This window comes from Kitasatospora sp. NPDC056651, assembly GCF_042792155.1.
GTDB lineage: Bacteria > Actinomycetota > Actinomycetes > Streptomycetales > Streptomycetaceae > Kitasatospora.
Genome location: NZ_JBHTWX010000003.1, coordinates 1 through 110201, shown reverse-complemented (window position 1 = coordinate 110201; position 110201 = coordinate 1). Strand labels below are relative to the sequence as shown.

Genomic DNA, 110201 nt, shown 5'->3' with positions numbered 1-110201 from the left:
CCGGCCGGGACGACGGCGGTACACCGCCACCATCGGCCCGCCACCGCGATCCCGCCACCGGACGGCGCCCTGGCGGGCGACCCGGCCGACGACCCGGCGGCCGGACCGGCACCGGACGCCGGGCCCGGATCCGGACGCGGGTGCGGACCGGGCGCGGGCCGGTGCTTCACGGGCCGTCGTGGCGGTGCGCGGTGACGAAGTACGGCTGCACCTTGCCGCTCTGGGCGTAGTCCTTGAGCCGGACCAGCAGTTCGGCCCAGGTGCCGGCCACCGCCGGGACGCCGTCCTCGCTGCCCGGCTGCCAGCCGCCGTGCCGGAACAGCAGCCGGGTGCGCTCGGACGGCGCGGAGTGGTCGGACGTCTCGGGCCGGTCCGGCGCGACGGGCCGGCCGGGTGGCGCGGGCTGGTCCGCCAGTTCCCAGCTGATCCAGGTGCCGGCCCAGTGCGGCGGGAAGGATCCCGCGTTGGTCCACACCACCCGGTCCCGGTCGGCCCGCTCCACCCGCAGCCGGAACGGCTCCGGGACGTCGGGGAAGTCGAACAGCAGCACCTCCCCGTCCCGGTCCACGGCGGTGGTCCACCAGGCGGTCAGCCCGTCGTGCGTGGTGAGCGCGGCCAGCACCACCTCCCGGGGCGCGGCGATGTCGAGCTGGAGGGCGATCTCGGGCATGGGGTCCGCCTTTCGCGGTGACCGCGGGCACGTGCGGTCCCCTCCCGGCCCACCATGGCACGACCCCCGGGCCCGCGCGCCCCGGAGGGCGCGGGCCCGGGGGTCGTCCCCGTGCTGCCGTACGGCGGCCGCGGTCAGCCGCCGCTGCCGTAGCTGGTGTTCGCGCAGATGTCGTCGTCCGCCGAGCGGGCGTCGTTGGTGATGGTGGTCGGCAGCGGCTGCGGGGGCGTCTGGACCCCTGGGGTGGCCGGAGCTCCGCCGGCGGGCGCGCCGGAGGCCGGGCCCGCCGTGGCCGCGTAGTCCTGGCCGACGATCACCGAGATGCCCCGCGAGCCGCTGGACTCCAGGCTGGCGCCCGGGAACAGTTCGGCGACCTTCTCGGCGTTCGCCTTCTGCCCGGAGCCGTACTCGATCGTGGTGGTCTTGTACTTGGTGCTCATCGCCTGGCCGGCCGTGCTGGCGGTGAACTTGGCACCCTTCAGCAGCTCGGTCGCCTTGCCCGCCAGGCCGTTGGCGAGCGTCCCGTTGTAGACCGCCACCCTGATCGCGGCGTTGGCGGCGTCCCCGGCCGGGGCGGGCGGGGTGGTGGGCGGCGCGGGCTGCGCCGGGGCCGCGCCGGTACCGCCGGCCGGGGCGTCGGGCTGCTGGCCGGTGGCGTTCTGGCCGTCGATGGTCTGGTCGGCCTTGAGGGTCTCCCAGAGCTTGTTGGCGTCCGCCTCGACCAGGTCGATGTTCTTGTCCTGGGTCCGGTAACGCCAGGGCGCCGTCACGAACTTGAGGTTGTGCATGTCGATGTTCTTCAGCGACAGGCCGAAGGACAGCAGCTTGTCCGCCGAGTCCAGACCCGGGTCGACGGTCAGCGACTTGGTGGCGGCGTCGGCCAGCGGAAGGAGGGTGGTGGGGTTCATCCCCTCCTTCTTGATCTTGGTGGCGAGCGAGCTCAGGAACGCCTGCTGGCGCATCATCCGGCCGATGTCCGAGCCGTCGCCGATGCCGTGCCGCAGCCGGACGTAGTCGAGCGCCTGCTGGCCCTCGACCGTCTGCTTGCCCTGCGGCAGGACCATGTCGCCCTTCTTGGGCAGCTTGGGGTTGATGTCCCCCTCGTAGATCGGCTTCGGCAGGCAGATGTCCACGCCGCCCACGGCCTTGGTCATCGACGCGAAGCCGTTGAAGTCGACCACCAGGGTGTGGTCGACCCGGATGCCGGTGACCTTCTCCACGGTGTTCTGGGTGCAGGCCGGATTGCCGTCGTCGCTGCCGCCCATCGAGAAGGCCGCGTTGAACAGGTCGGTGTTCCCCCCCTTGGTCCACTTCCCGTTGGGCAGCTTGCAGGACGGCATCTGGACCATCGCGTTGCGCGGGATCGAGATGCCCACCGCGTGCTTGTGGTCGGCGTAGACGTGCAGCAGGATCGTGGTGTCCGAGCGCGCGCCGCCGTCCTCGCCGCCGCCGAGGTCGGAGTTGTTCTTGCCGCGGCTGTCCGAACCGATCAGCAGCACGTTGACCGGCTTGTTGCCGTCCGCGTCGGCCTGCGCCTCCGGCGGGCGGTTGCGGGCTATCGCGTCGCCGTCGAAGGACTTGATGTTGGCGTTCAGCTTGAGGTAGATCGCGCCGCCGACGCCGGCCAGGCCCACCAGCACGCCCGCCGTCGACCAGGCGACGATCTTCTTCATGTTCTTCTTGGGCTTGGCACCCTTGCGCGCGGCCGCCCGGCCACCGCCCGCCTCCGCCTTGCCGCCACCGCCACCGCCACCGCCGCTGCCACGGCCGCCCTTGCCCTGGCCGGCGCGGCGGGCCTCCGCCCGGCCGCCGGAACGCTGGGGCGGCACGGCACCGCTGTCCTTCGCGCCTCCGGTCGTGGGCGCACCGGGCGCGTCCTCGCCCCGAGCCGGGCCCTCGCCCCACTGACCTGACATGCGCGTACCTTTCACCGACGGAAGCGACGCCCCTGACGATCCGGCGCACCGCACACAGGGAGACGGTTCGTGCCGTTCCCAGGTTGCACATACGACCGTCAGCCCTATCGACGATCGCGACTTCCGATCATATTTAGGCCCAACGCGATCACCGACCTCCGGTCCGCAGGCAACCCCACCGATCAACGGATGACACCCAGGCAGAACACCCGAAACCGATGGATTCCGGTGTGACTTACGCCACTTCAACGCTCCCGCGCCACTCGGGACCCGCCCTCCGGTCCGGTCCGGGGCGGGCGCCACGGTGTCGCTCCGTCCACACGACGGGAGCTGTCGACCGGCCGGGGAGCGACGCCCCTACGACCCGACCGGCGCCGGCCCGGTGCCGGTCCCCTCGCCGGGCTCCCGGGCGGCCGCGCCGTCCCCGGGTGCTCCGCCGACGGGGCGCACCAGCGACGACGCCGGGAGCATGACCAGCGCGGTGGTGCCGCCGGTGTCGCTGGGGCGCAGCTGGACCCGGACGCCGTGGCGCAGCGACAGGCGGCCGACCACGAACAGGCCCAAGCGGCCGGCGACCGTGACGTCCACCGTCGGGGGTTCGGCGAGGTGCTCGTTGATGTCGGTGAGGTCGTCGGGGCTCAGACCGATGCCGGTGTCGTGGATCTCGACCAGCACGCGGCCGTCCGGCAGCGCGTGGCCGGTGACCCGGACGCGGGTCTGCGGGTGGGAGAACGTGGCTGCGTTCTCCAGCAGCTCGGCGAGCAGATGGACGAGGTCGTTGACGACGCGGCCGGCGACCTCGACCGACGGGACGGCGGCGAGCTCGATGCGCTCGTACTGCTCCACCTCGGAGGCGGCGGCGCGGATCGCGTCGACCAGCGGGGCGGAGCCGGCACGGCGACGGCCCGGATCCGCCCCCGCGAGGACGAGGAGGTTCTCGCAGTAGCGGCGCATCCGGGTGGCCAGGTGGTCCAGCTGGAACAGACCGGCCAGCTGGTCGCGGGCGGCCTCGTGGCGCTCCATCTCCTCAAGGAGCTGGAGCTGCCGGTGAATCAGGCCGCTGGTGCGGCGCGACAGATCGATGCACACCTCGGTGGTGCTGCCGCGCAGCAGGGCCTGCTCGACGGCAAGGGTCCCGAGCTCACGATGGAGCGTGTCGACGCACCGGGCCAACCGCCCCACGTCGTCGCGGCCATGGAGGCCGACGGACGGGAGAGTCAGGGCATCCAGCTCGCGGAGGTCGCCGCTGGTGATCGTCCGGATCAACTCGGGCAGCCGCGTTCCGATGATCTTCTCCGCCGCCTCCCGGAGCTCCCGCAGCGCCGCGGGCGTCCGCAGGCGGCTCACCCGGCGGCCTTCGTCCACGATCTCCTGCGCCTCGGCGTGCGCCGCCTGCCGGATGGTCTCCGCCTCCCGCGTCGCCGCACGCAGTCGGCGGTCGGCCTCGGCGGTGCGGGCCACCGCGACCCGGGTGGCCTCCGCCCGGGCCCGCTCCGCCTCCGACCGAAGGTGACGGGAATCGAGGTCCGCCTCCGACCGCACGTCGTGCGCGTGCAGGTTGGCCTCCCCCCGGAGGAAGGCGGCCTGCTCCCGGGCCTCCTCCACCAGCCGGGCGGCCTGTTCCCGAGCGGCCTCCACCAGCCGGGTGGCCTGCTCCCGACCGGCCTCCAGGACGACCGCCGCCTCCGCCTCCGCGCGGGAGCCCACCTGCCGCGCGTCCTCCTCGGCCGCCGCGATCGTCCCCTCCGCCGTCCGGGCCGCCTCCTCGACCATCAGCCTGGTGGCGTTGCGGATGCGGCCCAGCGGGGACTGGACCTGCCGGTTGAGCGTCCGGAGGTCGACCCACCGGCGGCGCCAGTGGTCGATCAGCTCGGGGTTGGCCTTGTGGCCGCGCGGCTGCGAGGCGTCGGCCGGCACGGGATTGCTGACCACGCGGACGAACTCCACCAGGAAGTCCACCGAGGGCAGCCGTTTGCCGGTCAGGAGGTCGGCGAGCCCGGCCTTGGTCAGTTTGAAGACCTGGGCGGCAGCGCAGATGTCGCCGTACGAGCGGGCGCCGTACTCGATGTGCAGCCGGTTCAGGTCGTCCACGAAGGCGGCGAACCGCTCGTCGTACGCGGCGGCGGCCGCGAGATCCTCCGGGTCGGGCCCCGCCGGTCGGTCTGCCACGGTTCTCCTCGTCGATGAATCATCAATTCGCTTCCGATCCAGCGTACTTCGAACGAGCGCGGACGTCCCTGAACGTTCTTGAACGCCCGCCGACGGGCCCGTCGTTCGAGAACGCCACCCCGCCGTCCGATGTCCGGGCCCCGCGTCCGGGAACCGGCGGGGTCGTACGGCGGGCTGGGTCCGGAGCGGCAGCTCTGGTCGGCTCGGAGCATGACGGACAAGCACACCGACCCCCTCCCCGCTCCGCCCGGCACCGGCCCCGCGGCCGACGCCCCGCGAGCCCTCGAACGGGACGCTCCGGCGAGCGGGCCGACCCCGACCCCGACCCCGACCGGGCCGACCTCGGCCCCGGCCCCGGCCCGGCTCCGGACGCTGGACCTGATCGCCCTGGTCACCCTCCTGGTGATCGCCACCGGGGTCTACCTGACGGCGGGCAGCGGCGGGTTCTCGGTCATCACCAGCGTCGGCGCCGGTCTCTACGGCCTCTGGCGCCCCCGCCGGTAGCCGGCCCCGCACCGCCCCGCACCGGCCCGCGTCGTGCATACGCCGCGCATGCGCCCGGAAACGCGACAGCACCCCGGCGTCCACGACGACCGGGGTGCTGCCCGAACCACGGTGGGCCACCAGGGGCTCGAACCCTGAACCTACGGATTAAAAGTCCGCAGCTCTGCCAATTGAGCTAGTGGCCCGCGGCCCTCACGCGCCGGGGTTCCGGGTGGGAGGGCCACGGCGATCCTACCCGGTGGGCCCCAGGGCTCCGCCAGTGGATTGCGTGGCGTGCCGGGGGCGTGCAGCGGGCCTTGAGGCGGGGTGTAGTGGGCGGCGCGGACGCGGCGGAGCCAGTCCTCGGCCGGGCGCCGGTCCGGGGCGGCGGGCAGGGCCCCCGGGCGGGCGAGGCGGTCGGCGGCGTCGGCGAGCAGGGGTTCGGCGAGGGCGGGGCGGTCGGCGATGCGTTCGCCGAGGTCGCGGATGCGTTCGGGGTCGGGCAGCCGGACCAGGTTGCGGCCGGTCTCGTGCAGGCGGACGGCCTGCACGACCAGCCGGACCAGGTGCCGGGCGTGCTTGGCGGCCCGTCGGCGGGTGGCCTGGTCGGCGGTGTCGCGGGTGAGCAGCTTGCGGAACTGCTGGTCGGCGTAGCCGAGATAGGCCTTCCGTACGGCGGGGGCGCTGAGGAAGGAGGAGCGCAGACCGACGAGTTCGTCGCCGAGCGGGGTGCGGACCTCGTACAGGTCGTCCGGCAGCCAGACCAGCTCGGAGGCGGTCGGATTGCAGTTCAGGGCCAGCCGGCACCACTTGGCGGCCTCGTGCAGGGTGAGGTCGGGCTCCGTGGTGACGTGGGACTCGGCCGGGCGGTCGAGGCCGTGCAACTCCCCGGTGGGGACGGCGAACAGGCCCAGCCGGTCGACGTCCGAACCGGCGTGGGCGAAGCCGTACGCGGTGGAGCCGACGACGCCGGAGAGCAGGACGGTACCGGAGAGCGGGACGGCGCCGGGGACGGCGGGATCGGCGGGCACGGGCGGCTCCCCTCGGACGTACGGACGGGTACCGCATCCTCGCCCGAGCGGGCCGCGCCCGGCGAGCGAATTCCGGTCCGGGGCCCGACCGGCCGCCGATACTGGGCCCATGGAGCACCACCCTCACCCCGATCCCCCCGTCGACAAGCTGCGCGCCTGGTGGTCGCACCGGCAGTGGCTGGACGGCCCGCGCACCGGTGCCTCGGCCGCCGAGGTGCTGGCCGCCACCGGCTGGGCCCGATCGGTGGGCGGCGCGGCGCCGTACCTGGGCCTGTTCGCCCGGGCCGGGCTCGGCCGGTCGGCGGTGGACGCGGCGGTGGCCCGGCTGGAGGTGCACGAGCTGCCGGCCGCGCGCGGCTGCGCGTACGTGCTGCCGGCCGCCGACTTCGCGCTCGGCCTGGCCGTCGGCGCGGCCGCCCCCGCGGGTGAACTGGCGGCGGCGGACAAGCACCTGGGGGTCGGCCGGGACGAGGTGGAGAAGCTGTGCCTGGCCGTCGAGCGGGTGCTGTCCGAGGACGAGCCGCTGACGCCCGCCGCGATCCGCGACGCGGTCGGCGACGCCGTCCGTCCGCTCGGCGAACCGGGGCGCAAGCGCGGCCTCACCACCACCCTGCCGCTCGCCCTCGGGCTGATGCAGTCGCGCGGCCGGATCCGCCGGGTGCCCGTCAACGGCCGTCTGGACCAGCAGCGTTACGGCTACGTCGGCTGGGACCAGCCGGTCGCCGGAGGCGCCGTCGACCTCGCCCGCCGCTACTTCTCCTGGGCCGGCCCGGCCACCCTCCGGCACTTCCGCTGGTTCTCCGGCTTCACCGCCGCCACCGCCCGCCGGGCCGTCGCCGAGGCCGGGCTGGTGCCGGTCGCGCCCGGCTCGGAGCTGCTGCTGCCGCCCGGGCTCGCCGAGGAGTTCGCCGGGTTCGAGGTGCCGGCCGAGCCGCACCACACCCTGGTGGCGGGCATCGACGGCATCCACCTGCTGCACCGCGAGCTGCCCCGGCTGCTCGACCCCGCCGACGCCGCCCGCCCGCTGCCCGCCGGCCGGGCCGGGCGCGTCTTCGGCGGCGAGGCCGACCCGCAGACCCACGTGGTGCTGGACCGCGGCCGGATCGTCGGGCTCTGGGAGTACGACACCGAGCGGGCCGAGATCGTCCTGCTGCCCTTCGTCCCGCCCGGCGACGCCCTGCGGGACGCGGTGGCCCGCACCGAGGCGTTCGTCCGGGACGACCTCGGCGACGCCCGCGGCTTCGGCCTCGACTCGCCGAAGAGCCGCACACCGAGGATCGCCGCACTGCGGGCCGCCGCGGCCGCGGCGCGACCGGCCGGACGGACACAACCGGCCGGGCGGGCGTGACCCGCCGGGCGGGCGGGTAGCGTACCGGCCATGTCGACCACCACCACCGACGACGTCCTGATCGTCACCGGCGCCGGGCGCGGCATCGGTGCCGCCACCGCCCTGCTCGCGGCCCGCCGCGGCCACCGGGTCTGCGTCAACTACCGCACCGACGAGGCGTCGGCCACCGCGGTCGTGGACGCGATCCGCGCCGAGGGCGGCACCGCCCTGGCGGTCCGCGCCGACGTCACCCGCACCCCCGAGGTGGAGCGGCTGTTCACCACCGTGGACGCCGAACTCGGCCCGCTCACCGGGCTGGTGAACAACGCCGGCACGCTGGAGAAGCAGTGCCGGCTGGAGGACATCGACGAGGACCGGCTGAACCGGATCTGGGCCGCGAACATCACCGGCCCGTTCCTCTGCGCGGCCCAGGCCGTCCGCCGGATGTCCACCCGGTACGGCGGGCGCGGCGGCGCCATCGTCAACGTCGGCTCGGCCGCCTCCCGGATCGGCTCGCCGAACGAGTACGTCGACTACGCGGCCGCCAAGGGCGCGGTGGACTCGATGACCCGCGGCCTCGCCCTGGAGGTCGCCGCCGAGGGCATCCGGGTCAACACCGTCCGGCCCGGGCTGATCCACACCGACATCCACGCGCTCGGCGGCGAGCCCGGCCGGGTCGACCGGGTCGCGCCCAACCTGCCGATGCGCCGCGGCGGGCAGCCGGAGGAGGTCGCCGAGGCGATCCTCTTCCTGCTCTCCCCCGCGGCCTCGTACACCACGGGGGCGTTCCTGGAGGTCTCGGGCGGCCGCTGAACAGCCGGTTTCGGACAGCGTCGGCCCGCCACCGAGCGGCCCCCTCCGGTTTCCTTCCGCCGGCCCGCCCCCGCCCGTACCGTGGTGGCCATGACCGATGCCTTCATCGACATCCCCGGGGTGCGCAACTTCCGTGACGCGGGCGGGGTCGGCGCCCTCCGCCGGGGCGTGCTGTACCGCTCCGGGTCGTTCCACACCCTCACCGAGGAGGGCGCCCGGCGGCTCAAGGCCCTCGGCCTGCGGACGGTGTTCGACCTGCGCAGCCCGTTCGAGCTGGACACCTGGCCGGACCAGCGGTTCGACCTCGACCACGAGACCCTCAACCTGCCGACCCTGCCCGACAACCGCGGGGACGGCCGGTACTGGCCCGAGGACCAGGCCGCCCTCTACCCCTTCATGGCCGAGACCGCCGGCCCCTCGCTCGCCGCCGTCGTCCGCCGCCTCGCCGCACCCCGGTCGCCCGCAGCCGTCGTCCACTGCGCCGTCGGCAAGGACCGCACCGGCCTCACCATCGCCGTCCTCCAGTCCCTGCTGGACGCCTCCGAGGCCGAGATCACCGCCGACTTCCTGCTCTCCAACCTCGGCCTCGGCCTGGACAAGGGCCCCGTCCCGTACATCGACGAGGCCGGCGCCGAGCGCCTCTCCCGCCCGGTCGGCGCCGAACTCCTCGCCTCCTCCCTGGCCTGGATCCACGACCGCCACGGCACCGTCCCCGGCTACCTCCGCCACCACGGCGCCACCGAGGCCGAACTCGACGCCGTCCGCGCCAACCTCTCGGTGTGAGCCGGGGCTCGACCCTGTCCGGGCCCTCCTAGGCCTTGCGCTCGAAGCGCCACCACTGGGTCGGGGCGTCGGCGTCCTCCCACTGGTGGACGTCGGCCTCCGGGCGCTCACCCGCCGTCAGGGGCTTGCCGCTGATGAAGCTGCTGACCGTGTAGGTGCCCGGGGCGTCGACGTGGGCCTCCAGCAGCCACTCCTGGGCGCCGAAGGCGTTCGCGGACCACTGCTGGATCCGGACGCCGTCCTCCGTCGAGGCGCCGGTGACGTCCAGGCGCTTGCCGCTGCCCGCGTTCTCGATGAAGAACAGCGCGCCGCCCGGGTGGACGGCGGTGAGGTGCCAGAGCTGGGCGTCGGTGCCGTCGTCCGCGCCGAGGACGATCCGGGCGCCGCTGCGCCGGGAGGCGTCGGCGACCCGCAGCAGCAGGCCGCTGCCGACGTTGCGGATGAGGTAGCTGCCGTCGGTGATCGCGGAGTCGGTCGTGCTGTCAGTCACGGTCGCAGTCTGCCACCGGACACCGACAGGCCCGGTGCGGCCGGGCGGGCCCGGTACGGCCGGCCGGGCCCGGGCGCGGGGCGTTTCCGGTGGACGGACCCGGCCCCCTATGCTGCGGCGAATGTCCACCGAGCAGATACCGCCGCACCGTCAACATCCCACGTTCACCGATGCCGTGGCCGCCCTGGAGGCCGTGGTCGCCGCCGGGGACGACGAGGGGTTCGGGCCCGCCCTCGGCACGGTCGGCGGGCTGTTCGGCGCGGCCGATCCGGCGGAGCGGGTGACGGCCGGCCCCCGGCTGGCCGCGCTGCTACCGGACGCCCCGCCGTTCCCCCGCGCCCACCTGGCCATGGTGGTGGGCGCCTGCGTCGAGCACGGCGCCGACCCGGTCGCCTGCTCCGGCCCGGTGCTGGCCGGCCTGCGCGGGGCGCTGACCGGCGCGCAGCTGCTGGTGCGGCGCTGGGTCGCCACCGGCGGCGGCCCGCTGCCGAGCGCGGAGGACGACGATCCGGCCGAGGCGCACGAGCGGATAGCCGACCCGGCGCACCTGGACGACTGGCACGCGCACCTGGCCGTGGTCGCCTGGTGGACGCTGCACCTGTGGCAGCAGGCGGCCTGGGCGGTGTACGCGCACGCCGAGGTCCGGGCCGAGGCCCGCGCCTCGGGGGTGACCGAGGTGATCCTGGAGCTGTTCGAGCGCTACCAGGGCGAGCAGCACGACTTCAAGGGCCTCGTCCACCTGGCGCTGGTGCTGGACGACGAACCGCTGCTGGTGCTCGACCGCCCCACCGGCACCGGCTACCTGCTGCGGATGACCGGCCTGAGCGACACCTTCCAGCTGCACACCCTGCTCGCCGACGTGTTGGTCGGCGGCGGCCACCTGCCCGGCACCCCGCAGGACCCGGAGGTGGTGGCGCTGGCCCGGACGGCGTTCCTGGACGGCCGCCGGGTGATCGCCGCCGGCGCCTTCAACCTGGTCGCGCCGGACGGCTCCTGGATCTGGAACGAGGGGACGCCGAGCGACATCCCGGTGGTGGACGGCGTGCGCACCCTGGTGCTGGAGCCGCTGCCGTACGAGCGCAGCTGGTCGGCCGGGCGGTTCATCCAGGAGGTCCCGGGCGACCTGCGGCTGGAGCGGGTGCTCGACCCGGCGGAGGCCGCCCGCCGGCTGGCCGCCACCGCACCGGGGCAGTCGCCCGCCGAGGCGTTCCGGTAGGAGGCCCCCGCAGCGTCGTTCGTTCACCGGGTTATGGTCGGAAGACCGACACAGCCCCCACGAGTGGAGTCGACGATGGCGAAGGTCCCGAACGTGCTCACGGCCGCCGCGCCCGCCGCACTGACCGCGGCGAGCGGTCTGGTCGGCGGTTACGGAGTCGCCCGCTGGAGCGGCCGGCGCGAACTGGGCGGCGCGGTGCTGGCGGTGGCCGGCGCCGGGGCGGCCGCGCAGTGGCGCCGGACCGCGGGGACCGGCACCGCGGCGGCGCTGACCGGCCTGTACGTGGCGGCCTTCGGCGGCTCGCACCCGCTGGCGAAGAAGATCGGCGCCTGGCCGTCCGTCTTCGCCGTGACCGGCGTGGTCGCGGCGGCGTCCACGGCCGCGACGGCGCTCTGCGCCCGGAAGAAGTAGCCGGGCAGAAGCAGCCCGGACGTAGTGGCCCGGAAGAACGCGGCCCGGGCGCAGTGGCGCCGGCCGGGCGCGGCCGGCTACCGGCCGGCCGGGCCGAACCGGGCCTCGAAGGCGGCCCGGTTCGCCGAGACCGGCGAGCGGTCCCAGACCGCGAACACCACCCGCTCGAAGGCCGCCCCGTACCGGGCCAGCGCCCCCTCGAAGGCCTCGGCGACCTGCGCCGGGTCGTTGCGGAACACCCCGCAGCCCCAGGCACCGAGCACCAGGGTGCGCACCTCGTGCCGGGCGGCCGCCGCGAGCACCCGCACGGCCCGCTCGGCGAGCACGCCGCGGACGTCCGTCCCGGCCGAACGCCGTTCCAGCTGACCGGCGTTGGGCGCGGGTGAGGTCAGGAAGGTGACCGGGTACGGCCGTGCCAGCAGCTCGCCGCGCCCGTCCCGGATCACCGGCACCGCCGGCGAGACGATCACCCGGTGGCTGTACCGGAGGTCGGTGGAGGCCCGGTGCGCCTCGTAGTAGTCCGGCGCCTCCAGCAGGCAGCTGTACAGCAGCGCGCCGCGGCACAGGTCCTCCTCCTGGGCGCGGGCCCCGCGCAGGTAGCCGCCGCCGGGGTTGCGCGCGGAGGCGAAGTTCAGCACCCCGACCGGGCCCGCCCCGGTGTCGACCAGCCGGCGGGCGGCCTGGACGCTCCCCTCGGCCGTCACCTCGACCCGGCCGTCCAGCGGCCCCGGACCGCGGTCCCCGGCGGCCAGCAGCGCGTCCAGGTCCCCCGGCGCGTACGACACCGTACCGGTCTTCGCCGCCGCCAACTCCTCTCCCAGCCGCACGAGTTCGCCCCCGGCGGTCCGGTAGCTCCCCCGCTCGGCGATCTCCTCGTTCACCCTCGCCACGTCGTGCAGTCCGCTGCTCATGGCCGTGACGCTACGGGACTACCGCCGCCGCACGCCACAGGTTATTCTCACCTCCAGAACAACACCTCAGGGGGCACGGCGAGGTGTGTGGGGGGGGGAACGCGAAGGGCCCGCTCCGGGGTACGGAGCGGGCCCTTCGTGGATTCAGCCCGGCCGGCGGTCGACTACCGCCGGTGCGGCGTCAGTTCTTCCAGCGCGGCTTGCGGTCGTCGCGGTCGCCACCGAACGAACGGCCGCCACGGTCGTCGCGGTCACGGCCACCGCCGAAGCCGCCACGGTCACGGTTGAAGCCACCGCGGTCGGACTGCGGACGGCCGCCGGAGCGGTGGTCGTCGCGGCGCGAGAACGGACGGCTGCTGCTGCTGCCGCCGCGCTCGTCGCGGTCACGGCCGAAGGACGGACGGTCGCCGAAGGAGCGGGCCGGACGGTCGCCGCCGAAGGAACGGCCACCACGGTCGTCGCGGTCACGGTTGAAGCCACCGCGCTCGCGGTCGCCACCGAAGGAACGGCCGCCACGGTCGTCACGGTCACGGCCACCGCCGAAGCCGCCACGGTCACGGTTGAAGCCACCGCGCTCGCGGTCGCCACCGAACGAGCGGCCACCACGGTCGTCACGGTCACGGCCACCGCCGAAACCACCACGGTCACGGTTGAAGCCACCGCGCTCGCGGTCGCCACCGAACGAGCGGCCACCACGGTCGTCACGGTCACGGCCACCGCCGAAACCACCCGAACGACGGTCGTCACGGTCACGGTCACGGCCACCGCCGAAGCCGCCCGAACGGCGGTCGTCACGGTCCGGACGACGGTCGTCACGGTCACGGCGCTCGCCGCGCGCCTCGCGGTACGACGGAGCACGCTCCTCGCCCTGCGGCGCGGCGGCCGGGGCCTCCGCGGCCGGAACGGCCTCGGTCGCGGCCTGCTCGCCGGACTCGGCCTCGGCGGCCGGCTCCTCGTCCTCGATGCCCAGCTCGGCCCGCTCGCGCGCCGCACGGGTGGCCAGACGGTCGGCCTCCTCGCGCAGCTCGGTGGCGCGGCGCTGCGCGCGCTCCAGCTGGCGGGTCATGTCGGCGATCTCGCGCTCGGCGGCACCGGCGATGTTGGCGGCGCTCTCGGCCTGGACCTCGGTCAGCGAACGGGCGCCGGTGATCTTGGCGACCTCCGCGTCGAAGGCGTGGTCGAGGATGTGGCGCGAGGCGTCCACGCCCGCGTCCTCCATCAGGCGGAAGACGCCACGGCGCTGGTGCGGCAGCACCAGGGTGACGACGGCGCCGGAGCGGCCGGCCCGGGCGGTGCGGCCGGAGCGGTGCAGGTAGTCCTTGTGGTCGCCCGCCGGGTCCACGTTGAGGACCAGGTCGATGCCGTCGACGTGGATGCCGCGGGCGGCGACGTCGGTGGCGACGACGACGTTGGTGTAGCCGTCCTTGAAGTCGCCGAGGACGCGGGTACGGGCGCCCTGGGTCATGCCGCCGTGCAGCGCGTCGGCCTTCACACCGGCCTCGATGAGCTGCTCGGCGACGCGGTCGGCGCCCATCTGGGTGCGGACGAAGATGATCGTGCGGCCCTTGCGGGCGGCGATCGCGTTGGTGATCGGCGCCTTGTCCTTGGGCTTCACCACGAGGATGTGGTGGGTCATGGTGGTGACCGCGCCGGCCGACGGGTCGACCTCGTGGGTGACCGGGTTCTTCAGGTAGCGCTTGACCAGGGTGTCGATCTCGTTCTCCAGGGTGGCGGAGAACAGCAGGCGCTGGCCGCCGGCCGGCACCTGGTCGAGGATCTCGGTGACCTCGGGCAGGAAGCCCATGTCGGCCATCTGGTCGGCCTCGTCGAGCACGACGGTCTTGACGTCGTCCAGCTTGGCGGAGCCGCGGTTGAGCAGGTCGCGCAGACGGCCGGGGGTGGCGACGAGGATGTCGACGCCGCGCTCCAGCGCGTAGATCTGGTTCGACATCGAGGTGCCGCCGCAGACGACCTTGAGGCGCAGGCCGAGCACCGAGCCGAACGGCTCCAGGGCGTCGGCGACCTGCATGGCCAGCTCACGGGTCGGGACGAGGATCAGACCGCGCGGGTGCTTGGGCTTGGTGCGATCGCCGTCGGCGAGGCGGGTGAGCAGCGGCAGGCCGAAGCTCAGGGTCTTGCCGGAGCCGGTGCGGCCACGGCCCAGCACGTCCTTGCCGGCCAGCGCGTCCGGGATGGTCGCGGCCTGGATCGGGAACGGGGTGGTGACGCCGCGCTTGGCGAGGGCGCGCACCACGTCGTCGTGCAGGCCCAGGTCGCCGAAGGTGATGGTGGGCTCGGCGGCCGCCTCCTCGGTGGCCTCCACGGCCTCGGCGATCACCTCGTCCGCGGCGGTGTCGAGGGTGTCGTCGGTATCGGTGACATCGGCGGCGGCCTCGTTCGCGGGCATGGCGAAGCGGGCGTCGTCAACGAGAGACATGCAAAACCTTCCGGAAGTGGCACGCGCCAAAGTCCGGGTTCTGTTTCACAACCGCCTCTATGCGGTCAGCCACGGATCGCCGGAACGCGCCAAGGGCGCCAGATGGGAATAGGGCGCCAGTCAAATGAATCAAACGAACGATCTACCACCATAGAGGAGCCTCGGGATCGGAGGCAAACCCCCTGCTCAACCACCTAGTGTGAGACGCCTCTCGGGCTCGGGGCCGAAGAACCGGAGCTTCCGGAGGACGGGTCCGGGGCCGGCGGGACGGTCGCGGCGGGCGAGCTGTGCTCGGGCGCGGGAGTGCTCGACGGGTGGTTGCTCGGGGTGGCCGACGGCGTGCCGGCCGAACCGCCGCCGGAGCGGCCCTCCCCGGTGCCGCCCGCGCCGCCCGCCCCGCCTGAGCCCCCGGACGCCGGTCCGCCGGGGTGCGGCACGGGGCTGGCGTTCGAACCGCCCGCCGAACCGCCGCCCGGCCCGCCGTCGGGAGCGCCCGCCCCCGGCACCGGCACCACCCCGGCCACCGAGCCGTTCGCCCCGGACACCGCGTCGCCGGGCACCGTGGTGGTGGATCCGCCCGACCCGCCCTCGCCCTGGAGGCCCCCCGCCCGCTCCGGGTGCCCCGAGGTCCCACCCGGGTGCCCGGCCCCCGGCGAGGCCGAGGGCCCGCCCGTCGCCCCCGGCCTGGCCGCCGGTCCGGCCTGCCCGACCGGCGCCACGCCGTGCTTCTCCTCGGCGGCCGGCCCGACCGACATGCACCCCGTCAGCCCGAGCCCGGCCATCGTCAGCAGCGTCGCCGCCCGTACCGCGCGCGAGCGCGGGACCGCCGCCTCCCGCCCCCGGGCCGTACCGGCCGCGGCCATCCGCACCCGCACCGCCCATACCGCCCGCACCGCTCGTGCCGCCCGTACCGAAGCCACTGAGGTCCCTCTCTACCGCCCCACCCGGGCCGCCCACTCGCGCGCGGCCGCTTTCGGTGCCCAACGCGCGCCCGGCCCGGCGGGACACGGGCAGCGGGCAAGCTCGCCCGGCGGGGCAGGTGTCGGCGGGCGGCCCGGCCCGGCCCCGGAGCGCCCCGGCCGGCTCCGCCCCGGAGCGGCTCGGCTCAGCCCCAGAGCGCCGCGGCCAGCTCCGCCCCGGCGTACACCGCGGCCAGCCCGGCCGCCACGCTGCCGGCCACATTGGCCAGCGCGTACCGCCCGGCACCGGTCTCGGCCAGCCGCAGGGTCTCGTACGAGAAGGTCGAGTAGGTGGTCAGCGCCCCGCACAGCCCCGTCCCCAGCAGCAGTTGGAGGTGCGAGGAGGCCGCGCCCGCCGCCACCGCGCCGGTCACCAGCCCGAGGACCAGGCAGCCGGCCACGTTCACCGCGAACGTCCCCCACGGGAACACCGAGTCGTGCCGGGACTGCACCGCCCGGTCGGTCAGGTACCGCAGCGGAGCGCCGACCACCGCGCCCGCCACCACCAGCAGCCAGTTCACTCGGCCGCCTCCGGGCCGCCCGGCTCCAAGCCACCCCGCTCCGGGCCACCCCGCTCCGGGCCACGGCCCGCGTAGGTCACCACCTCGCAGCGGTCCAGCAGCACCAGCCCCTCCGCCACCAGCCCGTCCAGTCGCGGCAGGAACGCCCGCACCCGCTCCTCCTCGTCCACGATCACCACCGCCACCGGCAGGTCCTCGCTCAGCGACAGCAGCCGGGTGGTGTGCACCAGCGACGAGGCCCCGAACCCCTCGATCCCCCGGAACACGCTCGCCCCGGCCAGGCCGGCCGCCCGCGCCCGGTGCACGATCTCGCTGTACAGCGGGCGGTGGTGCCACCGGTCGCTCTCCCCGACCAGCACGGTCAGCCGCAGCGCGGGCCCGCTCAGCCGGCTCATCGCGCGCCCCCGCCCCGCCCGGTCGCGCCCCGCCCGGCCCCGCGGCGGACGGCCCGGTGGATCAGACGCCTGGTCAACCCGGCCGCCGCCCACACCGCGAACAGCGCGCCCAGCAGCGTCAGCCCGAGGTACCCGAGGGCGGGCCCGGGCCGTCCGGCCTCCAGCAGGCGCCGGACGTCCACCGCGTACGTCGAGAAGGTCGTGAACCCGCCCAGCACACCGGTGCCGAAGAACGGCCGCACCAGCGGATGGGTCTGGCGTCCCTCGGTGAGCACCACCAGGAACACCCCGATCACCGCGCAGCCGACCACGTTGACCAGCAGCGTCGTCCACGGGAAGGCCGTCGGCCCGGTCCGCCAGCCGAGCCCGGCGGCGTACCGCGCGACCGCCCCGATCGCCCCGCCCACCGCGACCACCGCCACCGCCGGCCCCTGCCCGCGCAGCACCGGCGGGCGGCCGGTGCCGCGCCCGCCGCGGGCCGGCGCCACGGCTTCGTCCGCGGCGCCGTCCAACGCGCCCTCCGAGGTCGTCACAGCCCCATCAAACACCGGCCCCCGCCACCTGGCACACCGTCATCCGACACCGGACAATGATCCGGTGGAGATGACCCGGGAAGAGTTCGAGACGCTGGTCGGCGACGCCCTCGACCAGATCCCCCCGCAGCTCGCGGCCATGATGGACAACGTCGCGATCTTCGTCGAGGACGAGCCCGATCCGAGCGACCCCGAACTGCTCGGCCTCTACGAGGGCACCCCGCTCACCGAGCGCGGCGAGTGGTACGCCGGCGTCCTGCCCGACCGCATCCTGATCTACCGCGGCCCCACCCTGCGCCACTGCGAGACCCGCGAGCAGGTGGTCGAGGAGGTCCGCACCACCGTCATCCACGAGGTCGCCCACCACTTCGGTTTCGACGACCACGAGCTGGACGAGTTGGGCTGGTCCTGACCCCCGCGACCGCCCCGACCCCCACCCGGCCGAAACCCGTTTTGGCGATCCGCCCCGCATCCCATATGCTTCTCGACGTCCCCGAACGCCGGATACGGCACAAGGACAGGCCGCAAGCCCTCATCGTCTAGTGGCCCAGGACGCCGCCCTTTCAAGGCGGTAGCACGGGTTCGAATCCCGTTGGGGGCACGTAGTACCGCAGTAATGTAGTAAAGTGCAGTGCCGCAAGACCTGAGTGGGCAACCACTACAAGGTCCCGTGGAGCAGTTGGTTAGCTCGCCACCCTGTCAAGGTGGAGGTCGCGGGTTCAAGTCCCGTCGGGATCGCTCGTCTCGCAAGAGACGGTGCAGTACGGCCAGGTAGCTCAGTTGGTACGAGCGTCCGCCTGAAAAGCGGAAGGTCGCCGGTTCGACCCCGGCCCTGGCCACAACCGGGAAGCCCCCGTAGCGAATTCGCTACGGGGGCTTCGTCGTTCCCCCGGCGGGACGGGCGACTACGCCGGGTGTCCGGTAGCGGTGGATTCGGTTCGTTCGGCTCAGGAGGCTTCGCGACTACCCGCTGATGGGCATCCCGCTCTACCTGCTGATCGACGCCCGGGAGAAGTCCGTCACCCTCTTCAGCAGGCCGGACGCCACCTGGTACCACCGGCGCGAGGACATCACCTTCGGCGAGGCGCCGCACCTCCCGGAGCCCTTCGACTTCGACCTGGTCACCGACGGGCTGCTCCCGTACTGACTCCCGGGGCCCCGGGTCCCCCCGGAGGGGGAGGGGGTCCCGCCTGCGGGACGATCCGGCGCGGTGGGGCGGCGGGGGACCGTGGACGGCATGGAGACGACACGGGACACGGGCTGGAACCGGGTGGCGCTGGGCGCCGGGTACGCGGCGGCGGGGTGGGCGGTGGCCTTCGCGCTGGTGCACCTGTACTGGCTGGCGGACGGGCGGCTGGGGCTGCCGGACGGGCGGTCGGTGTGGAGCAGCACGCCGCTGCTGGTGATCGACGTGATCGCGATCCCGCTGTGCGCCGTGGCCGCGGGGGTGGCGCTGGCGCCGGTGCGGCGGTGGGGCGCGCGGGTGCCGGACCGACTGCTGGGCTTCGCCCTGTGGGGCACCACCGCGCTGCTGGTGCTGCACGCCGCGCCGTCCGTGCCGGACTGGATCGCACTGGCCGCCGGCAGCCGGTCGAGTGACGAGCTGGACTCGATGGCCCGGTTCGCGACCTTCGGCTACGAGCCGTTCTTCCTGGCCGGCGGCCTGCTGTTCGCGGCCACCTCGCTCGGCCGCCTCGCCCACCGCACCGCCCACCGCACCGCCCACCGCACCGCCCACCGCACCGCCCGCCGGGCCGCTGACCGGCCGGTCAGTCGCGCGGTGAGCCGGCCAGCCGCGCGGTGAGCCAGTCGGCGGTGGCGGGCAGCCAGTCCGGCCGGGACTCCCTGCGCCCGGACGAACTGTGGGGCAGCGTGCTGCGCTACCCGGCGGCGGTGGACCGGCTGGACTTCCTGACCCGTTTCGCTGGTCGCTCCTCTGGCGCACCGGTCCGGACACCGACCCGCACCCCCGGCTCGAAGACCTGCTGCGGGCGTTCACCACCGAGGCCGCCCGCAGCCGCCGGCTGGAGTACGACCCGGCCCGCGACTGGCTCCCGGACGCCGACGAGGCCGCCCTCCGGCCGTGAGCCCGCCGACGACGAAGCACGGCGCCGACGCGCCGCGCTCCAGCCGTGGTCCGGAACGCTCAGGAGGTCCGGAGCCAGTCGTCGAAGGTCTGCACCACCGAGCCGTCCGCCGCGTAGTACGTGACGGTCGCGGCGTCGGTGCCCGGCTTCGCGCCGACGGCGAAGTAGCGGAACGGGGAGTCCCCGACCGCGACCGGCACCGCCTCGGTGGTGCCGCCGGTCTTCCAGGCGACCACGACCTTCGCGACCTCGGCCTGGACCCCCACGACCACCACCGGCGGGACGTCCGACTGGTGCTCGAGGCCGAGCGACGCCGCGCCGACGCCGTACGGGGAACTGCCCGGAGCCGAGACCGCGGGCAGGGCGTCGTCCGCCTGCCGCTTGCCGTCCACGGTGTAGTAGTAGTTCACCCGGTCGATATTCGGGCTCCAGTTGATGTCGATGCTCTCCTGGGTGACCGGCTTCACGTCCGGGTTGGCGGCGTACCGCTCCGCCCGGATCAGCTGGAACTGCCTGGCGAGGTCCTCCTTCGTCGAAGTGGCCGGCCACAGCGCGGCCCAGGCCTGCCAGGTGTGGCCGCTCGCCGTGCCCTCGGCGACCTTGACCCGCACCGGGTTGAACGGGTCCCGAGTGGCGGACGCGCTCGGGCGCGAGGCGGGAGCGGCCACCCCGGAGGTGGAGGGCGAAGCCGAGGCGGAGGCCGAAGCCGCCACCACGGTCGAGACGGCCTGCCGGCCGCGCTCGCCGAGCACCGCCGCACCGCCGGCGACTCCGACGACCAGCGCCGCCGCCATCCCGGCGGTCAGCACCCGTCGGCGCCACAGCCGGCGCCGCCCCCCGGCGACCAGCCGGTCGTACGGCACCGCCCCGGCGTCGACGCTGCCGGCCAGCTCGCTCAGCCTCCACGAGGCCGCGGCCTCCTCCTCCGTCTCCGCCGCCCGGCTCCCGCTCTCGTTCCCGGGCATGGACTCCGTGCTCATCTGCTACCTACCTCCGATGGTGGCCAGTCCGTTGAGTGAGGAGGCCGCCCGCAGCTTGGCCAGTCCCTTGGCCGCCTGGCTCTTCACCGTGCCGACCGAGCAGCCCATGGCCGCCGCGGTCTGGGACTCGCTGAGGTCCTCCCAGTACCGCAGCACCACGGCCTCGCGCTGGCGCGGCGGCAGGGCGGCGAGCGCGGCGAGCAGCACGGCCCGGTCGTCCGGGTCCGATCCGCCGGGCGCGGGCCGGTCGGGGAAGGCCTCGACCGGGTGTTCGGTCAATCTGCGCCGGAACCGCCGGGCGTGCTCGTTGATCAGTATCCGGCGCACGTAGGCGTTCGGGTCGTCCGCGGCGCGGACCTTGTTCCAGTGGACGTAGGCCCGCTCCAGCGCCTGCTGGACCAGGTCCTCGGCGCCGTGTCGGTCCCCCGCCAGCAGGTACGCCGTCCGCAGCAGCCGTGACCACGCGCTGCCGGCGAACGCCCGGAACTCCTCGTCCCGAACGGTCTTGTGGGCTCCCATGAGCACCTCCTCGAACCTCCAGAGCCCAGCACCCCGCCCGACCGTTGCCCGCCGTCCGCGACCGGGCGTTCGCGACGGGCGTTCGCGACCGGGCATTCGCGATCGGCCGCCGACGGCTGTGACACTGGAGGGGCTCGAAAACCGAGGTGCGCTCCACCGTGCCTCCTTGCGAACCTAGAGGGATGCCCGCAGTGAGTTCTCCCGCAGTCCAGTCCGCCGCCGCACCCGCCGAGGGCCACGGGATCGGTGAGCTGGCCGCCCGCCTGCCCGAACTGACCCTGCGCGACCAGGTGCGGATCGGGCGCCGACTGGAGGGGGCCCGCCGGGTCCGCAAGGCCGAGGCGTGGCAGAAGGTCGCCACCGAGATCGCCGCCGACATCGACCGCGCCGAGCTGGTCGTCGAGCGGCGCCGGCAGGCCGTCCCGAGGATCGGCTATCCCGCCGAGCTCCCGGTCAGCCAGAAGAAGGACGAGATCCTGGCGGCGATCCGGGACCACCAGGTGGTGATCGTCGCGGGTGAGACCGGCTCCGGCAAGACCACCCAGATCCCGAAGATCTGCCTGGAGCTGGGCCGCGGCGTGCGCGGCCTGGTCGGCCACACCCAGCCGCGCCGGATCGCCGCCCGGACGGTGGCCGAGCGGGTCGCGGAGGAGCTGGACAGCCCGCTGGGCGAGGCGGTCGGCTGGAAGGTCCGGTTCACCGACCAGGTCGGCCAGGACACCCTGGTCAAGCTGATGACGGACGGCATCCTGCTGGCCGAGATCCAGACCGACCGCGACCTCCACCAGTACGACACCCTGATCATCGACGAGGCGCACGAGCGCAGCCTCAACATCGACTTCATCCTCGGCTACGTCAAACAGCTGCTCCCCCGCCGCCCGGACCTCAAGGTCGTGATCACCTCCGCGACCATCGACCCGGAGCGCTTCTCCCGGCACTTCGGCGACGCCCCGATCATCGAGGTGTCCGGCCGCACCTACCCGGTCGAGGTCCGCTACCGCCCGGTCGTCGACGAGGTCGACGAGGAGCAGGACGAGGCCGACCGAGACCGGGACCAGATCCAGGCGATCTGCGACGCCGCCGAGGAGCTCCAGGCCGAGGGCCCGGGCGACATCCTGGTCTTCCTCTCCGGCGAGCGCGAGATCCGCGACACCGCCGACGCCCTCGACCGGCTGAAGCTGAAGAACACCGAGGTCCTGCCGCTGTACGCCCGGCTCAGCTCGGCCGAGCAGCACAAGGTCTTCCAGCGCGCGCGCAGCCGCCGGATCGTGCTGGCCACCAACGTGGCCGAGACCTCGCTGACCGTCCCCGGCATCAAGTACGTGATCGACCCGGGCACCGCCCGGATCTCCCGCTACAGCCACCGCACCAAGGTGCAGCGACTGCCGATCGAGGCGATCAGCCAGGCCAGCGCCAACCAGCGCAAGGGCCGCTGCGGCCGCACCTCGGACGGCATCTGCATCCGGCTCTACTCGGAGGAGGACTTCCTCTCCCGCCCCGAGTTCACCGACGCCGAGATCCTGCGCACCAACCTGGCCTCGGTGATCCTCCAGATGACCGCGGCCGGCCTCGGCGACATCGCCGCCTTCCCGTTCCTGGACCCGCCGGACTCGCGCAACATCAAGGACGGCGTCCACCTGCTGCACGAGCTGGGCGCGCTCGACCCGGACGAGAAGGACCCGCGCAAGCGCCTGACCCAGCTCGGCCGCAAGCTCGCCCAGCTCCCGGTGGACCCGCGGATGGCCCGCATGGTGCTGGAGGCGGACCGCAACGGCTGCGTCCGCGACGTCATGGTGATCGCCGCCGCGCTCTCCATCCAGGACCCGCGCGAGCGGCCCGCCGAGAAGCGCCAGGCCGCCGACGAGCGGCACCGCCGGTTCGGCTCGGAGACCTCCGACTTCCTCTCCTACCTGGCGATGTGGCGCTACGTCCGGGAACAGCAGCGGGAGCTCTCCTCCTCGGCCTTCCGCCGGATGTGCAAGGCGGAGTTCCTCAACTACCTGCGGATACGGGAGTGGCAGGACATCTACGTCCAGCTGCGCACCGTCGCCAAGCAGCTGGGCGTCACCATCGAGGAGCCGCACGAGGACGCCGAGCCGGACGCCGACCGGATCCACCAGTCGCTGCTGGCCGGCCTGCTCTCCCACATCGGCCTGTACGACGTGGAGAAGCGCGAGTACGGCGGCGCGCGCGGCGCCCGCTTCGCGGTCTTCCCGGGCTCCGGCCTGTTCAAGAAGCCGCCGCGCTGGGTGATGTCGGCCGAGCTGGTGGAGACCTCCCGGCTCTGGGCGCGGATCAACGCGAAGATCGAGCCGGAGTGGGTCGAGCCGCTGGCCGGCCACCTGATCAAGCGCAGCTACAGCGAGCCGCACTGGGAGAAGAAGGCCGGCGCGGTGCTGGCGTACGAGAAGGTGACCCTCTACGGGATGCCGGTCGTCGCCCAGCGCAAGGTCAACTACGGGCGGATCGACCCGGAGCTCTGCCGCGAGCTGTTCATCCGCAACGCGCTGGTCGAGGGCGACTGGGAGACCCACCACAAGTTCTTCGCGGAGAACCGCAAGCTGCTCGGCGAGGTCGAGGAGCTGGAGAACCGGGCCCGCCGCCGGGACATCATGGTGGACGACCAGACCCTGTTCGACTTCTACGACGCCCGGCTGCCGGAGGACGTGGTCTCCACCCGGCACTTCGACTCCTGGTGGAAGAAGGCCCGGCACGAGCAGCCGGACCTGCTGAACTTCGAGAAGTCGATGCTGATCAACGACGCCGCGGGCGGCGTCACCGAGGCCGACTACCCGGACCACTGGCAGCAGGGCAAGCTCCGCTTCAAGCTGACGTACCAGTTCGAACCGGGCAGCGACGCGGACGGCGTGACCGTGCACATCCCGCTGCCGGTGCTCAACCAGGTCACCTCGGAGGGCTTCGACTGGCAGATCCCCGGTCTGCGGGAGGAGCTGGTCACCGCGTACATCAAGTCGCTGCCGAAGGCGATCCGGCGCAACTTCGTCCCCGCGCCGGACTTCGCCAGGGCGGCGCTGCGCGCGGTGAAGGACCGCCAGGAGCCGCTGCTCCCGGCCCTGGAGCACGCCCTGAAGCGCCTGACGGCCGTCACCGTGCCGCCGGAGGCCTGGGACGACGAACGGGTCCCGGAGCACCTCAAGGTGACCTTCCGGGTGGTGGACGGGCGCCGCAAGCTCGCCGAGTCCAAGGACCTGGAGGAGCTGCGGCTGAAGCTCAAGCCCAAGCTCAAGGAGACGCTCTCCTCGGCCGCCTCCGGCCAGGGCATCGAGCAGAGCGGGCTGACCGCCTGGCCGGCCTCGCTGCCGGTGCTCCAGCGCACCTTCGAGCAGCGCTCGCGGGGCCACTCGATGCGGGCCTACCCGGCGCTGGTGGACGAGGGCCCGTCGGTCGGCGTGAAGCTGTTCGACACCCCGGAGGCCCAGGCCCAGTCGATGTGGGAGGGGACCAGGCGGCTGCTGACGCTGACCACCAACTCCCCGGCCAAGTCGATCCAGGGCCGGCTGGGCAACCAGGCGAAGCTGGCGCTCTCGCACAGCCCGCACGGCTCGATCGGCGCCCTGTTCGAGGACGTCGTGGCCGCCGCGACGGACCGGCTGATGGCCCTGGCCGGCGGCCCGGCCTGGGACGAGGCGGCCTTCGGCAAGCTGCACGACAAGGTGCGCGCGGACCTGTACGACCTGTCGGCGGACACCACGCTGAAGACGGCCACCGCGCTGATCGCCTTCCACAAGGCCTCGACCCGGCTGAAGGCGGTGAGCAGCCCGGTGCTGCTGAACGCGGTGAACGACGTCCGGCTGCACCTGGCCTCGCTGGTGCACCCGGGCTTCGTGACGGCCACCGGCTGGCAGCGGCTGCCGGACCTCAAGCGCTACCTGCTGGCGGTGGACCGCCGGCTGGAGGCGCTGCCCAACCACCCCCAGCGGGACGCCCAGCAGCTGCTGAAGGTGCAGCAGGTGCAGCAGGCCTACGGGGAGCTGCTGGCGGCGGTGCCGGCCGGGCACCAGCCGTCCGCGGAGGTGCGGGCGATCCGCTGGATGGTGGAGGAGCTGCGGGTCAGCTTCTTCGCCCAGTCGCTGGGCACGCCGAGCCCGGTATCGGAGAAGCGGATCATGAAGGCGATGGAGGCGGCGCGGGCGGCCCTGTGACCCGGGCGGGGCACCGGCCGACCCGGGCGGGGCCGTGAGCTGCGGCGGGCCTTCAGGAGCCAGTTCGACCTGGGGGCCCACCATGGGCTACGATCTGTCTTGTTCGCAGCGCGGCAAGCGAGTGAACGAGATCAGAAAACTCTGGTCCCGTGGAGCAGTTGGTTAGCTCGCCACCCTGTCAAGGTGGAGGTCGCGGGTTCAAGTCCCGTCGGGATCGCCGCAACGCGAGAGGCCCGGAACCGTCAGGTTCCGGGCCTCTCGCTTTTGACCACCCGGCACTTCTACCCGGAGTAGGTCTAGACCACAAGTGACGGAGAGCGTGACGGTCGTCACGCGTCACCCCCCGAAAAGGGCCTCGTGGAGCCCTCTCCAGAACCCTGTTAATTTAATATGTAAAATTGTACAGGTATTCACTGTAAATCCCCCCCACCTCACGCGCATCAAATCGTTATCCGGAGTTCAACATTCCGACTGGTTGACCCCTGCCGAACACCCTCGCGCGGACACGACAAAGGGGCCGCTTGCCGGACCCGGCGGAGTCCGGCAAACAGCCCCTTTAAAGAGCCTTTGGCCTATCAGGCCTCAGTGCGCTGGGCGGGAATCCCAGCCAGCAGAGCACGCACCTCCGCCTCGCGATAACGGCGGTGACCGCCGAGCGTGCGAATCGACGTCAGCTTGCCCGCCTTGGCCCAGCGGGTGACCGTCTTCGGGTCCACGCGGAACATGGTGGCAACCTCTGCCGGCGTCAGCAGCGGCTCAGCGTCAGGGGTACGAGCGGTCATGAGCGGCCTCCTCGGGAGAACCGAACCAGGGCGGTTCTATCCTTCAAATTCTGCACCTTGGCCCGCGATGCCCGAAATGGCATAGACGGGCCGAGTCGGTTATAGGACGAACGGCTTGTCCTGGTGTCTACAACTACACCATCCGTCCAGCCCTATCGACCAAACCGCCAAAATTGACCCCTCACGGGTTCAAGCCCGACGGATGGCGATGGACCACCCCATAACGGACAGTCACACAATGGTGACATCCGGTTACGAAGGGATCAGACCCTCCGTTTCCCCCCAAAGCACGCATCGACTCCAGAACCACCCAAAAGTGGGCACGCGCGCGTGAAGTTGGGCCGGTTGTCCCATTTTTGCACATAGGGGTAAGTTCGCGTCAACGGTGAGTAGTGTCACGTTCGGCAGGTATTGACCCGAACCAGGACCTTGGTCATCACGGTTTCGGTCCCTAAGTCCCCTGAAGTCCTCTGACAGTCATACACGCGCGGTCGGACGTCAGTTCGCATGCCGCAGGGCCAGCACCCGGTTCCACCGCACCGTCAGTTCCCCGTACGCGCGCAGCGCCTCGGCGGTGTCCCCCGCCCGCAGGGCGCGCAGCCCCTCCTCCAGCTCCCCCGCCGAACGGTCCGCCAACAGCCGCTCCGGCCCCAGCAGATGCACCAGTCCCCCGTAGTCCAGCTCCACCAGCGAGCGCGGGTGGAACTCCTCCAGCCAGCGCCCGATCCGCTCCGCCCCCCGCACCAACTCCCCCTCCGGCACCGCCTCGCGCAGCGCCCGCAGGGCCCGCGCCACCCGTCGGCGGGCCTGCGCCATCGGCACCAGGTAGAACAGCGCCGCCGGCCGGCCCCGCTCCCCCGCCACCCCTTCCGTCCCCTCCGCACCCTCCGCACCCTCCGCGCCCTCCGGCACGAAGCAGCGGTCCTCGTCCCCGAACGGCAGGAACCAGCGCACCGGCACCTCCCACCGGCTGGTCAGGATCCACGGCCGGGCGTCCGGGTGGTCGGCCCGCCAGCGCTCCCGGTCCGCCTCGGCGGCCGCCCTCGCCACCGGCGGCAGCGCGGAGTCCAGCAGCGCCACCGGCGCCCCGGCCCGCAGTTCCTCCAGCGCCTGCCAGCTGCGCAGCCTGGTCGCCCACGGGCAGACGTACAGTACGCCGTCCACCACCCGCAGGTACGCCCGCCCGCTCTCCTTCTCGGGCAGCGCCCTGGGCGTGCGGGCGGCCAGTTCGGCCAGCGCCTCGCGCTGCTCCGCGAGCACCGCCGCCGCCACCGGCTGGGCCGGCTCCGCGGCGTCCGGCCCGTACTCCGCCGCCCGGGCCTGCCAACGCGACCGCTCGGGCTCCGGATGGGCGGACAGCGGCTCGTAGACCCGCAGGTGGGCGGCGTAGGGCGGTTGTACGGAAGTGCGTACGACGGTCACGTCCTGCATGGTCGCACGCACCGCCCGGCCCCGGGAGGGCGCGCCCCCGAACCGCTCGCGACCGCGGCCGCGCCCCCGTCCGTCTCACCCCTCGGACGTCCGGGGCCTGCTGGGGCAAGACTGCCGATCGGCGGCCCGCCCGCGACTACTCTTCGCCCTAGGCGCCCGCACCACAGCAGCGGGCCTTCGATACTGGAGTCACCACAGTGACCGACGTACAGACCCCCGCCACGCACCCCGCATCCGGCGTGCTCAGCAGGATCTTCCGTACCGAACAGGACGGTGCCCCCGGCGACGGCCACGAGCAGGTCGTCCTCTGCCACGACCGCAGCTCGGGCCTCAAGGCGATCATCGCCATCCACTCGACCGCCCTGGGCCCGGCCCTCGGCGGCACCCGCTTCTTCCCGTACGCCTCCGAGGAGGCGGCGCTGGAGGACGCGCTGAACCTGTCCCGCGGGATGTCCTACAAGAACGCGCTGGCCGGGCTGGACCTCGGCGGTGGCAAGGCCGTCATCATCGGCGACCCGAACAAGGACAAGAACGAGGCGATGCTCCGGGCCTACGGCCGCTTCGTCGAGTCCCTGCGCGGCCGCTACATCACCGCGTGCGACGTGGGCACCTACGTCCAGGACATGGACGTCATCGCCCGCGAGACCGAGTTCGTCACCGGCCGCTCGCCCGAGAACGGCGGCGCCGGCGACTCCTCCATCCTGACCGCCTTCGGCGTCTTCCAGGGCATGCGCGCCACCGCCCAGGCCCGCTGGGGCCAGCCGACCCTGCGCGGCAAGCGGGTCGGCGTCGCCGGCGTCGGCAAGGTCGGCCACTACCTGGTCGGCCACCTGGTCGCGGACGGCGCCACGGTCGTCGTCACCGACCCCTTCGAGGCGGCCGTCAACCGCGTGCGCGCGGCCCACCCGGAGGTGGAGGTGGTGGCCGACACCGCCGCCCTGCTCCAGGCCAAGCTGGACGTCTACGCCCCGTGCGCCCTCGGCGGCGCCCTCACCGACTCCGTCGTCGCCGCGCTGGGCGAGTTCGGCACCTCGGTCGTCTGCGGCGCGGCCAACAACCAGCTGGCCCACCCGGGCGTCGAGAAGGACCTGGCCGACCGCGGCATCCTCTACGCGCCGGACTACCTGGTGAACTCCGGCGGCGTCATCCAGGTCGCCGACGAGATCGACGGCTTCAACTTCGACCGGGCCAAGAACAAGGCCACGAAGATCTTCGACACCACCCTGGAGATCTTCACCCGGGCCGCCTCCGACGGCATCCCGCCGGCGGTCGCCGCCGACCGCCTGGCCGAGAAGCGGATGCGCGAGATCAGCGCCCTGCGCACGGTGCTGCTGCCCGCCGCCCGCCGCGCCTGATCCGGCCCGCCAGCGGACCCGTGATGCGCGGGGGGCCTCCACCGAGGCCCCCCGCGCATCACAATGTGGAACCGGATTCTCACTTCTCCGCCCGAACGGGTGATCCGAGGTCCCCCTAGGGGGGATAATCGGTCCTGGAACGACGGACCTCAGACACCTCCGGACAGCGCGAAAATCGCCGCAAAACCTCCCTTGACCTGGAAAGACCTGGCCTCGGGTGCGGTCGGTGCGCGCCACGTCACACCGACGACGTACCGTCCAGCGGCGGAAACAGGTACCGTTAATGCTCCAAGGGACGGCCTCTCCCATTCGGGCAGACGCCGGTCCTGATCATGAACACGTGTCAGCGGGGCCGTGAGCCCCATCGTTGAGGGGGTCGACCCATGGGGCGCGGCCGGGCCAAGGCCAAGCAGACGAAGGTCGCCCGCGAGCTGAAGTACAACAGCGGCGGGTTCGACGCTAACCGTCTGTCCAACGAGCTGGGCGTATCGCCGTCCACTCCTGCGATCGAGCCAGAGCCGATCGAGGAAGTGGAGGACGACGACCCCTACGCGGAGTACGCCGCCCGCTACGCCGACCTCGACGACGAGGACGACAGCGGGTCGGGTCCCGGGGCCTCGCAGGCCTCCCGCCGCTCGTAACCGAGCAGTCCCGCCGGACCGGTCCGGGCGCCCAGGGCGCCGGGCCGGTCTTCGGCGTTCCCTCGGCCGGGTCCGGTGGCCCGGGGACGCCCCCGGCCACCCCAGGACCGTCCCGGTACGCGGGAGGGCCCCTCCGGTGCACCGGAGGGGCCCTCTCGTCGGCACCGGCCGATCAGCTCGCGCGGAAGCCCTCGTAGGCGTTGTAGAGGGCCGCGCCGCCCTCGTGCTCGTCGGCGCGCTCGACGATGTCGCCCAGCAGCCAGGACTCCACGCCGCGGTCCTCCAGGATCGACAGCACGACGTCCACCGAGTGCGGCGGGACGACCGCGACCATGCCGACGCCCATGTTCAGCGTCTTCTCGATCTCCAGGGTGGCCACCTTGCCGACCTCGGCCACGGTCTGGAAGACCGGCAGCGGGGTCCAGGTGCCGCGGTCCAGGCGGGCGTGCAGGCCCTCCGGGATGACCCGGGCCAGGTTGGCCGCCAGACCGCCGCCGGTGACGTGCGAGAACGCGTGCACCTCGGTGGCGCGGGTGAGCGCCAGGCAGTCCAGCGAGTAGATCCGGGTCGGCTCCAGCAGTTCCTCGCCGAGGGTGCGGCCGAACTCCTCGACCTTGCGGTCCAGGTTCCAGCCGGCCTCGTTCAGCAGCACGTGGCGGACCAGCGAGTAGCCGTTGGAGTGCAGGCCGGAGGCGGCCATCGCGATCACCACGTCACCGGCCCGGACGCGCTCCGCGCCGAGCAGCGCGTCGGCCTCCACCACACCGGTGCCGGCGCCCGCCACGTCGTACTCGTCCGGGCCCAGCAGGCCCGGGTGCTCGGCGGTCTCGCCGCCGACCAGGGCGCAGCCGGCCAGGGCGCAGCCCTCGGCGATGCCCTTGACGATCGAGGCGACCCGCTCCGGGACGACCTTGCCGACGCAGATGTAGTCGGTCATGAACAGCGGCTCGGCGCCGCACACCACCAGGTCGTCGACGACCATGCCGACCAGGTCGTGGCCGATGGTGTCGTGCTTGTCCATGGCGGCGGCGATGGCCACCTTGGTCCCCACGCCGTCGGTGGCCGAGGCCAGCAGCGGCCGCTCGTAGTTCTTGAAGGCGGACGCGTCGAAGAGGCCGGCGAAGCCGCCGAGACCGCCGACCACCTCGGGGCGGCCGGCCTTCTTCACCCACTGCTTCATGAGCTCGACGGCGCGGTCGCCCGCCTCGATGTCGACACCGGCGGCGGCGTAGGTGGCGCCGTTCTGGTTGGAGGTCACTGCGTGCGGCCCTTTCGGGTCAGGGTGGGGGGTTGGAACAGCGGTGGGGTCCCGGTTCGCGGGACCCCACCGTGGGTTCTCACGGGCGGCGCAGCGCGTCGGCCGCGCCCGCCCCGCCGAGCAGCGACTGGACGCCGTCCAGGTCGCTGCCGCTGGTCGGCTTGCCGCGGACGGCCGGCGGCTGCTGGCTGCCCTTGATCTCGGCCTCCAGCAGGAGCTTGCCGAGCAGCGCCGGGTCCGGCAGCTCCATCGGGTACTCGCCGTCGAAGCAGGCCCGGCAGAGCCTGTCCTTGGGCTGCTTGGTGGCCTCGATCATGCCGTCGATCGAGATGTAGGAGAGCGAGTCGGCACCGAGCGTGCGGCCGATCTCCTCGATGGTCATGCCGTTGGCGATCAGCTCCGCGCGGGTGGCGAAGTCGATGCCGAAGAAGCAGGGCCACTTCACCGGCGGCGAGGAGATCCGGATGTGGACCTCGGCGGCGCCCGCCTCGCGCAGCATCTTCACCAGCGCGCGCTGGGTGTTGCCGCGGACGATCGAGTCGTCCACGACCACCAGGCGCTTGCCGGCGATGACCTCGCGCAGCGGGTTGAGCTTGAGCCGGATGCCGAGCTGGCGGATCGTCTGGCTGGGCTGGATGAAGGTGCGGCCCACGTAGGCGTTCTTCACCAGGCCGGAGCCGTACGGGATGCCGCTGGCCTCGGCGTAGCCGATCGCGGCGGGGGTGCCGGACTCGGGCGTGGCTATCACCAGGTCGGCCTCGACGGGGGCCTCCTTCGCCAGCCGACGGCCCATCTCCACGCGGGAGAGGTGCACGTTGCGGCCGGCGATGGAGGTGTCGGGGCGGGCCAGGTAGACGTACTCGAACACGCAGCCCTTGGGCTTGGCCTCGGCGAACCGGGAGCTGCGCATGCCGTTCTCGTCGATGGCGATGAGCTCGCCGGGCTCGACCTCGCGGATGAAGGAGGCGCCGCAGATGTCCAGCGCCGCCGTCTCGGAGGCGACCACCCAGCCGCGCTCCAGCCGGCCGAGCACCAGCGGGCGGATGCCCTGGGGGTCGCGGGCGGCGTAGAGGGTGTGCTCGTCCATGAAGACGAGCGAGAAGGCGCCCTTGACCTTGGGCAGCACGACCTTGGCCGTCTCCTCGATGGAGAGGTCCGGGTGGCCGGCCAGCAGGGCCGTCACCAGGTCGGTGTCGTTGGTCGCGGCGGTCCGGCCGGAGCGCGAGATGTGCTCCTCGCCGGGCAGCTCGGCGACCATCGCCGCCAGTTCGGCGGTGTTCACCAGGTTTCCGTTGTGCCCGAGGGCCAGCGAACCGTGCACGGTCGCCCGGAAGGTCGGCTGGGCGTTCTCCCAGACCGAGGAACCGGTGGTCGAGTAGCGGGCGTGTCCGACGGCGATATGCCCGTGCAACGACCCCAGCGAGGCCTCGTCGAAGACCTGGGAGACGAGTCCCATGTCCTTGAAGACGAGAATCTGGGAGCCGTTGCTCACTGCGATGCCCGCGGATTCCTGACCGCGGTGCTGCAGGGCGTAAAGGCCGAAGAACGTGAGCTTGGCGACCTCCTCGCCGGGAGCCCAGACACCGAAGACGCCGCAAGCGTCCTGGGGGCCTTTCTCACCGGGAAGAAGATCGTGGTTGAGTCTTCCGTCACCACGTGGCACGCCTTCGAGTCTAGGGCAGTTGACCAGGGCTTCCGGAACCCGGGACTTCCGCTTTGTCCGGTGACGGCGGGTTAACGCGCGTAGACAAAACCCCTTACGGGGCGGGGATTTCGGGTGGGGGACATTCCCGCGGGTGGCGGTTGGCCTTGTGGTTCGCGCCTGTTGGGGAATTGCGCGGGTACGGCGGCGGCCGTCGGGGCGCGACCGAACGTGAGCCTGCTCACCCGGGGTTCTTCCGCCCGTCGCCCGGCCTTCGCCCGCCGGTTCCGGACGACCGCGACCGTCCGCGACCGGACGACGGCGGGCCGTGGGCGCCCCGGACTCAGGCCGCGGGCAGCAGCAGCCCCCAGGCGGCCGGGTGCACCGTCCAGGTCCGGGCGCGGACCGGGCCGACCGGGTGGCCGTCGGCCTCGTAGCCGAAGCCGCGGCCGACCACCGAGACGCTCGCCGCCCGGGCGCGCACCAGGGCCCCGGAGGCGGCGACCACCACCTCCAGCTCGCCCGTTCCGTCCGGGGCGCCGGACGGGAGCGAGACCTGGACCAGCCGGACCGGCCGGTGGACGTCCGCGAGCAGCCGGCCGTCGGCCTCGACCCGGACCCGGGAGCCGTGGTCGGAGCCGTCCGTCGTGAGTACGTTCGCCTGCTCGGCCGCAGCCAGTTTCGCCCATAGCGAACGCCAGCCACCCGCGCGGCCCACCGGCCGACGGCTGCTCCCGCCGGTGATCCGCACCCCGCCCAGCGCCACCCCGCCGCCGTCGTCCACCAGCAGGTCCAGCCGGCGCGGCGCGCCCGACAGCACCGCCCGCGCGGCCCGGACCGGCTCCTCCGGCACGCCGAGCGCGCGGGCCGCCAGCAGCTCCTCCGCGCGGCCGACCGGAACCATTCCCACCGGTTTGGTGCCCAGCTCACGCTGGCGATGCAGCGCCTGGAGCACCCGCTGGAGCGCGAGGTCGGAACCGATCACCACCGGTCGCCTCCGGCCCCGGTGCGAAAGCACCCGGTCGAGCTCGGAAGGGCTCTCCGGGAAGGCCACCTTGACGTCCGCGCCCCCGCAGAGCACGTCCTTCGCGATCCGCACCGACTCGCCGTCGGTCTGCCGGGCCACCGGGTCGAGGAGCAGCAGGAGCGGCTCCGGGCCGCCGGTAGCAGGCGTGGACAGGGACGACACGACCGGTCCTTCCTCAGGTAATCTCTCGGTGCAAGAGCCCCTTGCGCCATTGCGCCAGGGGCTTCGTCTATCTCGGGGCAGACTGCGGCCTACGCAGGATGCCCCAACCGGAAGGGGTGTACGCCTGTGCCGGCACTCGTGCTCGTTGGCGCTCAGTGGGGAGACGAGGGCAAGGGGAAGGCCACCGACCTCCTGGGCGGCTCCGTCGACTACGTGGTCCGCTACCAGGGCGGCAACAACGCCGGTCACACGGTGGTCATCGGCGACCAGAAGTACGCCCTGCACCTGCTCCCTTCCGGAATCCTCAGCCCGAACGTGACGCCGGTGATCGGCAACGGCGTCGTGATCGACCCGGCCGTGCTGCTCTCCGAGCTGGCCGGTCTGAACGACCGCGGCATCGACACCTCGAAGCTGCTGATCTCGGGCAACGCCCACCTGATCACCCCGTACCACCGGACCCTGGACAAGGTCACCGAGCGCTTCCTCGGCAAGCGCCGGATCGGCACCACCGGCCGCGGCATCGGCCCGACCTACGCGGACAAGATCAACCGCGTCGGCATCCGGGTCCAGGACCTGTTCGACGAGTCGATCCTGCGCCAGAAGATCGAGGCGGCGCTGCACGACAAGAACCAGATCCTGGTCAAGCTCTACAACCGCCGCACCATCCCGGCCGACCTGGTGGTCGAGGAGTACCTGGGCTACGCGGAGAAGATCAAGCCGTTCCTCGCCGACACCACCCTCGTCCTGGACGAGGCGCTGAAGGCCGACAAGGTCGTCCTGCTGGAGGGCGGCCAGGGCACCCTGCTCGACGTCGACCACGGCACGTACCCCTTCGTGACCTCGTCGAACCCGACCGCGGGCGGCGCCTGCACCGGCGCCGGCATCGGCCCGACCAAGATCGACCGGGTCATCGGCATCCTCAAGGCCTACACCACCCGCGTCGGCTCCGGCCCGTTCCCGACCGAGCTGCTGGACGAGGACGGCGAGGCGCTGCGCCGGATCGGCGGCGAGCGCGGTGTCACCACCGGCCGTGACCGCCGCTGCGGCTGGTTCGACGCCGTCATCGCGCGCTACGCGACCCGGGTCAACGGCCTCACCGACTTCTTCCTCACCAAGCTCGACGTGCTGACCGGCTGGGAGCAGATCCCGGTCTGCGTCGCGTACGAGATCGACGGCAAGCGGGTCGAGGAGCTCCCCTACAACCAGTCGGACTTCCACCACGCCAAGCCGATCTACGAGACGCTGCCGGGCTGGACCGAGGACATCAGCAAGGCGAAGACCTTCGCCGAGCTGCCGAAGAACGCCCAGGCGTACGTGAAGGCGCTGGAGGAGATGTCGGGCGCGCCGATCTCGGCCATCGGCGTCGGCCCGGGCCGCGACGAGACGATCCAGATCAACTCGTTCATCTGAGCCCGAGCGCTTCGAGGGCCCCGCGGGACGCACCGTCCCGCGGGGCCCTTCGCGTTCCCCGCCGGCCGCCGCTACTTCCGCTCGCCGGCGGCGGACCGGCCGGCGGCGAACTCGGGTTTGACGGGGCGGGGTTCGCAGGCCTGGATGTTCACCAGCCAGACCAGCCAGCCGACGAACAGGACGGCGAGCAGGAGCGCCGACAGTCCGGCGACGAGGAGGGTGTTCACCGCGCCGCGGAAACGCGCTGGTGAGGAAGGGGCTGATGGGGGAGGCCGAGGAGTGAGGGGAAGGGCATGGCTGTCTCCGGTCGGTGGTTTCGGGCGCCGCGACCATGCATCTGGTGGGTGTTGACGGCTGATTGACGACTGTTTAGGCAGAAACAAGTCAGCGAGTGACACGGACGACCATAGGGTCAAGGTGCCAGAGTTGCTACCGAGCAGGAAGACGTTCACTCCATCGTGGTGTATCCCCCGTTTCGGTAGCTAGGGCCAGGTGTGCGCGGCACACTTCACCGGAAGCATCGACGCAGCCGCGACCCGGAGAAGAGAGTCATGCCACCCCGCTTGTCGCCGACCGTGCGCCAGCAGCGCCTCGGGATCGAGTTGCGCAGGATGCGCGAACGCGTGGGCGTCACGCCCAAGAGCCTGGCCGCCACCATCGGCACCGACCTGCCCAAGATCTCCCAGATGGAGAACGGCAAGTCGGGCATCAGCGCCGAGCGGCTCCGGATCTGGGCCCGCACCTGCGGCTGCGAGGAAGGCCCCTACCTGGACGCGCTGTCGGCGATGACGCAGGACCGGCGCAAGTACTGGTGGGACGGCTTCCGCGGCCGGCTGCCGAACGCGATCATCGACATCGCGGAGATGGAACACCACGCGTCCTCCCTGTCCATCCTGAACAGCACCTTCATCCCCGGCCTGCTCCAGACCCCGCAGTACGCCGCCGCGGTCTTCGAACGGCTGCCCCCGCAGTACCGGCAGGAGGCGGACGTCCGCAGGGAGTTCCGGATCCGGCGCCAGCAGATCTTCGTCGACCAGCCGAAGCCGTACAGCGCGTTCCTCCACGAGTCGGCGCTGCGCATGCAGTTCGGCGGTCCGGACGTGCTGCGCGAGCAGCTGCGGAGCCTGCTGGAGAACTCCGAGCGGCCCGGGGTGGAGATCCGGGTGATCCCGTTCAGCGTGCCCACCTACACCGGCTCCGGGGAGAGCCTGTACCTCGCCCGCGGGCCGGTCCCGGAGCTCGACACCGTCCAGATCGACCTCTCCCACGGGCCGAAGTTCGTACACACCCAGGCCGAACTGGCCTCCTACCGGCGGATCAAGGAGGAGACCGCGGGGATCGCACTCGGGGCGGACGAGTCCAGGGACTTCATCCGGACCCTGCTGAAAGACTTCGCATGAGTACCTGGCGCAAGGCGACGGCCAGCGGGGAGAGCACCGACTGCGTCGAAGTCCGGGCGGCGGGCGAGCTGGTGGAGATCCGCGAGTCGGACCGGCCCGAGGTCGTGGTGCGCACCACGCCGCGCAAGTGGGCCGCCTTCGTCCGCGGGGTGAAGTCCGGGGAGTTCGACGGGTACGGCGACTTCACCCGGCCCTGACGTCCGGCCCCGCCCCGCCCCGGGCCCTAAGCTGGCAGCCCACAGTGACCCCTGCGCCTGGCACGGCCCTCCGGGTGGGGTGCGCGTGCGGGAGAAATCGGAGCGTCCGAGGATGGCTCGGCACCTGATCACCAGCGCCCTTCCGTACATCAACGGGATCAAGCACCTGGGCAACATGGTCGGGTCGATGCTCCCGGCGGACGTCTACGCCCGGTACCTGCGCCGCCGCGGCCACGAGGTGCTCTTCGTCTGCGCCACCGACGAGCACGGCACTCCCGCCGAACTGGCCGCCCAGGAAGCCGGGTTGCCGGTCGCGGAGTTCTGCGCCCGGGCGCACGGGGCGCAGCGGGCGGTGTACGAGCGCTTCGGGCTCTCCTTCGACCACTTCGGCCGCAGCTCCTCGCCGCAGAACCGGGAGACCACCCAGGAGATCGCCCGCGAGCTCCAGCGCAACGGCTTCATCGAGGAGCGCGCCGTCCGCCAGGTGTACTCCAACGCCGACGGCCGCTTCCTGCCGGACCGCTACATCGTCGGCACCTGCCCGCACTGCGGCTACGACAAGGCGCGCGGCGACCAGTGCGAGAACTGCACCCGGGTGCTGGACCCGACCGACCTGCTGGAGCCGCGCTCGGCCATCAGCGGCAGTTCCGACCTGGAGGTCCGGGAGACCCGCCACCTGTTCCTGCTCCAGTCGAAGCTCACCGAGGAGGTCGAGGGCTGGGTCGCCGCCCACGGCGACGACTGGCCGGTGCTGGCCTCCTCGATCGCCCGCAAGTGGCTGACCGAGGGCCTCCAGGACCGCTCGATCACCCGCGACCTGGAGTGGGGCGTCCCGGTGCCCGCCGACGTGTGGCCCGAACTGGCCGCCGAGGGCAAGGTGTTCTACGTCTGGTTCGACGCCCCGATCGAGTACATCGGCGCCACCAGGGAGTGGGCGGACGCGGCCCCGGCCGGGCAGCCGCGGGACTGGACGTCCTGGTGGTACGACGTCGACGAGACCGTCCGGTACACCGAGTTCATGGCCAAGGACAACGTCCCGTTCCACACCGTGATGTTCCCGGCCACCCTGCTCGGCTCGCGCCGCCCGTGGAAGAAGGTCGACTACGTCAAGGCCTTCAACTGGCTGACGTACTACGGCGGGAAGTTCTCCACCAGCCAGAAGCGCGGCGTCTTCACCGACGTCGCGCTGGAGCTGCTGCCCGCCGACTACTGGCGCTACTTCCTGATGGCGCACGCCCCCGAGTCGGACGACTCCAGCTTCACCTGGGACCTGTTCGCCTCGGTGGTCAACAAGGACCTCGCCGACACCCTCGGCAACTTCGTCAACCGGGTGCTCTCCTTCAGCCGCAAGCGCTTCGGCGACGACGTCCCGGGCGGCCACCCGGCGGGCGAGCCCGAGCAGCGCCTCGGCGAGCAGGTCGCCGGCCTGCTCGCCGAGTACGAGGCCCAGCTGGACGCGCTCAACTTCCGCAAGGCGGCGCAGGCGCTGCGCGCGCTGTGGAGCGCCGGAAACGCGTACCTGGACGAGAAGGCGCCCTGGCTCCAGGTGAAGACCGACCCGGACGCGGCGGCGCTGACCCTGCGCACGGCGATGAACCTGATCCAGCTGTACGCGGTGGTCTCCGAGCCGTTCATCCCGACCGCGGCGGCGGCGATGCGCGCGGCCTTCGCGCTGCCCGGGGACGCGCCGGCGGCCACCCTGGACTGGGTCGGCCCGGAGCGGGCGCGGGCGCTGGACCTGGTGCCGGCCGGGACGGCGTTCACGGTGCCGCCGGTGCTGTTCGCCAAGATCACGGACGAGGACCTGGCGGCCTGGACGGAGCGCTTCGGGGGCGCGGCGGCCTGAGCGGGCGGTGCGGCCTGAGCCGGCGGCGCGGCGGGGCTACTCCGCCGCGCCCCGCCCGTGCGCGCCGCCGTCGCCGAACTCGCCTCTCCCGCGCGGCTGTTGGCAGGCCGGACGACCCGGCCGCCTTCCGCCGGACGGTGACGGACTTCCTCGCCTCCTGACCGGCGGCGGCAACCCGGGACGGGACCGCCGGTCAGTCCCGGCGGGCCGTGTGGACGGTCATCGCGGAGAGGTAGAAGGCGTCCGGGCGGCGCAGGATGCCGGTGGGGGCGTCCTCGTCGAGGAGGGCCTCCAGCGTCGCCCGGTCCTCGGCGTCGAGCTGCTCGGCGAGCTGGTCGTGCCGACGGGCCAGCTGGGTGTGCAGGTAGCCGCGGACGGGGCCGGCCAGCGGGGCCGGGTGGTCGACCAGGAAGGTGCGGGTGCCGGCCGGGGTCAGTCCGGCCCGCCCGAGCATGGCCGGCCAGTCCTCGATCTCCGGGGTGCTGCCGGGCAGTTCGGCCCGCATGGCGCTGAAGCCGTCCTCGTGGGCGGCGTCCATCCGGGCCTGGAAGCCGGGCCGGCCGAGGCCGAAGTCGCGCGGCAGGTAGCGGGCGGGCAGGCCGCTTTCGGCGACCGCCAGCAGGCCGCCGGGGCGCAGTGCTCCGGCGAGCGAGGTGAGTGCGGCCTGCTGGTCGCCCAGGTGGTGGACGGCGTTGCCGGACCAGATCAGGTCGGCCTCGCCGAGCTTGTCGAACTCGGCGGGCAAGTCGGCCTGCTGGGTGCCGAGCCGGCCGCCCGAGCGGGTCCTGGCGCGCTCCAGCAGGGCGGCCGACTGGTCGACGGCCACCACCTCGGCCGCCGGGAAGACCTCCGCCAGCAGTCCGGCGATCACGCCGGGCCCGCTGCCGACGTCCAGGACCCGCCGCACCTCGCCCTCCCGGTGCAGGCCGAGCAGCCACCGGCCGGCCTCGGTGACGGCCCCGGCCCGCAGGTCGGCCTCCAGCTCCAGGTGGGCGGCGAGCGCGTCCCAGTCGAGGTCGGCGGCGGGGACGTGCCCGTGCCCGTGGCCGTGGGAGTGACTGTGGGAGTGACTGTGGTGCTGGTGCGCTGACATCAGGATTTCTCCGATCGTGGGTTGACGAAAGCTTCCCGCTCAGACGGGCAGGGCTGCGCCGGACGCGCGGTACCCGTCGACCGCCCGGTCGATCTCCTCCGCCACGAGGTCGTGGTCGAGCGCGAAGGCCGCCGCCGCGCCCATCCCGGCGGCGGTGACCACCTGGGCGCGCGGGTCGGCGACGTTCCCGACCGCCCAGACCCCGGGGAGGCTGGTGCGGCTGGCCCGGTCGGTGGCGACCCAGCCGTTGTCGTCGCGCGCGCAGTCGAGGCCGAAGAGCAGGGCGTCCCGGGGCACCGGCTGCGGGAAGACGAACACCGCCTCGCGCGGCACCACCTGCCCGTTCGCGAGCTCGACGCCGCGCAGCCGCCCGTCGTCGGACACCAGACGGACGATCCGGCCCTCGACCACCCGGACCTGCCGGGCGGCGAGCCGTTCCCGCTCGGCGTCGGTCAGCGTGAGGGTGTGCGCGAGCAGCACCACGTCCGCCGACCACTGCCGCAGCAGCAGCGCCTGGTTGACCGCCCCCGGGCCGGTGCCGAGGACGCCGAGCGGCCGGTCGCGGACCTCCCAGGCGTGGCAGTACGGGCAGTGCAGCACGTCCCGGCCCCACCGCTCGACCAGGCCCGGCAGCTCCGGCAGCCCGTCGCGCAGCCCGGTGGCGACGACCACCCGGCGGGCGCGCAGCACCGGGCCGCCGGCCAGGTGGACCACGAAGCTCGCGGCGAGCCGATCGCCGCCATCACCACCATCGCCGCCCTCGACGGCCTCGACGGCCTCGACGGCCTCGATGTGCTCGACCCGGGCGTCGAGCAGGTCCACCCCGTACCGGGCGACCTCCTCCCGTCCGACCGCCAGCAGGGCGGCCGGGGGCATGCCGTCCCGGCTCAGGTAGCCGTGCATGTGGGCGGCGGGCGCGTTGCGCGGCTCGCCGGCGTCCACCACGGCGACCCGGCGCCGGGCCCGGCCCAGCACCAGCGCGGCGTTCAGTCCCGCCGCTCCGGCGCCGACCACCACCACGTCGTAGCGCTCGCCGTCCCTGTTCCCGGTCATCGTCCGTGTCGTCTCGCCCATGGCGCTCACCTCCACCGCCAGGCTGCGGCCGCCTCCACCGAATCGGCAAGCATTGTTGCCAGCTCAGCAAACCATCCGGCCGCTCCCCCGGCACGGCGGCCCGGCCTCCCCCGCCCGGGGGAACCGACGGGAACGGCCACCCCTTGCCTTGGAGCGCACTCCAACTCCTAACCTCTGAGCAGTCACTGACTCATCACCAGGGGGAAAACACCATGCGCTACCGCGTCCTCGGCGGCACCGGCATCGAGGTGAGCGCCTACTGCCTCGGCACGATGATGTTCGGCGCCATCGGCAACCCCGACCACGACGACTGCGCCCGGATCATCGGCGCCGCGATCGACCGGGGCGTCAACTTCATCGACACCGCCGACATCTACTCGGCCGGCGAGTCCGAGGAGATCGTCGGCAGGACGCTGGCCTCCCGCGGCGACCGCGACGACATCGTGCTCGCCACCAAGGCGCACTTCCCGATGGGCGAGGGCCGCAACCGGGGCGGCAACGGGCGGCGCTGGATCGTCCGCGAGGTCGAGGAGAGCCTGCGCCGGCTGCGCACCGACCGGATCGACCTCTACCAGATCCACCGGCCGGACCACACCACGGACATCGAGGAGACCCTCGCCGTCCTCGGCGACCTCGTCCGGGCCGGCAAGATCCTCGCCTTCGGCTGCTCCACCTTCCCCGCCGAGCAGATCGTGGACGCCCACCACCTCGCCGAACGCCGCGCACTGCCGCGCTTCCGCACCGAGCAGCCGCCGTACTCGCTGCTCGCCCGGGGCGTGGAGCGCGACGTGCTGCCGGTCGTCCAGCGGCTCGGCATGGGCGCGCTGACCTGGGGCCCGCTGGCCGGCGGCTTCCTGACCGGCCGCTACCGCAAGGGCGCCCCGGTCGACCTCGGCCGGGGCCGAGCCGCCCTCAACCCGAGCCGCTTCGACCCGGCACTGCCCGGCACCGCCGCCAAGCTGGAGGCCGTCGAGGCCCTCACCGCCCTCGCCGAGGAGCTCGGCCGCACCCTCCCCGAGCTGGCCACCGCCTTCCCGCAGGCCCACCCGGCCGTCACCTCGGTGATCATCGGCCCGCGCACCATGGAACAGCTCGAATCCGCGCTCAAGGCCGCCGACCTGGTCCTGGACGACGCCACCCTCGACCGCGTCGACGAGATCGTCCCGCCCGGCACCGACCTCTACCGGGCCGACGGCGCCTGGCAGCCCCCGGCCCTCACCACCCCCGCCCTCCGCCGCCGGCCCGAAGCGGACCGCTCCGCCGCCTGAGCCACCGCGACCGGACGCCGAGGCGCGACACGGTGTACCGCGGCGCGACACACCGGCTCCATGAAGACCGCCACGCAGCGCGAACTCGCGGCGCGGTCGGAGGCCGTGCTCGACGACGTCGAAGACCGTGCTCGACGACGTCGAAGGTGGGCGGCGACGACCCGTGGGAGCACGAGTGAGCGAACGACGCCGGTGCGGCCTGCTCGACTTCATCGGCCCGGAGCGGGGGGTCGACGTCATCGCGGTGCAGTCCGCCCGCCCGGCCGACGCGGCCGGGCGGGCCCGGGCTCACCCCCGGGGGGCCACGAAGCAGTGGACGGTGACGGTGCGCCCGGAGGCCCACCGCCGGTCGTCGCTGCCGAGGTGGGTCCAGCCGAGCCGGCGGTAGAGGGCCAGGGCGGCGGTGTCGGTGGCGAGGACGTCCAGCACGGGATGCAGGCCGAGCGCCCGCGCGTGCGCCACGGCGCAGGACAGCAGCCGGGCGCCGACGAGGTGGCCGCGCGCCGTCGGGGCGACGTAGAAGCGGGTGATCACGGCGGTGAGTTCCGGGGGGCCGCCGCTGTGGTGGCTCCACAGGGCGGGGGCGAGGTCGCCCGGGGCGCTGCGGGCGAGGCCGATGTGTCCGGCGAGCCGGCCGTCCCGCTCGGTGACCCAGGCGGCGAGCAGGCCGTCCGGGGTGAGCCAGGCGGTGGGGCGGTCGGGCCACTCTGCGGGGTAGCCGTCGGCGGCGTGGACGTCGCCCAACACCCGGACGCAGTCGGCGAGGTCGTCGGCGCGACGCGGTCGGGCCACCACCCCCGCCCCGGCCTGCCGTGAGTCGGACGCGACGACGGTGGCGCGTTCTTCGAGGTCTGCCATGCCGGTACGTTACCGGCCCGCCCCCGCCGTCGCAGCAGGTCGACGGCTACCCGCCCGCCCTCACCGCCGCAGCAGGTCGACGACCCCGGTCAGGTCCTCCGCGCCGCTGCCGACCTCCAGCCGACGCGCCATCAGCCGGAAGTAAGGATCCAGCAGTTCGGCGCTCACCCGCTGCTCCTCGGCGGTGCGCCGCAGCGTCTCCTGCCCGGCCACCTGCATCGCCAGGTTGGACACCACGCCCCTGGTGTAGTCGCCGTCCTCCAGCTGCGCCGCCGTACCGGCCACCGAACCGGACATCGCGGTCAGCCAGCTCCCCAGCAGCGGGGCCAGCTCGCTCGGCGCCACGGACTCGCCGCGGAACAGCGCGAAGGCGTGGGCGACCCCGGCGAACATCCCGTACATCGCGCTGAGCAGCGCCACGTCGTGCAGCGCCGCGTGCCCGGCGTCCGCGCCCACGTACCGGGTGCCGGCCGGGGCCGCGAGGGCGCCCTCGTGCTCCTCGAACAGTCCGGCCGAGCCGCTGTAGAACACGTACGCCCCGGCCTCCGGGACGCCGATCATCGGCGGGACGGCCATGATCCCGCCGTCCAGGTAGCGGGCGCCGCGCTCCTCGGCCCAGGCGGCGCGGACCCGGGCCTGCCCGGGGGTGCTGGTGACCAGGTTGACCAGGTCCTTGCCGGCCAGGTCGAGGCCCTCCAGCGCCTCCTCCACGGAGGCGTCGTCGAGCAGGCAGACGACGACCAGCCGGTTCGCCGCGACGGCGTCCGAGGCGGTGGCGGCGACGGCGGCGCCACGCGCGGCGAGGTCGTCGGCGCGGGCGGCGGTGCGGTTCCAGACGGTCAGCGGGTGCCCGGCGGCGAGCCAGGCGTCGGCCAGCGCGGTGCCCATCGCACCGAGGCCGAGCAGGGTGAGCGGGCTCTTGGACGTGTTCTCAACGGGGTTGGTTGCCATGGCGGTCAGCCTCCGCCGCCCGCCCGGAAACGATCAAGTACGCACTTCGAAGTGGGTGGTTACCCTGGGGTGAGCATCGAGGTCGGAAAGCCGGGAGGGGTGGGCATGGCGACCGTGCCGAGGCCGGGGGCGTACGTCTGCGGGACCGACGCCGCGATGGACGTGATCGGCGGCAAGTGGAAGGTGTCGATCCTCTGGGCCCTCGGCGAGCGCCCGAGCTGTCGCTTCGGCGAGCTGCGCCGGCTGCTCCCGGGGATCACCGAGAAGGTGCTGACCACGCACCTGCGCGAGCTGGAGGCGGACGGCATCGTGCACCGGGAGGCGTACGACGAGGTGCCGCCCCGGGTCGAGTACGCGCTGACCGAGGCCGGGCGGCGGCTCAACACGGCGCTGGGCCCGCTGGGCGACTGGGGGCGGGAACACGTCCTGGGCCGGGCCCCGTACCCGGTGTAGCGGCCTGCGCGGGGGTGCCGGCCGCCGGGAGGGTGCCGGCCGCCGGGAGGGCCAGGCGATCGTCCGAGAGGTCAGGCGACCGCCGGCAGGGTCAGGCGATCGCCAGGGGGCTCAGGCGATCGCCGCCGACACCACCGCCGCCACCGCGATGTTGCACGCGGCCGACACCCACACCGCCGGGTGCGGCTCCGGCTCGACCAGGATCGCGCCGAGCTTGCCCGGCGTCAGCACGTCCACCAGCCAGAACGCGACGGCCATCAGCAGCAGCCCGAGCAGGCCGTAACAGGCCGTCGAGACCAGGCCCTTGGTGAAGTCGGCGTAGGTGTACATGATCGCGGTGAAGACGATGCCGCCGATGCCGAGCAGCGCGGAGCTCAGCAGGACGGCGGCGTTGCGGTTGCGCTCGACCCAGATCTGCTCGCCGAGCTTGCCGGGCGTCAGCAGGTCCACCAGGCCGATGCCGAGGAGCAGCAGCACCACGCCGAGGGCGCCGTAGGCGGCCGCCGCGCCGAGCCCGTGCAGAATGTCGTCCATCGTGGTCCCGGCCCCCGGTCCGCCCTCGCCCTCCCCCGACCGGCCGGTCAGGGCCCCCGACCGGCAGGGTCAAGGGTTGGCAAAGATACCCCACCCCGATGAGGGGCGGACCGAAGACCGGCGAACCGGGAACGGTCAGTCCTCCTCCTGCACCAGGTGGTCGACGCAGGCCGCCACGGCCAGCAGCAGCCCGGTGTCCGCGCCGTCGGCGACCTCCACCCCGTAGGTGTCCCGGATCCGGAACCACTTGCGGCTGATCCGGGCCAGGTCGTCGCCGTGGTGGTTCTCGATCCGGTAGTCCTTGTCGATCAGGTTGCCGTGAATCTTCAGCTCGCCGCCGGAGGCCAGCTCCACCAGGTACTTGTCCCGGAACGGGGTGAACAGCTTCTCCCGGACGGTCGCGACCACCTCGCCGTCGGCGTCCTCGATCTTCATCGCGTCGCGGACGGTGAGCATCTTCTCCTTGACCACCGCGACCACCCGCCCGTGCGCGTCCTTCAGCTCGAAGGTGTGCCGCAGCCGCAGGACCTTGCCGTCCACCAGGTACGCCTTGTGGCCGCGGTCGTCCTCGATCCAGTAGTCGTCGCCGACCGCGAACAGCTTCTCCCTGACCAGGTACCTCACCGTGGAACCTCCTCCGTGTCGACATCGGTGACGCCTCCCATTCGACCCCGGGTTCCCGGCCGCGGGAAGCACCGGCGGGAAACCCGTCGCGTGGCGGCCCCCGATCGCCTTCAATACCGCCATGCGCCCCGACCTCACCACCGCCGAACTGCGCGGCGAACGCCTCGACCTGCTGCCGATCGCCCCCGGGCACGCCGACGAGCTGGCCGCCGCCCTGGCCGACCCCGCCCTGCACGCCTTCACCGGCGGCCGCCCGGCCACCGCCGAGGAAACGCGCGCCCGCTGCGCCCGCCTCGCCGCCGGCTCCCCCGACCCGGCCGAGGCCTGGGGCAACTGGGTGCTGCGACTGCGCGCCGACGGCGCCCTCGTCGGCTACGTGCAGACCACCGTCCGCCCCGACGAGGCCGAACTCGCCTGGGTGGTCGGCACCCCCTGGCAGCACCGCGGCCTGGCCACCGAGGCCGCCCGCACCCTGCTCGCCCACCTCACCGCCGCCGGCGTCCCCACCGCCGTCGCCCACATCCACCCCGACCACCACGCCTCCGCCCACGTCGCCCGCGCCCTCGGCCTGCGCCCGACCGCCCGCACCCAGGACGGCGAGACCCGCTGGCAGGCCGACCTCACCCGGCCCGACCCCCGCCCGGACCTCCACGGCCTCACGACCGAGCGGGCCGCCCGGCCGACCACCCGCGAGACCGTCGAACCGAGCGCCGCCCGACGCCGCCCCGAACCCCCGAGGAGCACCTCGTGTCCGTAGACGCCGGCCTGTACCTGCGCTGGCCCGAAGGCCGGGCACCGTCCGCCGAGGAGCTGGCCGCCCTGCTCGGCATCACGTACCGGGACGGGTCCGGCCCCTGGGGGACGACCGTCTCGGCCGATGGCCGCAGCCGGATGTGGATCCGCGTCGCCACCGCCCCGCGCGACCGCGTCGCCCCCTCCCGCACCCCGGGACACGCCTACGACCACTGGCTCCACCTCTCCCCCGCCAAGTCCCCGCCCCACCCCGAGGACACCTTCGCCGTGCTCCGCGCCCAGTGCCGGGAGATCATCGCCCGGCTGCGCCGCACCGGGCTGGTGGAGAGTGCCTTCGACATCGACGGCCCGACCAGCTACTGGACCGACATCCGGTCGGCCCTCGGCCCCGTGGCGCCCCCGGCCGTCGAGCTGGACGTCTGGTGGGCCGCCGAAGCCCCCACCGCCGCCGAGCTCCCGGCCGCCCCCACCCCGAACCTGCGCCGGGCCCCCGCCGACCCGGCCCGGACCACCGGGCTCATCCCCCCGCTCGCCGAGGCCACCGGCGTCCTGTGGGAGCTCGCCTACCGCTCCGAGGAACTGCCCGTCCGGCACACGGCCCGATTCAGCGGCCGACCGGGCGACCCCGGGGAGCTCGACGCCTTCTCCGACCGCCTCGTCGCCGCACTGACCAGGCCCGACGAGCGGATCGACGTGGCCCTGTGGGTCGACGGCCGGCTGTGCCGCTACGAGGTCGCCGTCCAGCCCGTGACCGACCTCCGGGTCTGCTGACCTCGGTCACGCCGCGTCCGCCCGGAATTCCTCCCGCCGGCCATGCGGTTGGATACAGGCATGGCATCTCGTGCACGTGTACGCGCCCCCGAGCTGGTCGGGGCAGGCGGTTGGCTGAACACCGGCGGCAAGGAGCTCACGCTCGCCGACTTCCGGGGCAAGATCACCATTCTGGACTTCTGGAAGTCCTACACAATGTAGGGATCTCCAGAGGGGGCGTACGTGCACCACCACACCCTGTGTGACCTGTACCTTCGGCTGTCCTTGGACCGGGACGGCAAGACGGCGATCGAACGGCAGGAAGCCGACTGCCGGGCCTGGGCCGAGCGCAACGGGCTGACGGTTCGCAAGGTCCACATCGACCGGGGCCGCTCCGGCTTCAAGGACGTCGAGCGCAAGGGCTTCGACTCTGCCCTTGCCGCTGTCTCGGCGGGCGTCGTCGGCACCCTGATCGTGTGGAAGCTCGACCGGCTGTCCCGCAAGGGCATCGGCCAGGTCGGCAAGGTCCTGGACGACATCGAGAAGGCGGGCGGCCGTCTGGTCTCCGTGGTCGACGGCCTCGACACCTCGAACGACTCGGCCCGCATGGTCGTCGCCATGCTCGCCGAACTCGCCCGGTCCGAGTCGAAGAACCTCGGCACCCGCGTGGCCCACGCGAAGCGGCACCTGCGCCGACAGGGCCAGTGGATCGGCGGAGGGCCTCCGTACGGGCTTCTGGTCGACCCCGCCACGAAGAAGCTGACGCACGATCCCGAGACGGCCGTCTACGCCCGCCTGATCGCGGATGACGCACTGGCCGGCAAGTCCCTCGTCCAGATCGCCCGGCTGCTCAACGAGTACGACATCCCCTCGGCTCGCGGTGGTCAGTGGAACGCCGCGAGCATCATGAACCTGGTCAAGTCGCCTGCCTTCGCCGGTCTCATGCCCGAGACCGAAACCGTCGAAGCCGAGGACGGCAGCCGCAAGTTCACGAGCCGCGTGTTCCCCTACCGGGACCCCGAGACGCTGGACACGGTCAGCATCGGCGAGGGGATCATCACCGTCGGCGAGCGCGAGCGAATCATCCGGCAGCTCGAATCCAGGACCCGCGCCCACGCTGGCAAGCGGATGCCGAAGCCAAGCGGCACTGCGCTGCTCACCAGCCTGGTGTTCTGCGACGTGCCAGGGTGCGGCCGCCGGATGCACAAGGTCGGCAACAGCTATCAGTGCATGGCCCGCCGAGCGGGCAACCAGTGCCCCGGAGCGAGCGCCATGGCCGACCGGGTGGACGAGTACGTGTCCGAGCGCTTCCTCTCGCTGCTCCCCGCCCTGGAGCCGGACGACCCCATGCTGGTGGCTATCGCCGACCGCTGGGTGAAGCGGACAGACCCCGAAACCTTTGCCAAGCGGGACGCCATAGCCGACGAAATAGCCGACCAGGAAGCCCGGTTGGCCGATCTGGAAGACGCACGCTACGTCCGTGGCGAGTTCGACCGCCCTGGTGCCCTCGACCGCTACGAACGCCTCGCCGCCCGACTCCAGAGCCGCATCGACGGCCTGCGCGCCGACCTCACGGCCCTCCCGTTCCCGGCCGTCGACATCTCCCCACTGCTGGACAGCGAGTTGCTACTCCCCGCTTGGAAGGCTTCGACGCAGGATCAGAAGCGGGACCGCCTGTCCCTGGCCATAGACGGCGTGTTCATCAGCAAGGGCGAGCGGGGGAAGCGCTTCGTCCCGGAGCAGCGGGTCCGCATCAAGTGGGCCGAGATCAAGGAGTAGCCACAAGCCCCTGAGCGCCCCTCTGGCGCCCCTGTAGCCCCGTCTGACCCCCGTGGTCCGGCGGGGCTTCTTCGTGCCCGTAGACGGCCGCGCAGCCGTTCGGCTTGCACCGGCCTGGCTGCGCCGCTCGCCGGCCTGCGCCCCGGAAATCCGGTGGTGGGCTGTCCAGCGCTCCTGGCAGCGTGTGTGACCTGCGGGATTGCTGTCAGGGGCGCCGGTTAGGGTCACGTGCGACGCCTGCACTTCGGTCACGGTTTCGTCGGGGGTATGACGAAGCGATGTTCGGGGGGTGGGGTCTGCTATGCGCTGCTTTGCTTCTTTGCCCCCGATCCGCTGTGTGGCCCTGACCCTTGTGGTTGCTGGCCCGCAACGCCCTCGCCGAGTCGCTTCATGATCAACAAAAACGGAAAGGCGGGTTCGCTTGTCGGCCCTTGATGAGTCACGCGCGACATGCTCCGAGTGTGGTGCTCCGCGTCCCCGTCCCGACCGTGCGACGTGCGGTGAGGCGTTGTGTGTCGAGTCGGCCCGGTTGCAGGTTGCGGCCCGTCGCGCGCGTGAGGCGGTGCGTGCTGCTGCTGGTGCTCCCCGCTGCCACCGCTGCGACCAGCGGCACGGGCGAGAGGCGTGGGCGTTGTACTGCGCTCGATGTGCCGAGGAGGTGGACGAGTCGCGTCGGGCGGAGCGCCGGAAGCTGGGGGAGAGCAGGCGCCAGAAGGCTGCCGAGAAGCCCTGTCAGGGGCCGAAGTGCTCGAATCCCGTGGGGCTGTCGGCGAACAATGACCGGTCCTACTGCTCGGAGCAGTGCCGCCGTGCCGCTGAGCACGTACGCAAGCGCGCCCGAACCAAGCCTCAGCCGGTGCCGTGCCGTCGTTGTGGGAAGCCAGTGATCCTCAAGTTCCGTGATGGGGTTTGTAGTTCGTGCCAGAGGGTGCAGCGCACGGTAGCTCGCCGGGTCACCCTGCAACGGAAGGTGCGTGCCGCGCATGGGGATGCCGGGTGCTTCCACTGCTCCGCCCCGCTGCTCGACGGGGGCGTGATTGATCACCTGGAGCCCATATCGCGGGGCGGGCTGTCGACGGTGGCGAACATGCGCGTGGTTTGCGTGCTGTGCAACGCGTCGAAGAAAGATCAGCTGTTGGACGAGTGGACTCCGCCACTGCTGGCCGAGCACTGACTACCCCAGGCGGGTGCCCCCTGCCTTCCCTGACCTCGACCGGCAGGGAGGGAAAACTCTCGCGTGGCTGTTCAGGGTGTTTGCGCGGGACATGATTCGTAGCGCCTTGCACGCATCCTCGGCCTGAGGGGGTGCCGGGGGTGGGTCAATCTCTGGGCGTGCGGCACCGAGGGACCCGCCCCTATGCCCACGCACGCCGCCGCGAATTAGAGACCGGGGGGTCTTCCCTCCGCTGCGTCGTAACGGTGGGTCACCCTTGCCTGGCGTCTCAGAAACGATGGTTTGTGAGACGGTCCGCCGACAGGGCGCAGCACCCCCGATTCGGTGTTCAAAACACGTCTCAAAACCTTCGCGCTACTCATGGTGTTATGAGACGAGTTCTGAGACTATTGAGACATGACGACGACCGAGATCACCGGCCACCTGATCGGCTACGCCCGAGTCTCCACCGACGACCAGGACGCACAGCTCCAGCACGACGCTTTGACCGAAGCAGGCTGCGCCCGGATCTTCACCGACAAGGCCAGCGGGAAGAACACCGACCGCCCCGAGCTTTCCGCCGTCCTGGACTACCTGCGCCCCGGTGACACGCTGGTCGTCTGGAAGCTCGACCGATTCGCCCGTTCGCTCATCGATCTCGTGACCATGGTGGACGCGCTGTCGGCGCGCGGGATCGGCTTCAAGGTCCTGACGGGCGCACTGGCGAGCATCGACCCGAACACTCCGGACGGCCGTCTCATGCTCCAGGTGGTTGGCGCGATGGCCGAGTTCGAGCGCTCGTTGATCAAGGACCGGACCCGCGCCGGGCTGGACGCCGCGAAGGCCCAGGGGCGGACCGGTGGGCGGCCATCCGTGATCAGCGAGGACAAGCTGACCATTGCCCGCGCCCGCCGCGCGAAGGGGGAGAGCGTGAGCAGCATCGCTAAAGCCCTCGGGGTCAGCCGGGCGACGCTCTACCGGCACCTTGAGGACTCCGAGTCGTAGCCGCTACGCCCTGCCATGAGAGCCGTCTGCCCGTTGTGGGTGGGCGGCTCTTTGCCGTCTCGGGAGTCCGGGGCAGGGCGTTGTTGAAGTTCACGACGTGTGGCCGCTGGCGATCCCGGTCCCAGCATCGCGCACGCACTCTGGGTGTGATGCCCTTTCCAGGCCCCAAGCCGCTAACTTGACTTCGGGCTAGGCGAGTTCGTTTCAGGAACGCCAAAGAAAAGCACCTTCAAGGCGGTCCTAAGCCCTGTTAATGGGCGTTGCGACTGACCCCAGCGCTACCGACAAGAGCCCCTGCACCGTCCCCCTTCTCTGGTGAGGTCAGATGCCGAGGCTCTTCCCCGTGTGCGCTGAGGCGGCTACGCCTCCGGCGGCACGCTGTAGCGGATCAGGGCGTCGTCCGCCGTGGACTTGTCCAACAGGCGCAGTTCCCACGGCCCGGAGTTGACGTCGAAGTCCTTGCCGAAGCCGACCCACTTGCCGGCCATGCGGCGGCCGGTCGGGTCGACCAGCAACTGAATGGCACCGTGGTACCTGGCCCCCTGGTAGTAGCCGTCCTGTGCGGTCTGTTCCACCCAGGAACCCGTCACGACGTTCCGATCAACAGTGAGATCGAATGACAGCGGCGAGTCAGGGTTGGACGACGCGCCGGGCAGGGATCGCCCCGTGATCCGGTTTCCGTTCTGGGACAGCACGACGTGATGCAGGCCGGTGAAGGTGTTCTCCCGGCTGCTGCTGTAGAACTCGTAGTGGCTGACCCATACCCCCGAGTAGTCCTCACCCGTGGGCGCGGGCACAGCCTGCACGGGCACGCCCGGTTCGTCACTGGTCACGTCATGCCCTCCCGTACCGTCCACGCTGACTCTTGGCGGCAACTGTGGCGACTCGAAGCCGAGGCGGTCAACGGGAATCTTGGTGACAGCCTCAAGGGCCCGAACGTACACCGGGCGGGGATATCTCACCTCCCCTGACTCCCAGCGCTGCACCAGGCGCTTGCTGGCGTCGTTCGGCTCTCCTTGATCCTCCCCGACTGTCCGCAGCCGCTTCGCGAACTCGTCCTGGCTGAGACGGAGCCCGAGGCGTACGGCCCGAAGGGTCTCATTCGGCGTAGTCATGACTAGAAGATATGCCCAAACGTCGTCTAACGACGCCGAAATGACGTCTTGCCAGGACTCCGGAGGGACGCCTTCACGCCGTCGCAATGGTTCACCTGGTCGGGGCACGATCGGTCTGCTGGCAGTAGCAGGATTACGGGACCGGAGTCGGAGAGCGGTGACGATGACACGCGAGGAACATGAAGCCGATCGGCACAGCCGACCGCCCGGCAAGCGCGCCAGCCCGGCCTTGATCGCCGCATGCCGCGCCGACTACCGCAAAGCCAAGGCGGACGACGACCGGCGCCCCTCGGACCCCTTCAAGTACGCCCCGCTGGGGTGGGAGGACGTGACCAGTGGCGCCGCCTGATGCCCAGCCAAGGTGCGCGGTGTGCGCTGCCTTCGACAAGATCGACAGGGAGTTCGCGAAGTCGCCCGAACTCCCGGATCAGTCGGTGCTGCGCGCGATTGAGCTGCGTCGTCTGGACCACGAACTCACGTGCAAGGTGGTGGCGGCCCGTGTCTCTGCCTGAGCAACCGTCGTCGCCGACCGAGGACGAGATCCGGCAGCACCGCCGACAGTCCGAAGAGGCAGCAGACGTCCTTGAGACGGCGCTGAGGGTCGCCCGGATGCCCGTTCCTCAGGGACTCAGCCCGGCGTACGGACTCATCGGGCAGGGGTACGGCCCTCGGCTGGTCCTGGGCACCCTGGGCCTGTACCAGGCGCAGCAGTGGATTGAGGCGCTTCACCGGCACGCCCGCGCGCACGGGTACGTGATGGACGCTGAGGCGTGCGGCTTGGCCTCGCAGGTTCTCGCCGAGTTCCGTGTTCCCACGCTCTCCGGAGACGGCACGCACTCGGTGCGTGAGGAACTGGGCCAGTGAGCGGACCGGAGTTCCTGTCTGCTGGCTGGACACACTTCCTGGGCGGCCCGGTGCCGTACGACGCCCCGCAGACGGCCGACGACGACCCTACTGGGGCCGCTGGGCCTTAACTGCCCTGTGCTGCGTGTTTGGCTCACTCGAACGTGCCCTGCTACCTTGCTTGTTGAGACAGCCCAACGGCGCAAGTGGGCCACTCTCGCCGGGCCACGGCTGGAGGGTATCCAGACGACCAGGGACGCCATGCCTCTCTGAATCGTGCTGGGGGTAATACCCTTACAGCGTCCTCCAGCACCGCACGAACTTGAGCTTCTGACGCCGGCAGATCTCAACTCTGACCCCCGCATACAGGGTGGTCGGGTTGAGGCTGCCCTTCCTTCGGCTCATCCGGACCACCCTTCCAGCTAGGAAGGCCGTAGGTCCCATGAGCACTGAACCCGAGTCCCCCTCGCCGTCCCGCACACTGCGCAGCCTCTGGGTCGCTGTCGCTGCCTTGTTCTCGTTGGTCGTGGCACTCGTGGGCGGCATCCTTTCCTTCGCGCAGGGAACCGCGATCCCCGGCGTCGTCCTCTACGGAGGCGGGATCTTCGGTGGGTGTATGGCACTCGCCCTCGTCGTTCTCGGGAAGCTCGGCATCCTGGAGTGACCGGCTGGTCTGCGCACCACCATCGGTCGCTCCCCAGCGAGCTGGGCCGGTCTGCGCCCCGCTCGGAATGCTTCCACAGGCCGATGAGGTTGGATGAGGGCATGGCTTCTCGTGCACGTGTCCGCGCCCCCGAGCTGGTCGGCGCTGGTGGATGGCTCAACACAGGCGGCAAGGAACTCAAGCTTGCCGACCTGCGAGGTAAGTGTGTCGTACTAGACTTCTGGACCTTCTGCTGCATCAACTGCCTGCACGTCCTGGACGAGCTGCGGGAGCTGGAGGAGAAGCACCGCGACACCGTGGTGATCGTCGGGGTGCACTCGCCGAAGTTCGTGCACGAGGCCGACCACCAGGCCGTGGTCGACGCCGTGGCCCGCTACGAGGTGCACCACCCGGTGCTGGACGACCCGGCGCTGGCCACCTGGAAGCAGTACGCCGTACGGGCCTGGCCGACGCTGGTGGTGATCGACCCGGAGGGGTACGTGGTCGCCCAGCACGCCGGCGAGGGGCACGCCCACGCGCTGGCCCGGCTGGTCGAGGAGCTGGAGGCCGAGCACGCCGCGAAGGGCACGCTGCGCCGCGGCGACGGCCCGTACGTGGCGCCGGAGCCGAGCGCCGGGGACCTCAAGTTCCCCGGCAAGGCGGTCCGGCTGCCGAACGGCCACTTCCTGGTCGCCGACTCCGGCCACCACTCGCTGGTCGAGCTGGCCGAGGACGGCGAGACGGTGGTGCGCCGGATCGGCGACGGGCAGCGCGGCCTGGTGGACGGCGACGGCGCGGACGGTGTCGGCCCGCGGTTCAGCGAGCCGCAGGGCCTCGCGCTGCTGCCCGAGGGCCACGGGTACGACGTGGTCGTCGCCGACACCGTCAACCACGCCCTGCGCGGCGTCCGCCTCGCCGACGGCAGCGTGACCACCCTGGCCGGCACCGGCCGCCAATGGTGGCAGGGCTCGGCCACCGGGGGCCCGGCCCGTGAGGTGGACCTGTCCTCGCCGTGGGACGTCGCCTGGTTCGACGGCGAGGTGTGGATCGCGATGGCCGGCGTGCACCAGCTGTGGTCGTACGACCCGGTGGCCGGCACGGTCGCGGTCGCGGCCGGCACCACCAACGAGGGCCTGGTGGACGGGCCCGCCGCCGAGGCCTGGTTCGCCCAGCCGTCCGGCCTCGCGGTCTCGGCGGACGGCGAGCGGCTCTGGGTCGCCGACTCCGAGACCTCGGCACTGCGTTCGGTTTCACGTGAAACCAAGACGGTCGGGACCGCCGTCGGCACCGGCCTGTTCGACTTCGGCCACCGCGACGGCGCCGCCGGGCAGGCCCTGTTCCAGCACCCGCTGGGCGTCACCGTGCTGCCGGACGGCTCGGTGGCCGTCGCCGACACCTACAACCACGCGCTGCGCCGCTACGACCCGGCGAGCGGCGAGGTCAGCACGCTGGCCACCGACCTGCGCGAGCCCTCCGGGGCGGTGCTGGTGGACGGCGACATCGTGGTGGTCGAGTCGGCCCGGCACCGGCTGACCAGGCTGCGGCTGCCCGAGGAGGCGGTGCGGGTCGAGGCGGTGGCGCACCGCACCCGGCGCGCGGCCACCGAGGTCGCCCCGGGCGCCTTCCGGCTGGACGTGGTCTTCGAGGCGCCGAACGGCCAGAAGCTGGACGAGCGCTACGGCCCGTCCACCCGGCTGCTGGTCAGCGCGACCCCGCCCGAGCTGCTGGTCTCCGGCGCCGGCGCGGACACCGACCTCTCCCGCGAACTGGTGCTCTCCGACGAGGTCGCCGAGGGCGTGCTGCACGTCTCGGCGATGGCCGCGTCCTGCGACGACGACCCGGAGATCGAGTACCCGGCCTGCCACGTGCACCAGCAGGACTGGGGCGTGCCGGTGAAGCTGGTCGCCGACGGCGCCCGCCGCCTCCCGCTGGTCCTCGCCGGGATGGAGTAGGACGGGCCGAACGCGACGGGGCCCGGCGAACCGTTCGCCGGGCCCCGTCCGCTACCGCCTCAGCCCTCCAGGAAGGCCTTGATCGCGCTCGCCAGCAGGTACGGGTCCTCCGCGCCGCACAGCTCGCGCGCCGAGTGCATGGACAGCGCCGCGATGCCGCAGTCCACCGTCTTGATGCCCAGCCGCGCCGCCGTGATCGGGCCGATCGTCGTACCGCAGGGCATGGCGTTGTTGGACACGAAGGTCTGCCACGGCACGCCCGCCTTCTCGCAGGCGGCCGCGAACACCGCCCGGCCGACGCCGTCGGTCGCGTAGCGGTTGTTGACGTTGACCTTGAGGATCGGCCCGCCGTTCGGCATCGGGTGGTGGCCCGGCTCGTGGCGCTCGCTGTAGTTCGGGTGGACGGCGTGGCCCATGTCCGAGGAGAGGCAGACGGTGCCGGCGAGCGCCCGGGCCCGGTCCTCGGTGTGGCCGCCGCGCGCGTGGACCGTCCGGTCCAGCACGTTGCCGAGCAGCGGGCTCTGCGCGCCGGTGTCGGACTCGCTGCCGGTCTCCTCGTGGTCGAAGGCGGCCAGCACCGGGATGTACGGCAGGTCGGCGGCGCCCTCGCCGGTGGCGACGGCGGCGAGCGCGGCGGTGGCCGCGTGCACCGAGAGCAGGTTGTCCAGGCGCGGGGCGGCCAGCAGCTCGCGGTCGCGGCCCAGGTAGGAGGCGGGCTGGACGTCGTGGGTCATGAGGTCCCAGCCGGCCACGTCGGCGGCGTCCAGGCCGGCCCGCCGGGCGACGTAGGAGATCAGCGAGCCCTCGTCGACCGGGCCGAGGCCCCAGATCGGGGTGAGGTGGCGCTGCTTGTCGAGCTTCATGCCCTCGTTGACCTGGCGGTCCAGGTGGATGGCCAGCTGCGGCACGCGCAGCAGCGGCTCGTCCAGCTGGACCAGCCGGGAGGTGCCGTCCTTGAGCACGAGCCGGCCGGAGAGGCCGAGGTCGCGGTCCAGCCAGGTGTTCAGCGGGACGCCGCCGTAGATCTCCACCGCGACCTGCCGCCAGCCCTCCGAGCCGGTGTCCGGCACCGGCTTGACCCGCAGGTTGGGCGAGTCGGTGTGGGTGCCGACGATCCGGAACGGGGTCTCGGGGGCGGCCCCCTCCGGCACGTACCAGGCGATCAGCGCGCCGCCGCGGATCAGGTAGCGGCCGCCGGCCGCGCCGTCCCACGCGTCCGTCTCGGCGACCTGCCGGAAGCCGGCCTTCTCCAGCCGCTCGGCGGCGCTCGCCACCGCGTGGTACGGGGACGGCGAGGTGCCGAGGAACGCGATCAGATCGTCGCTGTGCGTCCGGTCGAAGAATGCCTGGCGGGCGGCGGTCGACATGCTGCTCCTGGGTCGAGTGAGGGCCGAAGCCGGATGGGGAGCGGCTTCGCACCCGAGCATATGCCGGTACACGGACAGGGCACTCGGAACCTCCCGTCCGATGCGCGACCAGGACACGAGCGTGTCCGCCCCGCCCGACCGGCGGGTTCCGCGGCCGTTCCCGGCCCCACGCGCCGGGACCGTTCCGGCCCCGGACACACCGAAGGGCCCGGTGGCAGCCGGGCCCTTCGGTGTGAGGGTGTGTCGGGCAGTCGTGGGGGGGTGGGCCTAGAAGGCCTCCTCCGCCAGCTCCATGATCTCGTTGTCGATGCCCTCGGCGATCGCGCGCTGCGGGGCGATGGTCGGCAGGACGTTCTTGGCGAAGAAGCGGGCCGCCGCGACCTTGCCCTGGTAGAAGGGGACGTCCTTCTCCGAGGCGCCGGCCTCCAGCTTGGCCAGGGCCACCGCGGCCTGGCGCAGCAGCAGCCAGCCGACCACGACGTCGCCGGAGACCATCAGCAGGCGGGTGGTGTTGAGGCCCACCTTGTACATGTTCTTGACGTCCTGCTCGACCGAGGTGAGGTCGGCGATCAGCTTGCCGACGATGGCCGCCAGGTCGTCGGCGGCCTTGCCGAGCAGGGTGCGCTCGGCGGCCAGGGCGTCGCCGCCCTCGGCGGAGTCGACGAACTTCCGGATCTGCTCGGACAGCACGGTGAGCGCCTGGCCACCGTCCTTGACGATCTTGCGGAAGAAGAAGTCCTGGCCCTGGATCGCCGTGGTGCCCTCGTAGAGGGTGTCGATCTTGGCGTCCCGGATGTACTGCTCGATCGGGTACTCCTGGAGGTACCCGGAGCCGCCGAAGGTCTGGAGCGACTGGGCGAGCTGCTCGTAGGACTTCTCCGAGCCGTAGCCCTTGACGATCGGCAGCAGCAGGTCGTTCAGGCGCTCGGCGGCCTCGTCGTGCTCGCCGCGCAGCTTGGCGGCCGTCATGTCGTCCTGGACGGAGGCGGTGAACAGGACCAGCGCGCGCATGCCCTCGGCGTAGGCCTTCTGGGTCAGCAGCGAGCGGCGCACGTCCGGGTGGTGGGTGATGGTGACGCGCGGGGCGGTCTTGTCCAGGAACTGCGAGATGTCGGCGCCCTGCACGCGCTCCTTGGCGTACTCCAGGGCGTTCAGGTAGCCGGTGGAGAGGGTGGCGATGGCCTTCGTGCCGACCATCATGCGGGCGAACTCGATGATCTTGAACATCTGGCGGATGCCGTCGACCTTCTCGCCGAGCAGCCAGCCCTTGGCCGGGTGCTTGGCGCCGAAGGTCATCTCGCAGGTGTTGGAGGCCTTGAGGCCCATCTTGTGCTCGACGTTGGTGGCGTAGACGCCGTTGCGCTCGCCCAGCTCGCCGGTCTCCCAGTCGAAGTCGAACTTCGGGACGATGAACAGGCCCAGGCCCTTGGTGCCCGGCTTGCCGCCCTCGGGGCGGGCCAGCACCATGTGGACGATGTTCTCGGACATGTCGTGCTCACCCGAGGTGATGAAGCGCTTCACGCCCTCGATGTGCCAGGAGCCGTCCTCCTGCCGGATCGCCTTGGTGCGGCCGGCGCCCACGTCGGAGCCCGCGTCGGGCTCGGTGAGGACCATGGTGGAGCCCCACAGGCGGTCGGTCATCCGCTTGGCGATCTCCAGCTGCTCCTCGGTGCCCTCGTCGGCGATGACGCCGGCGAAGGCCGGGCCGGAGGAGTACATCCAGATGGCCGGGTTGGAGCCCAGGATCTGCTCGGCGAAGGCCCAGACCAGCGAGTTCGGGGTGACCTGGCCGCCGATCGACTCCGGGATGCCCAGGCGCCACCACTCGGCGTCCATGAAGGTCTGGTAGCTCTTCTTGAAGGTGGCCGGGATCGGCGCGGTGTTGGTCTCCGGGTCGAAGACCGGCGGGTTGCGGTCGGTGTCGGTGAAGGACGCCGCGAGGTCGTTCTCGGCGAGGCGCGAGATCTCGCTCAGGATGTTCTTCGCGGTCTCGACGTCCATGTCCGCGAACGGTCCGGTGCCGTACACCTGGTCGCGGCCGAACACCTCGAAGAGGTTGAACTCCACGTCCCGCAGGTTGGACTTGTAGTGACCCATGGCCGTTATCTCCGGTTCGTCGCTTCCGGGAGACCGCCTTCCGGCGCCCCGTACCCACCAGTAGGCATCATGATGCTACCCAGCGGTAACTTGGGCAAGCCCCCGCCGGCCGATCCACCGCTATGAACGTGGTCACGTCCCACAGCCGGGACGGCCGCTCCTTGTCAGGATCGATGCCAGCACAGGAGGGTGCGCTCCCGCTAGCCTGTCCGTGTGTACGGATATGACCAGAACACATACCCGGGCGATCCCTACCAGCAGCAGGCGGGGCCGCAGCCGGGCATGAACGGCATGCCCGGACCCGACGCCTACGGCGGGCAGTCGCAGACCCCCCAGCAGTCCCTCTACCCAGAACCCTCGCCGCCCTCACTCGCGGACGCGGTCCGGGCCTTCACCACCGGCTCGATGGCGGTCGAGGACTTCCAGGCGATCTTCATCACCTCGAAGGTGCACTGCCCCCGCGGCGACCGCCCCGGCTTCCTGGCGCTGCACAACACCCCGACGCCGGTGATCCCGATGTTCAGCTCGCTGAAGGAGCTGCGCCGCTACGCCGGCAAGGACTCCAAGCACTTCACCGTCACCGGCGCCGAGGTCCTGGACCTGCTGCCGACCGGCTACGGCTTCGCGCTGGACATGGAGGGCGAGCACCGGATGGTGTTCGACGCCAAGGCCGTCGAGCAGATGGTCGATTTCACGATGCGCCGGATGTACGGCTGACCCATCCTGGGAGAGGAGCCCCGCGCTCCCGTCACTACATAGTTCAACTTTCAACTTGCTTGTTGTTGAGGATTGAACTAACCTGAGGGACATCAGGCCGAAGCCACTCCCCGAAGGAGGCCGACATGCCCGCCGTGACCGTCGACAACCCGCTGACCCTTCCGCGCGTCACCACGCCGGACCCCGCCGTCACGAGCACCCGGCCGGTCCTCACCGTGGCCACCGCTCCCGAGGGCTACGAAGGCGAGGGCTTCCCCGTCCGCCGCGCCTTCGCCAAGATCAACCAGAAGTACCTCGACCCGTTCATCATGATGGACCAGATGGGCGAGGTGGATTACGCGGCCGGCGAGCCGAAGGGAACCCCCTGGCACCCGCACCGCGGCTTCGAGACCGTCACCTACATCATTGACGGAACGTTCATCCACCGGGACTCGCACGGCGGTGGCGGCACCATCACCGACGGCGACACCCAGTGGATGACGGCCGGCTCCGGCCTCCTGCACATCGAGAGCCCGCCGGAGTCGCTGGTGAAGTCCGGCGGCCTCTTCCACGGCCTCCAGCTCTGGGTGAACCTGCCCGCCTCGGACAAGATGATCACCCCGAAGTACCAGGACATCCGCGGCGGCAGCGTCAAGCTGCTCAGCACCGAGGACGGCGGCGCGCTGCTGCGCGTCATCGCCGGCGAGCTGGACGGCCACCAGGGCCCGGGCACCACCTTCACCCCGATCACCATGATCCACGCGTCGATCAACCCCGGCGCCCAGATCACCCTGCCCTGGCGCGCCGACTTCAACGCCCTCGCGTACGGCCTCGCCGGCAACGGCTCGGCCGGCAACGAGCACCGCCCCTTCCACCGGGGCCAGGCCGTCGTCTTCGGCGACGGCGACTCGATCACCCTGCGCGCCGACGAGAAGCAGGACTCCCGCGACAACAACTTCGAGGTCGTCCTCCTCGGCGGCCTCCCGATCCGCGAACCCGTCGCCCACTACGGCCCGTTCGTCATGAACAGCCACCGCGAACTCCAGCAGGCCATGGAGGACTTCCAGGCCGGCCGGCTCGGCACCATCCCCGCCGACGGCCACTGAGCCCGACCGCACACCGCGGAGCGGCGGACCGGTTTCCGGTCCGCCGCTCCGTCATGTGCGGGACGCCGTCACGTGGTCACAGCAGCGCGTAGAGCGCCGAGGCGTCGGCGTGGGTCTTGCCGCGCGGCCAGCGCTCGCAGGTGGCGTCGGCCCGTTCCGCCGCCCGGACCTGGGAGATCAGCTCGGCCGGACCCGACTCGGCGAGCAGCCGCAGCACGTCGCCCCAACTGCCCAGCCCGAAGCGCTCGGTGTAGCGCGAGGCGCCGTCGGTGAAGGCGGCCAGCGCGTGGAGCCGGTCCAGCGGGACGAAGCCGGTCTCGGCGTGCTCGGCCGCACGCGGGCTGGCGGCTGCGATCCACGGACCGTTGCCCCGGTTGCGGGCGGCACGCACGGCCAGCGCGTACTCCAGGTGCAGCGCGGCCCGTTCGGCCGAGCCGGGGACGGTCTCCCAGACCTGGCGGCGCAGTCCCTCCCCGCCGGGGAAGCGCTGGTTGTCCCCGATCACCTTCGGCGGACCGTCCTTGAACTCCAGCACCAGCAGCGAGTCGCCGAGCACCAGGTACTCCAGCGCCTCGCCGTGCCGCCGGGCCGCGACGACCATCGCGGCGGGGGTGTTGGGGTGCGCCAGGTCGCAGCGGCCGCCGTGCAGCGCGGCCGTCTCCACGATCGCGTCGGCCAGGCACTCGGCGATCGAGCGGTCCGCCCGGTCGGTGAGCCGGGCGAGCAGGTGGACGCCCAGCCGGCGCGTGTACCAGGCCGTTCCGTGCCGGCACCCGGACTCCAGGCCGGCCGGCGAACTCGCGCCGTCCAGCAGGACCAGCGCCTCCGGCGAGGCCGCGGCGAAGTCCTCGCTCTCGCGGTCGGGCCGCCGTGCTTCCCCTGCGAGCTGTAGCTGCATCCCGACAGTGTGGCCGCCGCCACCGGCCCGCGCCCAGACCCCTGCGCGGTGTGGCGCGGGCCGGGGCACGGCGCCCGGTGGCAGCCGGGGTGATCCGGCCATACCGTCGGACCGTGACCGGACGATTCGGCCGATCGGAGCGGGTCGGGTTCCGGGAGGCCTCCGGGTGTCCGGGTGTCCGGGTGTCCGGGTGTCCGGGTGTCCGGGTGGCCGGGTGGCCGGGTGGCCGGGTGTCCGGGCGGCCCGCGAGTGACGAGGAGCGGAAGATGTTCTGGCAGTTCATCGTGGTGCTGGCCGCCTCGCTCGGCTTCCCGACCGCCGCACTGTTCTTCCTGATCGGCGGGCCGCGCTTCCCCGACGAGCGGCGCGGGCCCGAGCGGCGCCCCGGGACCGGGACCGGGACCGGGACCCGCGGCGCCGGGGCCTCCAGGCTGTCCTAGGGTTTCCGGAATCCCCTGTGTCCCGGAGCCCCTGGGACGACCCCCGGGCTCCCGGGGCTCCCGGGTGCGCCACGGCCCCGGGCCCGTCACGGCTTCCAGGCCGGGTCGCGGCCGAGCAGCGCCAGGGCGTGGGCGAACCGGCCCTCGCCGCCACCGGGTTCGAGGCCCGGGGCGAAGACCCGGCCGGGTGCCCGGGCCTCCGGGGTGTCCGGGACGGCTTCGGTCACCGCCAGCAGCGTGGTGGCCAGCGCGTCGTGGGCGTCCACCGTCGCGACCAGCCCGGCCCGGGTGCCGAGCACCGCGGCGACGTCCCAGCCGTGCACCAGGGTGTCCAGCAGGTGGAAGCCCACCGCCTGGGCGAACGGGAAGGGGCCGCCGTCGCGGATCTCGGGCAGCCACAGGGCCCGGTCCGCGTCGGCGGCCTCCCGGAAGGCCTCGGTGAGGTCGGTGCCGGTGCGGCGGAAGGCGCCCGCCGGATCGGCGCCGAGCGGGGCGTCCGCGAACAGCGCCGGGTCCGGCCCGGCCCCGCGGGCGGCCGCGGCGAAACCCCGGTGCTGGCCGACGCAGTGCTCCAGCAGCCTGCGCAGCGTCCACCCGGCGCAGGGGGTGGGCAGGTCCAGCTGGTCCGGCCGCAGGCCGTCCACCACCCCGATGGCCAATTCCATTGCCCGTGCGTGCAGTTCGACGATCCTCATGCGACAGGGACCTCCAGTCCGGCGGAGATGAATCCGATCACCTGATCAACGATGGTCGGTTCCGCGACGATCCTGCGGTGGCCGAGCCCCTGGGTGACGACCAGCTCCAGCCGCTCCCCGTACGCCTCGCGGAGCCGGTGCGCCTCGCTCAGCGGGACGACGGTGTCGCCCTCGTCGTGCAGCACCAGGACCGGCCCGCCGACCGCCTCGACCCGGCGGGCCGCGTCGTAGCGCTCCCAGCCCCCGGCGTCCCCGGCGAACAGCTCCCGCTCGATCCGCTCCCGCAGCGCGCGCTCGACCTCGGCGTTCAGCCCGAGCCCGGCGCAGAACGCGGCCGGGAAGAAGCCGACCCGGGACACCCCGGAGACGGCCGCCAGCCGCCCCGCCGCCAGCCCGTCGGCCAGCGCGCCGAGGGCCGCGCAGACGCCGAGCGAGTGCGCCACCACCGCCTCGAACGGCCCGTACCGCTCCTGGAGCCGCAGGGCGAGTTCGCGGAACTCCGGCACACCGGTGCTCCGCCCGCCGGAGTCGCCGTGGCCCGGCGCGTCGAAGGCGACCGCGCTCAGCCCGAGCGCCCGCAGCCGGGGCACGTACGGGGCGAACCGGGACGCCCGGGAGCGCCAGCCGTGCAGCAGCAGGACCGGCCGCTCGCCGCTGCCCCAGCGGTAGCCGACCACCGGCTTCCCGTTCACGGCGAGCCGCTCGGCGACGGCCCGCCCGTGCACCTCCCGCTCCGACTCCCGCACCCGGCTGCGCCGCACCGGGTGCGTGAACAGTTCGAAGGCGGCCCGCCCGGCCGCGCCCGGGGCGATGCGGGCGGCGGGGTTGAGGACGCCGCGGACGAGTGCGTAGGCCGGATCCATCGGTGCTCCCTGTCGGTACGAACGGGTGTTCCCACGACCGTGCTGCGGTCCGGAGGCGGCGCACGTGCGCTCCCCGGCCGGCCCGCGGCGAGATATTAGCACGATCGTTCGTGCAGTTTTTGGGGCGCGGACGACCGACGCACTACCCTGGGCCTCACCCACGACGGGCGGACAGACCAGCGGAACAGGGGGCGCGCGATGGCCGGAGCGACCACGGACGGACGGGTGCTTCGCGGCGAGGAGACCCGCCGGGCGGTGCTGCGCCGGGCGGTGGCGATCGCCTCCGTCGAGGGCCTGGACGCACTCTCCATCGGCCGCCTGGCCACCGACCTCGGGCTCAGCAAGAGCGGCGTCTTCGCCGGCTTCGGCTCCAAGGAGGAGCTGCAACTGGCCACCGTCCGCGCCGCCCGCCGGATCTTCGCCGACGCCGTCGTCGCCCCGGTCGCCGACACCCCGCCCGGCCTCGCCAAGGCCCGCGCGCTCTGCGAGAGCTGGCTCGCCTACTCCCGCGCCCGGGTCTTCCCCGGCGGCTGCTTCTTCTACGAGGTCACCGCCGAGTTCGACGCCCGCCCCGGCGCCGTCCGGGACGCGCTGGCCGACTGCGCCCGGGAGTGGTTCGACACCATCGCCGAGTCCCTCGACGCCGCCCGGAACGCCGGCGACCTGCGCCCCGACGCCGACCCCGAGGACCTCGCCTTCGCCCTGATCGCGGTCCTGGAGACGGCCAACTCCCAGGCCGTACTGCACGAGGAGGACACCCCGTACGAGCGGGCCGGCCGCCTGCTGCCCCGCCTGCTGCGCGCCGGGGCCACCGACCCGGCGGACCCGACGCTCGCCCAGCCAGGCCCTGTCCGGCCCTAACCGTCCGCCAACACGGCTTCCAGCAGGGCGGACCGGGCCAGGAGGAGCTCGTCCCCGCCCGCCGCGCCGACCACCTGGAGCCCCAGCGGCAGCCCCTGCGGGGTCCGCCCGGCCGGCAGGCTCAGCGCCGGACGCCCGAGGAAGCTCCACGGCAGCGACATCACCGCGTCGCCCGTGCTGTGCAGGCCCTCCGGCGCCCCGCCGGTCGCCGAGGGCGCCAGCCACAGGTCCACCCCGGCCGCCGCCTCCGCCGCGGCCACCCGTTCGCGCAGCCGCTCGCGGAACCGCAGGGCGGCCGCCCGGTCCTCGGCCGTGACGCCCCGGCCGACCCGGATGCTCGCCACCGTCTCCGGCCGGTAGAGCCCGCCGAAACGGGCGAACCAGTCGGCGTGGCCGCGGGCCAGCTCGAACCGGTTGACCAGCTGCAGCTGCCGTCTCACCTCGGCGAAGTCCGGGAACAGCTCGACCCGCCGCACGGCCGGCCCGGCCCGCGCCAGCCTGTCCAGCAGCTCCTCGAAGGCCCGCCGCGCACCCGGTTCGGCGCACTCCAGGTACGTCCCGTCCGGCACCCCGAGCACCGGCACGGCCGGCTCACCCGGCGACTGTTCCCCGGCGCCGCCCGGCCGACCGTCACCCCACCGGCCGTCACCCTGCCGGCCGTCGCCCCGCCAGTCGTCGCCCCGCCAGTCGTCGCCCCGCCAGCCGTCGCAGAGCAGCGAGGCCGCCAGCGCCGCACCCGCCAGGTCCGCGGTGAACAGCCCGAGGGTGTCGAAGCTCGGCGCGTTCGGGATCACCCCCGTCATCGGGATCCGCCCGTACGTCGGCCGGAAGCCCACCACCCCGCAGTACGCGGCCGGGCGGATCACCGAGCCGACCGTCTGGGTGCCGATCGCCAGCGCCACCAGCCCGGCCGCGACCGCCGCCGCCGAACCGCTGCTGGAGCCTCCCGGGGTATGCGCCGGATGGTGCGGATTGCGGGTCGGCCCCGGGGCGCTCGCGGCGAACTCCGCGGTCACCGTCTTGCCCGCGACCAGCGCCCCCGCCGCCCGCAGCCGGTCCACCACCACGGCCTGCGGTCCGGCCAGCACCCCGGGCGGCAGCGCCGATCCGCCGTGCGTGGGCAGCCCGTCCACGTGCACGATGTCCTTGACGCCCACGGCCACCCCGTACAGCGGCGGCCGGCCGGCCGGCTCCGGGTACCGCGCGGCCAGTTCCCGCGCCTGCGCGTGCAGCCTGTCGTGCCGCCCGGGCTCGGGCACGAACGCGTGGACCAGCGGATCCACCCGTTCGACCAGCGCGCACAACCGGTCGACGTACTCGGGCAGTTCGGGCACACCGGCGCGCAACCCGGCCGCCTCCCGGATCAGCGGCCGCGGCCGGACCAGAGGTTCCTCCATGCCGGGCAACGGTAGCGCCGCCTACGGGTGCTCGGCCGCCAGGTACGGAGTCTCACGCAGGAAGTACGCCCCGCAGGTGTGGCAGCACAGCTCGGGGGTCTTCCCCCAGTCCAGCGCCGACCGCACCGCCGCCGCCGGATCGAGCTCCCGCCCGCACATCGCGACGCTCTCCTCGCCCCGGACCACGTGCCACAGCCGCACCCCGCCGGCCTCACCGCCGGCGTCGTACTCGGCTCGCATCTGGTGCATCATGCTCCCCATCGTCCGGCGGCCGCACGGCGGTCGGCAACCGGAGCGGGCCCGCCGGCCGACGCCCCTCCCCCGGACGGACGGTCGCGCACGCCCCGCCCGCGGAACGCCCTCAGGACGCCTGCAGCAGCGCCCCGTCCTGCCACTTGAGGATCTTGTCGAAGCTCACGATCGCCCCCCGCAGCGGGTGGTTGCGCAGCTGCACGTGGTCGGTGAGGGCGTGGATGAGGAACAGCCCGCGCCCGGACTCGGCGGTGAGGTCGGGGAGGGCGTCCAGGTCGACCGGGCGCAGCGTGGGGGTGCTGGGGCGGCAGGGCAGGACGTGGGTGTCGTACGGGTGGCCGTCGCTGCGGGGCCGGTGGGCGGCCAGCACCCGGGCCGGCACGGTGGCCCGGCCGCGGCGGGAGCGGCCGCGCGCGGCCGGCCGGGCCGGGGCGCCGCCGACCTGACGGCGGGCGGGCACGGCCGGCACGACGGGTGACGCCGGGGCCGCGGGCGCCACGGGGCCGGGCAGGCCGGGGCCGGAGTCGGTGACCTCGATCCGCAGCCGGTCCCCGCGGATCGACGCGGTGACCTGGAACCCGTCGTCCGGCCGCCCGGTGGCGCCGTGCTCGACGGCGTTGGCGCAGGCCTCGCTGAGGGCGACGCCGAGGTCGTCCGCGATCTGCGGGTCGACGCCGGCCGTCGCCATCGCACCGAGCAGGATGCGCCTGGCCAGCGGGACGCTGGCCGGGTCGCGCTTGAGGTGCAGAGTCCACCAGATGTCCACGGGAGGTCCCTCCTGGCTGCGGCTCCACATACAACTAGGTATCTCCGAACGATTCCCGGGTGAACCGTGCCCGAGGCCGGCTACCGCCCGTTCGGCGGATGGACTGGGGGCCGGGGTCTGTGCCGGGCGAGGCGTACGCCCCCTCGCACGCCGCGGCCGAAAGGGGCATTCGTAGGGATTTCCCACCCTGCCCGTCCCAGCGGCGTACGCAATGAGAGGATGGCCCGGCCATGACTGCCCTCGCCGCCGCCCCGCGCCCGGGCGCCCCCGGACCGGCCCAGCCGGTGGGGGCCGCCGCCTGGGACCTGCGGCTTGCCCGGGCGGTCCCGTTCGCGCTGGTGTGCACCCTGATAGCGGCCGCCGGGCACGCCCTGGCGGGCGGCGGGAACGTGCCGCCGAGCGCGCTGGCGGCGGGCTTCTCCGTGATCCTGGCGTTCGCGTCGGTCTGCGGCGGACGGGAGCGTTCGCTGGCGGCCATCGCCGGGGCGCTGGGGGCCGGGCAGCTCGTCCTGCACTGCCTCTTCCACGGTTTCAACGCCTCCATGCCCGGCATGCACCACGGCGGCTCCGGTCCGCTGACCTTGCCGCAGGTGGCCGGCCGGCTGATCTGCAACGAGGCCCGGCCCGGCACGCTGCTCGGCCTGACCGGCGGCCCGTCCCCGGAGCAGTTGGTCTCCTCCGCGGGTCTGGACCCGCACGCCTTCGCCACCGTGTCCTGGTGGCAGGCGGGCGTGTTCGGGATGACGCCGTCGATGCTGGCCGGGCACCTGGCCGCCGCGCTGGTCGCGGGCTGGTGGCTGCGGCGCGGCGAGGCGGCGCTGTGGCGGCTGCTGCGGGTGGCCGCCGCGGCGGCCCGGGAGCACTGGGCGGCGCCGCTGCGGACGGTGTTCGCGCTGGTGGCCGCGCTGCTGCGCGGTCTGTTCGGCGCGGCCGGTCCGGCCCTCCGGTTCCGGGCCCGGGGCGGCGGGAGCCCGCTCCCGGCGGGTGCCGTGCTGCGGCACAGCGTGGTGCGGCGCGGACCGCCGTACGGGGCCTTCGCGCACTGACCGACGTTCCTGGTGTCCGCGTGGACCCGGGTTCGCGGTGTGCGCACCGTCCGGCCGTTCCCCGCGTACCGGGGCGGCCCGAGGCTCAGCCCCCACGTCCCCACGCGCGGCCCGCCGCGGCACGGTTCACGTCCGTCGCCCGGTCCCGGTGCCGCCGAGCTCCGATCGGAGACCCGCATCATGCGTTCCCTTCCCACCCGCCGCATCGCCGCCGTCGCCCTCACCGCCGCCGCCTCCGTGGTGGCGCTGGCCGGCCCCGCCTTCGCGCACGTCACCGTGAACCCGGGCGCGGCCGCCCAGGGCGGTTACACGGCCGTCGACTTCCGGGTGCCGAACGAGAGCGACACCGCGAGCACCGTGAAGCTGGAGGTCAACCTCCCGCTGGACCACCCGCTGGCCTCGGTCCGGACCCTGCCGCTGCCGGGCTGGACCGCCGCGGTCGAGAAGGCCAAGCTCGACAAGCCGATCAAGGTGCACGGCAACGACGTCACCGAGGCCGTCTCCAAGATCACCTGGACCGCCGACGCCGGCACCAAGATCGCCCCCGGCCAGTTCCAGGAGTTCCGGGTCTCGCTCGGCCCGCTGCCGACCGACACCGACAGCCTGGAGTTCAAGACCCTCCAGACCTACGACAACGGCGACATCTCCCGCTGGATCGACGAGTCCAAGGACGGCCAGCCCGAGCCGGCCAAGCCCGCGCCCGTCCTGAAGCTCACCAAGGCCGCCGAGGGCGACGGCCACGGCGTCACCGCCTCCCCGGCCGCGACCGGGGGCAGCTCTGACCACGCCGCCGCCGCCGGCGACGCCAAGTCCAGCGACTCCACCGCCCGCACCCTGGGCGTGGTCGGCATCGTGGTCGGCGTGATCGGCACCGCCGTCGGTGTGCTCGGCCTGCGCCGCAAGAGCGGCGGCTCCGCTTCCTGACCCCCGCGCCGGCGGGGCCGTACCCAGCGCACGGGTGCGGCCCCGCCGGCGGTCCACCGCGCACGATCGGAACTCCCATGCACCGCACCACCCGTCTGGCCGGCGCCGCCGCCCTCGCGCTGGCCGCCGCCCTGACCCTCTCCGCCTGCGGCTCCTCCGGCGGCGGCTCCTCCGCCGCCAAGGTCACCCAGCAGAAGGAGAACACCCCGTACCAGGGCACCAAGCTCGCCAAGAACTTCGAGAAGCCGGACCTCCAGCTGACCGACACCTCCGGACAGCCCTTCGACCTGCGCCAGCGGACCAACGGCAAGGCCACCCTGCTGTTCTTCGGCTACACCAGCTGCCCGGACGTCTGCCCGACCACCATGGGCGACATCGGCGTCGCGATGAAGGCCCTCCCCGAGGCCGAACGGCAGAAGATCGACGTCGTCTTCGTCTCCACCGACCCGGACCGCGACAACCCGAAGGTGCTGCGCACCTGGCTGGACTCGATGGGCAGCGACTTCATAGGCCTCACCGGGGACCTGGCCAAGGTGAAGACCGCCGCCAGGTCGCTCGGCATCATGATCGAGGACCCGGTGGTCAACGCCGACGGCACGGTCACCTCGACCCACGGCGCGCAGGTGCTGGCCTTCCTCCCCTCGGACGACAAGGCGCACGTGCTCTACATGAGCGGCACCGAGGAGAAGACCTACGAGCACGACCTGCCGCTGCTCGCCCAGGGGGTCGCGGCGTGACCTCGGTGACCACCGGAACCCGCCGCTTCCGCCGCACCGCCCTGCTCGGCGCCGTCGTCGCGACGGCCCTGGGCGGCAGCGCCGTCCTGGCCGCCTGCGGGACGGACGGCGGCACCGCCGCGCCGGACGCCGCCTCCAGCGGCCCGGCCAGGATCAGCGTCGCCGACTCCTACATCCCGATGCCCCCGACCGGCGGCATGGCGGCCGGCTACCTGACCGTCCGCAACGACGGCGGCCGCGACGAACTGCTCAAGGTGACCAGCCCGGCCGCCCAGTCGGTCACCATGCACCGCTCGACCGAGTCGACGATGGAGCAGGTGGACAGCCTGGACGTGCCCGCGCACGGCGACCTGCGGCTCGCCCGCGGCGGCAACCACCTCATGATCATGGGGTGGCAGAAGGCCCCCACCCTCGGTGACGAGCTGGAGCTCGACCTCACCTTCGCCAAGTCCGGCACCATCTCCGTCAAGGTGCCGGTCAAGGAGCTCACCTACCGCCCCGGCCAGAGTTAGGGAACCCGCCACCATGCAGTCGGCCGGCCTGGAGAAGGCCACCCACCGTCGGATCGCCGGGGTGTTCGCAGTGCTCGGCGCGTTGCTCGCGCTGATGCTCGCGGGCGCCGGGCCGGCCTCCGCGCACGCCACCCTGGATTCCACCGACCCCCGGCAGAACTCGGTGGTCGCCACCGCCCCCCAGGCGGTCACGCTGACCTTCAGCGAGTCCGTCTCGCTCTCCAGCGACTCCGTCCGGGTGCTCGACCCGGCCGGCAAGCCGGTGGACACCGGCAACCCGGCGCACGCCGACGGCAAGGGCAACACCGCCCGGGTCGGACTGAAGGGCGGCCTCGCCAACGGCACGTACACGGTGGCCTGGCGGGCCGTCTCGGACGACTCGCACCCGGTCGGCGGGGCGTTCACCTTCTCCGTCGGCGCGCCCTCGGACACCTCGGTGTCGGCCACCGCGCTCCAGGGCGCCAAGGCCGACGGCCTGGTCGCCGCCCTGTACGGCACCGGGCGCACCGTCGCCTACGCGGCCTTCGCGCTGCTGGTCGGCGTCGCCGCCTTCGTCCTGGTCTGCTGGCCGGCCGGCACCGCCCGGCGCCGGGTGCAGCGGCTGCTGATGACCGGCTGGACGGCGCTGCTGGTCTCCACCGTCGCGGTGCTGATGCTGCGCGGCCCGTACGAGCGCGGCTCGGGCGTCGGACAGGCCTTCGACCTGTCGCTGGTGCGGGCCACGCTGGACGAGCGGATCGGCACCGCGCTGGCCGCCCGGCTGCTGCTGCTCGCGGCGAGCGGGGTGTTCCTGTCGCTGCTGGTCGGGCAGCTGGGGCAGCCGCCGAAGCCGCTCCCCGCGGCGGCGGAGCCGGACCGGGACGACGCCGAGGCCGTCGAGCTGCACGAGCTGGAGCGGCGGGCCGCGGCGCGGCCGCAGCGCGAGGTCCGGCTCGGCCTCGGGGTGGCCGGGCTGGTGCTGGCGGTCGCCCTCTCGGCGACCTGGGTCGGCGCCGACCACGCCTCGGTGGGCATCCAGGTCTGGCTGGCGCTGCCGTTCGGCGTGCTGCACCTGATCGCGATGGCGCTCTGGCTGGGCGGGCTGGCCGCGCTGCTGGTCGCGCTGCGCGAGGGCGTCGGCGCCGGGGTGGTGGACCGCTTCTCGAAGATCGCCTTCGGGTCGGTGGCCGTGCTGGCCGTGACCGGGGTCTACCAGTCCTGGCGGGGCCTGGGCGGTTGGGGGGCCCTGACCGGCACCGAGTACGGGCGGCTGCTGCTGGTGAAGAGCGGCTGCGTGCTCGTGATGCTCGGCGTCGCCTGGATGTCCCGGGCCTGGCTGGCCAAGCTGCGCTCGACCCCCGCCGAGGCGGCGGAGGTCGAGGCGGCGGAGGCCGAGCTGCCGGAGCCGGTCGCGGTCGCGGCGCACGCCGAGGACCCGGTCCGGCAGGCGCAGCTGGAGCGCCAGCGGGCCGTCCGGCGCAGCGCCGGACGCGACCGCGGGCTGACCCCGACCCGGGCCGGGCTGCGCCGCTCGGTGCTGGTCGAGGCGCTGGTCGCGGTGGCGGTGCTGGTGGTCACCACGATGCTGACCAACTCCCCGCCCGGGCGGGTGGCGGGCGAGGTCAAGGCCGGGGCCGCCGCTCCGGTCGCCGACGGGGCCGCGGCGCCGCAGACCGAGCCGGGCCGCACCGTCGACCTCAAGCTCCCGTACGACACCAAGGGCCGGACGCCGAACGCCAAGGGCACCGCGACCGTCACCCTCAACCCGGCCCGGACCGGACCGAACGAGGTGAGGCTCGCACTCGACGGTGCGGACGGGCAGCCGGTGGACGTTCCCGAAGTACAGCTAGCCTTCACCCTGCCGGACCGCGACCTCGGCCCACTGCCGGTCGCGCTGACCCCGGAGGGCGTCGGCCGCTGGAGCGGCACGGCCCAGCTCCCGCTGGCGGGGACCTGGGTGGTGTCGGTGCAGATCCGCTCCTCCGACATTGACCAGACCACCCCGACCCAGCAGTTCAAGATCGGATGAGCGAGATGACGGAGATGTCGACGAGTCAGGACTCGACGGACCAGGACCCGGCCGACGCCGGGAACTTCACCCGGCGGACGCTGCTCGGCACCGCCGGGGCCGGGCTGCTGGTCGGCGCCGGCGTGGGCGTGGCCGGTGCGGGCGTCGCCTACGCCGGGGCCGGTGGCAACGAGCGGCCCGTGGCCGGCGTGCTGGGCTCGACCCGGCTGCCGTTCCGCGGCGATCACCAGTCCGGGATCACCGACCCGCCGCAGGCCAGGGTCCAGCTGGCCGCCTTCGACCTGGCCGCGAACGCCGGCCGGGACGGGCTGCGCAACCTGTTGCAGCGCTGGACGTGGACGGCCGAGCGGCTGACCGCCGGGCAGCCGGCCGAGGAGTCCGACAACCAGATCTCGCTGGACCTCGGGCCCTGCTCGCTCACCCTCACCGTCGGCTTCGGCGCCACGCTGTTCGACAAGGCCGGGCTGGCCGACCGCCGGCCGGCGGGGCTCGAACCGCTGCCCGCCTTCCCCGGCGACGCGCTCGACCAGGCCCGCGGTGACGGCGACCTGATCGTCCAGATATGCGCGGACGACGCCCTGGTCACGGTGCACGCCCTGCGGGTGCTCCAGCGGCTGGCGGTGGGCACGGCGACGCTGCGCTGGCAGGCGGCGGGCTTCTCCCGCACCCCCGGGGCCGCCTCGCGGCAGGTGACCCCGCGCAACCTGATGGGCCAGGTCGACGGCACCAACAACCCCAGGCCGGGCGACGACAACTTCAACAAGGTGTTCTACGGCGGCGGCAGCAACGACCCGCAGCCCTGGCTGGGCGGCGGCTCGTTCCTGGTGTTCCGGCGGATCCGGATGCTGCTGGACAACTGGGAGGCGCTGCCGGTGGACCGGCAGGAGCGGGTGATCGGGCGGCGCAAGTCGACCGGCTCCCCGCTCAGCGCGGCCGCCGACGCCGGTGAGCGGACCCGGGTCGACCTCGCCGCGCAGAACTCGGACGGCAGCCTGAAGATCCCCGCCGACGCGCACATCCGGGTCGCCGCCCCGGCCTCCAACAGCGGTGCGGCGATGCTGCGGCGGAGCTTCTCGTACCACGACGGGCTGCTGTCGGACGGTTCGCCGGACGCCGGGCTGCTCTTCCTCGCCTACCAGGCCGATCCCCGCGAGGGCTTCGTCCCGGTGCAGCGCAACCTCTCCCGGGCCGACAGCCTCTCCCGCTTCCTGCGGCACGAGGCGAGCGGCCTGTACGCGATCCCGCCCTCGGCGCCGCTCGGCGGCTACCTCGGGCAGCAGTTGTTCGAGGCGCACTGACGGTCCGCGCACCGCGGTCCCGGCCACCGGAACGCGTTCCTGCCGGGACCGCGGAGTCGTTAGGGTGACTGCTTCGGCACACCCCGCCCGCACCACCGAGAACCCACGGAGGCATCATGTCGGCCACCCGCTACACCTACCTCGGACCGGCCGGCACGTTCACCGAGGCGGCCCTGCACACCCTGCCGGAGGCGGCGACCCGGGAGCTGGTGCCGCTGTCCTCGGTCGCGCTGGCGCTGGACGCGGTGCGCGGCGGGGAGGCGGCCGGGGCGTTCGTCCCGATCGAGAACTCGGTGGAGGGCGCGGTCACCGCGACCAACGACGAACTGGCCGCCGGCGCACCGCTGATGATCTACCGTGAGGTGCTGCTGCCGATCACCTTCGCGCTGCTGGTGCGGCCGGGCACCGAGCTGTCCGGGATCAAGACGGTGACCAGCCACCCGGTGGCCCAGCCGCAGGTCCGGCGCTGGCTGGCGGCCAACCTGCCGGAGGCGAAGTGGGAGTCGGCCGCCTCCAACGCGGACGGCGCCCGGCTGGTCGCCGAGGGCCGCTACGACGGCGCCTTCGCCGGGGAGTTCGCGGCGCCGATCTACGGGCTGGAGCCGCTGGTCAAGGAGATCGCGGACGCGAAGAGCGCGGCCACCCGGTTCGTCCTGGTCGGCCGGCCCGGGCGGGTCTCCTCGCCGACCGGAGCGGACAAGACCTCGATGGTGGTCTGGCTGCCGGCCGACCACCCGGGCGCGCTGCTGGAGCTGCTCCAGGAGTTCGCGGTGCGCGGGGTCAACCTGATGCGGATCGAGTCCCGGCCGACCGGCGAGGGCATGGGCAGCTACTGCTTCCTGATCGACTGCGACGGCCACCTCTCCGACCGCCGGGTGGGCGAGGCGATGATGGGGCTCAAGCGGATCTGCCCGCAGGTGCGGTACCTCGGCTCCTATCCGCGCGCCGACCGGCAGGAGTCCACCCACCGGCGGCCGGGGACCTCGGACGAGGATTTCACCTCGGCGGCCGACTGGCTCTCCCGCGCCCTCGACGGCCGCGGCGACATCTGAGCTCCATCTTTTGTCTTTCGGACCTTTTCCGACCGTTTCGGACCGGTCCGATCAGGCGAGGTCGGGCGGCCCCACCCGTCATCCACAGGCGGTCCGGGGCCGCACCCGCTGTCCACAGGCCCCCCGGCTGTCCACAGCCCGGAGTTATCCACAGGCCTGGGGGCGAGTCGACAAACCGGTATAGCCATTGCCCAGACCCGGTCGGACCATCGGTTTGCGTCGCAGAGATGACCAATCGGACCAGAGTCACCCGGTTGCCAGCAAATCACCCGTCCGAGTGCTTCAATTCCCTCACTCGGGAAGGTTCATTGAGGTTTGAAACCTCAATTCCCTGGTTCGTTCACGCGGAAGACGATCCTCCCCTTTGATCCACAGGCCCAGGCCCCGACCTGTGGATAACGTGACGGGCGAAGAGTTGCCCACAGGAGTTATCCACAGGTCGGGCCGAGTTATCCCCAGGGAAAAAGCCGTACCGGCGGAGGAACGGTCGCCCGGTACGCTTGGCCCTGTGATTGACCTTCGCCTGCTCCGTGAGGACCCTGACCGAGTGCGCGCCTCGCAGCGCGTCCGTGGCGAGGACGTCGACCTGGTCGACGCCCTCCTCTCCGCCGACGAGCGGCGCCGGTCCTCGGGCAGCCGCTTCGACGAACTGCGCAGCGAGCAGCGGGTGCTCGGCAAGCAGGTCGCCCAGGCCAAGGGCGAGGAGAAGGCCGCCCTGCTCCAGCGCACCAAGGACCTGGCCGCCGAGGTCAAGGCCGCGGACGCCGAACAGGGCACCGCCAAGGAGGAGGCCGACCGCCTGCTCCGCTCGCTGGCGAACCTCATCGACCCGGCCGCCCCCGTCGGCGGCGAGGAGGACTTCGTCACCCTGGAGGAGATCGGCACCCCGCGCGACTTCTCCGCCGAGGGCTTCGAGCCGCGCGACCACGTCGAGCTCGGCCAGATCCTGGGCGCCATCGACACCGAGCGCGGCGCCAAGGTCGCCGGTGCTCGCTCGTACTACCTGACCGGTGTCGGCGCGCTGCTGGAGCTCGCCCTGGTCAACATGGCGATCGCCCAGGCCACCGCGGCCGGCTTCATCCCGATGATCACCCCGACCCTGGTCCGCCCGGCCGCCATGGACGGCACCGGCTTCCTCGGCCAGGCGGCCGAGAACGTGTACCACCTCGCCGAGGACGACCGGTACCTGGTCGGCACCAGCGAGGTCCCGCTCGCGGCGTACCACATGGACGAGATCCTCGACGCCGACAAGCTGCCGCTGCGCTACGCCGGGTACTCCTCCTGCTTCCGCCGCGAGGCCGGCACCTACGGCAAGGACACCCGCGGCATCATCCGCGTCCACCAGTTCGAGAAGGTGGAGATGTTCGTCTACACCACTCCCGAGGACGCGGAGAACGAGCACCGCCGGCTGCTCCAGTGGGAGAAGGACTTCCTCAACGCCCTGGAGCTGCCCTACCGGGTGATCGACGTCGCCTCCGGCGACCTCGGCGCCTCGGCCGCGCGCAAGTTCGACATCGAGGCGTGGATCCCCACCCAGGGCAAGTACCGCGAGGTCACCTCGACCTCCAACACCACCGAGTACCAGGCCCGCCGGCTGTCGATCCGGATGCGCGAGGAGGGCAAGACCCGCCCGCTCGCCACCCTGAACGGCACCCTGGTCGCCATCCCGCGCACCATCGTGGCGATCCTGGAGAACCACCAGCAGGCCGACGGCTCGGTCGTCGTGCCCGAGGCGCTGCGGCCGTACCTCGGTGGGCGGACGGTCCTCGAACCGGTCAAGTAGCCGATCGCGCGACCGGTCCGCACCACCCAGCACCACCCGCAACTCCCGGGAGACGTACGGCCCATGAGCACCACCAGCCCCAGCCCCGCCTCCCCCGGAGCCACCGGCGGTGGCGACCTGCCCTACCGGCTGGTCGCCACCGACCTCGACGGCACCCTGCTCACCACCGAGGAGACCGTCTCCGAGCGCACCCGCGCCGCCCTCGCCGCGGCCACCGGCGCGGGCGCGCTGCACATCATCGTCACCGGGCGCTCCGCGGTCTGGGCCCGCCCGGTCTTCGACGAGATCGGCTACACCGGGATAGCCGTCTGCGGCCAGGGCGCCCAGGTGTACGACGCCGGCGCGCACAAGCTGCTCACCTCGCTCACCCTGGACCGGCGGCTGGCCGCGCTCGCGATCGAGAAGATCGAGGCCGAGACCGGCCCGCTGGCCATCGCCGCCAACCAGGACGGCCTCGACGGCCAGGTGCTGGCCGGCCCCGGGTACGAGCTGCTGATCGGCTCCGACCTGCCGGTCGTCCGGGTCGAGCGCGGCGGACTGCTCGACGCCCCGCTCAGCAAGCTCTACATCCAGCACCACGCCCTCACCGACGACGCCCTCGCCGAGGCCGCCCGGCGCGCCGCCGGCGACCTGGTGGGCGTGGTGATGGCCGGCGCCGGCGTGGTCGAGCTGCTCCCGCTCGGCCTCTCCAAGGCCACCGGCCTGGCCGTCGCCGCCCGCCGTCTGGGCGTGCGCGCCGCCGACACCATCGCCTTCGGCGACATGCCCAACGACGTCCCGATGTTCGGCTGGGCCGCCCACGGCGTCGCCATGGCCAACGCCCACGAGGAGCTCCTCGCCGTGGCCGACGCCGTCACCGCCAGCAACGACGAGGACGGCGTCGCGGCCGTGCTGGAGCGGCTCTACCAGTAGTTCTGCGGGCCGGCGACACCGAACGCGGCGCGTGCCACCTCCTTCAACCGCTCGACGCCGCTGTCGCTGCCCAGGTCGATGTAGAGCGCCACGGCATGGATCAGGTACCGGTGCTTGGCGCCGCTCCAGCTGTACTGGGCGGCGCGCCTCAGATCCGTTTCGCACAGCTCGGATCCGGTTCCCTCGCGCGGGCACCAGAAGCCCCAATCGCTGCTGTTGTGCTCGTTGTTGAGGGTGTTGAAGGCCGCTGTGGCGGTCTGGGCGTCCATCATCGGTTCGACCATGACCATCACCAGGATCCGTCCTCCGGCATCGGCGTAGGTGCCGACCACCTGGTTCACGCAGCCGCCGTTGTTCAGCACGGTCCGGACGTTGTCGCTCATGTCGGCCGTCACGCAGCTCATCAGCCCGCCCGAGTTCCTGCTGTAGCTCACCCCCTCGGGGCCGGCGAACGCATCGGGGAGCAGCGCGGCAGGGGTCAGCGGAGTGCGGTCGGTCCGTTCGCCGTCGAGCGTGGCGGGGTCGAAGGACGGGGTGCTGGGCGTGAACGGCGGCGGCGTGTAGGTGGGTGTGTACGTGGGTGTGTACGTCGGCCGGTACGTGGGCGTGTACGTGGACAGGACCGGCGGCGTGTAGCCGGGGCCGGATGCCACCGGTGAGGAGCCGGACCTGTTGTGGGCGACTCCCAGCACGACCGCGAGGACCACGGCCGCGACGACCGCGGCGATGCCGATGCCGACGGCGGCCGGGGGCGTCCTGGTCGGCGGTGTCCCGGCCGGCGGAGTGCCGACCGTTGGCGTGCCGACCGGCGGAGTGCCGACCGACGGCACCGCCGGGTTCACCGCCGCGGCAGTCGCCGAGGCCGCCGCCGGGGCGGTGGAGGCGGTGGCGGCGGCCGCCGTGAGGTGCTCCGCCCAGAGCGCCGGGGCGGGCCGGCGCGACGGGTCCGGGTCGAGTCCGGACCGGGCCAGTTCACCGAGGGCCGGGCTGAGCGCGGCCAGCGCCGCCGGGTCGACGGTGTTCTGGTCCCGGGCGAAGAGCCGCACGGCCAGCAGCGCGAGCTTGTGGGCGTCGCCCGCCGCCGTCCCCCGCTCCTCGCCGTGCGGGAGCTGCCAGTCCGGGGTCTCGACCTGCGGCAGGACGGTGGCGCCGCGCAGCCGCACGGCGTCACAGTCGATGAGGAAGCAGCCGGCCCGGCCGCCGTCGGTGGCGAAGAGCAGGTTCTTCGGGGACAGGTCGCCCACCGCGATGCCGAGGCGGTGCAGCCGGGACAGCGTGGTGGCGAGGTCGGCGAGCAGTGCCAGGCGGTCGCGGTCGCTGACGGTGAGGCCGACCCGGGCCACGTAGTCGTCCTCGTTGAGCAGGAACTCCAGGGTGGCCAGCCGTCGGGTGGCCGCCGTGCCGCCGCCGAGGGCGTGCAGCTCGAAGTGGAAGCGCTCGGGGGCGGCCCGCATCAGGAAGCCGCGGACACGGCCGTGCCGGCGGACCAGGGCGGTGGGCCAGGCGGCCCGCTCGCAGAGCCAGCGGGCCTCGGCTCCGTCGAGTTCGGCGAGCAGCGCCACCATGGCGGCCAGCGCGCCGGTGTCGAGTCCGGGGAGGACTTCCGGGCGGTACTCCTTGTAGACGAGGGCGTGGCCGTCGGACGGGCCCGCCACCTCGTGGACGGTCCCCTGGCCGCCCTGCCCGAGGCGGCGGGCCAGGACCAGGCTGTCGTGGTCGACGGTCGGAACGGCGCCTTCGTCCGTCATCGCGCCTCCTGTGCGGGGTGCGGCCAGACGACCAGGAGGGTCCGGTCGTCGTCGAAGGTCTCGCGGGAGAAGTCGAGCAGGTGGGCGAGCCGGAGCGGGGCGGGCGGGGCGGCGAGGGCGCCCGCGAACAGCTCGCCGACCTGGCCGTCCCCGTCGCCGAGCGGGTCGCCGAAGCCGTCGGTGCCGATCAGCAGGGCGAGTCCCGGGGCGAGCCGCAGACGGGTGCGCTCGATCGGGTCGGGCACGACGGGCAGCGGGGTCACCTCGGTGCCGATCAGCGGGCTGTCGCCGGCGGACTTCGGGCCGAACAGCGGGTGGTAGCGGCCGTGGCGGAGGTCGAGCACCCAGGCCCCGGAGTCCCCGATCCGGCAGAGCTCGACGACGGGACCGGCCGGGTCGGGGCGGACCACGCCGGTGACCAGGGTGGTCGCGTACAGCCGGGAGACCTCGGCCGGGTCCGGCTCCTGGCCGCCCAGCCGCCAGCGGGCGACCTGCCGCAGCCGTCGGGCGGCGTGCCGGGCGACGTCCTGGAAGTCCACCGGGCCCGGGCGCTCGGAGAGCAGGTGGAGCGTGTGGGCGAGGGCGGCGCGGCAGGCCTCGATGGCGCCGAGCTCGGCGCTGGTCGCGGCCGAGACGCCGTCCGCGACGGCGAAGGCGACCGCGCCGGTGGGCTGGTGCAGGGCGACGCGCGCGGCGTCCTGGCGCGGCCGGCCGTAGTAGCGGTGCTCGGCTCCGCGGACGGAGGCGAAGCGCACGGCCAGGGCGTCGGTGGACCAGCCGTCGCACTCGGTGTCGGGGAAGTCGTAGGCGGGCTGGCGCGGCGGCCTCGGCTCGAACTCGATCCCGGGCGTGCCCACGGCGATCCGCTCCCATGGGCCGGCCGCACCCGTCCCGGGGCCCGGCTCCGGGCCGGGACCGTACCGCGTCACTGCCCGACCTCGTCGATGGCGAGGACGAACTGGTCGGGCCGGTTGACCACGAGGTGCGGGTTGGCGGAGCCCAGGGCCTGGCCGGAGGCGACCAGGCTGGTGGTGAGCGCGTGGAAGAACTCGCCGATGGCCCGGCCGAGGTCGATGCCGGACCGGGCCACGAAGGCGAACTCCGGACGGGTCGCCACCGCGAGCATGGTCCGGGGCTCGGCCTCGCCGATGCCGCAGGCGATGATGTTGGGGGCGGTCGGGGTCCGCCGGTGGTCGGTGAGGAGGGCGTGCGCGTCCCGCCAGTCGTCGCCGTCGGTCGGCTGGCCGTCGCTGAGCAGGAACACCACCGGTCGGTGCACCTTGTACCCCTGGCCGCGCAGCCACTGGACGTCGGTGGGGATGCGGTCCAGCAGGTCCTCGAAGACGGCCCGGTAGTTGGTCAGTGAGCGGATGACGACCTGGGGCAGTCTGGTCTCGGTCCGCATGTCGGTCACCGCGAGGCGGATCCGCACGTCGTCGGAGAAGCCGAGGACGGCGAGCCGCAGCTTGGCGGCGATCATCGGCTCGGCCCGCAGCCCCTCGCACAACGAGACCAGTCCGTCGGAGAGTTCGGCCAGGTACGGTTCCATCGAGGCCGACTCGTCGGCCAGTACGTAGGCGGGCAGCAGGACACCCTTGGTCTCGGCCACCGCACCCCCCTTCCTGTCGTGTGGGTTGCCTGGTGCCGGCCGTCAGACGCGGCTAGGGCGTGTCTGACGATTCGCGTCGGATCAGGGCGCGGTGTTGGGGTGCGTGCATCGCAACACCGCGCACCCGGCGGGAATCGTCAGACGCGCCCTAGGGGAGCATCGACCGGACCGCCTCGTCCAGGTTCTGGATCTCGGCCGCGACCGCGGTGGTGGCGACGACGCCGGCCCGGGCCCGGCTGAGGAAGCGCAGCACCTGGTCCCAGCGCCGGGCCGGGGAGGCGACCTCGGCCTGGAGGTCCTCGGCGGCCTGCGCCTCGCGGCTGTCCGGCTCGCTCTCCCGGCGCAGCTGCTCGGCGAGCGCCAGCACCCGCCGGGCGAGCGCCTCCTCGTCCACCTCCCCCGCACCGGAGTTGACCGTGACCGAGGAGTTCCGGCCCGCGGCCACGGGCGAGTTGGTGAAGTTGACGGGTCCGCTGCCGCTGATGTGGAACCCGCCGGAGTTGTTGCGTCCCTCGCTCATGACCTGGCCTTCCTGCCCTCCGGGGCGCGGGTCGGGAGGATGTTCCGCACCCGGCTGCCCGCCCCGGCGGCGACCGGGGAGTTGACGAAGCTGATGCTGGCGTTGCCGGAGGTGAAGATGCCCCCGTTGTAGATGACGTTCCGGCGTTCGTGGAGCTCGGAGACGTCGACCTGGCGGTCCTGGAGGAAGTCGATCAGGGTGTCCAGGGTCCGCCGCTCGACGACCTTGGTGTACATCTGGTGGTCGATCTGCTGGTAGTAGCGGTGGAACCTGGAATCGGCCGCCAGTTGCCGGATGCTGGTCAGCGAGCCGTAGTTGAAGGCGCTGAACCGGATCTGGCGCAGCTGGTCGCCGCTCGTGAGCCAGGCGGCGACGGGCGCGAAGGGCAGGGCCAGCACGAAACCGGCGCCGCGCAGCAGGCGGCCGGGCATGCTCTTGAGGGACGTCCAGGCCAGGGTGACGAGCTGGCGCCAGGTCGGCCGGTCGAGCAGGTGGTCGACCAGGTGGTAGACCTCCTTGACCGGGGGGAGCATCGAGGAGGCGCCCTCGACGAAGAGCAGGTCCTTGGCGGGGCTGAGGCCGAACCGGACGGTGCTGGTGGTCACCACCTCGCTGCCCCAGCCCGACACCGTCGTCACCAGGTAGGGCCGGGCCCGGGCGGTGCCGTCCTCGCGCAGCCGGTCGACGATGCCGGCGGGCAGGTCGCGGGTCGGCCGGTCGGTCGGCCGGGGCAGCAGGACGGCCCGGACGGCCGGATCGACGCCCAGCGACAGGTCCGCGCCGCTGACGAAGACCCGCTCGGAGACGCTCACCTCGGGCAGCCCGAGCGACTCCACCGCCCTGGTGGTCTCGGCGGTCAGGTCGGCGATGGAGAACGGCAGGACCCGGTCGAAGTGCTCGCCGGGCCGGTCCACCGGGATGGTGAAGTTCCAGGTGTTGAGCAGCTGCCCGTACCCGAGGAAGGGCTCGAAGCCGGAGAAGACCGTGACGTTGCCGGTGTGGTCCAGCGCGGCCAGCTCCCGCAGCCGTCCCTCCTCCTCGGGCCTGGTGGCGACCGGCGCCTGGGCGGGGTCGAACACGCCCCGGCTCAACCGGGGCTTGATCACGCCGAAGTAGGCGGTGAGCTGTTCGATGAGGACGACGGCCCAGGCCATCACCAGGAGCGGGATCAGGACGATCGGCAGGCCGAAGAGGGCCAGCCAGGTGTCCGACGCGGACGCGGCGGCCTCCTGGCCGGGGTAGCCGTAGATCGGGGTCGGGGCGGGCGCTTCGGTCCGCTCGAAGGGGTGGAGGAAGAAGGAGGCCACGATGCAGACCGCGATCAGCGCGAGCAGCACCTTGGCGGTGGTGTGCCGGGTACGGGCGAAGACGGCGTAGCGCAGCACGCAGGCCAGGTCGACGTCGGGCGAGGAGGCGACGGCCCGGCGCGGCTCGCCGAGGACGGAGCCGATCGCGCGGTGGGCGAGGGTGCTGTCCATCTGCACGGCCGCGCACAGGTAGCGGGTGGCGTCCGTGGCGCGCGGCGGTGCCGCGGGCCCGGGCGTCCGGCCGCGGGGGGTCGGGGCGGGGGCGGCGGCCTTGGCGCCGACGGGGGCCCCGCAGCCGGAGCAGGGCACGCCCGGGGGGTTCACCAGGCCGCAGTTCAGGCAGTTCCAGGTGTCGAAGGTGCTCATGGTCGATCACCCTTCGTGAATCTTCGTGTGACGTAACTACCCACTCCGGGAGGAAATCTGACCTGTCATCAGCTAGCGGATTTTCCGGACTGCCGGAATCCGGGAGTCCGCCGGCCCGCCGGCGCCCGCCGCCGCCCACCACCGCCGGACGCCGGGTCCCCGAGCCCGGCATCCGGCGAGGTCAGGGCAGTTGTAGGATGACCGGGCAAGCAGTTGTAGGATGACCGATGACCAGTGATGACGTACGCGGTGTGAAAGGGAGGTCCGGCATGAGCGGCGGTCTGCAGGCGGCCGGACGGCGTTCCCTGGTGGACACCGCGATCGAGCAGCTGCGGGAGCAGCTCGCGGGCGGGGTGTGGCCGGTCGGGTCGCGGATCCCCACCGAGCACGAGCTGGCCGAGCGGATGCGGGTCGGACGGAACACCGTGCGGGAGGCGATCCGGGTGCTGGTGCACGCCGGAATGCTGGTCTCCCGGCAGGGCGAGGGGACGTTCGTCCGCTCCACCAGCGACCCGGCCTCGGTGCTGCGCGGCGTCCAGCGTTCGGGCATCCGGGACGTCCTGGAGGTCCGTGCGGCGCTGGAGACCGAAGGCTCCCGGCTGGCCGCGCTGCGGCACACCCCCGAGGACATCCGGCGGATGCGGGCCGCGCTGGCCCGCGAGGCCGAGGTGTTCGCGACGCACCCCGAGCGGGCGAGCCGCGAAGCCACCGTCGAGCACGACCTGGAGTTCCACACCGCCGTCGTCGAGGCGGCGCACAACCCGGCGCTGACCGAGGTGTACCGCTACTTCAGCGCCTCCGTGCGCGAGACGATGACCTCCGCCTTCGGTGACCACGAGATGCCCGAAGCGGTCGTGGCCACCCACGAGGCGCTGGTCGACGCGATCGAGAGCGGTGACCCGGACCGGGCCGAGACGGCCTCCCGTGCGCTGCTCGCCGAGCCCATCGCGGCCGTCGAGCAGCTGCTCGCGGCCATCGCGGCCCGGAAGTAGGACGGCGCGAGCCTCCCCTTCCGCCGTCCGCATCCACGCACATTCACGAAAGAACAGCACATCCATGGCCGTCACCCGTGCCCAGCAGCCGGTTGCCACCACCCCTGCCCCGCTCCCCGTCCGCGCCCGGCTGGCCCATCCGCTCCTGCTGCTGGCCGGCATCGTGCTGGTCGCCGCGAACATGCGCGCCTGTCTGGCCGCGGTCTCCCCGATGGTCGGCGAGATCCAGCGGACCTTCGGCCTGTCGGCCACCGCGGCCGGGCTGATCACCACCGTCCCGGTGCTGTTCCAGGGCGTCGGCGCCCCGCTCACCCCCCGGCTGACCCGGCGCTTCGGCGTCGAACGGGTGGTGCTCGGCGCGGTGCTGGTGCTGGGCGCGGGCGTGCTGCTGCGGGTGCTGCCCTCGGTGGCGGCGCTGTACGCGGGCTGCGTGGTGATCGGCGTGGCGATCGCGGTGCTGAACGTGTCGATGCCCGGCCTGGTCAAGCGCGAGTTCCCGGACCGCGCGGCCACCATGACGGGCGTCTACTCGACCACCATGCTGGTCGGCGCCACGCTCGCGGCCGGCACCTCCGTCCCGCTGGAGCGCGCGCTCGGCGGCGGCTGGCAGGCCTCGCTCGGCGCCTGGTCGCTGCTCGCGCTGGTCGCGGCGGTGGCCTGGCTGCCGCAGGTGCTGCGCGCCCGGCAGGAGCAGCAGGGGGCGGTGGCCGCGGCCGCCGCGCCGGCCAAGCCGATCGAGGGCCTCTGGAAGTCCCCGCTGGCCTGGCAGATCAGCCTCTTCATGGGCATCTCGTCGCTGCTGGTCTACACCCTGGTCGCGTGGATGCCGACCATCCTGGCGGACCATGGCATGGACCGCGGCCAGGCCGGTCTGGTCTTCGCCTTCTCCAACCTGGTGCAGGTGGCGGGTGCCTTCCTGGTGCCGCTGATGGCCGGCCGGATGACCAGCCAGCGCGGGCTCGCGCTGACCATGGTCGCCCTGAACGGGCTGGGCATCGCCCTGCTGCTGGTCGCGCCGGTCTCCGCCGCGTGGGTGTCGGCGACCATCCTCGGCGTGGCCCAGGGCGGCTCGCTGGGCCTGGGCCTGGCGTTCATCGTGCTGCGCACCCGCAACGCGGCCGGCGCGGCCCAGCTGGGCGGGATGTCGCAGGCGATCGGCTATCTGGTCGCGGCGGCCGGCCCGGTCGGCGCCGGCGCGCTGCACCAGCTGACCGGCGGCTGGGACACCGCCCTGGTCCTGATGCTGGTCCTGGTGCTGGTGGTCGGCGCGGCCGGCTGGGGCGCGGGCCGCAACCGCACCCTCTGAACGGCTCGCGGCGAGAACGACGGAAGCGGCGAAAGCGACCGAAGCGAAGTGCCCCGGGGCCCGTGCGTACGGGCCCCGGGGCACTTCGCCGTTCACCCGGCCCGGCCCCGGCGGCTCACTCCTCGCCGGCCAGGGTCAGCCCGGCCAGCTTCACCGAGGCGAGCACCGTCGCCGCGACGGTGACCACCAGCAGCAGCGGTACGGCCGCCCCGAGCGAGACGTCCGCGCTGATCGCGTTCTGCCCCGCGACCGCCTCGCCCACCGCGCGGCCCCATTGCTGGATGCTCAGCGTCCGGGCGCCCTCGACGAAGTTGCCGATCGTCGACTCCCAGATCAGGGCGTACGCCAGCCCGGCCACCACCGCGTGCCGGGTGACGACGCCGAGCAGCAGGAACAGCGCGCTGTACGCGGCCCCGGCGACCAGCACCGCCACCGCGTAGCCGAGGGCCACGCCGTCCCTGGTGCCGACCAGCAGCAGCCCGGCCAGCAGCGTCGGGACGACCGAGAACAGCCACGTGACGCCGATCGCGACGGCCAGCTTGGTGGTCACGATCCGCCACCGGGGCAGCGGCTTGGCCAGCAGGTAGACGATCGAGCCGTCGTCGATCTCGGTGGCGATCACCCCGGTGCCCACGACCAGCCCGAGGATCGGGACCAGGGTGCCGAGGCCGAGGGCGCCGAGCACCCTGCCGGTCATCTCGTGCGCGTCGGCACCCGACGCGCTCGCGAGGGCCGCGACGGCCAGCAGCAGGACGGGGGCCACCAGCAACAGCAGGCCGCGGCGGCGGCCCAACAACCCGCGCAGGGCCAGCCTGGCGACGGTGGGGTTCATGGTCGGTCGGCCCCTTCCTGGGCAACAACGGTCCTGGTGACGACGGCCGGAGCGGCGGCGGTGCGGGCGGCCGCGGTCCGAACGACAGCGGCGGTCCCCGCGGCGGCGGCGCTCACGCGGAGACCAGGTACGAGAAGACGCTCTCCAGCGATTCGTCCGCCGGGGAGACGGTGTACAGCCGGATGCCGGCCTCCCGGGCGACCCGGGGCAGCAGGGTGGTGAAGCCCTGGAAGTTCACCGCCTCGATCCGCAGCGCCCGGTCCCGCTCGTCCACCTCGATGCCGGTGGTCGAGCCGTCGGCGATCAGCGCGGCGGCGAGCCGGCGGTCGTCGCTGGAACGGACGAGGTAGCGGTGCGGGCGGTCGGTCATCAGCCGGCGGATCCTGCGGAAGTCGCCCGAGGCCGCGTGCCGTCCGGCGACCACCACCTCGATGTGCCGGGCCAGCTGCTCGACCTCCTCCAGGATGTGCGAGGAGAACAGCACCGTGCGGCCGTCCTCGCCGAAGCGGCGCAGCAGGTCCATGAGCTGGAGCCGCTGGCGCGGGTCCATGCCGTTGAAGGGCTCGTCGAGCAGCAGCACGGACGGGTCGTGGACCAGCGCCGAGGCCATCTTGACCCGCTGCTTCATGCCCTTGGAGTAGGTGCCGGTGCGGCGGTCCTTGGCGTACGCCATCTCCACCAGGTCCAGCGCCCGGCGGGCGGCGGCGCCCGGCTGGGGCAGGCCGTGCAGTTCGGCGTTGGCGAGGACGAACTCCCAACCGGTCAGGTAGTCGTACATCGACTCCCGCTCGGGCACCAGGCCGATCTGCCGGTACACCTGCTGGTTGCGCCAGATCGGCGCGCCGTCCAGGGTGACGGAGCCGCTGGAGGGGGCCAGGAAGCCGCTCATCATGTGGATGAGGGTGGACTTGCCCGCGCCGTTCGGCCCGAGCAGGCCGGTGATGCCGGGGCCGATGTCCATGGTGATGTCGTTGACCGCGACCACGTTCCCGAACCAGCGGGAGACCTTGTCGATGCTGATGGTGGCCATGCCGCCTCTCCTCTCAGATCTCAGATGGTCCGGTAGCGGCGCAGCAGCAGCCGGTACGCGCCGACCACCATGGCCACCGCGACGAGCACGAACACCAGCGCCCCGAGGCCGCCCGGCGCGTGCCGGCGGTCGAGCCCCTCGCCGAGCCCGAACAGCTCGTTGACCAGGGACTCCACCAGGTCGGTGGGCGAGATCAGCGACGTCCACTGCGCGGTGTCGGAGCCGGTCGTCCCGGGGTTGCTGATCCCGACCGCGGCGGCCCCCAGCGCGGCGCTGATCGTCAGGTAGCCCATGATCGCGGCCACCCCGAAGCCCCGGCGCGGGGTGGCGGCCGCGATCACCACGGCCACCGAGGTGGGCACCAGGGCGTACAGCACGGCCGCGGCCAGGCCGTACAGGAAGTGGCCGGTGTTGTGCGCGAAGTCCATCCCGCCGAGCAGCGCGCCGACGTAGAGCACCAGCAACGGGGCCGCCATCAGCAGCAGTTGGGCGCAGGCCATGGCGCCGAACTTGGCCCGGACGTAGTCGGCGCGGGTGATCGGGCGGGAGAAGTAGAGCGGGACGGTCTGGTAGCGCAGGTCCCGGGAGAGCAGCACCGGCGCCTGGGAGGCCAGGAAGACCGAGACCACCAGGCTCAGCATGGAGAGGTAGCCCGCGTAGTCGACCGGCAGCTCGGGCCGCTTCATCACGACCGAGAGCGCCACCATGACCATCGCGGGCACGGTGACCGCGCCCAGCACCAGCATCGGCAGCACCTTGGACTTGCCGGAGCGGCCGAGCCCGTACGCGGCGCGCAGGCTCTGGGTGAAGAGCGCGCGGGTGGCGTAGGAGCGGCCGAGCCGGGGTCCGGTGTAGCCGCGGTAGCCGATGTCGTGGATGACGCCGGTGTCGGCGGACCTGCGCTCAGGAGGCAGCGGCATCGTTCGTCCCTCCCTTGCTCTGCTCGGGCCGGCCGGTCTGCTCGGGCCGGTCGGTCTGATCGGGCCGGCCGGTCTGTTCGGGCCGGTCGGCGCCCCGGGCGTCCTGCTCCCGGGACTCGGTGAAGAGCTCGGCGACCCGGTGCCGGCGCTGCTCCAACCGGACCAGGCCGAGGCCGAGTTCGGCGACGGTGTCGCGGATGGTGTCGTACGTCGACTCGTCGGCCAGCCGGACCAGCAGCTGGTGCGAGCCCTCGGGCTGGACGGACAGTCCGGCCGCGGCGAGCCGCTCGCGCAGCGCCGGGCCCGGTTCCCCGGCGTGGTCGTCCGGGAAGTCGCCGACCTCGACGGCGAGGACGGCCGTCGCCTCGGTGAAGGAGGCGGTGGAGGAGGAGCGCAGCAGCTTGCCGCCGTCGATCACGACCAGGTGGTCGCAGGTGCGCTCCAGCTCGCCGAGCAGGTGGGTGGTGACCAGCACCGAGATGCCGAAGTCGGTGTGCACCCGGCGGATCAGCCCCAGCATCTCGTCCCGGCCGACCGGGTCGAGGCCGTTGGTCGGCTCGTCCAGCAGCACCAGCTTCGGGTCGTGCACCAGCGCCTGGGCGAGTTTGACCCGCTGTTTCATGCCGGTCGAGTAGCCGCCCATCGGGCGGTACCGCTCCTCGTACAGGCCGACGTGCCGCAGGGTGTCGGCGGTGCGCTCACGGGCGGCGGTGGCGGGCAGGCCCGCCATCCGGGCCATGTGCACCACGAACTCGGTCGCGGAGACGTCCGGCGGCAGGCAGTCGTGCTCGGGCATGTAGCCGACCCGGGCGCGGATCTCGGAGCCCTGGGTGGCGATGTCCAGGCCGAGGACCTCGCCCCGGCCGGAGGTCGCCGGGGCGAGCCCGAGCAGGATCTTGATCAGGGTGGACTTGCCCGCACCGTTGGCCCCGACCAGGCCGACCACGCCCGGCCGCACCTCGACGGTGAGCTGGTCGAGCGCGGTGACGCTGGGAAACCTCTTGGTGAGGCCGTCCGTCTTGATGACAGCTGTGGACACGTTCACCAACGTAACGGCCCTCTGCCGCACGGGTCATGAGCTGGAATGACGAGGCCGCCTGCTGCTGCGGGATGACGTCCGGCCCCCGCACCCCTAGGGGTTCGGCACAAGCGGAGGCCCCCCTGTACCCTTTGTCGAAATCTTGGCGTCTTTGACGAATTCTTTGCCGACGGGGGTGCCGGAACAGCGAGCCGGCACGGAGGGGAAGCGAGCGACATGACTGATCGGGCGACGGCGTTCGACCGGATGATGAACCCATGGGCCTACGACGCGGACGGCAACCTGACCGACCAGGCCCGCGCCCAGGAGACGGCTCGCACCCGGATCAACTCCGCGTCGGCCTCGACGGACGGCGGCGGGGGCGGGGGCGGGGGCGGCGGCTTCAGCGCCGACCCCAACGCGATCGCCACCGCGGGGAACAACTCCGACCAGATCCACGCCCGCCTCAACACCGACGGCCGGGCCGCCGACGAGGCCACCGCCAAGGTCTCCACCTCGCTCGCCAACTGGAGCACCGGCAAGGCCGCCCAGGGCGCCACCACCACATGGGACCAGTGCGTCGCCGCCCTCGGCGGCACCATCGGCCAGACCACCCAGGCGCTGCGCGCCACCGCCACCAACTACCAGCGCAACGAGTCGGCCACCCAGGCCGGCTTCACCGGCTGAGGGGGCCCGCCATGGTCGACTTCCACGAGCTCAGCACCGCCGACTTCGGCGTCCTGGACACCGCCTCCACCGCCTGGACCAACGTGGCCGTGAAGCTCCAGTCACTGGACAACGACTGGGACAGCACGGTGATAGCCAAGGTCAACTCCGCGTGCTGGAGCGGCCCTTCGGCCGACCAGGCCCGGCCCGGCCTCCAGCGCACCAACGAGCAGCTGACCGCCGCCGTCACCGAGGCCAACGCCTTCGCCTCGATATTCAAGGAGGCCTCGGCCGAGTTCAAGGCGGCCAAGGCCAAGCTGGACAAGTCCGTCGCGGACGCCCGGACGGCCGGACTGACCGTCACCGACACCGGCACCGTGAGCTGGCCCCCGGCCGACAACGCCACCCGGCACGACTACGAGGCCCTGCGGGACTACCAGCGGGAGTGGGGCGACAAGGCGGAGGCCGCCCGCAAGGCGATCGACACCGCCGTCGCCGAGGCCAACGCCGCCGACGAGCGGATCGCCTACGCGCTGCGCGCCGACAGCATGACCGACCAGGCGAAGTCCTTCAACGGCAAGGCCATCGGCGGCGGCCCCGAGGCGGACGGCAAGCGCGCCGCCCAGCTCGCCGCCAAGGGCGGGGACATCACCGATCCCGAACTCACCGAGCTGAACTCGCTGCTGGCCTCGCACGGCGACGACCCGAAGTTCGCCACCAAGTTCTACCAGGACCTCGGCCCGGACGGCCTGATCAAGTCCTGGAACTCCATGGTCGGCGACCCGGCGCACCCACGCGACGACAAGTCCGCCCGCTGGAAGGCCTACGAGCAGCTCCAGAAGAACCTCGGGCTCACCCTGGCCACCGCCACCCGCACCACCAACGAGCCGCACCTGTCGGACGAGTGGAACGCGGCCCTGCGCAAGGCCGGCTCCCAGCAGGTCTGGGACAAGCCCTACCGGGCCTCCGGCCTGGACTACCAGCCGTACGGCTACCAGGTGCTCTCCGGCATCCTGATGAACGGCAACTACGACGCCCACTTCATCAACCCCATCGCCGAGCACGTCACCCAGCTCGACACCCAGGACCGGTACTGGCCGGCCCCGCCGCCCGGTTCCCGGATCCAGGGCTTCAACCTGGCCGGAGGTGCGGAGGCCGGCGCCGGCTTCCGCCCCACCACCGCCATCCTGGACGCGCTCTCGCACAGCCCGGAGGCGGCCACCAAGTTCTTCTCCGAGAAGCCGACCGCGTACAACGAGGACGGCACGGTCAACCAGGGCGGCAAGCCCAAGCCCGCGGACTACCTCACGTACTACTCCCACGACAAGGACTGGGTCCCGGACACCAGCGCACGGGACCCGAAGGCGTGGGACGCGAGCAAGCAGTCCGGTCCGGCGGCCCTCGGCCGCGCCCTGGAGGCCGCCACCACCGGCCACCCGGGCGACGAGCCGGGCCCCGTGCCGGCTGCCAGGCACACCCCCGAGCAGGCCGACCTGATGAAGCGGGTCGTGGACACCTTCGGCCGGAGCGACGGCAACGGGGTGCTGGAGGACATCAAGGGTGACGGGAAGCTCGCCCCGTTGCGGGCGAACCTCGGGCACATGACCGCCGAGTACATCGGAGACGTACAGAGCTCGCTCTCCGCCACCCACGAGCTGCCGGTCAACGGTTCCCCGGCCCACCTCGACAAGTCCAGCGTGGGCGGCCTGCTGGACGCGCTCGGACGGGATCCGGAGACCTACGGCGCGGTGGTCAACGCCAACCAGGCGTACACCACCGCTCTCATCCGCGGCCACATGGACGCCGGACAGACCGACTTCGCCCGGCTCAACGTCGACATCAACAACGTCGCCCACGCCGGCGGCATCGCCAGCGGCATCCTCAACGAGGCCAGGGTCGACGAGGTGCACTACCAGCACGCCAAGTCCGACAAGGAGTTCAACGAAGCGCTGGAGAAGAACGTCGGCTACGGCAAGGACGCCTTCAACAGCATCATCGGCACGGTGACCGAGAAGATACCGGTCGGCGGCGAGATAGCCGGCCAGATCGTCGATTCGATCGCCGAGAGCGTGATCGAGGCCAACAAGCAGGACACCACGGCAGCCGGCAACCAGACGGCACGCGACAGCAATGCCGGTGCCCAGAACCAGGCGGTGGGGAGCGTCAAGCAGGCCATCGAGGACGCCGCCCGCACCTCCGGCATGAGTGAGGCGGACAGACTGCGTCTCGAGGAGAGCGCCGGGATCAGCGTGATCAACGGGTACACCGTCGGGGTCACCAACAACCACGTCGGCCACGCGCCGGGCAACGCATGACCGGGTACGGAGGACGCCGGGCGCTGCCCGCCGTGGCCGTGGCCGTGGCCGTCGTGGCCGCCGGAGCGGTCGGCTACCTGGACTGGCGGGGCCACCGGCCGGTCGAGTCGGCCGGCCGGGAGCCCTATCTCTGCACGCTGCCCACCGGTGCCGACACCCCGCTCGGACGGCTGCTGCCGCCCGGCGGGCAGGACGTGGAGGAGAGGTCCAGGAACCGTCCCTCCGATCCCGTGTCCTGCGCGATCCGCGTGGACGGGCGCACCGCGATCACCGTCTCCGCCGCCTTCCACGACGGCGGGCCCACCCTCTCCCCCGAGGCGGCCAAGCACCCGGATGCCCGCGGTTTCGGCGCGGGCGAGGTGGCTGCCTCCTGGCCCGGCGGCGCGACCGTCTCCGACTACTGCCAGGGCGGGCCGGCCGGCCACGTCCAGTTGGTCGTCACCGCCGGTGAGGCGGCCCGGGGCGGCCCGGCCGACCGGCAACAGACGGACCTGGAGAAGATCGCCCAGGACCGGCTGCAGAAGAGCATGAAGGACGTCTGCCGGTGAAACGCTTCCGACTCGTGATCGCGGGCTCGACGGCCCTCCTGCTGGGCGGCGGCCTGCTCGGCTGGCACGTGTACCTCGACCAGAGCAGGTACCGGCCACCGGCCGTCGCCCTGTCGCACGGGGAATGCAGGGGCACTCTCGACGCCCCGGGGTTCTCCGCGTTGCTGGGGCACACCCCCAGGGTCTTCGTGGAGACCGGGTTCCGCCCTTCGACGCGGGACACCACGCCCGGCATGGACTGCCGGATCGAAGGCCAGGGCGGGCGAGTGCTCCAGGTCATGGCGAACAGCGCCACGTACCCCGGCAACGGCCTCGACGGGGAAGTCGCCTTCGGCTGCACCCTGAACGACAAGGTCGAGCCCTACCGGGCCGCGCTCAGGTTCGGAAAGGTCCCCTCGGCCGACATCCCCGACCGGAAGCACGTGACCGAGCTCCTGACCGGCTTCGCCCAGCGGGCCGCCCAGGAGCTCGGCTGCGCCGGCGGCGCCGAGTCGGTCACCGAGGTGTGAGCCGCCCGGCACCGCCGCCGACGATCCGTCAGCTGTGCGGCCGCTCCCACAGATCGGTGACCTTGCCGGAGGCGTCGACCGTCATCCTGTAGTCGCCGCCGCCCGAGCAGGGGTAGACGCCCTTGGTGCTCGCCGGATCGGCGATGCACTCGTTGACGTGCTTCACCAGATCGGCCACGTTGACGTCCTTCGACGGGACCATCACCGAGTTCAGGTGGATCTTGACGGTCGGCGCGAACGGCGCGCTCCTGTCCGCGCCGACCGGCTCGAAGATGACGTCGTTCACGCCGCAGGCGTCCTTGGTGTCCTTGTAGACCAGGGCCGTCGCGCTGGTGCCCTTCACCGGGATCACCCACTTCTGCCCGGCGGGATCCGGATCGTGGGTGCAGAAGCCCTCCGGCTCGTCCGAGGACTTGGCGGTCGGCTTGTCCGCGGGCTTGGCGGTGGACTTCCCGGCCGGCTTGCCGGTGGGCGCGGCCCCGGTCGGGGCCGCCGTCGCCGGTGCGGCACCGGTCGCCGGGGCGGTGGTCACGGTGGCCGCCCCGCCTCCCGCGCCCTGGTCCGAGGAGTTGTCCGGTCCACAGGCCGCCAGACCGAACGCGGCGGTGGCGGCCAGGGCGGCGACGAGAAGTCTGCTGGAGCTGGAAGAAGGCATGACGAAGGAACCCCCCGTGGTGACGCATGATCAGATCGTTGGTGCGGCGCACAGACTAGCGTCCGCGCCCGACATCGCACCGGCGGCGCGGCGGCGGCCCGCCCGGAAACGGCGACGGGTGCCACCCCGGGGGATGGCACCCGTCGAGCAGGCGAGGATCAGGGACGGCCGACGGCGGTCGTCGCCGGGGCGACCGGCAGTCGCAGCGGGTTCACCAGCGGGGTGCTCCCGGCGGCGGACGGCGCCGGAGCGGCCGACTTGGCGGTCGCGGCGGCCTTCGCGCCGACGCCGGTGGTGTAGTAGCCGAACATGTCGATCACCAGGTGGGTGCTGCCGACGTGGTTGAAGGTGTCCACGTAACCGTTGGCACCCACCGTGGCGTTGACCATGTTGGGGATGGTCTGGCCCGCCGAGAAGTTCAGGTTCGAGGCGTCCGGCAGCCCGACACCGGTCGGGGCCGAGTCCGCCGGGGCGCCGTCGGGGTACACGGTGACGTAGCTGTCCATCGTCGGGTCGGTGACCGTCACGTTGAGCAGCAGCGAGCCGATGCCCCAGTCGCGCGGCTTGAGACCCCAGCCGAGCAGCGAGTAGCCGCCGCGCAGCGGGTGGTTGGTGGTGCGGCTGTCGTACGAGCGCTCGGGGGCGCCGGTGACCAGCACGCCGTCGGTGGTCTGGCCGCTGGTGTCCGGGACGAAGTAGCCCGAGGCGTCGACCACGATGTCGACCGGCGCGAACGCCGAGCTGAAGACGTCCACCAGGCAGCCGGTGCCGAGCCGGGCGATCGCCATGTTGGAGATCGTCTGCCCCGTGGTGAAGTTGAGGCTCGACGCGTTCGGCAGCGCCTGGCCGTGCGGGTAGACCGTCAGGAAGCCGACGCCCTGGGGGTCGGTGACGGTCACGTTGAGCGCGGCGGCCGTCGCGTCGTACGGGATCCGGGCCTGGCTGCACAGGTTCACCGTGACCGTGCCGCGGGCCGGCACGTGGGTGGCCCGGGTGTCCAGCACCCGCTTGGGGGTGAAGCCGGTGTAGACCGCCCCGGTGGTGTCCGGGACGTAGTAGCCGGTGACGTCGGCGACCAGGTCGAGGTTGCCGTCCGAGCCGTTGAGCAGCTGGACCGCGCCGCCGTCACCGAGCTGGACCGTCACCGCGTTGGGGATGGTCTGCCCCACGGTGTGGTTCAGGTTGGAGGTGATCGGGGCGGGCCGGCCGGCCGGGTAGACGGTGACGAACCCGGTGTCCGCGGCGTTGACCGCGGTGACGTTCATGACCACGGCGACGGCGTTGGCCGGGATGCCCGCGGTGCCGGCGACCTTGAGCGTGGTGACGCCGCGGCCCCGGAGCGTGGTGCCGTTGCGGGTGTCCAGCAGGCGCTGCGGAGCCATCGACACGTAGGTGCCCGCGCTGCCCACCGAGATGTCCAGCGGCTTGGCCAGCGGGGTGCCGGCCGCACCGTAGCTGTGGGTGCCGTTCGCGTCGGTGACGGCGATCTCCAGCGCGTACAGGCCGGGCTGGCAGCCCGTCGGCAGCGAGCCGTTCGGGCCCTGGGTGGTGCCGGCCCCGGCGAACGGCAGGTTCAGCGAGACCGACGTCGACAGGGTGCCGTCCGGGAACGTGGCCGAGGCCGTCGGCGCGCAGCCCTGGGCGGCCGGGCCGTGCGCGGTCACCGTGACCTTGGAGATCGCGATCGCGTCGGACACCGGGAAGGACACCGGCGCGGTGCCCCCGGCGGGCGACAGCTTGCTCTGGAAGGACACGTCGCCGATCGTGACGGCATCGGCCTGCGGAGCGGGGGCGGCCGATGCCGCCGGGGCCACGAGACCCGCCGCGGCGAACCCGGTCACCGCCGACAGGGCGACCGCGGTGGACCGGCGCAGCCGGCGGCCCTTGGATATGTCTCTGGTCATGCCGTCCCTCATCTTGGACTCGACACACGCGGCCGGGGCGTGGGAAGTCCGCGACTCCAGAACCACCCCCCGGGGAATCGCCCAGATCCTAGCGGTCCCCGCCGACGCCGCCCGCCGGAGCACCCCCCGGAACGGCCCCGCCCCGCCCCGGCCCGGCCCGCCCGGCAGGGCTCAACCCAGCTGGGAGAGCCCCTCGGTGGCGATCTCCTCGAAGACGGCGAGGTCGGTCGCGTAGATCGAGTCGGGGATCGGCCAGTGGATCACCAACTCCGTGACACCCAGCTCCCGGTACGTCCCGGCCCAGTCCACGAAGGCGCCCACCGACTCCAGCGGCTTCTCCGCGGTCGAGCCCTGGAGCAGCACCTTCTCCAACTCGGCCGCGTCCCGGCCGACGGCCCCGCAGGCCTCCGTCAGCTTCTCGATCTGCCGCGCGACCACGCCGGGCGCCTGCGCCACCGGCACGTCCGCCGGCCCCTTCGGGTCTCCGTACGTCACCCAGCCCTGCCCGTACTCGGCGGCCAGCTTCAGCCCGCGCGGACCGGCCGCGGCGACGTAGAACGGCACCCGCGGGGTCTGCACGCAGCCGGGGATGTTCCGGGCCTCGACCGCCGAGTAGTACGTGCCCTCACGGGTCGTGGCGTCGTTGGTCAGCAGCTCGTCCAGCAGCGGCAGGAACTCGCCGAGCCGGTCCGCCCGCTCCCGCGGCGACCACGCCTCCTGCCCCAGCGCCGTCGCGTCGAAGCCCGTCCCGCCGGCCCCGATGCCCAGCGTGAGCCGCCCACCGGACACGTCGTCCAGCGTGATCAACTCCTTCGCCAGCGTCACCGGGTGGCGGAAGTTCGGCGAGGTCACGAGCGTGCCGAGGCGCAGCCGCTCGGTGGCGCAGGCGGCCGCCGTCAGCGTCGGCAGCGAGCCGAACCAGGGCTCGTCCTGGAAGGACCGCCAGGAGAGGTGGTCGTAGGTGTAGGCGGTGTGGAAGCCGAGCTCCTCGGCCCGCCGCCAGATCTTCTGCCCCTCGCTCCACCGGTGGACGGGGAGGATCACGGTGCTCAGTCGCATGCAGTGACGATACGCGCAAAATCGGCAGTGCCTCGGGCCGCCCGCAAGTCGGCACGGACAGGTCGGTTAGCGTGGCGCCATGGGCACGTTGAGCAGGCGAGAACTGGCCGCGCTGGTCGATGAGGCGACGGTCGACACCTACGACGAGCACGAGCAGGTGTCGGCTCTGTTCGCCACAGTCGAGGAGAACCTGGTGGTGCCGTTCAGCACCTCGGTGCTGGGCGTCGAGGTGACCGTGCGCGGCGTCGACCTGTCGCGGGACGGAAGGATCGTCGCCCGGTGTACCCGCGGAGGGTTCCGGCAGGTGATCGGGCTGCTGGACCTTCCGCTGCCTGACCCGGCTCCGGACGGAGCGGAATGGGTCGAAGCGTACCGCTACTACTGGGCGCAGTGAGCGTCGGAACCTTCAGGACCGGGAGGGCTCGCATGACTGCTGTTGTACGGAGCAAGGACGAGGCGTCGTTGCGAGGCCTGATCGAGCGAAGCTCCGAACTGAAGGGCGAACTCGTCTCCTTCGCCCAGGGGCCGCGCTTCGACCGATGGTTGACGCCACTCCTCCTGGAGGCCGCCGGGCCTCAGCGGCAGTTGGAGGAAGGCGATGCGATCCGGATCATCGACAACTTCATCCTGCGGTACCGCCTGCCGGACGGTTCGACCGTGGTGGACCGGTTCATCGCCGGGCGACGGGACCTGATCGAAGCCGATCGGGCGATGCTGCTCGGTTGGCGTGACCCGGTCGAAGGCATCTTCGAGGTCCAGCGCAAGGACGGGGATGCCCTTGTCCTGCTGAACCTGGTCGACGACCTGGAGTACCGCACGTACTCAAACGTCGGGCGGGCGGCCTTCCGCAGAGTGTCCAAGGGCGGATTCCTCCTCACCTGCCTGGTACCCGTTCACTCGGCAGACGGGGCGTGGCTGATCTCGGGTGCGATGTCGTCCTGGACGAGTACCGCCCCAGCCCGATCATCTGTAAGCGTGGACGCCAACTTTCGACGATCAGTAGCGACCCATGTGCGGCATGGCCTTTTCCGCCAGCTCGATGATCGCCTGCGCTTTCGGCAGATCTCCCCTGACCTCCTCGGGGGTGACCGGCGGAGCTTCGGCAGATCGGTATTCGCTCTCGTTCCGGCGGACACGCATGCGGTTGAACGGTCGCAGGATGGTTCCGAGCGGCGGGTCCAGCTGGGCCTTCACTGTCTCGTAGACCGTGACATGGCCTCCCCTGCTCGTGGCGCGAAGTCCCTGGTTCACCAGGACCGCCGCCAGCGCCTTGCGCGCAGCGTCATAGGCAAGGCTGTATGCGCCGACCGGGTCGACGTCGAGTAGCAGCTGCGCAGAGGCCAAGTGCTGTCGGGCCTGGGCGAGTTCCGCCTCCGCGTTCTCCGTCGAGGCCGGCACCCTCTCGACCTCCCTGCGATGGATCAGGTCGTCAACGAATGCCCGGCCCTGCTCCCAGCGGCTCATTCGCGGCTCTCCTCGCGCAGTTGCAGGCGGACCAGCGGTCGCTCGCGGACCGAGGTCAGGAATGGTTCGTCACTCGGCGATGTCCACGCCTCCGGGGTGACACGGTGGACGTTGACGTCCCGGCGCAGCTCCCCAGATGCACGCTCGGCGAGATCGAAGAGTTCGTCCGGATCGGGTCGTCCGATGACCAAGACGTCGATGTCCGCTGGGATCGGTCCTGGCGCGCCGCTATGACGGGCTGCCCAGGAACCGTAGATGTACGCCTCGTCGACGCCATCCAGATCGGACAGGAGCGCACTCAAGCGAGGCATCGGCCCGTACGTCACCAGCAACAGGTCGCAAAGCGGCCGGTACAGGACAGTGTCGGTCCTGGCTGTGATGACTCGGGTTCGCCCGACCCGCTCCTCCGAGAGGATCTCCGCGCCGACCAGTCGGTCCACCTCGCGGAGGACAGCTGTGTGCGAGGACTCCAACTCCCCCGCAAGCGCGGTGAGTGTCCAGCTGCGATCCGGGTGCAGCAGGACGAGCGCCAGTAGGTCTCCCTGCAGCTGGGACCGGAAGAGCGGAAGTAGCGAGGGTGCCGACATCTTCATCAAGCGCACAATATCATGCGCGTAATGCATACATCTCTCTGAAGTTTTGTCGCTACCAAGGGTTAAGTGACGACGGGTGGACGAGGCTTGACCGAGGCCGTCGGCGTGCGGTCCTGAGTCGCTCTGTGGTCGTGGCCGCTGCCACCAGCGTGGGGACCGCCCCGAGCCATGGTTCGTCCTGGAGCGTGGCGCAACGGGTGCATTGGGCAGCAGGAGGGCGCCGCCGAGCGGCGAATCCAGCTGGGGCTTTACCGCCTCGTACGCGGCGACATAGCCGCCTCGGCTAGTGGCACGGATTTCGTGGTTCATCGAGACCGCAAGTGTCTTGCGCGTGACGTCGCAGCCTGGCGGGGGAACATATGACCCCTGGCGAGGATTAAGTTCGCCTGGCGAACGGAGCCAAGGTCACGGTTGGCATGGGATCCTCGCTCGGGTTCCAGACGAAGGACCGTGGCTTCCTGTTCTCGACCCAGGCGTTGAAGGCCAGAAGATAGGTGGCGATCTGCCCCTTGGCGATATCACGGGTCGCGTGGATTTTTACCCGGCCAGCCTCGCTGGCGGCCTTGGCGGCGATACTTTCGATCGCTCTCTTCTTCATTGCCTCACGCAGGTTCAATCGAGGATCATTTCCGGGGAGCATCGCACCCGTGATAAGACCCTCCTCCCACCTCTCCCATTGTCCAATTGTGAGATCCCTACGTTCCCGTCGAGTGATGTAGGCGGCTGCGGCGGCGGCAGATGGCGTAATTCGGATCGCCTTCCAGAGGCGAAGGCCGAAGTGAGTAGCTTCCCCTACGCCGGGCATCTTCTCGGCCAGCGCAAGGTGCTCCTCGTTGGTCATGCTGCTACTGGAAGATGAGAAACTGTTTGCATCATAAGCTGCGATGAGCTTAATGGTGGCGGCAAGGGTGGCCGTGTTCTTGTGGCCGGCAATACTGAGAGAGTTTGCGGCGCTGCGATGGTAGTTGATATCTAGGACAGCAAAACATTCCGCCGGGACGCCGCAGAAGACCGGAAGCCAGACCGGGCGATCGCCGGCAGCAATGGCCGCGAGGCGGTGCTGTCCGTCAATCAGGTTGCCGTCGGGGTCAAATGCAATTCCCTGATGCGTCAGCTTCCAGCGACCCTCGTCAATCGCCGCCCGCCATTGCTTGACTTTCGAGTTGGAGATGGGGCGGTTGTTCTTGATGTTGCGCTCGAACCACTCCTTTGCCAGCTCGGGCGTGACGAGGGTGAGCGTCATCGTGATCTCCGCTGGCGGCGTCAGGCCATCACCCAGTGAGAGCTGTCGGCTGGTCATGCGGAAATAATACACGGCCCAGTGGGGGATGAATCCCGGAGCTGGAACCGCCTAGTGTGGGGTCTGAAATTGGAACAAATTTCCTAATGATTGGATTGTATTGGTGGCAATATCGATTAATGATTCAGCGCTGCCACGGTCTGTGCCGATCTCGACCATCTGCTCGGTGAGGTGCCAACGGGGGCGGTGCTATCCCTGCGGAGATTGACGGGAGATGCCGTCGGTGTAGAGCAAGGTGGTGACCCGGTCGACGGGTTGAGGGCGCAGTCTGCGGCGAAGAGGACGGGCTCCTTCACGCGTTTGCGGCCGGATTCCTCTCTAGGGACACGACCGCCGGTGCGGACCGGCTTCCTGTCGGATTCAGCGCCGCAGCCAGCCCAGCAGGGCCGCCGCCGTGAACACCGTGCCCGACGCCAGCCAGACCGCGCGCGGGGTCAGCCACCCGGGGCCTTCCAGGGGCCGGGACTGCGGGACCGGAGCCAGCAGCGCGTCCGCGAAGGCCCGGGCGGTCGGCGGCCGGTCCGCCGGCTCGACGGACATCGCGGTCCGCAGCAGCAGGGCGACGTTCGGCGGGAGCTCCGTCCCGGCCGGGAGCGCCGGCAGCGTCGAGGCGGTCGGCTGGTCGGTCAGCAGGGCGGTGGCGCGTCCGCCCGGGCCGAACGGCTTCTGCCCGGTCAGCAGCTCGTAGGTCACGACGGCCAGCGCGTAGACGTCGGCCCTCCCGTCGAACCCACCGGTCTGGAAGGCCTGTTCCGGTGCCATGTACGCGGGCGTGCCCGTGGTCACCGTCAGCCCGGACGCGTCGGCCAGCTGCTTCGCGCTGCCCAGATCCGCCACCAGCACCGCGTCGGGCGCGGGGTCGGTGGCGAGCAGCAGGTTGGACGGCTTGACGTCGCGGTGCACCACGCCCGCCTCGTGCAGGACCTGGACCGCGTAGCCCGCCTCCGCGGCCAGCCGCAGCGCCTCCTGCGGCTCGCACTGCCCGACCCGGTCCGCGAGGGTGCCGCCGCGTACGTAGTCCATGACGAAGTAGGGCCGGTCCTCCTGCACCCCGACGTCGTGCACCCGGACCACCCGCGGGCTGGCGATCCGGCGCAGCAGCCTCGCCTCCGCCAGGAACCGCTCGCGCACATCGGCGTTGGCGGCCCAGTTCTCGGCCAGCACCTTCACCGCGACCTCGGTGTCGAGCTCCGGATCGTAGGCCTTCCAGACCGTGGCGAAGGAGCCTGCCCCGAGCCGCTCCAGAAGGAGGTAACGGCCGAGCTTGCGCATGTGGCAGCATTCTGCCGGAGTCGGGGGGAGTATGGAACTTCCGTTCGGCGGTGGGATGCCGGGCGGGACGGAACGGGGGGATCCGGGTGTTCGAGGACGGCGAGCTGGAACGGCTCGTGACGGCCGCTCAGGCGGGGGACCCGGGGTCGGTGGAGTACCTGCTGGCCAAGCTGCGGCCGGTGGTGCTGCGCCGCTGCTCGCGCTTCCTGCCCCACCACGCCGACGCGGAGGAGGCGGCGCAGGACGCGCTGCTGTCCATCAGCACGCACCTGGGCGAGTACGGGGGCCGCGGCTCCTTCCTGGGCTGGGTGACGGTGATCGCCTCGAACGCCGCCCGGTCCACCTACCGCTCGATGCGCCGGCGCGCCGAGGACAGCCACGCCGACCTCCCCGAGCCCGTGGACCCGCGCACCACCAGCGTCATCGCCGGGACCAGGCTCGACCTGATGGAGGCGCTGGCCGCGCTGGAGCGGCAGCACCCCGCCCTGGTGGAGTCCTTCGTGCTGCGCGACCTGGGCGACCTGACCTACGCCCAGGTGGCCGAGGAGCTGGGTGCCCCGTTAGGCACGGTCAAGGACCGCATCCACCAGGCCCGCCGCTTCATGCGCGAGCGCCTGGTCACCGGTCCGTGAACGGCGGTCCCGCGGCGGGCGGCCGCCGGGTCGTCGTCCGTCCCCGGTCCGCCGTCGTCGCCCTGGTGGCGGCGGGCGCGCTCGGGCTGGCGACCGGCCGGTTCGTCCTGCCGCCGCCCCCCGGTGCCATCGCGCACCCGGCCGCGCGGTCGGCTGCCGCGGTCGACGGGGCGTCCCAGGACGCGTCCGCTCCCGCGGCGCCCGGCGTGTCCGGCCCGACACCCGCGTCCTCGGCCTCCGGCGCCGGCCCCGGCTCCGACGCGCCGACCGGTGCGACCGGGCTGGTGACGACCGCGAACCTGCTGGACCCCGCGGCGTTCGGCCCGGACATCGACACCGGGCGGATCCACGTCACCGACCGGTACGGCGACGGGAACTACGCCAACCCGACCTGCACCGGCGAGAAGACCCTCACCCAGACCCTGGGCGGGCCCGGCGCCCACTTCCGCGGCCTGATGACCGGCACCCGCACCGGTCCGGACGACCCCACGCAGGCCTTCGACCACGCCGACCAGGTCGCCCGTGAGGTCGCCGCCGAGACCCAGAGTCCTTCCCTGGCGGAGAACTTCGCCCAGCGCCTGCTGCTGGAGCAGGTGCCCTGCCAGGAGGAACCGGTAGGGCACTGGGTCTACGGAAGGACGACGACGCTCCGGCTCGCCCCGGACGTCACCGCGAGCTGGATGGGCGTGTACCAGGGCACCCTCAACACCACCGGCAGGGCACCCGAGGGCACGGAGCCCTGCGGCGGCATCGCCGTGCTGCGCAGCGGCAACCACTACGGGGTGCTGGAGGTCGGCGCCTGCCTGGGGACGGCCGCGATGGACCGCGTCGTCAGGACCGCTCTGTCACAGCTGTGAAACAGCCGGTCCGGGCTCCAACTTTCCCTCCCGCGGCGGCATCTCCCCGGTTGTACGAGGACGCAGCAGGCGTCCCGACCAGCAGGGGGACCAGATGACCGAGAACCGGGCAGTCCAGCAGAAGTCCGTTCGCCGCAACCGGGTCGCCGCCGCGGCCTGCTGCGCCGCCGCACTGATCGCGGTCAGTGTCGTCGGCAGCCAGTCGGCCACCGCCGACGGGGCCACGCACCGTACGGCGGCCGCCCGCCCGGCCGCGGCCGCCGCGCCCGGACTCGGGTCCGCCGCCCTCGTCCAGAGCGAGGACTTCCGGCGGGGCCCGAACCCGACCGGCGCGACCATCGAGCTGGCCGGGCGCCAAGGGCTGTCCGCGTGCTCCGGGGAGGAGACGATGCGCAGCCAGACCAACGGCCAGGCCACCGCGTACGCGTCCGTGACCTGGACCTTCGACACCACCGGCCGACTGACCGAGTCGGCCGCGAGCGCCCCCACCGGGACCACGGCCGCCGCCTGGGAGCAGCAGTTCGTCGCGCTCCTCCAGGACTGCCAGGACGAGCCCGCCGGCCACTGGTACTACGGCGCGGCCCACACCCTGACCGTCAACGGCGGCACCGCCCACTGGTACCCGGCCTACAACGGCGACGGCGTCTTCAGCGGCGGGGCCGCGGTCCTGCGCAGCGGCACCAGGGTCGCCGTCCTCGAAGTCACCGGCCGGCCCACCGACGCCCCGAGCTACGTCGAGGGCATCGCCACCGCGGCACTGAACCGCCTCCCCTCCTGAACGGGGGCCCGGCTCCGCCCGCGCCGCCGGGCGGAGCCGTGCGGAACCGGGCGGAACCGGGCCGCCCTACGGGTGCGGGCGGGTGCGCTGGGTGGGGAGGGAGGGCGCGGCGGTGCGGCGGGCGAGGTCGGCGAGGGTGTGGAAGAGGACGTCGCCGAGCAGGACCGGGTCGCGCGAGGCTTCGGGGGCCCGCCCCGCACGGGGGTCGGGGTGGGCGGTCGGGGGCGGCTGGTCGCGGAGCTGGCGTGTGGGCATGGCTCTTCCTGCCGACGGGGTGGCCGTGGCGATTTCCTGCCCGCCGGGGCCAGGCCCGCACCCCGGATGCGGGCGGATCGGCCGGAAACGGCGCATGAAGGGCTTGATCACGGTGCGGACGGGGGCCGGCCGCGGGCCGCCGCCGGTGACCGGGCGGCGCCGATGGGCGAAGATGGACCGGTGACCGAACCCCGTACCGCGCCCCGCCTCATCGCCACCGACCTGGACGGCACCCTGCTCTGCTCCGGCGGCACCGTCTCCGACCGCACCGCCGCGGCACTGGCGGCGGCCGAGGCGGCCGGGGTGCAGGTGGTGTTCGTGACCGGGCGGCCGCCGCGCTGGATGCAGCAGGTGAGCCCGCACATCGGCGGCCACGGCGTGGCGATCTGCTCGAACGGCGGCGCGGTGGTGGACGTGCGGCGCGGCGAGCTGCTGGAGACCTTCCCGCTGCCGGTGGAGACCACCCTGGCGGTGGTCGAGGCGCTGCGGGCCAAGCTGCCCGGCACCGCGTTCGCCTTCGAGTACCCGGACGGTTGGGCCCGCGAGGCCGGGTACGCGGTGCCGATGTGGGGCGGCGACGAGTTGGAGCACCACGTCGGCCCGGCGGAGGAGCTGCTGGGCGCCGGCGGCCCGGTCCGGGGCCTGTTCAAACTGCTGGCCAAGCACCCGGACCTCGACCCGGACACATTCCTCGCCGAGGCCCGGGAGGCCGCCGGGCACCTGGCCGAGATCACCCGCTCCGCGGCGATCCCGCTGCTGGAGATCAGCGCGCCCGGCGTCACCAAGGCCAGCACGCTGGCCCGCTGGTGCGCCGGGCACGGGATCGACCGGAGCGAGGTGGTGGCCTTCGGCGACATGCCGAACGACCTGGAGATGCTGGCCTGGGCCGGCACCGCGTACGCCGTCGCCAACGCGCACCCGCAGGTGCTGGCGGCGGTGCCGCGGCACACGGTGAGCAACGAGCAGGACGGCGTCGCGGCGGTGCTGGAGCGGCTGCTCGGCCTCCAGGGCGCGCCCGAGCGGGCCTGAGCGCCCGCGGGGCGCGCCCGGGCCTCCCGAGCGCGCCCCGAGCCTGCTGGGCCCTGTCCGGTCCTAGCCGAAGCGGCCGTTGACGTAGTCCGAGGTCCGCTGGTCGCGCGGGCTGCCGAAGATCTGCTCGGTCGGCCCGGCCTCGATGATCCGGCCCGGGGTGTCGTGGGTGGCCAGGAAGAACGCGCAGCTCTGCGAGACGCGCTGGGCCTGCTGCATGTTGTGGGTGACGATCACGATCGTCAGCCGCCCGCGCAGTTCGTCGATGGTCTCCTCGACCCGCCGGGTGGAGGTCGGGTCGAGCGCGGAGCACGGCTCGTCCATCAGCAGGATGTCCGGCGAGACGGCCAACGACCGTGCGATGCACAGGCGTTGCTGCTGCCCGCCGGAGAGCGCCCCGCCCGGGGTGTGCAGCCGGGTGGACACCTCGTCCCAGAGCCCGGCCCGGCGCAGGCTGGTCTCCACCAGGTGCTGGCGCTCGTCCTTGGACACCTTGATCCCGGCGAGCTTGAGCCCGCTGGAGACGTTGTCCTGGATGGACATCGCGGGGAACGGGTTGGGCCGCTGGAACACCATCCCGATCCGGCGCCGCACCTCGGCGGGGCGCCGTCCGGGCCGGTAGACGTCGTCGCCGTCCAGCAGCACCTCGCCGGCCAGGGCGGCGCCGCGCACCATCTCGTGCATCCGGTTGAGGATCCGCAGGTAGGTGGACTTGCCGCAGCCGGACGGGCCGATCAGCGCGGTGACCTCGCCGGCCGGCATCGCCAGCGAGACCCGTTCCAGCACCTTGCGGCTGCCGAACCAGGCCGAGACGTCCCGGGTCTCCAGCCCGGCCAGCGGCTCGCCGTCGGGGTACTGGTCCCCCTGGTACTGGTCGCCGGTGTACCGGTCGTCGGTGTACGGGGCGACCGGGGGGAGGGTGATGGTGTCGGCGACCGGATCGGTCGCCGGAGTGTCGGTCAGTGGTGCGTCGGTCATCGGAACGGTCCTCCGGGCGCGCGTCAGTAGAGGTTGGGCAGCAGGGCGGCGGCGTTCTCGTAGACCGCCCAGAGCAGCGCGCCGACCACCGGCGCGAGGCTGAGGTACGCGACCGAGCGCCGCCAGTACCGGGCCAGCACCAGGGCGCCGGCCACCGCGCCGAGCAGGCCGAGCGACCACAGCTGGAGCGTGGCCAGCGCACCCTTGTCCGCGGCCAGCGCCTTGTCGTACGGGACGGTCGCGGGCCGGCCGCCGGGGTTCTGCTCCGGGGCGCCGTCCAGCCGGGCGCCGATCAGCACGGTGGAGCCTGGGATCCAGTCGGAGTCGCCGGTGACCAGCACCAGCCGGTTGCGGGCCGGGTCGCCGATCGGGTGGTCGCCGTCGCCGTACGCGTTGACGGTGTAGGTGAACTTGCCCTGGCCGGTGGTGGCTTCGATCTTGTCGCCGACCCGCAGCTTGGACAGCGAGGCGAACGGCGCCCCGAAGGTGGCGCCTCGGCCGAAGACCACCGCGACCCCGCGCTGGCCGGGCAGCGCGGTGTCCCGGCGGTGGCCGGGGCCGCGCATCAGGTCCCGGCCGGTGGTGCCCTCGACCACCACGGCCTGGTGCAGGCCGATCGCCGGGATGTCCAGCAGCGCCACCGGGGCGCCGTCGGCGGCCGCACCGGTCGGGGCGACCGCCCGGGCCAGCTGGTCGCGGAAGGTCTTGTACCCGGTCGACTGGTAGTGCCGCTGCTGGACGTTCGAGAGCGTGAACAGGAACCCGACGAAGCCGAGCACCAGCGCGGCCGCCAGGCTGACCGCCCAGGCGCCCTGGAGGAAGCGCCGCCGTCCGGCGGAGACGGCCGGCCGGGTGGGGGCGGCGGGCGCCGCGGGCCCGGGCTGCGGCGCCGGCGCGGGCCGGACGACGGGCTTCTCCAGCACCGGGGCGGTCACGAGGTGCCGCCCGAGCTCTTGCGGCGGCGCAGCAGCCGGCGGCCGAGCAGCGGCGGGACGAGCACCACGGCGAGCAGTTCCACCGCGGTGAGGGAGGACAGCATCCAGTCCTCGGGCTTGCCGCTGATCTCGACCACGTTGGCCGCCACCTCGGTGGCGCCGCCGCCGGTGCCGCGGCCGCGGGCGACCACCTGGCCGGTCTGCGGGTCGATCACGTCCCCGGTGCCGTCGCCGGCGCCGGCCGCGTTCGGGTCTGCGCCGGCCGCGTTCGGGTCGCCCGCGCCGCCGGCCGTGCCGTCACCGGCACCGCCCGTGCCGCCCGTTCCCCCGGCGGAACCGTCCCCGGAGCCGCCGGTGCCGCCGGAACCGCCCGCCGCACCACCGGAACCACCGGCCGCGCCGCCGGAACCGGCGGGGTCCGACCCGGTCTTGACCGGCTGGCCGTTCTTCACGGTGCAGTCCAGCGGGCTGCCGGCCTTGTCGCAGGGGCTCGGCATCGGGGCGTTCTTGAGGACGGTCAGTTCCCCGGCCGAGTTGAAGGTCGGGTTGGCGCAGTTGGAGAGGGTGTTCGGGTCTACCGGGCTGGCGTTGCCGGGGATGTTCCTGGTCTGGAGCAGACCGCCCTTGACGAGGCCGCGCGGGATCGGCGAGTAGCCGAGGTCGTCCGCCTTGCCCTGGCCCTCGCACAGCACGTACGAGAGGAAGCGGCTGAGGGCGGAACCCTTGTCGTTGTTGAAGCGCGGCGGCGGCGGGTTGGCCGCACCGGCCCGCGGCACGATCAGGTAGCTGTAGCTGGAGATCGGGTACGCCCGCGGGTCGTCCATGGTGTAGACGCCGTCGAGGTTCTGCTGGAGGTAGTTCGGGTCGTCCGGCGCGGTGCTGTCGTCCACGCCGCGGATCCTGGCGGCGGTGAGCGCGACGGCGACGTTGGAGGCGGTCGGCAGCGAGTAGTAGCCGGCCTGGTTGAGCACCTTCACGACCGGCCAGTTGCTGCGCTTGGCGAAGGCGTACTCGTCGTAGCCGATGGTGCCGACGTTGCCCGGGGACTTGATGTAGCCGGCCACCACGTCGGAGCCGTTCTGGGCGACCATCCGGCCGGAGGGCGGGAAGAACTCGGTGTAGTCGCCGCAGCTCACCCCGTTGACCGACTTGCAGTAGGCCTCCCACTGGTCCTTGTGGGTGTGCTCCATCCAGCGGGTGAACTGCGCGGTGGCGCCGGAGCCGTCGGAGCGGATCACCGGGGTGATCTGCAGGTTCGGCAGCTGCTTGCCGTAGTCGGCGGTGACCTTCGGGTCGTTCCAGTTGGTGATCCGGCCGGTGAAGATGTCCACGACGGTCTGCGGGGAGAGCCGCAGGTCACGGACCTGCTTGCCGCCGACCACCAGGTTGTACATGAAGGTGGTGCCGCCCGCGGTGATCGGCACGTAGGAGTAGCCGTAGACCGGGTTCTCCCGCTCGCCGCCGCCGTTCGCGTGGCCGGACTGGCCGAGGCCGGTGTCCGGCGAGGAGCGGAACGGCACGTCGGAGGCGGTGAAGTCGTCCTGCCCGATCGCCCACTGGGTGCGGCCGGCCGCCGAGCCGACCGGGTTGAAGTTGATCTGGATGCCCTGCGGGGACACGTCCTGCCGCCACTGGTCGATGGCGGGACCGGCCCAGCTGGACCCGTCCGCGCTCAGCGAGACCGAGGCGGCGTGGGCCGGGGTCTGCCCGATCAGCAGGGAGGCCGTGGCGAGCGACAGGGACATCGCTCCTGCCAGCAGCCGGGCCATGGAGCGCCTTGCGGCCTCCCGGATCATGTGAACTCCTAGAGGGCGGAGGGTGGTTGGGCTGGACATCAGTGCTTCGCCTGCGAGTGGAGGGCGTAGGGGCGGGCAATGGCACCGAGCGCCGCCGCCTCCTGGCGGCGGGCCTCCCGGGCGATCATGCGCTTCTGCGCCCGGGTCAGCTGCCCGGGTCGGCGACCGCCGATCACGCGCGCGGTGACGAAGAGGATCAGCACCACGCCCATCAGCGTCAGACCGGCCGCGAAGCCGCGCGCGACCATGCCGTCGTACGGCTGCTTGACGTAGTTCCAGATGTAGAGCGGCAGCGAGACCTGGTGCCCGTCGAAGGGGTTGCCGTTGAACTGCGAGGTGAAGCCGGAAGTGAGCAGCACCGGCGAGGTCTCGCCGACACCGCGGGCCATGCCGAGCACCACCGCGGTCACCAGGCCGGGCCGGGCGGTGGGCAGCACCACGTTCCACACCGTGCGCCACTGGCTGCCGCCGAGCGCGTACGAGGCCTCCCGCAGGGTGCCGGGCACCAGCCGGATGACCACCTCGGCGGCGCGGGTGACGATCGGCATCATCATCACGGTGAGCGCGAGCGAGGCCGCGAAGCCGCTCTTCTCGAAGCCGAAGGTGATGATCACGACGCCGAGGATGAACAGGCCGGCCACGATGGACGGCAGCGCCGTCATCGCCTCGACCAGGGTCCGCACCGGGCGGGCCATCCGGCCGCCGACCTCGGACATGAAGACGGCCGCCGCGATGCCCAGCGGAACGGCGAACAACGTGGCCAGGCCCAGCTGTTCGAGCGAGCCGACGATCGCGTTGAGCGCGCCGCCGGAGGTGAGCGGGTCGAGCGGGCCGGTGTGCTCCATCGACTCGGTGAAGAAGTTGAGGTGCTGGGCCGCCTCCCAGCCCCGGCTGGCGACGTAGCCGATCTGGTCGGCGATCAGCGCGACCACCAGCAGCCCGGAGCTCCAGGTGACCACGGCGACCAGCCTGTCGCGCACCATCATCGGGTTCCACTGGAGCCGGCCGAGCGCGTAGTAGCCGGCCAGGAAGAGCAGGTACCAGCAGAGCAGGAAGCCGAGGGCGCCGCTGAACGGCAGCACCCGCTCGTACAGCACCCAGTCCAGTGCGAGCGAGCCGATCGCCGCGCCCGCCACGGTGAACACGTCGTCGCGGGTGACGCCACCGATCCGGAGCTTCTTCTCGGGGCCCCGGTCCCCGGCGGCGGGCCCGGGCGGCGCGGGTTCGCCGGCGGGGTCGGGTTCGCCGGCGGGGTCGGGCACCGCGACCGGCGGCAGGTCGAGCGTGGTCATCGGATGGTCCCTTCACTGTTCGGGTGACGGCGTGCCCCGTGGGCGGTTCGAGGGTTCGTCATGCTCAGTCCGCCGTCGCGGCGCCGGAGCGCGAGCGGTTGATGACGACCCCGGCCAGCACGTTGACCAGCAGGGTGAGCGCGAACAGCACCAGGCCGGCGGCCATCAGCGCGGACAGCGACAGCGAGTCCGACTCGCCGAAGCGCAGCGCGATCAGCGCGGAGATCGAGTTGGCGCCGTTCTCGAGGATGTGGGTGATGGCCTTGAAGTTCGGCGAGATGATCAGCGCGACGGCGATGGTCTCGCCCATCGCGCGGCCGAAGCCCAGCATCACCGCGCCGATGACGCCGCCCTTGCCGAACGGCAGGACCACGGTGCGGATCATCCCCCAGCGGGTGGAGCCCAGCGCGTACGCGCCCTCCCGCTCGCCCTGCGGGGCCTGGGAGAAGACCTCCCGGCTGAGCGAGGCGACGATCGGGATGATCATCAGGGAGACCACCACGCCGGCGATGAAGGTCGAGGAGGTGTACGAGGTGCCGATGTCTCCGATGCGCACCTTGAGGAAGGGAATGGCGTCACCCAGGTGGTTGGCCATCCAGCGGACGAAGCCGATGATCCGCGGCTGGAGGAAGAACAGGCCCCACAGGCCGTAGACGATGCTGGGGATCGCCGCCATCAGGTCGACGAGCGAGATCAGCGCGGCGCGCAGGCGCACCGGCGCGTACTCGGAGATGAAGATCGCGGTGCCGAGTGCCACCGGGACAGCGATGACCAGCGCGATCAGCGCGATCAGCAGGCCGTTGGGCAGGACGGCGGCGATGCCGAAGTTGTGGGCGGCGGTCTGCCACTTCTGCTCGGTCAGGAAGGACCAGCCGACCGCGCGCAGCGCGTCGGTGCCGCGCAGGACCAGGAAGAAGGCGATCAGTCCCATGATCGCGAAGACCGAGAGGCCGGCCAGCCGCAGCACGCCGCGGAACACCCGGTCGCCCGGGGTCGCGGGGGCGGTGATGGTGCGCGGGACGTCCTGATCGGGCCCGTGGTCGGGTTGGCGAGGCGCCCCGGCGTACGGTGCCGCGGGCTCAGCGGCGGATGTCATGTGTGCTCTCCGTGCTCGGGAACGGGCGTGCTCGGTGAGGGTCCGGGGCGCTGCCTCGGCGGGAGGGAAGCGCTCGGCGGGGCCGGAACGGCGGCCC

General features: G+C 72.6%; 110 protein-coding genes and 5 tRNA genes. 58 read left to right on the top strand and 57 right to left on the bottom strand.

The window, feature by feature from the left end; translation table 11 throughout:
- Positions 1–166: 166 nt before the first annotated feature.
- From ACFRAR_RS03130 to ACFRAR_RS03120, 3 genes are all read right to left on the bottom strand, one after another.
- On the bottom strand, positions 167–670 hold the full coding sequence (locus ACFRAR_RS03130; protein WP_380694138.1) for an SRPBCC domain-containing protein: 504 nt from the start codon (positions 668–670) through the stop codon (positions 167–169).
- Positions 671–804: 134 nt separating this feature from the next.
- The gene (locus ACFRAR_RS03125; protein ID WP_380694135.1) at positions 805–2586 is read right to left on the bottom strand and encodes an LCP family protein; all 1782 of its coding nucleotides are present in this window, start codon (positions 2584–2586) and stop codon (positions 805–807) included.
- Positions 2587–2943: 357 nt separating this feature from the next.
- The gene (locus tag ACFRAR_RS03120) at positions 2944–4755 is read right to left on the bottom strand and encodes an ATP-binding protein (protein ID WP_380694133.1); all 1812 of its coding nucleotides are present in this window, start codon (positions 4753–4755) and stop codon (positions 2944–2946) included.
- Positions 4756–4965: 210 nt separating this feature from the next.
- On the opposite strand from ACFRAR_RS03120, the gene ACFRAR_RS03115 reads away from it, so the two are divergent.
- A complete protein-coding gene (locus ACFRAR_RS03115; protein WP_380694131.1) occupies positions 4966–5259 on the top strand; it encodes a hypothetical protein in 294 nt (97 codons plus the stop codon).
- 112 nt (positions 5260–5371) lie between these two features.
- On the opposite strand, the gene ACFRAR_RS03110 is transcribed toward ACFRAR_RS03115, so the two are convergent.
- Positions 5372–5444, bottom strand: a tRNA-Lys gene (locus tag ACFRAR_RS03110).
- Complete coding sequence (locus ACFRAR_RS03105) at positions 5400–6380, bottom strand: DNA polymerase beta superfamily protein (RefSeq protein WP_380694228.1); 981 nt, start codon at positions 6378–6380, stop codon at positions 5400–5402. Before ACFRAR_RS03105 ends, ACFRAR_RS03110 begins: the two co-directional genes overlap by 45 nt.
- On the opposite strand from ACFRAR_RS03105, the gene ACFRAR_RS03100 reads away from it, so the two are divergent.
- The 3 genes from ACFRAR_RS03100 (at position 6379) to ACFRAR_RS03090 (ending at position 9192) form a co-directional block, all read left to right on the top strand.
- Positions 6379–7617 (top strand): DNA glycosylase AlkZ-like family protein, encoded by a 1239-nt coding sequence (locus tag ACFRAR_RS03100; protein ID WP_380694128.1) that lies wholly within the window; start codon positions 6379–6381, stop codon positions 7615–7617. The genes ACFRAR_RS03105 and ACFRAR_RS03100 overlap by 2 nt on opposite strands.
- 30 nt (positions 7618–7647) lie before the next feature.
- Complete coding sequence (locus ACFRAR_RS03095) at positions 7648–8409, top strand: SDR family oxidoreductase (protein ID WP_380694126.1); 762 nt, start codon at positions 7648–7650, stop codon at positions 8407–8409.
- A gap of 90 nt (positions 8410–8499) precedes the next feature.
- Positions 8500–9192, top strand: a complete 693-nt coding sequence (locus ACFRAR_RS03090) for a tyrosine-protein phosphatase (RefSeq protein WP_380694124.1) — start codon at positions 8500–8502, stop codon at positions 9190–9192.
- 28 nt (positions 9193–9220) lie between these two features.
- Here ACFRAR_RS03090 and ACFRAR_RS03085 read toward each other — a convergent pair whose 3' ends face one another.
- Positions 9221–9682 carry an RICIN domain-containing protein gene (locus tag ACFRAR_RS03085; protein WP_380694122.1) on the bottom strand — a complete coding sequence of 154 codons (462 nt, stop codon included), beginning with the start codon at positions 9680–9682 and terminating at the stop codon, positions 9221–9223.
- A 121-nt stretch (positions 9683–9803) separates the two neighbouring features.
- Here ACFRAR_RS03085 and ACFRAR_RS03080 point away from each other — a divergent pair, with 121 nt between their 5' ends.
- A complete protein-coding gene (locus ACFRAR_RS03080; RefSeq protein WP_380694119.1) occupies positions 9804–10898 on the top strand; it encodes a hypothetical protein in 1095 nt (364 codons plus the stop codon).
- Positions 10899–10973: 75 nt separating this feature from the next.
- Positions 10974–11309 carry a hypothetical protein gene (locus ACFRAR_RS03075; protein ID WP_380694117.1) on the top strand — a complete coding sequence of 112 codons (336 nt, stop codon included), beginning with the start codon at positions 10974–10976 and terminating at the stop codon, positions 11307–11309.
- A 77-nt stretch (positions 11310–11386) separates the two neighbouring features.
- Here the strand turns inward: ACFRAR_RS03075 and ACFRAR_RS03070 are convergent, their stop codons facing one another.
- The 6 genes from ACFRAR_RS03070 to crcB (ACFRAR_RS03045) form a co-directional block, all read right to left on the bottom strand.
- Complete coding sequence (locus ACFRAR_RS03070; RefSeq protein WP_380694115.1) at positions 11387–12220, bottom strand: TIGR02452 family protein; 834 nt, start codon at positions 12218–12220, stop codon at positions 11387–11389.
- Positions 12221–12401: 181 nt separating this feature from the next.
- Positions 12402–14657: a DEAD/DEAH box helicase gene (locus tag ACFRAR_RS03065; RefSeq protein ID WP_380694112.1), complete on the bottom strand. Its 2256-nt coding sequence runs from the start codon at positions 14655–14657 to the stop codon at positions 12402–12404.
- A gap of 194 nt (positions 14658–14851) precedes the next feature.
- On the bottom strand, positions 14852–15577 hold the full coding sequence (locus ACFRAR_RS03060; RefSeq protein WP_380694110.1) for a hypothetical protein: 726 nt from the start codon (positions 15575–15577) through the stop codon (positions 14852–14854).
- 185 nt (positions 15578–15762) lie between these two features.
- The gene (crcB, locus tag ACFRAR_RS03055) at positions 15763–16137 is read right to left on the bottom strand and encodes a fluoride efflux transporter CrcB (RefSeq protein WP_380694108.1); all 375 of its coding nucleotides are present in this window, start codon (positions 16135–16137) and stop codon (positions 15763–15765) included.
- On the bottom strand, positions 16134–16532 hold the full coding sequence (locus ACFRAR_RS03050) for a DUF190 domain-containing protein (protein ID WP_380694105.1): 399 nt from the start codon (positions 16530–16532) through the stop codon (positions 16134–16136). Before ACFRAR_RS03050 ends, crcB (ACFRAR_RS03055) begins: the two co-directional genes overlap by 4 nt.
- Positions 16529–17065, bottom strand: coding sequence for a fluoride efflux transporter CrcB (gene crcB / locus ACFRAR_RS03045; RefSeq protein WP_380694103.1), 537 nt, complete (start codon positions 17063–17065; stop codon positions 16529–16531). The genes ACFRAR_RS03050 and crcB (ACFRAR_RS03045) overlap by 4 nt, the downstream gene beginning before the upstream one ends.
- A 70-nt stretch (positions 17066–17135) precedes the next feature.
- Between crcB (ACFRAR_RS03045) and ACFRAR_RS03040 the strand changes: the two genes are divergently transcribed.
- The 7 genes from ACFRAR_RS03040 (at position 17136) to ACFRAR_RS03010 (ending at position 19152) form a co-directional block, all read left to right on the top strand.
- Positions 17136–17477: a metallopeptidase family protein gene (locus tag ACFRAR_RS03040; RefSeq protein WP_380694100.1), complete on the top strand. Its 342-nt coding sequence runs from the start codon at positions 17136–17138 to the stop codon at positions 17475–17477.
- 116 nt (positions 17478–17593) lie between these two features.
- Positions 17594–17666, top strand: a tRNA-Glu gene (locus ACFRAR_RS03035).
- Between the two features lie 63 nt (positions 17667–17729).
- Positions 17730–17803, top strand: a tRNA-Asp gene (locus tag ACFRAR_RS03030).
- A 27-nt stretch (positions 17804–17830) separates the two neighbouring features.
- Positions 17831–17904, top strand: a tRNA-Phe gene (locus ACFRAR_RS03025).
- Positions 17905–18038: 134 nt separating this feature from the next.
- Positions 18039–18212, top strand: coding sequence for a hypothetical protein (locus ACFRAR_RS03020; protein WP_380694097.1), 174 nt, complete (start codon positions 18039–18041; stop codon positions 18210–18212).
- A gap of 90 nt (positions 18213–18302) precedes the next feature.
- Entirely contained in the window at positions 18303–18869 is a 567-nt protein-coding gene (locus tag ACFRAR_RS03015; RefSeq protein WP_380694095.1) for a DUF3995 domain-containing protein, read from the top strand.
- Positions 18870–18927: 58 nt separating this feature from the next.
- Entirely contained in the window at positions 18928–19152 is a 225-nt protein-coding gene (locus ACFRAR_RS03010) for a hypothetical protein (protein ID WP_380694093.1), read from the top strand.
- A gap of 59 nt (positions 19153–19211) precedes the next feature.
- On the opposite strand, the gene ACFRAR_RS03005 is transcribed toward ACFRAR_RS03010, so the two are convergent.
- Positions 19212–20132 (bottom strand): hypothetical protein, encoded by a 921-nt coding sequence (locus ACFRAR_RS03005; protein ID WP_380694091.1) that lies wholly within the window; start codon positions 20130–20132, stop codon positions 19212–19214.
- A gap of 3 nt (positions 20133–20135) precedes the next feature.
- Positions 20136–20651: a SigE family RNA polymerase sigma factor gene (locus tag ACFRAR_RS03000; RefSeq protein ID WP_380694089.1), complete on the bottom strand. Its 516-nt coding sequence runs from the start codon at positions 20649–20651 to the stop codon at positions 20136–20138.
- Positions 20652–20833: 182 nt separating this feature from the next.
- On the opposite strand from ACFRAR_RS03000, the gene hrpA reads away from it, so the two are divergent.
- Positions 20834–24814 carry an ATP-dependent RNA helicase HrpA gene (hrpA, locus tag ACFRAR_RS02995; RefSeq protein WP_380694087.1) on the top strand — a complete coding sequence of 1327 codons (3981 nt, stop codon included), beginning with the start codon at positions 20834–20836 and terminating at the stop codon, positions 24812–24814.
- A gap of 143 nt (positions 24815–24957) precedes the next feature.
- Positions 24958–25031: transfer RNA gene (locus ACFRAR_RS02990), tRNA-Asp, on the top strand.
- Between the two features lie 358 nt (positions 25032–25389).
- Here the strand turns inward: ACFRAR_RS02990 and bldC are convergent.
- The gene (gene bldC / locus ACFRAR_RS02985) at positions 25390–25596 is read right to left on the bottom strand and encodes a developmental transcriptional regulator BldC (protein WP_014137253.1); all 207 of its coding nucleotides are present in this window, start codon (positions 25594–25596) and stop codon (positions 25390–25392) included.
- 498 nt (positions 25597–26094) lie between these two features.
- The gene (locus ACFRAR_RS02980) at positions 26095–27027 is read right to left on the bottom strand and encodes a hypothetical protein (RefSeq protein ID WP_380694084.1); all 933 of its coding nucleotides are present in this window, start codon (positions 27025–27027) and stop codon (positions 26095–26097) included.
- Between the two features lie 197 nt (positions 27028–27224).
- On the opposite strand from ACFRAR_RS02980, the gene ACFRAR_RS02975 reads away from it, so the two are divergent.
- Both ACFRAR_RS02975 and ACFRAR_RS02970 read left to right on the top strand, forming a co-directional pair.
- Positions 27225–28382, top strand: coding sequence for a Glu/Leu/Phe/Val dehydrogenase dimerization domain-containing protein (locus ACFRAR_RS02975; RefSeq protein WP_380694082.1), 1158 nt, complete (start codon positions 27225–27227; stop codon positions 28380–28382).
- A gap of 383 nt (positions 28383–28765) precedes the next feature.
- On the top strand, positions 28766–29023 hold the full coding sequence (locus tag ACFRAR_RS02970) for a DUF3073 domain-containing protein (protein WP_380694080.1): 258 nt from the start codon (positions 28766–28768) through the stop codon (positions 29021–29023).
- Between the two features lie 172 nt (positions 29024–29195).
- On the opposite strand, the gene purM is transcribed toward ACFRAR_RS02970, so the two are convergent.
- From purM to ACFRAR_RS02955, 3 genes are all read right to left on the bottom strand, one after another.
- Positions 29196–30281 carry a phosphoribosylformylglycinamidine cyclo-ligase gene (gene purM, locus ACFRAR_RS02965; protein ID WP_380694078.1) on the bottom strand — a complete coding sequence of 362 codons (1086 nt, stop codon included), beginning with the start codon at positions 30279–30281 and terminating at the stop codon, positions 29196–29198.
- A gap of 79 nt (positions 30282–30360) precedes the next feature.
- Positions 30361–31944, bottom strand: a complete 1584-nt coding sequence (gene purF, locus ACFRAR_RS02960; RefSeq protein ID WP_380694076.1) for an amidophosphoribosyltransferase — start codon at positions 31942–31944, stop codon at positions 30361–30363.
- Positions 31945–32266: 322 nt separating this feature from the next.
- A complete protein-coding gene (locus tag ACFRAR_RS02955) occupies positions 32267–33112 on the bottom strand; it encodes a diacylglycerol kinase (RefSeq protein ID WP_380694073.1) in 846 nt (281 codons plus the stop codon).
- A gap of 126 nt (positions 33113–33238) precedes the next feature.
- Between ACFRAR_RS02955 and ACFRAR_RS02950 the strand changes: the two genes are divergently transcribed.
- Entirely contained in the window at positions 33239–34522 is a 1284-nt protein-coding gene (locus ACFRAR_RS02950) for an adenylosuccinate synthase (RefSeq protein WP_049656442.1), read from the top strand.
- A gap of 71 nt (positions 34523–34593) precedes the next feature.
- On the opposite strand, the gene ACFRAR_RS02945 is transcribed toward ACFRAR_RS02950, so the two are convergent.
- On the bottom strand, positions 34594–34749 hold the full coding sequence (locus ACFRAR_RS02945; protein ID WP_380694071.1) for a hypothetical protein: 156 nt from the start codon (positions 34747–34749) through the stop codon (positions 34594–34596).
- Positions 34750–35073: 324 nt separating this feature from the next.
- On the opposite strand from ACFRAR_RS02945, the gene ACFRAR_RS02940 reads away from it, so the two are divergent.
- The 3 genes from ACFRAR_RS02940 to metG all read left to right on the top strand — a co-directional run bounded on the left by ACFRAR_RS02940 (position 35074) and on the right by metG (position 37965).
- Entirely contained in the window at positions 35074–35922 is an 849-nt protein-coding gene (locus ACFRAR_RS02940) for a helix-turn-helix domain-containing protein (protein WP_380694069.1), read from the top strand.
- Positions 35919–36119 (top strand): DUF397 domain-containing protein, encoded by a 201-nt coding sequence (locus tag ACFRAR_RS02935; protein WP_380694067.1) that lies wholly within the window; start codon positions 35919–35921, stop codon positions 36117–36119. The genes ACFRAR_RS02940 and ACFRAR_RS02935 overlap by 4 nt, the downstream gene beginning before the upstream one ends.
- 112 nt (positions 36120–36231) lie before the next feature.
- Positions 36232–37965, top strand: coding sequence for a methionine--tRNA ligase (gene metG / locus ACFRAR_RS02930; RefSeq protein ID WP_380694064.1), 1734 nt, complete (start codon positions 36232–36234; stop codon positions 37963–37965).
- A 193-nt stretch (positions 37966–38158) separates the two neighbouring features.
- Here metG and ACFRAR_RS02925 read toward each other — a convergent pair whose 3' ends face one another.
- Positions 38159–39058, bottom strand: a complete 900-nt coding sequence (locus tag ACFRAR_RS02925; RefSeq protein ID WP_380694062.1) for a class I SAM-dependent methyltransferase — start codon at positions 39056–39058, stop codon at positions 38159–38161.
- Positions 39059–39097: 39 nt separating this feature from the next.
- Positions 39098–40132: an NAD(P)/FAD-dependent oxidoreductase gene (locus ACFRAR_RS02920; RefSeq protein ID WP_380694060.1), complete on the bottom strand. Its 1035-nt coding sequence runs from the start codon at positions 40130–40132 to the stop codon at positions 39098–39100.
- Between the two features lie 212 nt (positions 40133–40344).
- On the opposite strand from ACFRAR_RS02920, the gene ACFRAR_RS02915 reads away from it, so the two are divergent.
- Positions 40345–41400: an aldo/keto reductase gene (locus tag ACFRAR_RS02915; protein WP_380694058.1), complete on the top strand. Its 1056-nt coding sequence runs from the start codon at positions 40345–40347 to the stop codon at positions 41398–41400.
- 288 nt (positions 41401–41688) lie between these two features.
- Here the strand turns inward: ACFRAR_RS02915 and ACFRAR_RS02910 are convergent, their stop codons facing one another.
- Both ACFRAR_RS02910 and ACFRAR_RS02905 read right to left on the bottom strand, forming a co-directional pair.
- On the bottom strand, positions 41689–42258 hold the full coding sequence (locus ACFRAR_RS02910; protein ID WP_380694055.1) for a GNAT family N-acetyltransferase: 570 nt from the start codon (positions 42256–42258) through the stop codon (positions 41689–41691).
- Positions 42259–42318: 60 nt separating this feature from the next.
- Entirely contained in the window at positions 42319–43209 is an 891-nt protein-coding gene (locus ACFRAR_RS02905; RefSeq protein WP_380694053.1) for an NAD(P)-dependent oxidoreductase, read from the bottom strand.
- Positions 43210–43314: 105 nt separating this feature from the next.
- Here ACFRAR_RS02905 and ACFRAR_RS02900 point away from each other — a divergent pair, with 105 nt between their 5' ends.
- Positions 43315–43662 carry a winged helix-turn-helix transcriptional regulator gene (locus ACFRAR_RS02900; RefSeq protein ID WP_380694051.1) on the top strand — a complete coding sequence of 116 codons (348 nt, stop codon included), beginning with the start codon at positions 43315–43317 and terminating at the stop codon, positions 43660–43662.
- 111 nt (positions 43663–43773) lie between these two features.
- Here the strand turns inward: ACFRAR_RS02900 and ACFRAR_RS02895 are convergent, their stop codons facing one another.
- Both ACFRAR_RS02895 and ACFRAR_RS02890 read right to left on the bottom strand, forming a co-directional pair.
- Positions 43774–44196 (bottom strand): DUF350 domain-containing protein, encoded by a 423-nt coding sequence (locus tag ACFRAR_RS02895; protein ID WP_380694049.1) that lies wholly within the window; start codon positions 44194–44196, stop codon positions 43774–43776.
- A gap of 135 nt (positions 44197–44331) precedes the next feature.
- Positions 44332–44820 carry an LURP-one-related/scramblase family protein gene (locus tag ACFRAR_RS02890; RefSeq protein WP_380694046.1) on the bottom strand — a complete coding sequence of 163 codons (489 nt, stop codon included), beginning with the start codon at positions 44818–44820 and terminating at the stop codon, positions 44332–44334.
- 121 nt (positions 44821–44941) lie between these two features.
- On the opposite strand from ACFRAR_RS02890, the gene ACFRAR_RS02885 reads away from it, so the two are divergent.
- From ACFRAR_RS02885 to ACFRAR_RS02860, 6 genes are all read left to right on the top strand, one after another.
- The gene (locus tag ACFRAR_RS02885; RefSeq protein WP_380694044.1) at positions 44942–45577 is read left to right on the top strand and encodes a GNAT family N-acetyltransferase; all 636 of its coding nucleotides are present in this window, start codon (positions 44942–44944) and stop codon (positions 45575–45577) included.
- Positions 45568–46344 carry a hypothetical protein gene (locus ACFRAR_RS02880; protein ID WP_380694042.1) on the top strand — a complete coding sequence of 259 codons (777 nt, stop codon included), beginning with the start codon at positions 45568–45570 and terminating at the stop codon, positions 46342–46344. Before ACFRAR_RS02885 ends, ACFRAR_RS02880 begins: the two co-directional genes overlap by 10 nt.
- 60 nt (positions 46345–46404) lie before the next feature.
- Positions 46405–46545: a hypothetical protein gene (locus tag ACFRAR_RS02875; protein WP_224281159.1), complete on the top strand. Its 141-nt coding sequence runs from the start codon at positions 46405–46407 to the stop codon at positions 46543–46545.
- 21 nt (positions 46546–46566) lie between these two features.
- Positions 46567–48102 (top strand): recombinase family protein, encoded by a 1536-nt coding sequence (locus tag ACFRAR_RS02870; RefSeq protein ID WP_380694040.1) that lies wholly within the window; start codon positions 46567–46569, stop codon positions 48100–48102.
- A 562-nt stretch (positions 48103–48664) separates the two neighbouring features.
- Positions 48665–49276, top strand: coding sequence for an HNH endonuclease (locus ACFRAR_RS02865; protein ID WP_380694225.1), 612 nt, complete (start codon positions 48665–48667; stop codon positions 49274–49276).
- Between the two features lie 396 nt (positions 49277–49672).
- Complete coding sequence (locus ACFRAR_RS02860; RefSeq protein ID WP_380694037.1) at positions 49673–50260, top strand: recombinase family protein; 588 nt, start codon at positions 49673–49675, stop codon at positions 50258–50260.
- A 359-nt stretch (positions 50261–50619) separates the two neighbouring features.
- Here the strand turns inward: ACFRAR_RS02860 and ACFRAR_RS02855 are convergent, their stop codons facing one another.
- Positions 50620–51375 carry a DNA-binding transcriptional regulator gene (locus tag ACFRAR_RS02855; RefSeq protein WP_224281148.1) on the bottom strand — a complete coding sequence of 252 codons (756 nt, stop codon included), beginning with the start codon at positions 51373–51375 and terminating at the stop codon, positions 50620–50622.
- 163 nt (positions 51376–51538) lie between these two features.
- On the opposite strand from ACFRAR_RS02855, the gene ACFRAR_RS02850 reads away from it, so the two are divergent.
- From ACFRAR_RS02850 to ACFRAR_RS02830, 5 genes are all read left to right on the top strand, one after another.
- On the top strand, positions 51539–51724 hold the full coding sequence (locus ACFRAR_RS02850; protein WP_224281149.1) for a hypothetical protein: 186 nt from the start codon (positions 51539–51541) through the stop codon (positions 51722–51724).
- Between the two features lie 19 nt (positions 51725–51743).
- On the top strand, positions 51744–51887 hold the full coding sequence (locus tag ACFRAR_RS02845) for a hypothetical protein (RefSeq protein ID WP_224281150.1): 144 nt from the start codon (positions 51744–51746) through the stop codon (positions 51885–51887).
- Positions 51874–52239 carry a hypothetical protein gene (locus ACFRAR_RS02840; protein ID WP_380694033.1) on the top strand — a complete coding sequence of 122 codons (366 nt, stop codon included), beginning with the start codon at positions 51874–51876 and terminating at the stop codon, positions 52237–52239. Before ACFRAR_RS02845 ends, ACFRAR_RS02840 begins: the two co-directional genes overlap by 14 nt.
- 421 nt (positions 52240–52660) lie before the next feature.
- Positions 52661–52882: a hypothetical protein gene (locus ACFRAR_RS02835; RefSeq protein WP_224281152.1), complete on the top strand. Its 222-nt coding sequence runs from the start codon at positions 52661–52663 to the stop codon at positions 52880–52882.
- Positions 52883–52983: 101 nt separating this feature from the next.
- Positions 52984–54813 carry an NHL domain-containing thioredoxin family protein gene (locus tag ACFRAR_RS02830; RefSeq protein ID WP_380694030.1) on the top strand — a complete coding sequence of 610 codons (1830 nt, stop codon included), beginning with the start codon at positions 52984–52986 and terminating at the stop codon, positions 54811–54813.
- Between the two features lie 59 nt (positions 54814–54872).
- Here ACFRAR_RS02830 and ACFRAR_RS02825 read toward each other — a convergent pair whose 3' ends face one another.
- Positions 54873–56180 (bottom strand): M18 family aminopeptidase, encoded by a 1308-nt coding sequence (locus tag ACFRAR_RS02825; protein WP_380694028.1) that lies wholly within the window; start codon positions 56178–56180, stop codon positions 54873–54875.
- Positions 56181–56447: 267 nt separating this feature from the next.
- Complete coding sequence (locus tag ACFRAR_RS02820) at positions 56448–58277, bottom strand: acyl-CoA dehydrogenase (protein WP_380694025.1); 1830 nt, start codon at positions 58275–58277, stop codon at positions 56448–56450.
- Between the two features lie 213 nt (positions 58278–58490).
- Here ACFRAR_RS02820 and ACFRAR_RS02815 point away from each other — a divergent pair, with 213 nt between their 5' ends.
- Positions 58491–58994, top strand: coding sequence for an SseB family protein (locus ACFRAR_RS02815; protein WP_380694023.1), 504 nt, complete (start codon positions 58491–58493; stop codon positions 58992–58994).
- Between the two features lie 125 nt (positions 58995–59119).
- Positions 59120–60079, top strand: a complete 960-nt coding sequence (locus tag ACFRAR_RS02810) for a pirin family protein (RefSeq protein WP_380694020.1) — start codon at positions 59120–59122, stop codon at positions 60077–60079.
- Positions 60080–60155: 76 nt separating this feature from the next.
- Here ACFRAR_RS02810 and ACFRAR_RS02805 read toward each other — a convergent pair whose 3' ends face one another.
- A complete protein-coding gene (locus tag ACFRAR_RS02805) occupies positions 60156–60977 on the bottom strand; it encodes an integrase (RefSeq protein ID WP_380694017.1) in 822 nt (273 codons plus the stop codon).
- 266 nt (positions 60978–61243) lie between these two features.
- Here ACFRAR_RS02805 and ACFRAR_RS02800 point away from each other — a divergent pair, with 266 nt between their 5' ends.
- Positions 61244–61417 (top strand): hypothetical protein, encoded by a 174-nt coding sequence (locus tag ACFRAR_RS02800; protein ID WP_380694015.1) that lies wholly within the window; start codon positions 61244–61246, stop codon positions 61415–61417.
- An 86-nt stretch (positions 61418–61503) separates the two neighbouring features.
- On the opposite strand, the gene ACFRAR_RS02795 is transcribed toward ACFRAR_RS02800, so the two are convergent.
- A complete protein-coding gene (locus ACFRAR_RS02795) occupies positions 61504–62082 on the bottom strand; it encodes a TIGR03086 family metal-binding protein (RefSeq protein ID WP_380694013.1) in 579 nt (192 codons plus the stop codon).
- 26 nt (positions 62083–62108) lie between these two features.
- The gene (locus tag ACFRAR_RS02790; RefSeq protein WP_380694011.1) at positions 62109–62975 is read right to left on the bottom strand and encodes an alpha/beta hydrolase; all 867 of its coding nucleotides are present in this window, start codon (positions 62973–62975) and stop codon (positions 62109–62111) included.
- Positions 62976–63173: 198 nt separating this feature from the next.
- Here ACFRAR_RS02790 and ACFRAR_RS02785 point away from each other — a divergent pair, with 198 nt between their 5' ends.
- The gene (locus ACFRAR_RS02785) at positions 63174–63836 is read left to right on the top strand and encodes a TetR/AcrR family transcriptional regulator (protein ID WP_380694009.1); all 663 of its coding nucleotides are present in this window, start codon (positions 63174–63176) and stop codon (positions 63834–63836) included.
- On the opposite strand, the gene ACFRAR_RS02780 is transcribed toward ACFRAR_RS02785, so the two are convergent.
- From ACFRAR_RS02780 to ACFRAR_RS02770, 3 genes are all read right to left on the bottom strand, one after another.
- A complete protein-coding gene (locus tag ACFRAR_RS02780; RefSeq protein WP_380694006.1) occupies positions 63833–65233 on the bottom strand; it encodes an amidase in 1401 nt (466 codons plus the stop codon). The two genes, ACFRAR_RS02785 and ACFRAR_RS02780, sit on opposite strands and share 4 nt — an antisense overlap.
- 21 nt (positions 65234–65254) lie before the next feature.
- Complete coding sequence (locus ACFRAR_RS02775) at positions 65255–65485, bottom strand: hypothetical protein (RefSeq protein ID WP_380694003.1); 231 nt, start codon at positions 65483–65485, stop codon at positions 65255–65257.
- A 109-nt stretch (positions 65486–65594) separates the two neighbouring features.
- Positions 65595–66251, bottom strand: a complete 657-nt coding sequence (locus tag ACFRAR_RS02770; RefSeq protein ID WP_380694001.1) for an ATP-binding protein — start codon at positions 66249–66251, stop codon at positions 65595–65597.
- A 230-nt stretch (positions 66252–66481) separates the two neighbouring features.
- Here ACFRAR_RS02770 and ACFRAR_RS02765 point away from each other — a divergent pair, with 230 nt between their 5' ends.
- From ACFRAR_RS02765 to ACFRAR_RS02725, 9 genes are all read left to right on the top strand, one after another.
- Positions 66482–67297 carry a hypothetical protein gene (locus ACFRAR_RS02765; RefSeq protein WP_380693999.1) on the top strand — a complete coding sequence of 272 codons (816 nt, stop codon included), beginning with the start codon at positions 66482–66484 and terminating at the stop codon, positions 67295–67297.
- A 180-nt stretch (positions 67298–67477) separates the two neighbouring features.
- Positions 67478–68221 carry a YcnI family protein gene (locus ACFRAR_RS02760; protein WP_380693997.1) on the top strand — a complete coding sequence of 248 codons (744 nt, stop codon included), beginning with the start codon at positions 67478–67480 and terminating at the stop codon, positions 68219–68221.
- 77 nt (positions 68222–68298) lie between these two features.
- Positions 68299–68958 carry an SCO family protein gene (locus tag ACFRAR_RS02755; RefSeq protein ID WP_380693994.1) on the top strand — a complete coding sequence of 220 codons (660 nt, stop codon included), beginning with the start codon at positions 68299–68301 and terminating at the stop codon, positions 68956–68958.
- Positions 68955–69470 (top strand): copper chaperone PCu(A)C, encoded by a 516-nt coding sequence (locus ACFRAR_RS02750; RefSeq protein WP_380693991.1) that lies wholly within the window; start codon positions 68955–68957, stop codon positions 69468–69470. Before ACFRAR_RS02755 ends, ACFRAR_RS02750 begins: the two co-directional genes overlap by 4 nt.
- Before the next feature lie 13 nt (positions 69471–69483).
- Positions 69484–71478, top strand: coding sequence for a FixH family protein (locus ACFRAR_RS02745; RefSeq protein ID WP_380693988.1), 1995 nt, complete (start codon positions 69484–69486; stop codon positions 71476–71478).
- A 14-nt stretch (positions 71479–71492) separates the two neighbouring features.
- Positions 71493–72776 (top strand): iron uptake transporter deferrochelatase/peroxidase subunit, encoded by a 1284-nt coding sequence (gene efeB, locus ACFRAR_RS02740; RefSeq protein ID WP_380693985.1) that lies wholly within the window; start codon positions 71493–71495, stop codon positions 72774–72776.
- A 116-nt stretch (positions 72777–72892) separates the two neighbouring features.
- Positions 72893–73828, top strand: coding sequence for a prephenate dehydratase (gene pheA, locus ACFRAR_RS02735; RefSeq protein ID WP_380693983.1), 936 nt, complete (start codon positions 72893–72895; stop codon positions 73826–73828).
- A gap of 508 nt (positions 73829–74336) precedes the next feature.
- Positions 74337–75611 carry a serine--tRNA ligase gene (serS, locus tag ACFRAR_RS02730; protein WP_380693981.1) on the top strand — a complete coding sequence of 425 codons (1275 nt, stop codon included), beginning with the start codon at positions 74337–74339 and terminating at the stop codon, positions 75609–75611.
- A gap of 63 nt (positions 75612–75674) precedes the next feature.
- A complete protein-coding gene (locus ACFRAR_RS02725; protein ID WP_380693978.1) occupies positions 75675–76523 on the top strand; it encodes an HAD family hydrolase in 849 nt (282 codons plus the stop codon).
- Here ACFRAR_RS02725 and ACFRAR_RS02720 read toward each other — a convergent pair.
- The 5 genes from ACFRAR_RS02720 to ACFRAR_RS02700 all read right to left on the bottom strand — a co-directional run bounded on the left by ACFRAR_RS02720 (position 76514) and on the right by ACFRAR_RS02700 (position 82073).
- Positions 76514–78271 carry a lipopolysaccharide kinase InaA family protein gene (locus ACFRAR_RS02720; RefSeq protein WP_380693976.1) on the bottom strand — a complete coding sequence of 586 codons (1758 nt, stop codon included), beginning with the start codon at positions 78269–78271 and terminating at the stop codon, positions 76514–76516. The two genes, ACFRAR_RS02725 and ACFRAR_RS02720, sit on opposite strands and share 10 nt — an antisense overlap.
- The gene (locus ACFRAR_RS02715; protein ID WP_380693974.1) at positions 78268–79128 is read right to left on the bottom strand and encodes a protein phosphatase 2C domain-containing protein; all 861 of its coding nucleotides are present in this window, start codon (positions 79126–79128) and stop codon (positions 78268–78270) included. Before ACFRAR_RS02715 ends, ACFRAR_RS02720 begins: the two co-directional genes overlap by 4 nt.
- Positions 79129–79196: 68 nt before the next feature.
- Positions 79197–79880: a hypothetical protein gene (locus ACFRAR_RS02710; RefSeq protein ID WP_380693972.1), complete on the bottom strand. Its 684-nt coding sequence runs from the start codon at positions 79878–79880 to the stop codon at positions 79197–79199.
- Between the two features lie 148 nt (positions 79881–80028).
- Positions 80029–80400 carry a hypothetical protein gene (locus ACFRAR_RS02705; RefSeq protein ID WP_380693969.1) on the bottom strand — a complete coding sequence of 124 codons (372 nt, stop codon included), beginning with the start codon at positions 80398–80400 and terminating at the stop codon, positions 80029–80031.
- Complete coding sequence (locus ACFRAR_RS02700; RefSeq protein ID WP_380693967.1) at positions 80397–82073, bottom strand: hypothetical protein; 1677 nt, start codon at positions 82071–82073, stop codon at positions 80397–80399. Before ACFRAR_RS02700 ends, ACFRAR_RS02705 begins: the two co-directional genes overlap by 4 nt.
- Positions 82074–82342: 269 nt before the next feature.
- Between ACFRAR_RS02700 and ACFRAR_RS02695 the strand changes: the two genes are divergently transcribed.
- Entirely contained in the window at positions 82343–83065 is a 723-nt protein-coding gene (locus ACFRAR_RS02695) for a FadR/GntR family transcriptional regulator (RefSeq protein ID WP_380693964.1), read from the top strand.
- 64 nt (positions 83066–83129) lie between these two features.
- Positions 83130–84371, top strand: a complete 1242-nt coding sequence (locus ACFRAR_RS02690) for a CynX/NimT family MFS transporter (protein ID WP_380693961.1) — start codon at positions 83130–83132, stop codon at positions 84369–84371.
- A gap of 115 nt (positions 84372–84486) precedes the next feature.
- Here ACFRAR_RS02690 and ACFRAR_RS02685 read toward each other — a convergent pair whose 3' ends face one another.
- The 4 genes from ACFRAR_RS02685 to ACFRAR_RS02670 all read right to left on the bottom strand — a co-directional run bounded on the left by ACFRAR_RS02685 (position 84487) and on the right by ACFRAR_RS02670 (position 88192).
- Positions 84487–85203 (bottom strand): ABC transporter permease, encoded by a 717-nt coding sequence (locus ACFRAR_RS02685; RefSeq protein ID WP_380693959.1) that lies wholly within the window; start codon positions 85201–85203, stop codon positions 84487–84489.
- A gap of 112 nt (positions 85204–85315) precedes the next feature.
- The gene (locus ACFRAR_RS02680; protein WP_380693956.1) at positions 85316–86233 is read right to left on the bottom strand and encodes an ABC transporter ATP-binding protein; all 918 of its coding nucleotides are present in this window, start codon (positions 86231–86233) and stop codon (positions 85316–85318) included.
- 20 nt (positions 86234–86253) lie between these two features.
- Positions 86254–87153 (bottom strand): ABC transporter permease subunit, encoded by a 900-nt coding sequence (locus ACFRAR_RS02675; protein ID WP_380693954.1) that lies wholly within the window; start codon positions 87151–87153, stop codon positions 86254–86256.
- The gene (locus tag ACFRAR_RS02670) at positions 87137–88192 is read right to left on the bottom strand and encodes an ABC transporter ATP-binding protein (protein ID WP_380693951.1); all 1056 of its coding nucleotides are present in this window, start codon (positions 88190–88192) and stop codon (positions 87137–87139) included. The genes ACFRAR_RS02675 and ACFRAR_RS02670 overlap by 17 nt, the downstream gene beginning before the upstream one ends.
- A 216-nt stretch (positions 88193–88408) precedes the next feature.
- Between ACFRAR_RS02670 and ACFRAR_RS02665 the strand changes: the two genes are divergently transcribed.
- Genes ACFRAR_RS02665 through ACFRAR_RS02650 form a run of 4 tightly spaced genes read left to right on the top strand, consistent with a single transcriptional unit; the run spans position 88409 to position 92209 of the window.
- Positions 88409–88858, top strand: a complete 450-nt coding sequence (locus ACFRAR_RS02665; RefSeq protein WP_380693949.1) for a hypothetical protein — start codon at positions 88409–88411, stop codon at positions 88856–88858.
- Positions 88859–88869: 11 nt separating this feature from the next.
- Complete coding sequence (locus ACFRAR_RS02660) at positions 88870–91152, top strand: hypothetical protein (RefSeq protein WP_380693947.1); 2283 nt, start codon at positions 88870–88872, stop codon at positions 91150–91152.
- Positions 91149–91700, top strand: coding sequence for a hypothetical protein (locus ACFRAR_RS02655; protein WP_380693944.1), 552 nt, complete (start codon positions 91149–91151; stop codon positions 91698–91700). Before ACFRAR_RS02660 ends, ACFRAR_RS02655 begins: the two co-directional genes overlap by 4 nt.
- Positions 91697–92209, top strand: a complete 513-nt coding sequence (locus ACFRAR_RS02650) for a hypothetical protein (RefSeq protein WP_380693942.1) — start codon at positions 91697–91699, stop codon at positions 92207–92209. The genes ACFRAR_RS02655 and ACFRAR_RS02650 overlap by 4 nt, the downstream gene beginning before the upstream one ends.
- 28 nt (positions 92210–92237) lie before the next feature.
- Here the strand turns inward: ACFRAR_RS02650 and ACFRAR_RS02645 are convergent, their stop codons facing one another.
- From ACFRAR_RS02645 to ACFRAR_RS02635, 3 genes are all read right to left on the bottom strand, one after another.
- The gene (locus tag ACFRAR_RS02645; protein ID WP_380693940.1) at positions 92238–92864 is read right to left on the bottom strand and encodes a hypothetical protein; all 627 of its coding nucleotides are present in this window, start codon (positions 92862–92864) and stop codon (positions 92238–92240) included.
- Between the two features lie 158 nt (positions 92865–93022).
- Positions 93023–94768 carry a hypothetical protein gene (locus ACFRAR_RS02640; protein ID WP_380693937.1) on the bottom strand — a complete coding sequence of 582 codons (1746 nt, stop codon included), beginning with the start codon at positions 94766–94768 and terminating at the stop codon, positions 93023–93025.
- A 171-nt stretch (positions 94769–94939) separates the two neighbouring features.
- Positions 94940–95827, bottom strand: a complete 888-nt coding sequence (locus ACFRAR_RS02635) for an LLM class flavin-dependent oxidoreductase (RefSeq protein WP_380693935.1) — start codon at positions 95825–95827, stop codon at positions 94940–94942.
- A gap of 79 nt (positions 95828–95906) precedes the next feature.
- Here ACFRAR_RS02635 and ACFRAR_RS02630 point away from each other — a divergent pair, with 79 nt between their 5' ends.
- Positions 95907–96221, top strand: coding sequence for a hypothetical protein (locus ACFRAR_RS02630; RefSeq protein WP_380693933.1), 315 nt, complete (start codon positions 95907–95909; stop codon positions 96219–96221).
- 602 nt (positions 96222–96823) lie between these two features.
- Here the strand turns inward: ACFRAR_RS02630 and ACFRAR_RS02625 are convergent.
- From ACFRAR_RS02625 to ACFRAR_RS02610, 4 genes are all read right to left on the bottom strand, one after another.
- A complete protein-coding gene (locus ACFRAR_RS02625) occupies positions 96824–97291 on the bottom strand; it encodes a HEPN domain-containing protein (RefSeq protein ID WP_380693931.1) in 468 nt (155 codons plus the stop codon).
- The gene (locus tag ACFRAR_RS02620) at positions 97288–97884 is read right to left on the bottom strand and encodes an ArsR family transcriptional regulator (RefSeq protein WP_380693929.1); all 597 of its coding nucleotides are present in this window, start codon (positions 97882–97884) and stop codon (positions 97288–97290) included. Before ACFRAR_RS02620 ends, ACFRAR_RS02625 begins: the two co-directional genes overlap by 4 nt.
- Positions 97885–98260: 376 nt before the next feature.
- Positions 98261–99184, bottom strand: a complete 924-nt coding sequence (locus tag ACFRAR_RS02615) for a hypothetical protein (RefSeq protein WP_380693926.1) — start codon at positions 99182–99184, stop codon at positions 98261–98263.
- Positions 99185–99544: 360 nt separating this feature from the next.
- Entirely contained in the window at positions 99545–100456 is a 912-nt protein-coding gene (locus ACFRAR_RS02610; RefSeq protein WP_380693923.1) for a serine/threonine-protein kinase, read from the bottom strand.
- A gap of 86 nt (positions 100457–100542) precedes the next feature.
- Between ACFRAR_RS02610 and ACFRAR_RS02605 the strand changes: the two genes are divergently transcribed.
- The 3 genes from ACFRAR_RS02605 to ACFRAR_RS02595 all read left to right on the top strand — a co-directional run bounded on the left by ACFRAR_RS02605 (position 100543) and on the right by ACFRAR_RS02595 (position 102723).
- Positions 100543–101088, top strand: a complete 546-nt coding sequence (locus tag ACFRAR_RS02605; RefSeq protein ID WP_380693920.1) for an RNA polymerase sigma factor — start codon at positions 100543–100545, stop codon at positions 101086–101088.
- Positions 101085–101945: a hypothetical protein gene (locus ACFRAR_RS02600; RefSeq protein WP_380693918.1), complete on the top strand. Its 861-nt coding sequence runs from the start codon at positions 101085–101087 to the stop codon at positions 101943–101945. The genes ACFRAR_RS02605 and ACFRAR_RS02600 overlap by 4 nt, the downstream gene beginning before the upstream one ends.
- 94 nt (positions 101946–102039) lie before the next feature.
- Positions 102040–102723, top strand: a complete 684-nt coding sequence (locus ACFRAR_RS02595; RefSeq protein ID WP_380693916.1) for a hypothetical protein — start codon at positions 102040–102042, stop codon at positions 102721–102723.
- A gap of 66 nt (positions 102724–102789) precedes the next feature.
- On the opposite strand, the gene ACFRAR_RS02590 is transcribed toward ACFRAR_RS02595, so the two are convergent.
- Positions 102790–102978 carry a hypothetical protein gene (locus tag ACFRAR_RS02590; RefSeq protein WP_380693914.1) on the bottom strand — a complete coding sequence of 63 codons (189 nt, stop codon included), beginning with the start codon at positions 102976–102978 and terminating at the stop codon, positions 102790–102792.
- Between the two features lie 162 nt (positions 102979–103140).
- Here ACFRAR_RS02590 and ACFRAR_RS02585 point away from each other — a divergent pair, with 162 nt between their 5' ends.
- Positions 103141–104007: an HAD family hydrolase gene (locus tag ACFRAR_RS02585; protein ID WP_380693912.1), complete on the top strand. Its 867-nt coding sequence runs from the start codon at positions 103141–103143 to the stop codon at positions 104005–104007.
- A 63-nt stretch (positions 104008–104070) separates the two neighbouring features.
- Here ACFRAR_RS02585 and ACFRAR_RS02580 read toward each other — a convergent pair whose 3' ends face one another.
- The 5 genes from ACFRAR_RS02580 to pstC all read right to left on the bottom strand — a co-directional run bounded on the left by ACFRAR_RS02580 (position 104071) and on the right by pstC (position 110104).
- Positions 104071–104985: a phosphate ABC transporter ATP-binding protein gene (locus ACFRAR_RS02580; protein ID WP_380693910.1), complete on the bottom strand. Its 915-nt coding sequence runs from the start codon at positions 104983–104985 to the stop codon at positions 104071–104073.
- Positions 104986–105008: 23 nt separating this feature from the next.
- A complete protein-coding gene (locus ACFRAR_RS02575) occupies positions 105009–105920 on the bottom strand; it encodes a sortase (protein WP_380693908.1) in 912 nt (303 codons plus the stop codon).
- Entirely contained in the window at positions 105917–107716 is a 1800-nt protein-coding gene (locus ACFRAR_RS02570; protein WP_380693906.1) for a phosphate ABC transporter substrate-binding protein PstS, read from the bottom strand. The genes ACFRAR_RS02575 and ACFRAR_RS02570 overlap by 4 nt, the downstream gene beginning before the upstream one ends.
- Positions 107717–107754: 38 nt before the next feature.
- A complete protein-coding gene (pstA, locus tag ACFRAR_RS02565) occupies positions 107755–109008 on the bottom strand; it encodes a phosphate ABC transporter permease PstA (RefSeq protein WP_380693903.1) in 1254 nt (417 codons plus the stop codon).
- A gap of 64 nt (positions 109009–109072) precedes the next feature.
- A complete protein-coding gene (pstC, locus tag ACFRAR_RS02560) occupies positions 109073–110104 on the bottom strand; it encodes a phosphate ABC transporter permease subunit PstC (protein WP_380693901.1) in 1032 nt (343 codons plus the stop codon).
- Positions 110105–110201 lie beyond the last annotated feature (97 nt).

Excerpts from the sequence above, each read along its gene's own strand:
- ACFRAR_RS03130 (WP_380694138.1), bottom strand. The coding sequence starts at position 670 with ATGCCCGAGATCGCCCTCCAGCTCGACATCGCCGCGCCCCGGGAGGTG.
- ACFRAR_RS03125 (WP_380694135.1), bottom strand. The coding sequence starts at position 2,586 with ATGTCAGGTCAGTGGGGCGAGGGCCCGGCTCGGGGCGAGGACGCGCCC.
- ACFRAR_RS03115 (WP_380694131.1), top strand. The coding sequence starts at position 4,966 with ATGACGGACAAGCACACCGACCCCCTCCCCGCTCCGCCCGGCACCGGC.
- ACFRAR_RS03100 (WP_380694128.1), top strand. The coding sequence starts at position 6,379 with ATGGAGCACCACCCTCACCCCGATCCCCCCGTCGACAAGCTGCGCGCC.
- ACFRAR_RS03105 (WP_380694228.1), bottom strand. The coding sequence starts at position 6,380 with ATGGGCCCAGTATCGGCGGCCGGTCGGGCCCCGGACCGGAATTCGCTC.
- ACFRAR_RS03095 (WP_380694126.1), top strand. The coding sequence starts at position 7,648 with ATGTCGACCACCACCACCGACGACGTCCTGATCGTCACCGGCGCCGGG.
- ACFRAR_RS03090 (WP_380694124.1), top strand. The coding sequence starts at position 8,500 with ATGACCGATGCCTTCATCGACATCCCCGGGGTGCGCAACTTCCGTGAC.
- ACFRAR_RS03080 (WP_380694119.1), top strand. The coding sequence starts at position 9,804 with ATGTCCACCGAGCAGATACCGCCGCACCGTCAACATCCCACGTTCACC.
- ACFRAR_RS03075 (WP_380694117.1), top strand. The coding sequence starts at position 10,974 with ATGGCGAAGGTCCCGAACGTGCTCACGGCCGCCGCGCCCGCCGCACTG.
- ACFRAR_RS03070 (WP_380694115.1), bottom strand. The coding sequence starts at position 12,220 with ATGAGCAGCGGACTGCACGACGTGGCGAGGGTGAACGAGGAGATCGCC.
- ACFRAR_RS03065 (WP_380694112.1), bottom strand. The coding sequence starts at position 14,657 with ATGTCTCTCGTTGACGACGCCCGCTTCGCCATGCCCGCGAACGAGGCC.
- ACFRAR_RS03050 (WP_380694105.1), bottom strand. The coding sequence starts at position 16,532 with ATGAGCCGGCTGAGCGGGCCCGCGCTGCGGCTGACCGTGCTGGTCGGG.
- ACFRAR_RS03040 (WP_380694100.1), top strand. The coding sequence starts at position 17,136 with ATGACCCGGGAAGAGTTCGAGACGCTGGTCGGCGACGCCCTCGACCAG.
- ACFRAR_RS03020 (WP_380694097.1), top strand. The coding sequence starts at position 18,039 with ATGGGCATCCCGCTCTACCTGCTGATCGACGCCCGGGAGAAGTCCGTC.
- ACFRAR_RS03015 (WP_380694095.1), top strand. The coding sequence starts at position 18,303 with ATGGAGACGACACGGGACACGGGCTGGAACCGGGTGGCGCTGGGCGCC.
- ACFRAR_RS03005 (WP_380694091.1), bottom strand. The coding sequence starts at position 20,132 with ATGAGCACGGAGTCCATGCCCGGGAACGAGAGCGGGAGCCGGGCGGCG.
- ACFRAR_RS03000 (WP_380694089.1), bottom strand. The coding sequence starts at position 20,651 with ATGGGAGCCCACAAGACCGTTCGGGACGAGGAGTTCCGGGCGTTCGCC.
- hrpA (WP_380694087.1), top strand. The coding sequence starts at position 20,834 with ATGCCCGCAGTGAGTTCTCCCGCAGTCCAGTCCGCCGCCGCACCCGCC.
- bldC (WP_014137253.1), bottom strand. The coding sequence starts at position 25,596 with ATGACCGCTCGTACCCCTGACGCTGAGCCGCTGCTGACGCCGGCAGAG.
- ACFRAR_RS02980 (WP_380694084.1), bottom strand. The coding sequence starts at position 27,027 with ATGCAGGACGTGACCGTCGTACGCACTTCCGTACAACCGCCCTACGCC.
- ACFRAR_RS02970 (WP_380694080.1), top strand. The coding sequence starts at position 28,766 with ATGGGGCGCGGCCGGGCCAAGGCCAAGCAGACGAAGGTCGCCCGCGAG.
- ACFRAR_RS02940 (WP_380694069.1), top strand. The coding sequence starts at position 35,074 with ATGCCACCCCGCTTGTCGCCGACCGTGCGCCAGCAGCGCCTCGGGATC.
- ACFRAR_RS02935 (WP_380694067.1), top strand. The coding sequence starts at position 35,919 with ATGAGTACCTGGCGCAAGGCGACGGCCAGCGGGGAGAGCACCGACTGC.
- metG (WP_380694064.1), top strand. The coding sequence starts at position 36,232 with ATGGCTCGGCACCTGATCACCAGCGCCCTTCCGTACATCAACGGGATC.
- ACFRAR_RS02925 (WP_380694062.1), bottom strand. The coding sequence starts at position 39,058 with ATGTCAGCGCACCAGCACCACAGTCACTCCCACAGTCACTCCCACGGC.
- ACFRAR_RS02920 (WP_380694060.1), bottom strand. The coding sequence starts at position 40,132 with ATGGGCGAGACGACACGGACGATGACCGGGAACAGGGACGGCGAGCGC.
- ACFRAR_RS02915 (WP_380694058.1), top strand. The coding sequence starts at position 40,345 with ATGCGCTACCGCGTCCTCGGCGGCACCGGCATCGAGGTGAGCGCCTAC.
- ACFRAR_RS02910 (WP_380694055.1), bottom strand. The coding sequence starts at position 42,258 with ATGGCAGACCTCGAAGAACGCGCCACCGTCGTCGCGTCCGACTCACGG.
- ACFRAR_RS02905 (WP_380694053.1), bottom strand. The coding sequence starts at position 43,209 with ATGGCAACCAACCCCGTTGAGAACACGTCCAAGAGCCCGCTCACCCTG.
- ACFRAR_RS02900 (WP_380694051.1), top strand. The coding sequence starts at position 43,315 with ATGGCGACCGTGCCGAGGCCGGGGGCGTACGTCTGCGGGACCGACGCC.
- ACFRAR_RS02895 (WP_380694049.1), bottom strand. The coding sequence starts at position 44,196 with ATGGACGACATTCTGCACGGGCTCGGCGCGGCGGCCGCCTACGGCGCC.
- ACFRAR_RS02885 (WP_380694044.1), top strand. The coding sequence starts at position 44,942 with ATGCGCCCCGACCTCACCACCGCCGAACTGCGCGGCGAACGCCTCGAC.
- ACFRAR_RS02875 (WP_224281159.1), top strand. The coding sequence starts at position 46,405 with ATGGCATCTCGTGCACGTGTACGCGCCCCCGAGCTGGTCGGGGCAGGC.
- ACFRAR_RS02860 (WP_380694037.1), top strand. The coding sequence starts at position 49,673 with ATGACGACGACCGAGATCACCGGCCACCTGATCGGCTACGCCCGAGTC.
- ACFRAR_RS02855 (WP_224281148.1), bottom strand. The coding sequence starts at position 51,375 with ATGACTACGCCGAATGAGACCCTTCGGGCCGTACGCCTCGGGCTCCGT.
- ACFRAR_RS02850 (WP_224281149.1), top strand. The coding sequence starts at position 51,539 with ATGACACGCGAGGAACATGAAGCCGATCGGCACAGCCGACCGCCCGGC.
- ACFRAR_RS02835 (WP_224281152.1), top strand. The coding sequence starts at position 52,661 with ATGAGCACTGAACCCGAGTCCCCCTCGCCGTCCCGCACACTGCGCAGC.
- ACFRAR_RS02830 (WP_380694030.1), top strand. The coding sequence starts at position 52,984 with ATGGCTTCTCGTGCACGTGTCCGCGCCCCCGAGCTGGTCGGCGCTGGT.
- ACFRAR_RS02825 (WP_380694028.1), bottom strand. The coding sequence starts at position 56,180 with ATGTCGACCGCCGCCCGCCAGGCATTCTTCGACCGGACGCACAGCGAC.
- ACFRAR_RS02820 (WP_380694025.1), bottom strand. The coding sequence starts at position 58,277 with ATGGGTCACTACAAGTCCAACCTGCGGGACGTGGAGTTCAACCTCTTC.
- ACFRAR_RS02810 (WP_380694020.1), top strand. The coding sequence starts at position 59,120 with ATGCCCGCCGTGACCGTCGACAACCCGCTGACCCTTCCGCGCGTCACC.
- ACFRAR_RS02805 (WP_380694017.1), bottom strand. The coding sequence starts at position 60,977 with ATGCAGCTACAGCTCGCAGGGGAAGCACGGCGGCCCGACCGCGAGAGC.
- ACFRAR_RS02800 (WP_380694015.1), top strand. The coding sequence starts at position 61,244 with ATGTTCTGGCAGTTCATCGTGGTGCTGGCCGCCTCGCTCGGCTTCCCG.
- ACFRAR_RS02795 (WP_380694013.1), bottom strand. The coding sequence starts at position 62,082 with ATGGAATTGGCCATCGGGGTGGTGGACGGCCTGCGGCCGGACCAGCTG.
- ACFRAR_RS02790 (WP_380694011.1), bottom strand. The coding sequence starts at position 62,975 with ATGGATCCGGCCTACGCACTCGTCCGCGGCGTCCTCAACCCCGCCGCC.
- ACFRAR_RS02785 (WP_380694009.1), top strand. The coding sequence starts at position 63,174 with ATGGCCGGAGCGACCACGGACGGACGGGTGCTTCGCGGCGAGGAGACC.
- ACFRAR_RS02780 (WP_380694006.1), bottom strand. The coding sequence starts at position 65,233 with ATGGAGGAACCTCTGGTCCGGCCGCGGCCGCTGATCCGGGAGGCGGCC.
- ACFRAR_RS02775 (WP_380694003.1), bottom strand. The coding sequence starts at position 65,485 with ATGATGCACCAGATGCGAGCCGAGTACGACGCCGGCGGTGAGGCCGGC.
- ACFRAR_RS02765 (WP_380693999.1), top strand. The coding sequence starts at position 66,482 with ATGACTGCCCTCGCCGCCGCCCCGCGCCCGGGCGCCCCCGGACCGGCC.
- ACFRAR_RS02760 (WP_380693997.1), top strand. The coding sequence starts at position 67,478 with ATGCGTTCCCTTCCCACCCGCCGCATCGCCGCCGTCGCCCTCACCGCC.
- ACFRAR_RS02755 (WP_380693994.1), top strand. The coding sequence starts at position 68,299 with ATGCACCGCACCACCCGTCTGGCCGGCGCCGCCGCCCTCGCGCTGGCC.
- ACFRAR_RS02745 (WP_380693988.1), top strand. The coding sequence starts at position 69,484 with ATGCAGTCGGCCGGCCTGGAGAAGGCCACCCACCGTCGGATCGCCGGG.
- efeB (WP_380693985.1), top strand. The coding sequence starts at position 71,493 with ATGTCGACGAGTCAGGACTCGACGGACCAGGACCCGGCCGACGCCGGG.
- pheA (WP_380693983.1), top strand. The coding sequence starts at position 72,893 with ATGTCGGCCACCCGCTACACCTACCTCGGACCGGCCGGCACGTTCACC.
- ACFRAR_RS02725 (WP_380693978.1), top strand. The coding sequence starts at position 75,675 with ATGAGCACCACCAGCCCCAGCCCCGCCTCCCCCGGAGCCACCGGCGGT.
- ACFRAR_RS02720 (WP_380693976.1), bottom strand. The coding sequence starts at position 78,271 with ATGACGGACGAAGGCGCCGTTCCGACCGTCGACCACGACAGCCTGGTC.
- ACFRAR_RS02705 (WP_380693969.1), bottom strand. The coding sequence starts at position 80,400 with ATGAGCGAGGGACGCAACAACTCCGGCGGGTTCCACATCAGCGGCAGC.
- ACFRAR_RS02700 (WP_380693967.1), bottom strand. The coding sequence starts at position 82,073 with ATGAGCACCTTCGACACCTGGAACTGCCTGAACTGCGGCCTGGTGAAC.
- ACFRAR_RS02695 (WP_380693964.1), top strand. The coding sequence starts at position 82,343 with ATGAGCGGCGGTCTGCAGGCGGCCGGACGGCGTTCCCTGGTGGACACC.
- ACFRAR_RS02690 (WP_380693961.1), top strand. The coding sequence starts at position 83,130 with ATGGCCGTCACCCGTGCCCAGCAGCCGGTTGCCACCACCCCTGCCCCG.
- ACFRAR_RS02685 (WP_380693959.1), bottom strand. The coding sequence starts at position 85,203 with ATGAACCCCACCGTCGCCAGGCTGGCCCTGCGCGGGTTGTTGGGCCGC.
- ACFRAR_RS02680 (WP_380693956.1), bottom strand. The coding sequence starts at position 86,233 with ATGGCCACCATCAGCATCGACAAGGTCTCCCGCTGGTTCGGGAACGTG.
- ACFRAR_RS02675 (WP_380693954.1), bottom strand. The coding sequence starts at position 87,153 with ATGCCGCTGCCTCCTGAGCGCAGGTCCGCCGACACCGGCGTCATCCAC.
- ACFRAR_RS02665 (WP_380693949.1), top strand. The coding sequence starts at position 88,409 with ATGACTGATCGGGCGACGGCGTTCGACCGGATGATGAACCCATGGGCC.
- ACFRAR_RS02660 (WP_380693947.1), top strand. The coding sequence starts at position 88,870 with ATGGTCGACTTCCACGAGCTCAGCACCGCCGACTTCGGCGTCCTGGAC.
- ACFRAR_RS02655 (WP_380693944.1), top strand. The coding sequence starts at position 91,149 with ATGACCGGGTACGGAGGACGCCGGGCGCTGCCCGCCGTGGCCGTGGCC.
- ACFRAR_RS02645 (WP_380693940.1), bottom strand. The coding sequence starts at position 92,864 with ATGCCTTCTTCCAGCTCCAGCAGACTTCTCGTCGCCGCCCTGGCCGCC.
- ACFRAR_RS02640 (WP_380693937.1), bottom strand. The coding sequence starts at position 94,768 with ATGACCAGAGACATATCCAAGGGCCGCCGGCTGCGCCGGTCCACCGCG.
- ACFRAR_RS02635 (WP_380693935.1), bottom strand. The coding sequence starts at position 95,827 with ATGCGACTGAGCACCGTGATCCTCCCCGTCCACCGGTGGAGCGAGGGG.
- ACFRAR_RS02630 (WP_380693933.1), top strand. The coding sequence starts at position 95,907 with ATGGGCACGTTGAGCAGGCGAGAACTGGCCGCGCTGGTCGATGAGGCG.
- ACFRAR_RS02625 (WP_380693931.1), bottom strand. The coding sequence starts at position 97,291 with ATGAGCCGCTGGGAGCAGGGCCGGGCATTCGTTGACGACCTGATCCAT.
- ACFRAR_RS02620 (WP_380693929.1), bottom strand. The coding sequence starts at position 97,884 with ATGAAGATGTCGGCACCCTCGCTACTTCCGCTCTTCCGGTCCCAGCTG.
- ACFRAR_RS02615 (WP_380693926.1), bottom strand. The coding sequence starts at position 99,184 with ATGACCAGCCGACAGCTCTCACTGGGTGATGGCCTGACGCCGCCAGCG.
- ACFRAR_RS02610 (WP_380693923.1), bottom strand. The coding sequence starts at position 100,456 with ATGCGCAAGCTCGGCCGTTACCTCCTTCTGGAGCGGCTCGGGGCAGGC.
- ACFRAR_RS02595 (WP_380693916.1), top strand. The coding sequence starts at position 102,040 with ATGACCGAGAACCGGGCAGTCCAGCAGAAGTCCGTTCGCCGCAACCGG.
- ACFRAR_RS02590 (WP_380693914.1), bottom strand. The coding sequence starts at position 102,978 with ATGCCCACACGCCAGCTCCGCGACCAGCCGCCCCCGACCGCCCACCCC.
- ACFRAR_RS02585 (WP_380693912.1), top strand. The coding sequence starts at position 103,141 with ATGGGCGAAGATGGACCGGTGACCGAACCCCGTACCGCGCCCCGCCTC.
- ACFRAR_RS02580 (WP_380693910.1), bottom strand. The coding sequence starts at position 104,985 with ATGACCGACGCACCACTGACCGACACTCCGGCGACCGATCCGGTCGCC.
- ACFRAR_RS02570 (WP_380693906.1), bottom strand. The coding sequence starts at position 107,716 with ATGATCCGGGAGGCCGCAAGGCGCTCCATGGCCCGGCTGCTGGCAGGA.
- pstA (WP_380693903.1), bottom strand. The coding sequence starts at position 109,008 with ATGACCACGCTCGACCTGCCGCCGGTCGCGGTGCCCGACCCCGCCGGC.
- pstC (WP_380693901.1), bottom strand. The coding sequence starts at position 110,104 with ATGACATCCGCCGCTGAGCCCGCGGCACCGTACGCCGGGGCGCCTCGC.